This window comes from Croceicoccus marinus (assembly GCF_001661675.2).
Classification (GTDB): domain Bacteria; phylum Pseudomonadota; class Alphaproteobacteria; order Sphingomonadales; family Sphingomonadaceae; genus Croceicoccus; species Croceicoccus marinus.
Map to the genome: position 1 here is coordinate 457,489 of NZ_CP019603.1, position 111,682 is coordinate 569,170.

109 protein-coding genes and 1 pseudogene (2 of these 110 running past the window's edge) are annotated in these 111,682 nt (G+C 65.1%); 61 read left to right on the forward strand and 49 right to left on the reverse strand.

Annotated elements, in window-relative coordinates; genetic code table 11:
* Together A9D14_RS16265 and A9D14_RS16270 are read left to right on the forward strand one after the other, a co-directional pair.
* Nucleotides 1-23: the final stretch of a TonB-dependent receptor gene (locus tag A9D14_RS16265; RefSeq protein ID WP_232468993.1), read on the forward strand. The gene continues 2,140 nt to the left of window position 1, outside the view; 23 of the gene's 2,163 nt are visible here — the last part of the coding sequence; its start codon lies off the left edge, out of view; its stop codon occupies nt 21-23.
* Between the two features lie 128 nt (nt 24-151).
* Nucleotides 152-2,247: pseudogene (locus A9D14_RS16270) on the forward strand (PQQ-dependent dehydrogenase, methanol/ethanol family).
* Nucleotides 2,248-2,271: 24 nt separating this feature from the next.
* On the opposite strand, the gene A9D14_RS16275 reads toward A9D14_RS16270, so the two are convergent.
* A complete protein-coding gene (locus tag A9D14_RS16275) occupies nt 2,272-2,805 on the reverse strand; it encodes a VOC family protein (RefSeq protein WP_066850274.1) in 534 nt (177 codons plus the stop codon).
* Nucleotides 2,806-2,986: 181 nt separating this feature from the next.
* Between A9D14_RS16275 and A9D14_RS16280 the strand changes: the two genes are divergently transcribed.
* Nucleotides 2,987-4,336, forward strand: coding sequence for an aromatic ring-hydroxylating oxygenase subunit alpha (locus A9D14_RS16280; RefSeq protein ID WP_066850277.1), 1,350 nt, complete (start codon nt 2,987-2,989; stop codon nt 4,334-4,336).
* Nucleotides 4,337-4,402: 66 nt separating this feature from the next.
* Here the strand turns inward: A9D14_RS16280 and A9D14_RS16285 are convergent, their stop codons facing one another.
* From A9D14_RS16285 to A9D14_RS16315, 7 genes are all read right to left on the reverse strand, one after another.
* The gene (locus A9D14_RS16285) at nt 4,403-5,158 is read right to left on the reverse strand and encodes an SDR family oxidoreductase (RefSeq protein WP_066850280.1); all 756 of its coding nucleotides are present in this window, start codon (nt 5,156-5,158) and stop codon (nt 4,403-4,405) included.
* Nucleotides 5,159-5,177: 19 nt separating this feature from the next.
* Nucleotides 5,178-5,948, reverse strand: coding sequence for an enoyl-CoA hydratase/isomerase family protein (locus A9D14_RS16290; protein ID WP_066850283.1), 771 nt, complete (start codon nt 5,946-5,948; stop codon nt 5,178-5,180).
* Between the two features lie 4 nt (nt 5,949-5,952).
* Nucleotides 5,953-6,858: an SDR family oxidoreductase gene (locus A9D14_RS16295; protein ID WP_066850285.1), complete on the reverse strand. Its 906-nt coding sequence runs from the start codon at nt 6,856-6,858 to the stop codon at nt 5,953-5,955.
* Between the two features lie 122 nt (nt 6,859-6,980).
* Nucleotides 6,981-8,135 carry an acetyl-CoA acetyltransferase gene (locus A9D14_RS16300; RefSeq protein ID WP_232468997.1) on the reverse strand — a complete coding sequence of 385 codons (1,155 nt, stop codon included), beginning with the start codon at nt 8,133-8,135 and terminating at the stop codon, nt 6,981-6,983.
* Nucleotides 8,132-8,497 (reverse strand): Zn-ribbon domain-containing OB-fold protein, encoded by a 366-nt coding sequence (locus A9D14_RS16305; RefSeq protein ID WP_066850287.1) that lies wholly within the window; start codon nt 8,495-8,497, stop codon nt 8,132-8,134. Before A9D14_RS16305 ends, A9D14_RS16300 begins: the two co-directional genes overlap by 4 nt.
* Nucleotides 8,497-9,729, reverse strand: coding sequence for a CaiB/BaiF CoA transferase family protein (locus tag A9D14_RS16310; protein WP_066850290.1), 1,233 nt, complete (start codon nt 9,727-9,729; stop codon nt 8,497-8,499). Before A9D14_RS16310 ends, A9D14_RS16305 begins: the two co-directional genes overlap by 1 nt.
* Before the next feature lie 181 nt (nt 9,730-9,910).
* Nucleotides 9,911-10,540 (reverse strand): TetR/AcrR family transcriptional regulator, encoded by a 630-nt coding sequence (locus A9D14_RS16315; RefSeq protein ID WP_232468999.1) that lies wholly within the window; start codon nt 10,538-10,540, stop codon nt 9,911-9,913.
* A 218-nt stretch (nt 10,541-10,758) separates the two neighbouring features.
* On the opposite strand from A9D14_RS16315, the gene A9D14_RS16320 reads away from it, so the two are divergent.
* From A9D14_RS16320 to A9D14_RS16365, 10 genes are all read left to right on the forward strand, one after another.
* Entirely contained in the window at nt 10,759-11,520 is a 762-nt protein-coding gene (locus A9D14_RS16320) for an SDR family NAD(P)-dependent oxidoreductase (RefSeq protein WP_066850296.1), read from the forward strand.
* Nucleotides 11,521-11,536: 16 nt separating this feature from the next.
* On the forward strand, nt 11,537-12,868 hold the full coding sequence (locus A9D14_RS16325; RefSeq protein ID WP_066850298.1) for an aromatic ring-hydroxylating oxygenase subunit alpha: 1,332 nt from the start codon (nt 11,537-11,539) through the stop codon (nt 12,866-12,868).
* Nucleotides 12,869-12,884: 16 nt separating this feature from the next.
* Nucleotides 12,885-14,045 (forward strand): acyl-CoA dehydrogenase family protein, encoded by a 1,161-nt coding sequence (locus A9D14_RS16330; RefSeq protein ID WP_066850301.1) that lies wholly within the window; start codon nt 12,885-12,887, stop codon nt 14,043-14,045.
* Nucleotides 14,046-14,921: 876 nt separating this feature from the next.
* Nucleotides 14,922-15,743, forward strand: a complete 822-nt coding sequence (locus A9D14_RS16335; protein WP_066561326.1) for an IS5 family transposase — start codon at nt 14,922-14,924, stop codon at nt 15,741-15,743.
* Between the two features lie 102 nt (nt 15,744-15,845).
* The gene (locus tag A9D14_RS16340; protein WP_157668287.1) at nt 15,846-16,967 is read left to right on the forward strand and encodes a helix-turn-helix transcriptional regulator; all 1,122 of its coding nucleotides are present in this window, start codon (nt 15,846-15,848) and stop codon (nt 16,965-16,967) included.
* A gap of 166 nt (nt 16,968-17,133) precedes the next feature.
* Complete coding sequence (locus A9D14_RS16345) at nt 17,134-18,141, forward strand: hypothetical protein (RefSeq protein WP_066850306.1); 1,008 nt, start codon at nt 17,134-17,136, stop codon at nt 18,139-18,141.
* A gap of 85 nt (nt 18,142-18,226) precedes the next feature.
* On the forward strand, nt 18,227-18,622 hold the full coding sequence (locus A9D14_RS16350; protein WP_157668288.1) for a hypothetical protein: 396 nt from the start codon (nt 18,227-18,229) through the stop codon (nt 18,620-18,622).
* Complete coding sequence (locus tag A9D14_RS16355; RefSeq protein ID WP_066850312.1) at nt 18,619-19,323, forward strand: C39 family peptidase; 705 nt, start codon at nt 18,619-18,621, stop codon at nt 19,321-19,323. Before A9D14_RS16350 ends, A9D14_RS16355 begins: the two co-directional genes overlap by 4 nt.
* Nucleotides 19,320-20,036 carry a hypothetical protein gene (locus A9D14_RS16360; protein ID WP_066850315.1) on the forward strand — a complete coding sequence of 239 codons (717 nt, stop codon included), beginning with the start codon at nt 19,320-19,322 and terminating at the stop codon, nt 20,034-20,036. Before A9D14_RS16355 ends, A9D14_RS16360 begins: the two co-directional genes overlap by 4 nt.
* 117 nt (nt 20,037-20,153) lie before the next feature.
* Nucleotides 20,154-21,398, forward strand: coding sequence for a transporter (locus A9D14_RS16365; RefSeq protein WP_157668289.1), 1,245 nt, complete (start codon nt 20,154-20,156; stop codon nt 21,396-21,398).
* Between the two features lie 133 nt (nt 21,399-21,531).
* Here the strand turns inward: A9D14_RS16365 and A9D14_RS16370 are convergent, their stop codons facing one another.
* Both A9D14_RS16370 and A9D14_RS16375 read right to left on the reverse strand, forming a co-directional pair.
* Nucleotides 21,532-22,737, reverse strand: a complete 1,206-nt coding sequence (locus A9D14_RS16370) for a cytochrome P450 (protein WP_066850324.1) — start codon at nt 22,735-22,737, stop codon at nt 21,532-21,534.
* Between the two features lie 171 nt (nt 22,738-22,908).
* A complete protein-coding gene (locus A9D14_RS16375; RefSeq protein WP_232469001.1) occupies nt 22,909-23,337 on the reverse strand; it encodes an SDR family oxidoreductase in 429 nt (142 codons plus the stop codon).
* Between A9D14_RS16375 and A9D14_RS20205 the strand changes: the two genes are divergently transcribed.
* Nucleotides 23,302-23,481: a hypothetical protein gene (locus A9D14_RS20205; protein WP_232469003.1), complete on the forward strand. Its 180-nt coding sequence runs from the start codon at nt 23,302-23,304 to the stop codon at nt 23,479-23,481. The two genes, A9D14_RS16375 and A9D14_RS20205, sit on opposite strands and share 36 nt — an antisense overlap.
* 279 nt (nt 23,482-23,760) lie before the next feature.
* Here the strand turns inward: A9D14_RS20205 and A9D14_RS16380 are convergent, their stop codons facing one another.
* The 4 genes from A9D14_RS16380 to A9D14_RS16395 form a co-directional block, all read right to left on the reverse strand.
* Nucleotides 23,761-24,240 carry a MaoC/PaaZ C-terminal domain-containing protein gene (locus tag A9D14_RS16380; protein WP_083988129.1) on the reverse strand — a complete coding sequence of 160 codons (480 nt, stop codon included), beginning with the start codon at nt 24,238-24,240 and terminating at the stop codon, nt 23,761-23,763.
* Nucleotides 24,237-25,169, reverse strand: a complete 933-nt coding sequence (locus A9D14_RS16385; RefSeq protein ID WP_066850326.1) for an acyl-CoA thioesterase — start codon at nt 25,167-25,169, stop codon at nt 24,237-24,239. The genes A9D14_RS16380 and A9D14_RS16385 overlap by 4 nt, the downstream gene beginning before the upstream one ends.
* A complete protein-coding gene (locus A9D14_RS16390) occupies nt 25,169-26,389 on the reverse strand; it encodes an aromatic ring-hydroxylating oxygenase subunit alpha (RefSeq protein WP_066850329.1) in 1,221 nt (406 codons plus the stop codon). The genes A9D14_RS16385 and A9D14_RS16390 overlap by 1 nt, the downstream gene beginning before the upstream one ends.
* Nucleotides 26,390-26,479: 90 nt before the next feature.
* Nucleotides 26,480-27,289 (reverse strand): SDR family oxidoreductase, encoded by an 810-nt coding sequence (locus tag A9D14_RS16395; RefSeq protein WP_066850330.1) that lies wholly within the window; start codon nt 27,287-27,289, stop codon nt 26,480-26,482.
* Between the two features lie 168 nt (nt 27,290-27,457).
* On the opposite strand from A9D14_RS16395, the gene A9D14_RS16400 reads away from it, so the two are divergent.
* The gene (locus A9D14_RS16400; RefSeq protein WP_066850331.1) at nt 27,458-29,113 is read left to right on the forward strand and encodes a class I adenylate-forming enzyme family protein; all 1,656 of its coding nucleotides are present in this window, start codon (nt 27,458-27,460) and stop codon (nt 29,111-29,113) included.
* Nucleotides 29,113-29,646 (forward strand): VOC family protein, encoded by a 534-nt coding sequence (locus tag A9D14_RS16405; protein ID WP_083988130.1) that lies wholly within the window; start codon nt 29,113-29,115, stop codon nt 29,644-29,646. The genes A9D14_RS16400 and A9D14_RS16405 overlap by 1 nt, the downstream gene beginning before the upstream one ends.
* Nucleotides 29,647-29,728: 82 nt before the next feature.
* On the opposite strand, the gene A9D14_RS16410 is transcribed toward A9D14_RS16405, so the two are convergent.
* From A9D14_RS16410 to A9D14_RS16445, 8 genes are read right to left on the reverse strand one after another with little or no spacing between them, the layout of a single operon-like run.
* The gene (locus A9D14_RS16410; protein ID WP_066850333.1) at nt 29,729-29,968 is read right to left on the reverse strand and encodes a lipoyl domain-containing protein; all 240 of its coding nucleotides are present in this window, start codon (nt 29,966-29,968) and stop codon (nt 29,729-29,731) included.
* A 14-nt stretch (nt 29,969-29,982) separates the two neighbouring features.
* Nucleotides 29,983-30,975, reverse strand: coding sequence for an alpha-ketoacid dehydrogenase subunit beta (locus tag A9D14_RS16415; RefSeq protein ID WP_066850336.1), 993 nt, complete (start codon nt 30,973-30,975; stop codon nt 29,983-29,985).
* Nucleotides 30,976-31,006: 31 nt separating this feature from the next.
* Nucleotides 31,007-32,005 carry a thiamine pyrophosphate-dependent dehydrogenase E1 component subunit alpha gene (locus tag A9D14_RS16420; RefSeq protein WP_066850338.1) on the reverse strand — a complete coding sequence of 333 codons (999 nt, stop codon included), beginning with the start codon at nt 32,003-32,005 and terminating at the stop codon, nt 31,007-31,009.
* A 16-nt stretch (nt 32,006-32,021) separates the two neighbouring features.
* A complete protein-coding gene (locus tag A9D14_RS16425; protein ID WP_066850340.1) occupies nt 32,022-33,317 on the reverse strand; it encodes a M24 family metallopeptidase in 1,296 nt (431 codons plus the stop codon).
* Nucleotides 33,314-33,829: a cupin domain-containing protein gene (locus tag A9D14_RS16430; RefSeq protein ID WP_066850342.1), complete on the reverse strand. Its 516-nt coding sequence runs from the start codon at nt 33,827-33,829 to the stop codon at nt 33,314-33,316. Before A9D14_RS16430 ends, A9D14_RS16425 begins: the two co-directional genes overlap by 4 nt.
* Nucleotides 33,830-33,859: 30 nt before the next feature.
* Complete coding sequence (locus A9D14_RS16435) at nt 33,860-34,630, reverse strand: SDR family NAD(P)-dependent oxidoreductase (RefSeq protein ID WP_066850344.1); 771 nt, start codon at nt 34,628-34,630, stop codon at nt 33,860-33,862.
* Complete coding sequence (locus A9D14_RS16440) at nt 34,627-35,409, reverse strand: SDR family NAD(P)-dependent oxidoreductase (protein ID WP_066850346.1); 783 nt, start codon at nt 35,407-35,409, stop codon at nt 34,627-34,629. Before A9D14_RS16440 ends, A9D14_RS16435 begins: the two co-directional genes overlap by 4 nt.
* Entirely contained in the window at nt 35,406-35,723 is a 318-nt protein-coding gene (locus tag A9D14_RS16445; protein WP_066850348.1) for a putative quinol monooxygenase, read from the reverse strand. The genes A9D14_RS16440 and A9D14_RS16445 overlap by 4 nt, the downstream gene beginning before the upstream one ends.
* A gap of 35 nt (nt 35,724-35,758) precedes the next feature.
* On the opposite strand from A9D14_RS16445, the gene A9D14_RS16450 reads away from it, so the two are divergent.
* Entirely contained in the window at nt 35,759-37,264 is a 1,506-nt protein-coding gene (locus tag A9D14_RS16450) for a 2OG-Fe(II) oxygenase family protein (protein ID WP_066850350.1), read from the forward strand.
* Nucleotides 37,265-37,312: 48 nt separating this feature from the next.
* On the opposite strand, the gene A9D14_RS16455 is transcribed toward A9D14_RS16450, so the two are convergent.
* A complete protein-coding gene (locus tag A9D14_RS16455; protein WP_269769229.1) occupies nt 37,313-39,694 on the reverse strand; it encodes a TonB-dependent receptor in 2,382 nt (793 codons plus the stop codon).
* Nucleotides 39,695-39,916: 222 nt separating this feature from the next.
* On the opposite strand from A9D14_RS16455, the gene A9D14_RS16460 reads away from it, so the two are divergent.
* Entirely contained in the window at nt 39,917-40,762 is an 846-nt protein-coding gene (locus A9D14_RS16460; RefSeq protein WP_083988131.1) for a TetR/AcrR family transcriptional regulator, read from the forward strand.
* On the opposite strand, the gene A9D14_RS16465 is transcribed toward A9D14_RS16460, so the two are convergent.
* Entirely contained in the window at nt 40,759-42,969 is a 2,211-nt protein-coding gene (locus A9D14_RS16465; RefSeq protein WP_066850706.1) for an outer membrane protein assembly factor BamB family protein, read from the reverse strand. The genes A9D14_RS16460 and A9D14_RS16465 overlap by 4 nt on opposite strands.
* Nucleotides 42,970-43,184: 215 nt before the next feature.
* Between A9D14_RS16465 and A9D14_RS16470 the strand changes: the two genes are divergently transcribed.
* The 5 genes from A9D14_RS16470 to A9D14_RS16490 all read left to right on the forward strand — a co-directional run bounded on the left by A9D14_RS16470 (nt 43,185) and on the right by A9D14_RS16490 (nt 49,742).
* A complete protein-coding gene (locus A9D14_RS16470; RefSeq protein WP_066850707.1) occupies nt 43,185-44,381 on the forward strand; it encodes an AAA family ATPase in 1,197 nt (398 codons plus the stop codon).
* Nucleotides 44,382-44,464: 83 nt separating this feature from the next.
* Nucleotides 44,465-45,550: a ParB/RepB/Spo0J family partition protein gene (locus tag A9D14_RS16475; RefSeq protein ID WP_066850356.1), complete on the forward strand. Its 1,086-nt coding sequence runs from the start codon at nt 44,465-44,467 to the stop codon at nt 45,548-45,550.
* Between the two features lie 193 nt (nt 45,551-45,743).
* Nucleotides 45,744-47,030, forward strand: coding sequence for a replication initiator protein A (locus A9D14_RS16480; protein WP_066850358.1), 1,287 nt, complete (start codon nt 45,744-45,746; stop codon nt 47,028-47,030).
* A 516-nt stretch (nt 47,031-47,546) separates the two neighbouring features.
* Nucleotides 47,547-48,905, forward strand: a complete 1,359-nt coding sequence (locus tag A9D14_RS16485; protein WP_066850365.1) for a glycoside hydrolase family 27 protein — start codon at nt 47,547-47,549, stop codon at nt 48,903-48,905.
* A gap of 123 nt (nt 48,906-49,028) precedes the next feature.
* Nucleotides 49,029-49,742 (forward strand): NAD(P)-dependent oxidoreductase, encoded by a 714-nt coding sequence (locus tag A9D14_RS16490; RefSeq protein WP_066850367.1) that lies wholly within the window; start codon nt 49,029-49,031, stop codon nt 49,740-49,742.
* A gap of 42 nt (nt 49,743-49,784) precedes the next feature.
* Here the strand turns inward: A9D14_RS16490 and A9D14_RS16495 are convergent, their stop codons facing one another.
* Nucleotides 49,785-51,131, reverse strand: coding sequence for an aromatic ring-hydroxylating oxygenase subunit alpha (locus A9D14_RS16495; RefSeq protein WP_066850369.1), 1,347 nt, complete (start codon nt 51,129-51,131; stop codon nt 49,785-49,787).
* A 150-nt stretch (nt 51,132-51,281) separates the two neighbouring features.
* The gene (locus A9D14_RS16500; protein WP_066850371.1) at nt 51,282-52,364 is read right to left on the reverse strand and encodes an acyl-CoA dehydrogenase family protein; all 1,083 of its coding nucleotides are present in this window, start codon (nt 52,362-52,364) and stop codon (nt 51,282-51,284) included.
* Nucleotides 52,365-52,524: 160 nt separating this feature from the next.
* On the opposite strand from A9D14_RS16500, the gene A9D14_RS16505 reads away from it, so the two are divergent.
* The 8 genes from A9D14_RS16505 to A9D14_RS16540 all read left to right on the forward strand — a co-directional run bounded on the left by A9D14_RS16505 (nt 52,525) and on the right by A9D14_RS16540 (nt 60,286).
* The gene (locus A9D14_RS16505; protein ID WP_066850373.1) at nt 52,525-53,295 is read left to right on the forward strand and encodes a helix-turn-helix transcriptional regulator; all 771 of its coding nucleotides are present in this window, start codon (nt 52,525-52,527) and stop codon (nt 53,293-53,295) included.
* A 154-nt stretch (nt 53,296-53,449) separates the two neighbouring features.
* The gene (locus A9D14_RS16510; RefSeq protein ID WP_066850375.1) at nt 53,450-53,857 is read left to right on the forward strand and encodes a Zn-ribbon domain-containing OB-fold protein; all 408 of its coding nucleotides are present in this window, start codon (nt 53,450-53,452) and stop codon (nt 53,855-53,857) included.
* Nucleotides 53,854-55,002 carry a thiolase family protein gene (locus tag A9D14_RS16515; protein ID WP_087910593.1) on the forward strand — a complete coding sequence of 383 codons (1,149 nt, stop codon included), beginning with the start codon at nt 53,854-53,856 and terminating at the stop codon, nt 55,000-55,002. Before A9D14_RS16510 ends, A9D14_RS16515 begins: the two co-directional genes overlap by 4 nt.
* Nucleotide 55,003: 1 nt before the next feature.
* Entirely contained in the window at nt 55,004-56,212 is a 1,209-nt protein-coding gene (locus A9D14_RS16520) for an acyl-CoA dehydrogenase family protein (protein WP_066850380.1), read from the forward strand.
* A 30-nt stretch (nt 56,213-56,242) separates the two neighbouring features.
* Nucleotides 56,243-57,229 carry a thiamine pyrophosphate-dependent dehydrogenase E1 component subunit alpha gene (locus A9D14_RS16525; RefSeq protein ID WP_066850382.1) on the forward strand — a complete coding sequence of 329 codons (987 nt, stop codon included), beginning with the start codon at nt 56,243-56,245 and terminating at the stop codon, nt 57,227-57,229.
* Nucleotides 57,230-57,247: 18 nt separating this feature from the next.
* Entirely contained in the window at nt 57,248-58,261 is a 1,014-nt protein-coding gene (locus tag A9D14_RS16530; protein ID WP_066850384.1) for an alpha-ketoacid dehydrogenase subunit beta, read from the forward strand.
* 13 nt (nt 58,262-58,274) lie between these two features.
* A complete protein-coding gene (locus A9D14_RS16535; RefSeq protein WP_066850386.1) occupies nt 58,275-59,711 on the forward strand; it encodes a 2-oxo acid dehydrogenase subunit E2 in 1,437 nt (478 codons plus the stop codon).
* Between the two features lie 38 nt (nt 59,712-59,749).
* Complete coding sequence (locus A9D14_RS16540; RefSeq protein WP_066850388.1) at nt 59,750-60,286, forward strand: VOC family protein; 537 nt, start codon at nt 59,750-59,752, stop codon at nt 60,284-60,286.
* On the opposite strand, the gene A9D14_RS16545 is transcribed toward A9D14_RS16540, so the two are convergent.
* The 3 genes from A9D14_RS16545 to A9D14_RS16555 are packed head-to-tail and all read right to left on the reverse strand — an operon-like array spanning nt 60,283 to nt 62,950.
* Nucleotides 60,283-61,347 carry a phosphotransferase gene (locus A9D14_RS16545; RefSeq protein WP_066850390.1) on the reverse strand — a complete coding sequence of 355 codons (1,065 nt, stop codon included), beginning with the start codon at nt 61,345-61,347 and terminating at the stop codon, nt 60,283-60,285. The two genes, A9D14_RS16540 and A9D14_RS16545, sit on opposite strands and share 4 nt — an antisense overlap.
* Nucleotides 61,344-62,495: an acyl-CoA dehydrogenase family protein gene (locus tag A9D14_RS16550; protein WP_066850708.1), complete on the reverse strand. Its 1,152-nt coding sequence runs from the start codon at nt 62,493-62,495 to the stop codon at nt 61,344-61,346. Before A9D14_RS16550 ends, A9D14_RS16545 begins: the two co-directional genes overlap by 4 nt.
* A 56-nt stretch (nt 62,496-62,551) precedes the next feature.
* Nucleotides 62,552-62,950 (reverse strand): nuclear transport factor 2 family protein, encoded by a 399-nt coding sequence (locus A9D14_RS16555; protein ID WP_066850392.1) that lies wholly within the window; start codon nt 62,948-62,950, stop codon nt 62,552-62,554.
* 146 nt (nt 62,951-63,096) lie between these two features.
* Between A9D14_RS16555 and A9D14_RS16560 the strand changes: the two genes are divergently transcribed.
* Nucleotides 63,097-63,447 (forward strand): Rieske (2Fe-2S) protein, encoded by a 351-nt coding sequence (locus tag A9D14_RS16560; RefSeq protein WP_066850394.1) that lies wholly within the window; start codon nt 63,097-63,099, stop codon nt 63,445-63,447.
* Between the two features lie 74 nt (nt 63,448-63,521).
* Nucleotides 63,522-63,950 (forward strand): nuclear transport factor 2 family protein, encoded by a 429-nt coding sequence (locus A9D14_RS16565; protein WP_066850395.1) that lies wholly within the window; start codon nt 63,522-63,524, stop codon nt 63,948-63,950.
* 99 nt (nt 63,951-64,049) lie between these two features.
* On the opposite strand, the gene A9D14_RS16570 is transcribed toward A9D14_RS16565, so the two are convergent.
* The gene (locus A9D14_RS16570) at nt 64,050-66,554 is read right to left on the reverse strand and encodes a TonB-dependent receptor (protein ID WP_066850396.1); all 2,505 of its coding nucleotides are present in this window, start codon (nt 66,552-66,554) and stop codon (nt 64,050-64,052) included.
* A 194-nt stretch (nt 66,555-66,748) separates the two neighbouring features.
* Between A9D14_RS16570 and A9D14_RS16575 the strand changes: the two genes are divergently transcribed.
* On the forward strand, nt 66,749-67,768 hold the full coding sequence (locus tag A9D14_RS16575) for an NADP-dependent oxidoreductase (protein ID WP_066850397.1): 1,020 nt from the start codon (nt 66,749-66,751) through the stop codon (nt 67,766-67,768).
* Between the two features lie 11 nt (nt 67,769-67,779).
* Nucleotides 67,780-68,586, forward strand: a complete 807-nt coding sequence (locus A9D14_RS16580; RefSeq protein ID WP_066850400.1) for a ThuA domain-containing protein — start codon at nt 67,780-67,782, stop codon at nt 68,584-68,586.
* A 21-nt stretch (nt 68,587-68,607) separates the two neighbouring features.
* Here the strand turns inward: A9D14_RS16580 and A9D14_RS16585 are convergent, their stop codons facing one another.
* Together A9D14_RS16585 and A9D14_RS16590 are read right to left on the reverse strand one after the other, a co-directional pair.
* Nucleotides 68,608-69,372: an SDR family NAD(P)-dependent oxidoreductase gene (locus A9D14_RS16585; protein WP_066850402.1), complete on the reverse strand. Its 765-nt coding sequence runs from the start codon at nt 69,370-69,372 to the stop codon at nt 68,608-68,610.
* A 27-nt stretch (nt 69,373-69,399) separates the two neighbouring features.
* Nucleotides 69,400-71,700, reverse strand: coding sequence for a TonB-dependent receptor (locus A9D14_RS16590; RefSeq protein WP_066850404.1), 2,301 nt, complete (start codon nt 71,698-71,700; stop codon nt 69,400-69,402).
* Nucleotides 71,701-71,853: 153 nt separating this feature from the next.
* Here A9D14_RS16590 and A9D14_RS16595 point away from each other — a divergent pair, with 153 nt between their 5' ends.
* A complete protein-coding gene (locus A9D14_RS16595; protein WP_066850405.1) occupies nt 71,854-72,867 on the forward strand; it encodes an NADP-dependent oxidoreductase in 1,014 nt (337 codons plus the stop codon).
* Nucleotides 72,868-72,912: 45 nt separating this feature from the next.
* Here the strand turns inward: A9D14_RS16595 and A9D14_RS16600 are convergent, their stop codons facing one another.
* Nucleotides 72,913-73,674 (reverse strand): SDR family NAD(P)-dependent oxidoreductase, encoded by a 762-nt coding sequence (locus A9D14_RS16600; RefSeq protein ID WP_066850406.1) that lies wholly within the window; start codon nt 73,672-73,674, stop codon nt 72,913-72,915.
* A gap of 167 nt (nt 73,675-73,841) precedes the next feature.
* Between A9D14_RS16600 and A9D14_RS16605 the strand changes: the two genes are divergently transcribed.
* Complete coding sequence (locus A9D14_RS16605) at nt 73,842-74,645, forward strand: SDR family NAD(P)-dependent oxidoreductase (protein WP_066850407.1); 804 nt, start codon at nt 73,842-73,844, stop codon at nt 74,643-74,645.
* Here A9D14_RS16605 and A9D14_RS16610 read toward each other — a convergent pair.
* Together A9D14_RS16610 and A9D14_RS16615 are read right to left on the reverse strand one after the other, a co-directional pair.
* The gene (locus A9D14_RS16610; RefSeq protein WP_066850409.1) at nt 74,642-76,273 is read right to left on the reverse strand and encodes an AMP-binding protein; all 1,632 of its coding nucleotides are present in this window, start codon (nt 76,271-76,273) and stop codon (nt 74,642-74,644) included. The genes A9D14_RS16605 and A9D14_RS16610 overlap by 4 nt on opposite strands.
* Before the next feature lie 94 nt (nt 76,274-76,367).
* Entirely contained in the window at nt 76,368-77,381 is a 1,014-nt protein-coding gene (locus tag A9D14_RS16615; protein ID WP_066850411.1) for an SDR family oxidoreductase, read from the reverse strand.
* Nucleotides 77,382-77,594: 213 nt separating this feature from the next.
* Between A9D14_RS16615 and asd the strand changes: the two genes are divergently transcribed.
* The 3 genes from asd (at nt 77,595) to A9D14_RS16630 (ending at nt 80,171) form a co-directional block, all read left to right on the forward strand.
* Entirely contained in the window at nt 77,595-78,452 is an 858-nt protein-coding gene (gene asd, locus A9D14_RS16620; RefSeq protein ID WP_066850414.1) for an archaetidylserine decarboxylase, read from the forward strand.
* A gap of 140 nt (nt 78,453-78,592) precedes the next feature.
* Nucleotides 78,593-79,780 (forward strand): aromatic ring-hydroxylating oxygenase subunit alpha, encoded by a 1,188-nt coding sequence (locus tag A9D14_RS16625; RefSeq protein WP_066850415.1) that lies wholly within the window; start codon nt 78,593-78,595, stop codon nt 79,778-79,780.
* A 13-nt stretch (nt 79,781-79,793) separates the two neighbouring features.
* Nucleotides 79,794-80,171, forward strand: a complete 378-nt coding sequence (locus A9D14_RS16630) for an EthD domain-containing protein (protein WP_066850417.1) — start codon at nt 79,794-79,796, stop codon at nt 80,169-80,171.
* A gap of 6 nt (nt 80,172-80,177) precedes the next feature.
* Here A9D14_RS16630 and A9D14_RS16635 read toward each other — a convergent pair whose 3' ends face one another.
* The 3 genes from A9D14_RS16635 to A9D14_RS16645 form a co-directional block, all read right to left on the reverse strand.
* Nucleotides 80,178-80,627: a nuclear transport factor 2 family protein gene (locus A9D14_RS16635; RefSeq protein WP_066850418.1), complete on the reverse strand. Its 450-nt coding sequence runs from the start codon at nt 80,625-80,627 to the stop codon at nt 80,178-80,180.
* Nucleotides 80,628-80,650: 23 nt separating this feature from the next.
* Nucleotides 80,651-81,340 (reverse strand): SDR family NAD(P)-dependent oxidoreductase, encoded by a 690-nt coding sequence (locus tag A9D14_RS16640; RefSeq protein ID WP_066850419.1) that lies wholly within the window; start codon nt 81,338-81,340, stop codon nt 80,651-80,653.
* A 79-nt stretch (nt 81,341-81,419) separates the two neighbouring features.
* Nucleotides 81,420-82,049 carry a TetR/AcrR family transcriptional regulator gene (locus A9D14_RS16645; RefSeq protein WP_066850420.1) on the reverse strand — a complete coding sequence of 210 codons (630 nt, stop codon included), beginning with the start codon at nt 82,047-82,049 and terminating at the stop codon, nt 81,420-81,422.
* A gap of 115 nt (nt 82,050-82,164) precedes the next feature.
* On the opposite strand from A9D14_RS16645, the gene A9D14_RS16650 reads away from it, so the two are divergent.
* The 7 genes from A9D14_RS16650 (at nt 82,165) to A9D14_RS16680 (ending at nt 90,507) form a co-directional block, all read left to right on the forward strand.
* Nucleotides 82,165-83,418, forward strand: a complete 1,254-nt coding sequence (locus A9D14_RS16650; RefSeq protein WP_066850422.1) for an FAD-dependent oxidoreductase — start codon at nt 82,165-82,167, stop codon at nt 83,416-83,418.
* The gene (locus A9D14_RS16655) at nt 83,415-84,344 is read left to right on the forward strand and encodes a sugar phosphate isomerase/epimerase family protein (protein WP_066850424.1); all 930 of its coding nucleotides are present in this window, start codon (nt 83,415-83,417) and stop codon (nt 84,342-84,344) included. Before A9D14_RS16650 ends, A9D14_RS16655 begins: the two co-directional genes overlap by 4 nt.
* Nucleotides 84,337-84,738: a C-glycoside deglycosidase beta subunit domain-containing protein gene (locus tag A9D14_RS16660; RefSeq protein ID WP_066850709.1), complete on the forward strand. Its 402-nt coding sequence runs from the start codon at nt 84,337-84,339 to the stop codon at nt 84,736-84,738. The genes A9D14_RS16655 and A9D14_RS16660 overlap by 8 nt, the downstream gene beginning before the upstream one ends.
* Before the next feature lie 17 nt (nt 84,739-84,755).
* Nucleotides 84,756-85,952 (forward strand): MFS transporter, encoded by a 1,197-nt coding sequence (locus A9D14_RS16665; protein WP_083988134.1) that lies wholly within the window; start codon nt 84,756-84,758, stop codon nt 85,950-85,952.
* A gap of 28 nt (nt 85,953-85,980) precedes the next feature.
* Nucleotides 85,981-88,323 (forward strand): TonB-dependent receptor, encoded by a 2,343-nt coding sequence (locus A9D14_RS16670; RefSeq protein WP_083988135.1) that lies wholly within the window; start codon nt 85,981-85,983, stop codon nt 88,321-88,323.
* Nucleotides 88,324-88,730: 407 nt separating this feature from the next.
* Nucleotides 88,731-89,165, forward strand: coding sequence for a DUF983 domain-containing protein (locus A9D14_RS16675; protein ID WP_066850710.1), 435 nt, complete (start codon nt 88,731-88,733; stop codon nt 89,163-89,165).
* Nucleotides 89,146-90,507 carry an aminotransferase-like domain-containing protein gene (locus tag A9D14_RS16680; RefSeq protein WP_185886064.1) on the forward strand — a complete coding sequence of 454 codons (1,362 nt, stop codon included), beginning with the start codon at nt 89,146-89,148 and terminating at the stop codon, nt 90,505-90,507. The genes A9D14_RS16675 and A9D14_RS16680 overlap by 20 nt, the downstream gene beginning before the upstream one ends.
* 13 nt (nt 90,508-90,520) lie before the next feature.
* On the opposite strand, the gene A9D14_RS16685 is transcribed toward A9D14_RS16680, so the two are convergent.
* Complete coding sequence (locus A9D14_RS16685; protein ID WP_157668290.1) at nt 90,521-91,222, reverse strand: TetR/AcrR family transcriptional regulator; 702 nt, start codon at nt 91,220-91,222, stop codon at nt 90,521-90,523.
* Between the two features lie 185 nt (nt 91,223-91,407).
* On the opposite strand from A9D14_RS16685, the gene A9D14_RS16690 reads away from it, so the two are divergent.
* Genes A9D14_RS16690 through A9D14_RS16705 form a run of 4 tightly spaced genes read left to right on the forward strand, consistent with a single transcriptional unit; the run spans nt 91,408 to nt 94,278 of the window.
* Complete coding sequence (locus tag A9D14_RS16690) at nt 91,408-92,013, forward strand: nuclear transport factor 2 family protein (protein ID WP_232469005.1); 606 nt, start codon at nt 91,408-91,410, stop codon at nt 92,011-92,013.
* Nucleotides 92,010-93,356, forward strand: a complete 1,347-nt coding sequence (locus A9D14_RS16695) for an aromatic ring-hydroxylating oxygenase subunit alpha (protein WP_066850432.1) — start codon at nt 92,010-92,012, stop codon at nt 93,354-93,356. Before A9D14_RS16690 ends, A9D14_RS16695 begins: the two co-directional genes overlap by 4 nt.
* Nucleotides 93,353-93,790 carry a nuclear transport factor 2 family protein gene (locus tag A9D14_RS16700; protein ID WP_066850434.1) on the forward strand — a complete coding sequence of 146 codons (438 nt, stop codon included), beginning with the start codon at nt 93,353-93,355 and terminating at the stop codon, nt 93,788-93,790. The genes A9D14_RS16695 and A9D14_RS16700 overlap by 4 nt, the downstream gene beginning before the upstream one ends.
* Nucleotides 93,791-93,825: 35 nt before the next feature.
* Nucleotides 93,826-94,278 (forward strand): nuclear transport factor 2 family protein, encoded by a 453-nt coding sequence (locus tag A9D14_RS16705; protein WP_066850436.1) that lies wholly within the window; start codon nt 93,826-93,828, stop codon nt 94,276-94,278.
* A gap of 12 nt (nt 94,279-94,290) precedes the next feature.
* On the opposite strand, the gene A9D14_RS16710 is transcribed toward A9D14_RS16705, so the two are convergent.
* Genes A9D14_RS16710 through A9D14_RS16720 form a run of 3 tightly spaced genes read right to left on the reverse strand, consistent with a single transcriptional unit; the run spans nt 94,291 to nt 96,665 of the window.
* Nucleotides 94,291-95,067, reverse strand: coding sequence for an SDR family NAD(P)-dependent oxidoreductase (locus A9D14_RS16710; RefSeq protein WP_415877357.1), 777 nt, complete (start codon nt 95,065-95,067; stop codon nt 94,291-94,293).
* Nucleotides 95,068-95,082: 15 nt separating this feature from the next.
* A complete protein-coding gene (locus A9D14_RS16715) occupies nt 95,083-95,886 on the reverse strand; it encodes an SDR family NAD(P)-dependent oxidoreductase (RefSeq protein WP_066850438.1) in 804 nt (267 codons plus the stop codon).
* On the reverse strand, nt 95,883-96,665 hold the full coding sequence (locus tag A9D14_RS16720; protein WP_066850439.1) for an SDR family NAD(P)-dependent oxidoreductase: 783 nt from the start codon (nt 96,663-96,665) through the stop codon (nt 95,883-95,885). Before A9D14_RS16720 ends, A9D14_RS16715 begins: the two co-directional genes overlap by 4 nt.
* Nucleotides 96,666-96,826: 161 nt before the next feature.
* Between A9D14_RS16720 and A9D14_RS16725 the strand changes: the two genes are divergently transcribed.
* From A9D14_RS16725 to A9D14_RS16735, 3 genes are all read left to right on the forward strand, one after another.
* A complete protein-coding gene (locus A9D14_RS16725) occupies nt 96,827-98,260 on the forward strand; it encodes an aromatic ring-hydroxylating oxygenase subunit alpha (RefSeq protein WP_066850441.1) in 1,434 nt (477 codons plus the stop codon).
* Entirely contained in the window at nt 98,260-99,054 is a 795-nt protein-coding gene (locus A9D14_RS16730; protein WP_066850443.1) for a ThuA domain-containing protein, read from the forward strand. The genes A9D14_RS16725 and A9D14_RS16730 overlap by 1 nt, the downstream gene beginning before the upstream one ends.
* A gap of 380 nt (nt 99,055-99,434) precedes the next feature.
* A complete protein-coding gene (locus A9D14_RS16735; protein WP_415877358.1) occupies nt 99,435-100,055 on the forward strand; it encodes a carbonic anhydrase in 621 nt (206 codons plus the stop codon).
* Between the two features lie 233 nt (nt 100,056-100,288).
* On the opposite strand, the gene A9D14_RS16740 is transcribed toward A9D14_RS16735, so the two are convergent.
* Nucleotides 100,289-100,741 (reverse strand): YbaY family lipoprotein, encoded by a 453-nt coding sequence (locus tag A9D14_RS16740; RefSeq protein ID WP_083988136.1) that lies wholly within the window; start codon nt 100,739-100,741, stop codon nt 100,289-100,291.
* A gap of 249 nt (nt 100,742-100,990) precedes the next feature.
* On the opposite strand from A9D14_RS16740, the gene A9D14_RS16745 reads away from it, so the two are divergent.
* The 4 genes from A9D14_RS16745 to A9D14_RS16760 all read left to right on the forward strand — a co-directional run bounded on the left by A9D14_RS16745 (nt 100,991) and on the right by A9D14_RS16760 (nt 103,681).
* Nucleotides 100,991-102,433 carry an NAD-dependent succinate-semialdehyde dehydrogenase gene (locus tag A9D14_RS16745; RefSeq protein ID WP_066850446.1) on the forward strand — a complete coding sequence of 481 codons (1,443 nt, stop codon included), beginning with the start codon at nt 100,991-100,993 and terminating at the stop codon, nt 102,431-102,433.
* Between the two features lie 98 nt (nt 102,434-102,531).
* Complete coding sequence (locus A9D14_RS16750; protein ID WP_066850447.1) at nt 102,532-102,798, forward strand: type II toxin-antitoxin system Phd/YefM family antitoxin; 267 nt, start codon at nt 102,532-102,534, stop codon at nt 102,796-102,798.
* Between the two features lie 17 nt (nt 102,799-102,815).
* Entirely contained in the window at nt 102,816-103,160 is a 345-nt protein-coding gene (locus A9D14_RS16755) for a type II toxin-antitoxin system RelE/ParE family toxin (RefSeq protein ID WP_066850449.1), read from the forward strand.
* Nucleotides 103,161-103,258: 98 nt separating this feature from the next.
* Nucleotides 103,259-103,681: a VOC family protein gene (locus tag A9D14_RS16760; protein ID WP_066850451.1), complete on the forward strand. Its 423-nt coding sequence runs from the start codon at nt 103,259-103,261 to the stop codon at nt 103,679-103,681.
* A 19-nt stretch (nt 103,682-103,700) separates the two neighbouring features.
* Here the strand turns inward: A9D14_RS16760 and A9D14_RS16765 are convergent, their stop codons facing one another.
* The 3 genes from A9D14_RS16765 to A9D14_RS16775 all read right to left on the reverse strand — a co-directional run bounded on the left by A9D14_RS16765 (nt 103,701) and on the right by A9D14_RS16775 (nt 108,345).
* Nucleotides 103,701-105,689, reverse strand: a complete 1,989-nt coding sequence (locus tag A9D14_RS16765; RefSeq protein ID WP_066850453.1) for a BCCT family transporter — start codon at nt 105,687-105,689, stop codon at nt 103,701-103,703.
* A gap of 101 nt (nt 105,690-105,790) precedes the next feature.
* Nucleotides 105,791-106,195, reverse strand: coding sequence for a BLUF domain-containing protein (locus A9D14_RS16770; protein ID WP_066850455.1), 405 nt, complete (start codon nt 106,193-106,195; stop codon nt 105,791-105,793).
* 14 nt (nt 106,196-106,209) lie between these two features.
* A complete protein-coding gene (locus A9D14_RS16775; RefSeq protein WP_066850457.1) occupies nt 106,210-108,345 on the reverse strand; it encodes a putative bifunctional diguanylate cyclase/phosphodiesterase in 2,136 nt (711 codons plus the stop codon).
* A 226-nt stretch (nt 108,346-108,571) separates the two neighbouring features.
* On the opposite strand from A9D14_RS16775, the gene A9D14_RS16780 reads away from it, so the two are divergent.
* On the forward strand, nt 108,572-108,754 hold the full coding sequence (locus tag A9D14_RS16780; protein WP_066850459.1) for a hypothetical protein: 183 nt from the start codon (nt 108,572-108,574) through the stop codon (nt 108,752-108,754).
* 14 nt (nt 108,755-108,768) lie between these two features.
* Complete coding sequence (locus A9D14_RS16785) at nt 108,769-109,272, forward strand: DUF892 family protein (protein WP_066850461.1); 504 nt, start codon at nt 108,769-108,771, stop codon at nt 109,270-109,272.
* On the opposite strand, the gene A9D14_RS19680 is transcribed toward A9D14_RS16785, so the two are convergent.
* Complete coding sequence (locus A9D14_RS19680; RefSeq protein ID WP_157668291.1) at nt 109,269-109,427, reverse strand: hypothetical protein; 159 nt, start codon at nt 109,425-109,427, stop codon at nt 109,269-109,271. The two genes, A9D14_RS16785 and A9D14_RS19680, sit on opposite strands and share 4 nt — an antisense overlap.
* Nucleotides 109,428-109,819: 392 nt before the next feature.
* Here A9D14_RS19680 and A9D14_RS16790 point away from each other — a divergent pair, with 392 nt between their 5' ends.
* The gene (locus A9D14_RS16790; RefSeq protein WP_066850463.1) at nt 109,820-110,395 is read left to right on the forward strand and encodes a hemerythrin domain-containing protein; all 576 of its coding nucleotides are present in this window, start codon (nt 109,820-109,822) and stop codon (nt 110,393-110,395) included.
* Between the two features lie 506 nt (nt 110,396-110,901).
* Here the strand turns inward: A9D14_RS16790 and A9D14_RS16795 are convergent.
* Nucleotides 110,902-111,117: a hypothetical protein gene (locus A9D14_RS16795; RefSeq protein WP_066850466.1), complete on the reverse strand. Its 216-nt coding sequence runs from the start codon at nt 111,115-111,117 to the stop codon at nt 110,902-110,904.
* A 229-nt stretch (nt 111,118-111,346) separates the two neighbouring features.
* Nucleotides 111,347-111,682 carry the final stretch of an N-acyl-D-amino-acid deacylase family protein gene (locus A9D14_RS16800; RefSeq protein ID WP_066850468.1) on the reverse strand. It continues 1,383 nt past the right edge of the window, so 336 of the gene's 1,719 nt are visible here — the last part of the coding sequence; its start codon lies off the right edge, out of view — the gene reads right to left on this strand; it ends in the stop codon at nt 111,347-111,349.

A 111,682-nucleotide genomic window follows, 5' to 3' on the forward strand; every position in this document is an offset into this window, starting at 1 on the left:
TCGGACAGGACGTGTTCCGCTGATGGCGCATGGGCGGTCCGCCGACGCGGGCCGTCCTTCCCCAAGAATGGAAAGACTGCACAAGATGCCGCCGACGCGCCTGCCGACCGGACTGATCCTGCCCGCCCGCCTGATGCTGCCCACACGCCTGATGCTGCTGGCCGCCCTTGCCCTGCCCCTGGCCGCCTGCGGATCGGATCAGGCGCCCGAAGCCGGCACGGATCGCGCGTCCAATGCGCTGCTGCTCGATGCGAGCGCAGGGGACGACTGGCCCGCCTTCGGCCGCACCTATGGCGAGCAGCATTTCAGCCCGCTCGACCAGATCGATACCGAAAACGTGGGCTCGCTGGGGCTTGCATGGTCGCTCGACCTGCCACCGGGCAATCCGGCGACGGGGCCGATCGCGGTGGACGGGGTCATCTATTCGCATCGGGCTACAGCGTCGCCAATGCGGTCGATGCGAAAACGGGAAAGCTGCTGTGGACCTATGACCCCAAGGCGCCCGAGGCGGCGGGCGACAAGCTGCGGCAGGGCTGGGGCAGCCGGGGCATCGCGTGGTGGAACGGCAAGGTCTATATCGGCACGCAGGACGGCCGCCTGATCGCCATCGACGCGAAGACCGGCCAGCCCGTCTGGTCGAAACGCACCTTTGCCGAAGACGAACCCCGCTTCATCTCGGGCCCGCCGCGCGTGTTCGACGGCAAGGTCATCATCGGCCACGGCGGTGCCGACAGCGGTCCGATCCGCGGCTATGTCACCACCTATGACGCCGAAACGGGCGAGCAATTGTGGCGCTTCCACACCGTCCCCGGCAACCCCGCCGACGGGTTCGAGAGCGAGGCCATGGAAATGGCGGCCGAGACCTGGTCGGGCGAATGGTGGAAATACGGCGGCGGCGGCAATGTCTGGAACGCCATGACCTATGACGCCGAACAGGACCTGGTCCTGCTGGGCACCGGCAATGGCGCGCCGTGGAACCACAAGATCCGCAGCGACGGCAAGGGAGACAACCTCTTCCTCTGCTCGATCGTGGCGCTGGATGCCAAGACCGGCGAATATCGCTGGCACTACCAGATCAATCCGGGCGAAAGCTGGGACTTCAACGCCAGCATGGACATGGAACTGGCCGAGCTGACGATCGACGGCAAGCCGCGCAAGGTGGTGATGACCGCGCCCAAGAACGGCTTTTACTACGTCATCGACCGCACCAACGGTAAGCTGATCAGCGCCGAGCCCTTCGTCACCGTCACATGGGCCAAGGACATCGACAAGCAGACCGGCCGCCCGATCGAGATCGACAATGTCCGCTACCAGGACGGCCCCGTCACCTTCCAGCCCACCCCCGTCGGCGCGCATAGCTGGCTGCCGATGGCCTACAGCCCGCAGAGCGGCCTTGCCTATATTCCGACGCTGGATCTGGAAGTCACCTTCGACGACACCGGCACGACGAAGGACAATTTCGAATGGGCGGGCCGCATGGGGCTGACCAGCGGCGTCGGCTATGCAGTGTCCATCCCCGAAGGCGCGAGCAACACCGGTTACCTCACGGCCTATGACCCGGTCGCGCAAAAGGTCGCGTGGCGCGTACCCATGGACGTGCCGTTCAGCGGCGGCGCGATGGCGACCGCGGGCGGGCTGGTGTTCCAGGGCCGGGTGAACGACGATTTCACCGCTTATGATGCGAAAAGCGGCACCGTGCTGTGGACCTTCGACGCCAGGGCCCCCGTCATCGCCCCGCCCATCACCTATACCGTCGATGGCGAACAATATGTGACGGTGATCGCAGGGATGGGCACCAGCCCCGGCCTGTTCGGGCCGATGACCGCGCAGTTCGGCATCGACTACCGCACGCAGGCCCGCCGGGTGCTGACTTTCAGGCTGGGCGCGAACGGAACGCTGCCCGCCAAGGTGCCCTATACGGCAGTGGCGTTCGACGATCCCGACTATGCGCCCGATGCGGCGCTGGCGGCGCATGGCTCGCAGCTGTTCGCCTCGCGCTGCGGAGTATGCCACGGCGGCGGCGCGATCGCGGGCGGCACCGCGCCCGACCTGCGCACCTCCGCCATCGTCGCATCGCCCGACGCGTTTCGCAGCGTCGTCAGCGATGGGGCGCTGGTCCCGATGGGCATGCCGGTGTTCGGCGAATTGTCCCGGCGCGATCTTGCCGCGCTGCGCCAGTATGTCAGGGACCAGGCGGCCCTGCTGCGCAGCGGCGAAAAGGCTTCGACCAGCGTGGGCGCGAACTGACCGGTTCGCGCCCTGCTGCAAGCCCTACATCTCGGCGGTGCGCGTCTTGCCGTCCCAGTCGCGGGCGGCGCGTTTCATCTTGTCCAGCGCTTCCAGCATGGCGGGGCGGGCGTCGATCATCTCGATGATGGTGCCGGGCAGCGCATCGGCCGGCTGCAGATAGGCAAAGCGCGAGAACGGCAGCTCGCCCTCCAGCACCACCTTCATCCCCGCCTGTTTCGCGGCGGCCAGCTGTTCGTCCAGCCGGTCGGTAAAGGTGCCCAGGTGATGCACGCCGCTATGCCCGCCCTCAATGAAATCGCGATAGGTCGACGGCGCGGGACCGGGCTCGATCAGCTCGATCATCATGTCCCCGCTATAGGCGACCGCCACTGCCTTGTAGACCGGCGCATCCACCGCCAGATCCTGTCCGTCGGCGCGCACCCATTCGAACGGCAGCGGCACCGGGAAGTGGAAAAACGGCCCGACTCCCATCACCTGCGTCCAATAGTCGATGTGCTTTTCGATCCCTTCGACGACATAGGCGATCTGGAACACATTTCCGAAATTGCGGCTCATCGCGTCCTCTCCTGCTCCAGTGGACTTCGGCGCATGCATTCGTCGCAAGTCGGTCGAATCCACTTGCAAACATTCATGCATGTCTTTTTTATAGGAGTCGATCCGCAGTTTCGCGACGCGTCAACCGAACGAACAGGCGGACAGGACACAAGAGCCGGCGACGCCCGGCCAGGAGGATGCCATGAAGCTGGATACCGAATTGTGGGACATCCACGTCGGAACGCCCCACCCGTTCAACAACCGCGCGCCGCGCATCGACAACGGGGCCGACCGTCCCGGTCCCGAACGCTATCACACCGCGGATTTCGCGCGCGAGGAATGGGACAAGGTCTTCGCGAAAAGCTGGCTGATCGCCTGCCCGGTCGCCGATGTGCCCGAACCCGGCGATCTCGTCCGCTTCGACATCGGCGATGAAAGCTTCATCGTCGTGCGCGGCGACGACGGGGTGATCCGCGCGCATTACAATGTCTGCCCGCACCGCGGCAGCCGCCTGGTGCTGGCCGATTTCAGCACCCTGTCGAACTTCACCTGTCCGTTCCACAGCTGGAAATTCGACCTGGAAGGCCACAACATCGCGGTCACCGACGAGAATACGTTCAAGCCCGAAGTGCTGTGCCACGACCGCGATCTCACTTCGGTCCGGTGCGAGACGGCGGCGGGGCTGGTGTTCATCTCGATGGACCCCGACGTCATGCCGCTGGACGACTATCTCGGTCCGCTGAAACAGCAGCTGGAACTCTACAGGATCGACAGCATGTATGTCGTCCAGCACCGGCAATCGGAATGGGGCGCGAACTGGAAGGGCGGGGTGGACGCCTTTGCGGAAACCTATCACCTCCACGCGGTCCATCCGCAGACCCAGTGCCTGATGGACGACCGCACCCAGATCGACCTCTATCCCAACGGGATGAGCCGGCAGTTCGTCCCCTTCGCACAGCCGAGCCGGCGCTATCAGGACCAGGAAACGGTCAATGACGGGATCAAGATGATGCTGTCGGACGCCGGGATCGACCCCGACGATTTCGACGGCAGCGCACAGGAAACCCGCCGCGCGGTGCAACTGGCCAAGCGCAAGCGTTCGGACGAGCTGGACCTGGGCTATGACCGGTTCAGCGATACGCAGCTATCGGATTCCACCGTCTATTCGGTGTTCCCCAATGCCCAGATCGGCTGCCACCCCGAAGCGGTGTTCCTGCACCGCTTCCTGCCCAATGCGGACGACCCGAACCGCTTCACCTATGACACGCTGATCCTGTACAAGCATGTCGAAGCGCCCGGCTACAGCGCGCCCGCCTGGATGGGGCTGGGCACCACCGATCTGTCGGGCAAGACCAGGCCCGAGATCGTGCGAACCGGTATCGGCGAACCCCCGGGCCTCGGCGAAGTGCTGGACCAGGACAGCGAATTGCTGCCCATCGTGCAGGCGGGTGCGCGCTCACGCGGTTTCCGCGGTCCGCTGTGGAGCGAGCAGGAAGCGCGGCTGCGCCACTTCCACAAGGAAATCGACCGCTACATGGCGGGCGAGAAATAGCGCAGAAAAGGAGGGGAGCCACTCCAGACGGCGTGGCTCCCCCAGGATTCTGCCGGCAGGCAAAATTCAGAACGGGCGGATCGTCACCGCATTGTCGACCACCATCTCGGCCCCGTTGACGAAGCGCGATTCATCCGACGCAAGATACAGCACCATCATCGCGATATCGCGCGGATGGCCGGGCGTTCCGGGCGGCAATACGCCCTCGACCGGGATGTCCCTGGCCTCGCGCCCCTCGGCGGTCTGGACCATCGGCGTCTCGATCGCACCGGGATGGACCGAGTTGCAGCGGATCGCATAGCCCTTTTCCTGGCACATCACCGCGACCGACTTGGTCAGCGCCCGCACCGCGCCCTTGGCGGCGGAATAGGCGAAGAAGATCGGATAGCCCAGCAGCGCGCCCGTCGACGACATGTTGACGATGGACCCGCCATCGCCCTTGTTCATCAGCGGGATCGCATGCTTGCAGCCCAGGAACACGCCGTCGCTCATCACCGAATTGACCCAGCGGTACTGCTCCAGGCTGGTATCCTCGACATCGGCGTTCAGCACCACACCCGCATTATTGACCAATATGTCCAGCCGCCGATAGCGCTCCTCGATCGCGGCCATCGCGGCGGTCCAGTCCTCTTCCGAAGCGACATCGTGGCGCAGCGCCATCGCGTCATTGCCGATCTCGTCCGCCAAGGCCTGCGCGGCCTTTTCGTTGACGTCGGACACGACCACTCTCGCGCCCTCGGCTGCCAGCACGCGGCAATCCTCCGCCCCCAGTCCCGAAGCGCCGCCCGTGACCAGCGCGACCTTGCCTTCGACGCGTCCCATTCCTCTCTCCTTCATCCCGTTATCGATTATCGTATTTCGCGCCGCGTCCCTGCGCGAAGGCACTCACACCCTCGGGCGCATCGGCCGATCCCAGCGTCGCATCGCCGAAGCGCCTGCCGAAACGCAGCGCCATCTCCTCGGGCATGGCGCGGCTTGCGTCATACAGTGCCAAAGCGTGCCCGATCGCGTCCCAGCTGTGCTCCAGCATGGCCTCGACCATGGCCAAGGCGCGTCCCAGCAGGGCGTCGGCGTCGAAAATATTGGTGACCAGCCCCAGCTGGTGCATCCTTTCCGCGGGCAGCGGTTCGCCCGTCAGGACCATCGCAAGGCCGGTCGCGCGCGGCAGCTGGCGCGCGATGCGCTGCACCCCGCCCGCATAGGCGAACAGGCCGCGCTTCACCTCGGAAAGGCCGAAAACCGCATGCGGGGCGGCGAACACCATGTCGCAGGCCAGCACGATCTCGAACCCGCCCGCCACCGCGGCGCCATTGACGACCGCGATCAGCGGTTTGGCGCGCTGGCGTTCGGTGACGCCGCCAAAGCCGCGCCCCGGGATCAGCCCCTTGCCGGCCCCTGCCTCGGCGGCTTCCTTCATGTCCATGCCCGAACAAAAGGCGCGCTCGCCGCTGGCGGTCAGCACGGTTGCGCCGATGGCGGGATCGGCTTCGGCCCGCGTCAACGCCTCGTCCAGCGCGGCGCTGGTCGCCGCGTCCAGCGCATTGGCGCGCCCCGGCCGATCGATCGTCAGCAGACAGATCGCGCCGCGCCGCTCCTCGATCAGTCCCGCCACCGGATCAGGCCGCCCCGCCCTCGTCAAAATAATCGGGCATGCCGCCGGGCCATACCACGCCCCATTGCGCCTGCCCGCCATCGATGATGATCAGGTCGCCATTGATGAAATCGGCGGCGGGAGAAGCCAGGTACATCACCTGCTCGGCCACGTCCCACGCATTGCCGCGCGCCTTCATCGGGTTCGCCTTGTGGAAACGTTTCAGAGCTTCCTCGGGATACATGGCGAAGCCCTCGGTCTCGATCACGCCGGGGCCTATGCAGTTCACGCGTATATCGTGCGGCGCCCATTCGGTCGCGACGGTCTTGGATAGATAGATCACCCCCGCGCGCGCCGCGCAGGTGTGCGCGGCCTGAGGCATGCCCCGTTCGACATTGGCGACGATATTAATGATGTGCCCCTTGCGCCCGTCGCTGCGCCAGCGCCGAGCGGCTTCCTGCATCATCCACCATGTACCATTGAGATTGGTGTCGATCACCGCGTTCCACCCCTTGCGGGTGAAATCGATGGCATCCTGCGGAAACTGCCCGCCCGCGTTGTTGACCAGCGTGTCGATCCCGCCCGTGACGTCCGAGAAGTCGGCGATCATCGCCTCGACCGCCTCGGGCTCGCGTATGTTGGTGGTATAACAATGGACCGTTCGCCCGGTCGCCTCGCCGATGGCGTCGCGGGTGCGGTCCAGCTTTTCGGCGGTGCGCCCGCAGATGGCAACCGTCGCCCCCAGCCGCGAGGCCAGGAATGCCATCGCCTTGCCCATGCCGCTGCCGCCGCCGGAAATCAGCATGACATGGCCGTCGAGCAGGTCGCTGCGGAATACCGTCGGCATGGCGGCCAGGTCCTGTTCGGTCAGGCCGCGCTGGGAGCGGGTGGGATCGTCGGGATCGGGCCGGAATATCCGAGGTTCGTTCACTGTGGTCCCTTCAAAGCCGGTGCAGCGCCCGTCATGCCGATCGCCGTCATTCAGGCCATGGTGTCAAAAGCCGATGCGACATGGCAAGATAAAAAACAAGCACGCATGTATTTTTCAGGACCTCAGATGGTCGCCATCGACCCCAGCACGACACTGGCCTGGCTGGACAAGGTGCCGCCATTGCCATGGGCCAGCGCGATGTTCACCTCGCCGATGTCGTTCGCGCCCTCGCCCCGGATCTGGCGCACGCCTTCGATCATGGCGAACAGGCCGTACATGCCGGGGTGGCCGAACGCCAGTCCGCCGCCATTGGTGTTGACCGCAAGCCGCCCGCCGGGCGCAATGCCGCCGCCTGCCACGAATGGCCCGCCCTCGCCCTTGGCGCAGAAGCCCAGGTCTTCCAGGAACAGGATCGTGTTGATGGTGAACGCGTCATACAGCTGCACCACGTCGACATCGGCAGGCCCGATGCCCGCGCTGCGATAGGCACGCGGCCCGGATTCGGCAGCGGCGGTGGTGGTCAGATCGCCCGACTGCGACACCGAATTGTACCAGGTCGCCGCCGCTGCCCCCAGCACCGGGACCGGGGGCTTCCTCAGATCGCGGGCCCGCTCGGTCGAGGTGACGACCATCGCCGCGCCGCCATCGGTGACGAGGCAGCAATCGAACTTGCCCAGCGGACTGCTGATGATCCGGGCCTCGACGCATTCTTCGATCGTCAGCGGCTCGCGCATGAACGCCTCGGGATTGCCGGCCGCCCACTGGCGTGCGGCGACCGCTACCTCGGCCAGCTGTTCGCGCGTGGTGCCATATTCGTGCATGTGCCGCGCCGCTGCAAGCGCATAGGCGGAAACCGGGAAGATCGCCCCCGCCATCGCGTCCCACTCGTTCCAGCCTGCCGGAGTCGACAGCCGCCCCCCGCCGCTACGCTGGTTCGAACCATAGGCGATCAGCGCCGTGTCGAACGCGCCCGCCGCGATGCCGTGGCAGGCGGTCACCAGATGGCTCATGAACGAAGACCCGCCCGTGCGGTTGTTGTCGGTGAAACGCGGATTGATGCCGAGATATTCGGCAAAGCTCAGCCCCGCGAACAGATCGCCCGGAAGGCAGCCGAACACCGCATCGATATCGCCCGCCGCCAGCCCCGCATCGTCCAGCGCATCCAGCGCGGCATGCATCGCGATCTCCATCGCGCTGTGGCCGGGACATTCGCCCACGCCATAAGTCGCGGCCCCGGCGACGGCGCATTGCGCGCGGGGGAACTGCCCCACGGTCACGGCGCAGCCTTCGCGGCGTCGAACCAGACGCGCGGGTTGTCGCCGCTATCGTCGATCCGCGCCTCGACCCGCATGCCGATGCGCAAAGCGGCGGGATCGCGCCCGCCGACATCGCCCATCATCCGCCCGCCGCCATCGAAATCGACCAGCGCGACCGCCCTGTCCGGTCCGCCGCGCGCGGGAATGATCGTCAGCGAATAGATGGTGGCAACCAGCGGAGCGTCGACCCATTCCCAGTCCCGGTCGCCGGTGCCCGGTTCGGCCAGCCGCGGCGGAAAGAACACCTGCCCGCTGGCCAGCGAGCGCTGGAACATCAGCCGGCCGCTTGCCAGCGCCTCGCGCCAGTGCCGTTCCGGACCCATCAGGCCGCACCCCCCTGTTCCGGCGCTGCCATGGGCAAGGACGCGCCCTTTCCGACCAGCCGTTCGATCTCGTTGCTGCCGAAGCCCGCCTCCTCCAGTATCGCCCTGCCGTCGGCGCCCAGCGCGGGGCCGGGATCGCCGATCTCGCCCGGCGTGGCGGAAAACTGCACCGGTATGCCCGGCATGCGCAGCGATCCGGCATCGGTCTCGCGGTCCTGCCAGAAGCCGACCGCCTCCAGATGCTCGTCGTGCAGCAGTTCTTCCAGGCTGGCGATCGCGGTCGCCGGGATCTGCGCCTCGCGCAGCAGCGCGACCCATTCGGCGGTGGTGCGCGTCTTCATCGTCGCGGCCACGCGGGCCAGCACCGTGTCGATATTGCGGGTCCGGCTTTCCATCGTGGCGAACACCGGATCGCGCGACCATTCCGGATTGCCGATCGCGTCGAAGAAATCGCGCCAGTGCCGGTCGTTGTAGATCATCACCCCGATATGACCGTCAGCTGTCTGATACGGGCGGCGAGAGGGCGATACCGCGCGCGCATATTCGGGCGGCCCCAACGGCGGGCGAAAGACCGATCCGCACAGATGCTCCAGCGCGCAGAACGACACCATGGTCTCGAACATCGGGACCTCGATCTCCTGCCCCTCACCCGTCCTTTCGCGCGCATAGAGCGCGGCGGTGATCGCATAGGCGCCCGTCAGCCCGCTGACCTTGTCGGCCACGACATTGGCCAGATAGGTCGGCTCTCCGCCCGACAGCCGCGCCTGCAGGTCGACGATGCCCGACGCGGCCTGCACGATATCGTCATAGGCGGGATGGTCGCGGTACGGCCCGCCCCGGCCATATCCGTACATGCTGGCATAGATGATGCGCGGATTGGCGGCGCGCACGTCGTCGTATGTCAGGCCCAGCCGCGCGATCGCGCGGGCCCGCATCGAATGGACGAACACGTCGGCATCGCGGCACAGGCGCAGCAGCGCCTCGCGCGACTCCGCCTCTTTCAGGTTCAGCACGATGCTGCGCTTGCCGCGGTTGAGGTTGAGGAACATGCCGCCCCTCCCCGCCTCTCGGCCGGGGGGCAGCGCGCGCGTCGTATCGCCCTGCTCGCTTTCCACCTTGATGACGTCGGCACCAAGATCGGCGAAGATCTGCGTCGCATAGGGACCCATCAACACGCTGGTCAGGTCGACGATGCGCACGCCCGCCAGCGGGCCCTTGCCCCGCCCGCTCACGGCTTGAACCCGGTCATGACGGGCACCCGGTCATGAGTGGCACCCTGTCGTGAGTGGCACCGGGCTGGCGGCTTCTTCCCAAGGCGCAATGATGTTCCTCTCCTTGCCGGCGCAAGCGGGCAGGCCGATTGGCCTTGCCTTGCGGTTTGCGCCCCGTGTGTGGTGCGTGCGTTCGAGTCCGCTAGCTTCCTTGCGGCTTCATCGTGCGGATCTGGTCTTCCAGCATGGTCAGCATCGGCTCGATCATCGCCTCGTCCAGCGACCCTGTCAGGCGCGAGGATGCCATCCCCTCGACCACGACTTGCGACAGCGTCATCGCGCGGTCGAAGCTGGCGGGATCGGCCCGCCACTCGGGGAACATTTCCACCGCTTCCTGGTGGAACCGCTCGCGGAATTCCACCTGCAGCGGGTGCAGGATCTTGGCGAGGTCGGGATCGGTCCGCGCCGCCAGCGCCAGTTCGTGAAACGCGACGAAGCCGGGTTTCTGCACCTGCCGCCAATAGGCGTGCACCAGATGCGTCGGATCGTGCCCGCTGTCCGAAGCGCGGCGAAACGCGCGCAGCCGCTTTTCATGCAGTTCTATGATGGTCGTCTTGATCAGCGCGGTGCCGTTTTCGAAATGATGCAGCATCGCGCCGCGCGACAGCCCCGCCTCTTCCGCGATGCGCGGCGTGGTCGTCTTGTTGTATCCGTATTTGACGATGCAGCGAATGACCGCATCCACCAGGCGCGCACGTGTCTGCGCGCTCTTCAGCGATTGCTGGGTCTGCACCGGCTCGGCCCGGGCGGTCGCAGCGGAAGGGTTCGTCATGGTCGACATCCTTGAAACAAAACAATCATGACTGTTTATTGTCAATAGCCAGCCGGCTTGCCTCGCTCATGCATAAAGCAATCCGCCCGCGCAACCGAATGAAAAAAACAATCATTCCTGTTTTTCCTTGCGCCCTGTCCGCGCATTATCTAACCCGAACACAACGATGCGCGGCGCAGACCGTGCCGACGCGATCAGTTTGGATGAGGAGACGACCCTTGGACCTGGGATTGCAGGGGAAGAAAGCCATTGTCATCGGCGGCGCCCGCGGCATCGGGTACGAGGTCGCGCAGATCCTCGCCCGCGAAGGATGCGACATCGCGCTGACCGCCCGTTCGGAAGACAGCGTCAAGGACGCGGTGGCCGAACTTGGCAAATACGGCACAAGCATCGTCGGCAAACCCGTGAACGTCAAGGCGGCCGACGACTACAAGGCATGGCTGGAATGGGCGGTCGCGGAACTGGGCGGCGTCGACATCCTCATCCCGATCTCCTCCGCCGGCGGCGGCATGGGTTCGGAAAAGAACTGGCACAATAATTTCGAGGTCGACGTACTCGGCCCCGTCCGCGCGGTCGAAGTGGTCATGCCGCACATGGAGGAGCAGGGATCGGGCTCGATCATCCTCGTCTCCAGCACCTCTGCGGGAGAGGCGATGGGCGGTCCGCAGGCCTATAACGCGATGAAGGCCTCGCTCGTCACCTGGGGCAAGCAGCTGGCGCTGCACCATGGCAAGAGCGGCGTGCGGGTCAATATCGTGTCCCCCGGCCCGATCGAGTTCGAGGGCGGCAACTGGGACATGATAAAAGGCACGATGGAGAAATTCTACAATTCGCAGCTGCGCCAGCACCCGGCGGGCCGTCTGGGCAAGCCCGAGGAAGTGGCCCGCTGCATCGTGTTCCTGGCCAGCCCCGCCGCGCAGTGGTGCAACGGGTCGAACCTGGTGATCGACGGTGGCTACACCAACCGGACGCAGTTCTGAGGAAGGGCACCCGGCCGTGGACGTCAAGCGACAGCAGACGATAGAGCGGGTGGACCCGGCGGACTGGCCGGACGGCACCCCTGCCGAAAAGGCCGAGGACCCGGATCTGGGCCACGACATCATTCCCGCCGCCCGCTACACCAGCGAAACCTTCATGAAGCAGGAGTGGGAGCATGTCTGGACGAAGGTCTGGCTGCTGGGCGGCCGGTCCTGCGACATTCCCGAACCCGGCGACTACATCTGCACCGAGATCGGCAAGGAATCCGTCCTGATCGTGCGGCAGGGCGACGGATCGGTGCGCGCCTTTCCCAATGTCTGCCTGCACCGCGGCAATCGCCTTCGGCCCGAGGGGCTGGGCAATGCCGAGCATTTCCAGTGCATGTATCACCACTGGACCTATGACTGGTCGGGCAGGATCACCCGCATCCCCGACATGGACACGTTTCCGCAAGGCTGCCCCAGGGGCGGCGGCCTGCCGCCTTTGCCGTGCGAGGAATGGGGCAGCTTCGTCTGGTTCTCGCTGAACCGCGATGTCGAGCCGCTGGCCGACTTCCTCGGCATCATACCCCAGCACCTCGACCCCTATCACATGGAGCGCATGGCATGGGTGCGCGACGTCACGGTGGAGTGGGACTGCAACTGGAAGGCCAGCGTCGACGCCTTCAGCGAGGTCTATCATGTGCAGGGCATCCACCCGCAGCTGCAATGGTATCTCGACGATACCAGCGCGCAGATCGACGTATATGACAGGCACAGCCGCTATCTGGTGCCCTTCGCGGCGGTCAGCGCGCGGGTCGCGATGCCCAGCACGATCCCGCCCGCCATCGACGGCATCATGCGCGCGGCAGGCATGGACCCGGCCGAATACGAAGGCCGCGTCGGCGACATCCGCCGCGACGTCCAGCGCTTCAAGCGCGAGCACGGGCCGCAGCAGGGCAAGGATTATTCCGAGCTCAACGACGACCAGCTGACCGACGACTACCACTACACGATCTTTCCGAACGTCTCGCTCAACGTCCATGCCGACGACGTTATGATGTTCCGCCAGCGTCCGCACCCGACCGATCCGAACAAGATGCTCTACGACATCTGGGTTCTGGAACTGGTGCCCGATGGGGAGGAATGGCCGGAACGCCCGAAACATCGCCGCTTCTGCCATGGCGACCGCTCGATCGGGCAGGTGCTGGATCAGGACGCGTTCAACCTGCCCACCGTGCAGAAGGGCATGCATTCCGACGCCTTCCCCGGCCTGTGGATCGGGGAGCAGGAACTGCGCATCCGGCATTTCCACAAGGTGCTGGACGACTACATCTACGGACCGGGCGGCAAGAAGCCCGGCGACATCTGACGAGAGGGAGCAGGTCTTGGACTTCAGGCTGACCGAGGAGCAGCAGGAGCTGCAGCAGGCCGCGCGCAATTTCGCGCGGGCCGAACTGCCCGCCATCGCCGCGCAGCTCGAACGCGACAACACGCCCCCTTCGCGCGAACTCATCAAGCGTTACGCCGACATGGGCTTCCTCGGCATCAATGTCGGCGCCGACCTCGGCGGTCTCGGCCTCGGCAATATAGAGGCGCTGGTCGTGCTGGAGGAATTCGCCAAGATTTCCTCCGCCGTCGCGTTTCCGATCTTCGAATCCTCGGTCGGCCCGGTCCGCGCGATCGAGCATTTCGGCTCCGACGCGCTGAAGCAGCGGATCGTGCCCAAGGTCTGCAGCGGCGAGATGATCGTCGCCGTCTCGATGTCCGAACCCGACGCGGGCAGCGCGCTCACCGACCTCAAGACCAGGGGCGCGGTAAAGGGCGACACCCTCGTCATCAACGGCACCAAGCGCTGGTGTTCGGGCGGCGGGCACGCCGATGCCTATGTGGTCTATTGCCGCCTGTCCGACGATCCGGGGGCGAAGGGCATCGGCGCGGTGCTGGTCGAAAAGGACGCGCCGGGCCTGTCCTTCGGCCCGAACGAACAGCTGATGGGCTTTCGCGGCATCCCCTCCTCCGACCTCAATTTCGACGATTGCGAGGTGCCGGCGGACAATATCATCGTGCCCGCCGGCGGCTTCAAGAAGCTGATGGAGGCCTTCGACCTCGAACGCTGCGGCAATGCGACCATGGCGCTGGGTCAGGCGTCCGGCGCGCTGGAGGATGTCTCCGCCTATGTGCAGGAACGCGTTCAGTTCGGCAAACCCATCGCCGAGTTCCAGGCCGTGCAGCTGAAACTGGCCGAGATGTACATGAAGACCGAGGCAGCCCGCCTGCTGATCTGGCGCGCGGCGTCTAATGCAGAGGACGGGCTGCCCTCGATCCTAGAATCCTCGTCCGGCAAGTGCTTTTCCAACGCCATCGCGCGCGAAGTGTGCGGCGATGCCATGCAGCTGATGGGCGCCTACGGCTATTCGAAGGATTTCCCGATGGAACGGCGCCTGCGCGACAGCTGGGGCTGGGGCATCGCGGGCGGCGCGATCGACATCCAGAAGGTGAACATCGCCAGCGCCATGCTGGGCCGCCGCTTCGACCAGAGGCGCTGAACGCGCCGGTTGGCGGCGACCGCTGTCGGGAACCGCGGGGTCGATCTGGACGGGCTGGAGGTCGCGGGAGCGGGCTGACGGCTTCGGCGGCGAAGGCTTGCGCTTTCGATTGCAGCGTCGTTTCGAGGCGCCGAGCAGCGGTTCTGATATAGTCGCAAAGGCAAAAGAGAGCATAGCTGGCGGTGCAGCCATCTGGTCATTGCCGCCATGCCCCCGCTCTCAAGTCAAGCAACCTGCGCTTCACATGCGAACTTTCAGATCTTCGTCTCCGATGAACGAATGTGGAAATGGAACGGTCCGGCGTCGCTAGCCTGGGGTTCAAACGCCAAGCAGAACCTCGGCTTCGGAGAGGCATCGGGTTTGGCCTTCCGAACTCCTGCGCGCCGCTTCGGACCCGCGGAAGTTGGCCGTCGCGTGATGCGCCAGCTCCGCCCGGTCGAATCGCGGCATCATCTGGTCGAGAGTATTGCCGCCGAGGCCGAATCGCAAAGCCCATGTTGTCCGGCAACATTCGTACAACGGAGTATTGTCATGTCCGGGATGTGCGGCCGAAATGGGCGCAATACCCAATAATAATTATCGCAACCTGATAAATCAAAGATAATATAGGCCGATACTGATAGGCAAAGATTCTCGTATGAGAATATAGGCTCCTTGGTCGACATCGTCAGGGCAAGCAATCAATGCAGAAAAGTGAACTGGGGCGCACAATCTACGGGCATGGCGAAAAGCATCAGAGTTGTGGAGGGGGAACATCCTGAACGTGCCGACTGAGAGCCTGATCCGAAATTAAGTTGAGTGGTATCAGCTGGTTAGCTTGACGCTTACCCAAGTCGTTGATTCAGCGGTTTTGCAACGAACCAAAGGAAATCAACGATGTGGACCGACACCACTCGCGCACTGTATGCCCGCGCGGAACTGGCATTGCCAAGTGATTTGACCGATGCCGAATGGGCGGTGCTGGAGCCGTTCTTCCCGCCACCTTCTCATGTTGGCCGCCCTCGCAAGTGGCCGCTGCGGCGGATTGTCGAAGCGATCCTGTATCTGCTGCGGGGCGGACTGCCATGGCGGATGCTACCGCCCTGCTTTCCGCCAGTCTCGACGGTGCGGCGCTGGTTCTACCTGTGGCGTGATAACAGGCTGTGGCTGTCGCTCAATCATGTCCTGTTGCTGATCGGGCGCGAAGCTGTAGGCCGCGAGGCGTCGCCAAGCGCCGGAGTGATCGACAGCCAGAGCGTCAAAACCACGGAAAGTGGCGGCCCACGGGGCTATGACGCAGGCAAGAAGATCAAGGGACGCAAGCGCCACATCCTCACCGACACCGATGGAAATCTCGTTCATGCGGTAATCCACACCGCCGACATCCAGGATCGTGATGGCGCACCGCTGGTGCTCGCCGAAATCATCCATCGCTTCCCGTGGCTACGGCATGTCTTCGCCGATGGCGGATATGCTGGCGACAAGCTCCGTCAGGCGTTGCGCAGGGTTGGTAAGTGGACCATCGAAATCGTCAAACGGTCCGACAAAGCAAAGGGCTTTGTGGTTCTCCCACGCCGCTGGGCTGTCGAGCGCACTTTGGCATGGCTCAACCGAAACCGGCGTCTCGCAAAGGACTTCGAGCAGACCATCGCCTCGGCAACCGCGTGGCTGTTCATCGCATCGATCCAGCTCCTCACGCGCCGCATCACAAGGCTATGAAATCACATCGGTTAGTTTTGAATCAGACTCTGACGCTTTTTCCGGCACCGTCGATCTGATTTCCTCTCTCCAGAGCATGACTTGAGTTCTGGGGTGGCAAACATGAAATATGATGACCTAGCTTCGGTTACCGGGCCGGCAACGCCAGCTTGGTCCATGGAATTTCTTTCGTTGGCGGAAGGTCCGCCCGGCATCCTGCCGGACGATCATGAAATTCCGGATGCGATAGCAGGCGATTTGCGTCGGGAATGCGCGGCGGAAAGCATGCTGGTGCAGTGGCACGAAGTCGGTGCCGATCCCGTGCTGCTGGGGTGCGATCACCCCGGATCGGGCGCGGCGCTGGCCAGATCTCGCAGTCATGCCGTAACAGGTCTTGCGCAGCTCACAGCCAGGCCCTTCCAGCACAAGCGGTTGCGCATCTGGTGGAGCAATCGAACTTTTACGGCGGCAATGCCGCTGAGGAACGGCATCCTGACGCTGACCGGAACCCTTTCCAGAATGAACGACTGCACGGTGCAATTATGCACGAAGACGCTTGAAACCCTGCGGCCCTTCGTTCTGGCCTATTTCAGCCAGTGGCTTGCCGATCGGCAATTCCTCTCGCTCGCGCGCAGCCTGAACCTGGCGATTGAGCGGAGCGGCATTGCCACCGTCCTTCTCGACCGCAGCGCCGACATAATCTACGCGAACAGCCAGGCGGAGGCCGTTTTCTCGCAGCGCAGTGGCCTGCGCCGGTGCGGCGAACGGATGGTGTGCGCATCCATGGCCGATACGCTTCGTCTGCAGACCGCGATCGATCATGTCTGCGACAGTGCCGGCCGCCGGTCGGAGGGAAATCCCATGCTCGCGCTGCCCCGGCCGCATCGCCGCGCCCTGACGATCGTGTTGAGCGCCTTGCCGCCTTCCAATTGCGCGAAATCGGGAGAGCCCGCCGTGATCGCCTGGATCTTCGACCCGGAACAGGATCTTTCCGCCATCATGGAAGCGGTGTGCGATCTCTACGGCCTCTCGCATCGCGAGACCCAGCTTGCCTGCGCGCTCGTAGCGGGAGATTGCATCAAGATGGCCGCCAAACGTCTGGGCGTTCAGGATCAGACGGCGCGGTCCTATCTCAAGCAGATCTTCGCGAAGACCGAAACGAACCGGCAGACAGACTTGTTACAGCTGCTGTTAAAGAGCGCGATAGGCGTCGGAGCAAACAGCCGGATTCGCGCTTATTCCTAGGTCTTGAACGGTGGTTCACCTTCATTTGGGGGTATGGATCGCGCTAGCTTTGGGGGCAGAAAAAAGTGCCGCGCTGGCAAATAGTGGGCCTGGACCGCGAGGCGGTTCTCCACTCGTCAGACAAACGGGGGCGGGTGGCCATTCCACGGAAGAGAAAGGCCAGACGATGCAAAAGTCACTCTTGTACGGTTGCTCGATCGCAGCCCTGCTGATTGCCGGACCGGCGCTTGCGCAGGACAACACGAACAATGACCGCAACTTCTCCGACAACTCCACCAACAGTGCTGCAAGCGGTGGACAGACAGGAGCGAACGAAGGGTCCACCGCGACCACCAGCAACAACAACATGGGAAACGATTCTTCCGATAATTCAATCGCGGACTCGGGAAATGACAATTCCGACAACTCGATCGACGTAGCAGACTCCGGAAACGATAGCTCGATGACGGACAATTCGATCGACGTCGCAGATTCGGGCAATGACAATTCCGATAATTCGCTCGACGTCGCCGATTCCGGCAACGACAATTCGATGACCGACAACTCCATCGACGTCGCCGATTCCGGAAATGACAATTCGACGGCCGACAACTCAATCGACGTTGCCGACTCCGGAAATGACAACTCGATGACGGACAACTCGACGGACGTCGCCGATTCCGGCAACGACAATTCGGATAATTCGATAGACGTGGCCGACTCCGGGAATGACAATTCCGATAATTCGACCGACGTCGCGGATTCGGGCAATGACAATTCCGACAACTCGATCCGCGTCGCGGACTCCGGCAATGACAGTTCGGACAATTCGGACAATTCCGATAATTCGATCGACATCGCCGATTCCGGTAACGACTATTCCGACAACTCCATTCGCGTTGCGGATTCCGGCAACGACAATTCAACCACCGCGTCCGACTCGGCATCGGTGTTCGGCGACGGTGCCATCGTCGCTTCGGCAACGCTGTCGGGCTACGTGACCGGCGTAAGCGTCAGCTATGGCGCCGGAAACGAGGATGGTGACAGCTCAACGGCCAACAACAGCCTGGCGAACAGCGGCAGTTCATTCCAGAACTTTGCCGGAATGCAGGCGCTCAACCAGAATACCGGCGTCGGCTCTATGCAGCAGGCAAACGTATCGGTGGCCGTCTCCACCCGCGACGTGAGCTTCTGAATACGAAATGATCTCACGATAACCATGGCAATGACCGGCCCGCTTCCGAAAGGACGGGCCGGATCATGCGGGGGAGACGGACATCATGACCAGATCAGCGGCGATGGCGATGGCGCTTCTCGTCATTCCTGTCCACTCGGCCAGCGCGCAGGACATGGCGACAGGTCCCACGGCAGACGCAGCCGTCCAGGCTCCTGGCGAAATGTCCGGGCCGGGGATATTCGAAAGCGCTGCCGTTTCCGAAGACGCGTTGCAGGCCACCGCCGGCCGGGAGGGTATTTCGCAATATTCGCAGGCCGAACTGGAGGCCGCCGTCGCCCATAACAGCGTGGGCGACAATGCCGTCACCGGGACGGCGCAGATCGACGGCAACGCATTCCAGAACATGTCCGGCCTGTCGATCCTCAACATCAACACCGGCCACAATGTCGCCATCAACGCGGCGATGAACGTCAACATCTCGATCACGCCGGGACCGTGAAGCCTGCATCGGCAATCGCGATCGCGCTCCTGCTAGGCGGATGCGGGGCGCAGGTCACGGACGGGCCCAGGCATTTCACGGCCGGCACGTCGGGCAGCAGCGATTTCGCCTTGCCGCTCGCGTCCATGCAGGAAACCCGCTTTGCCGGGGTCATTCGCCAGAAATACGATTTCAGCTGCGGTTCGGCGGCGCTCGCTACTTTATTGCGGTATCACTATGATTATGACGTCGGAGAGGAACTGGCATTCCGCGGCATGTGGGCGCGCGGGGACCGCGACCAGATACGCAAGGTCGGTTTCTCGCTGCTCGACATGAAGCGCTGGCTGGCCAGCCGCGGGCTGGCCGCCGACGGATACCAGGTGGACCTTGACCAGATCGCCGAGACCGGCGTGCCGGGCATCGCGCTCATCTCGGTCAGGAATTACCGCCATTTCGTCGTCGTCAAGGGCGTGCGCGGTGACGAGGTGCTGCTGGGCGATCCATCGCTCGGCCTCGACGTCATGTCGCGCGAAGAGTTTCAAGGAGCGTGGAACGGCATATATTTCGTCCTGACGGACGATCAGGACCGTGCCCGACGCAGCTTTGGAACGGGACCCCAATGGGCCAGCTATGCACGCGCGCCAGTGGGCACGTTCATGGCTGATCCGATCAGCCAGCAGGCCCTCTCGCTTACCGCTCCGTTCTACCGGGACATCTCATGATCGGCGAGGCGCTCCTGGTCCTCCAAGCGGCCGCCGTGCAGCCTTCGGCGCCGGAAGCGTCGCCAGGTCCCTTCGGTGTGGCCGCACTGTCCGAGGAGGTGTTGGCCCGGCAGCGCGGCGGCATCCGTCTTCCCGGCGGCATCGACGTGTCGCTCAGTGTCGATACCGTCACCGCCATTGACGGGCGCGTGGTACTTCAGACCATCACGCGAATTGCCGAAACTGCGCCGACGGTGACCGCCTATGCGCCTGTCGGGGGCGGGGGGATCGCTTCGCCGGCAATGGCGCAGACGACCCAAGGCACCGCACCGGGCGTCAGCTATGACCCGCGCAACGGGATGACCGTGACCGCCACCATTCCGGCCGTTTCCCTCATCATGTCCAAGGACAGCAGGAACGGTGCCCCAGCCGCCATACCGGGGTTGCAGGCGGTCGATCTGGCCAATTCCGCTGCCACGCCGAACGGGGTTGTCCGACAGGTCGGCGAAGGCGGCGGCTCCGGCGGCGTCGAACTGCAGGGGCTGGATTTTAGCGTCATGCACCTGACCGGCAGCGCGATGGGCGCGACGATCCTCAATAGCGGCAGCGACCGAGCGATCGAGACCAGCACGACCCTGTACATGGACCTGAGCAATGCCGGGCCGGACCTGATCGGATCGTCGATGCTGAGGGTGGAGGATATCGGCCTTCTGGCCGTCGGATCGCGGTTCTGATTATGTTGGGGGAAGCAGGTGAGGGGAACAATTCGGGGCATGTTCGGGCAGATCGGATCTGGGCAAATCGGGTTGGGGAAGGCCAGGCTCGGCCTCGCGGCGATGTTGGGTGGCACGATGCTAACCCATCCCGCACACGCCCAGCAAAGCGATGCTGCCGCGATCCGGGCCGAGCTGGACCGGGCGATGGCTATGATCGCGCAGCAGCAGGAACAACTCGACAGGCAGCGCGGCGAGATTGCCGAGATGCGTCGCCGCCTCGACACCGCATACGCCTCGGCTGCTGTCGCAACCGATGCGCCCGCCGTTTCCGCCGATCGCGATGGTGGTTCGGGGGTGTCCCCTGCCGCCGACGCGCCGGTACCTCTCGTCCGCGTGGGACAGGCCCCGGAGGACGAGGACCAGCCCATCGAGATCGCGGTCCTCGACAATACGAGCAGTGTCGTGACGCCGCGGGGGCGCCTGATCGCGGAAGCGCAGCTCGACTATACGCGCGCCGATCGCAGCCGCGCCGTGTTTCGCGGCGTCAGACTGGCCGAGGTCGTGCTGATCGGCGTGTTTGATATCAACGAGAGCCGACAGGATGTCCTGACCGGCAGCATCGGCATGCGATACGGTGTTGCCGACCGGCTGGAGATCGGCGCGCGCCTGCCATTGGTCTATCGCAGCGACAGTTCCATCATCGCGCCGGTGCCGGGCAGCACCAACAACGACGGGGCCAGAACGATCGAGAATTCAGTCAATGGCTTCGGCCTTGGCGATCTTGAAGTCACGGCGCGATACCAGCTGATCGACGGGCGCAACGGCGCGCCTTATGTCATCGCGAACCTGCAAGGCGTGTTTCCCACCGGATCCAGCCCGTTCGCCGTGTCGCGTGACGAGCTTGGCCGCGCGGAAGAGGTGGCGACCGGCGCAGGCTTCTATAGTATTTCACCCAGCCTCACGGCCATCTTGCCCAGCGATCCCGTCGTGCTGTTCGGAACGCTGGGTTATAACGTCAATGTCGCCAGATCGATCGATACGGTCATCCCGCCCGTTCGCGTCAGCCGTATCGATCCGGGCGATGCCATCACGGCTTCGGCCGGGATCGGGATCTCATTCAATCAGCGCACGACCGTGAACCTGGGATACGCCCATAACTGGGCGTTCGGCACGCGGACCACGACGGCCCTGCTCGACCCGACCCCGGCATGGCCGGACACGCGCGACATCGTTTCGCGCGACCTGCAGCTGGGCCGCCTGCTGTTCGGTGTGACCTACCGGATCAGCGACAGGACAAGCCTGAACTGGGCTGTGGAAGTCGGAGCCACGGAAGACTCGCCTGACCTGCGAACCATCCTGCGGGTGCCCTTCGCATTCTGAGTCGGATGGATTACGGGTCCCGGGCCTGAGCGAGCTTCGCTTTGTCCGCCAGCACCGACCCATGAACAATGCGCGAGATCATACGACTTCCGAAGCCCGGTTTCGGCTTTGCCGGGATGCCCGGTTGGGGTTTTCAGTCCCAGGCGAGCTGAAGGTCTGTCAGCGCGCCAACGTTCCCCGCCCGATAGGTTGGGCTTGTTCCTTCACGAACCCGGAAGGCCGGGATTGCGGAGAGCCATTCATCGAGGAACACGATTGCTTCCAGCCTTGCCAGACCGGCACCCACGCAGCGGTGCGGCCCGGCTCCCATCGTAGTATGGCGAACAGGGGAAAGGTTGCGTTCGAAGTCGACCGTGAGCGGGTCCTCGAAACAGGCCGGATCAAGGTTGTGCATCGAGCTGTTGACGTAGACCAGGTCGCCCGTCTTCAGCGTCACGCCGTCCAGATCGATGTCGCGTACCACGTTGCGTGTCACCGAAACCATGGGATAGCGGCGCATCAGTTCGTCGGCGGCCTGCGGCATCAACTCGGGACGTTCGCGAAGCAGGCCCTGGTCGGCAGGGTGGCGCGCCAGATGCAGGGAAATGTTGCCGAACATCGACACGACCGTATCGAGCCCGCCGAACAGAAGGTTGCGGCACATGCGCCGCGCTTCCTCGAAGGTCCAGGGCCGCCCCTCGATCGGAACTGCCAGAATGCGACTGAACAGGTCCGATCCCGGCGAGGCCAGACGCTCTTCCACATAGGGACGCAAATAATCGTCGGCCGCGTCCCGCAGCTGTTCGACGGTCATCGTGCCGTCGGGCCGGGTCAGTTGCTGGCCAAGCGGGCGAAGACGCGCGCGGTCCTCGGTCGGAACGCCAATCAGGCTCAGGAAGACGTGGATCGGGACGATCTCGGCGAATTCCTGCATGAACTCGCAGCCGCCGCGCGGACGCAGCTGTGCGACGAGGTCGCGCGTCACCGCCCGGATCACGGGCTCCATGGCCATCACGTGATTATTGCCGAAGCCCTTCATCACGGTCGTCCGGAACGGCTTGTGCTCAGGCGCGTCCTGCTGAAGCGGGATGAAGCGCATCACCTCACCAAGACCCGGAGTGACGGCAAGAGCTTCGTTCGAAAAGGTCTCTGCGTCCTTCCATATCGTACGGGTCAGTTCGCCGTCGGTCGCGATCCAGTGGCCGCCATTGGCACTGGTCCACACGAGGCGATGCTTGCCGCGCAGTGTCGCCCAGGCCGCGAAATAGTCGCTTTCGCCACCGGGCGGCGCGTATACATCGAATTCGACGACGCGGTCAGCAGGTACATTCGCCGGACACGATACTGTTTCAGAAGTCATGGAGGCATACTCCCCGCTCGTTTGTTATGTATCTTGGGATCGGGGCTACCGCCGGGTACGGCAACTCCCAAAAAATATAGCGGCGCAGCGGCAGGCCGCCAGATAGACGGAAGATCAGCGACTAGGCCGATGGCTCATTGCCAGATCGAACGTCTGTGTTCGTCCGCAATTCTAAAGCGATGAACCCCCATCCAGAACAAATTCCGCGCCCGTGGCAAAGGCGCTCTCGTCACTGGCGAGGTAGAGGCACAGGGCAGCGACTTCTTCCGGTCTGCCGATCCGGCCCACGGGATGTCCGGCGACCCATTCGGCATAGAGCGCGTCCGGATCGTCGGACTGTGCCAGGACCTTGTCGAGGATGGGCGTATGGATGACTCCGGGATGGACCGAATTGCACCGCATCCCGTATTTCTGGCGCGCATAATGGAGAGCGACCGACTTGGTCATATGGGTCACGCCGGCCTTTGCAGCGTTGTAGGCGACGAGGTAATGCTCGGCCCGGATGCTGGCCATGGAAGCGATGTTGATGACAGAGCCGCCCGTGCGCTTCATCAAGCCGATAACGTGCTTGCAGCCGAGGAATACGCCGAGCAGGTCCACGTCCAGTTCGTGCCGGAACGCATCCAGCTTCAGGTCCTCGACATATTCGAACGCGGCGATCCACTGTTCCTCCCGCGTTACGTCGAGGGAGACGAACTCGGCCGCCTCGCCAAGCTCGGAGGCGAGAGACGATCCTTTCCATGAAACTGGAAAATCGACTTCGCCAGATCTATGCCAGCTGTGCCACCTTCATCCATGGACGCCTCCTGCTGTGGTATTTTTACACCTCCACTCTGGCACAGCGATGCCGTCAGGGGCGTCCGCCCCAACGCTTTCGGAAAAGATTCGACGAAGGAAGGCAAACGACCAGAATGGGATGCAAAGGTGAACGACCAATTCTTGTCATGTCCCGCCGATCCGCTGTTACCGCGTGACGCAGCAGAGCCACCGACGCGCGCCCCCTCGGCACGCAGTCGCCAGCGTCTAATCCCGTCGCCGCCCTTCGCGGGTATAGACCAGGTTGATGCTGGTGAAGGTCACCGCTTCGGTTCCATCCTCCAGCACCACGGCATAGCGGGTCAGGGCCGTGCCGCGATCGTCGCGCGATTTCGAAGGGATCAATTTCACGATGCGCGAGGTGACGTGGATCACGTCGCCCGACCGGATCGCGCGGTGCAGCCGCATCTCGTCCCAGCCGATGCCGCAGACGTAATCGATGTCGCTGTTGATCTCGTGATCAAGCTGCCGCCACATCGCCAGCACATGAATGCCGCTGGCCACCACTTCGCCGAACACCGAATCCTTCGCGGCTTCGGGATCGGAGTGGAACCATTGCGGATCGTATTGCCGCGCGAACTCGACGATTTCGTCGCGGGTTACGCTGCGGCTGCGCGACTTGCGGAAATCGCCGACCTCCAGATCCTCGAAGCAGATCGTCGGGCGGTTGGGGTCGGTGCCGCTCACAGCCGGTCCACCCTCGCCTCGTCCAGCAGGCGGATCAGGCCCGATTGCGCGGTGCTGGCGACGATCTCGCCCTGACGGGTGAACAGATTGCCGGTGCCCAGCGCGATGGATTGCGCCGCCGACGGGCTGGTCAGCGAATAGAGCATCCAGTCGTCCAGCCGCGCCGGGCGGTGGAACCACACGGAATGGTCGAGCGAGGCTGTCTGCAGCCGGTCGGCGGCAAAGCCGATGCCCAGCGGCGCAAGGCCGACATGCAGCAGATGCAGGTCGGTCATATAGGCCAGCAGCGCGAAATGATCGCCGGCGGGCCCATCCCAAGGCTCCTTCAGCCGCACCCAGAACTGCTGCACGCCCGGCTCGGGCGGGCGGGCGTCGATGCGAAAGGTCTGGACCGGGCGCCATTCGAACATGTGGTCGCGCAGCCAGAAAGGCTCGTGCCGCTCGGCCAGTTCGGTCGAGCCATGCAGCACGTCTTCCATCGAGAGGAGATCGCTCGGCGGCGGCACATCCGGCATGGCGGCGCCATGCGTGGGCGCACCCGGTTCCTCGGCATGGAACATCGCGTTCATCGCCAGGATGATCGCTTCGCCCTGCCGCGCCACGATCCGCCGCGCGGAAAAGCTGCGCCCGTCGGAATCGCGCTCGATATGATAGCTGATCGGCTTGGCAATATCGCCCGGCGTCTGGAACATGGCATGGCAATGCGCGGGCCACTTGCCGCTTTCCACGGTGCGCTGCGCCGCGGTCAGCGCCTGCGCGATCACCTGCCCGCCATACAGCCGGATCAGCGCGCTGGGCAGCGGAGGCGCGACAAAGCGGTCATCGCCTTGCCGCTCCAGCGCAAACAGCCCTTCCCGCTCCAGCCTGCGCGGCGGCCCGGTATAGGACCGCGCGTTCCGGGATTCCTCGGCCAGCGCTTCGTCCGCCATCAGCCGCCCGTGACCTGGTCCTTCAGCACCTGCTGCACCCGCGCCCGTTCGGTCACGACATTCAGCCCGATGCGGCGGTCCAGCTCCTCGTGCCAGTGATAGATGCGCCGCTCCTGATAGTTCAGCGGCATCCCGCGAAAGCCCTTGCTCTCCAGCGATTCCTGGATCTGCGGGGCATATTGCAGATCCTCGTAAAGGATGCGCGTCCAGTTATCGATCCGCGTCTTCCAGAGCGGGTGCGGATCGGCGGGATCGTGATCGGGGGCCAGCCAGTTCGACACCACCTCGCACTTGCGACGGCCGCGCGGAATGAACTGCAGCAGCGGAATGCCGCTGTCCGACGGCGGCATCACCAGATTGGGGAAGATGTGATAGCTGACGTTGTTTTCGGCCGGAACGGGGGTGATCGTCTCGATCTTGGGCATGCCGATGGTGCCCGGATCGGTCCAGTCGGGCCGCCGGTTGGGCGTCATCATCCGGCTATGCCCATTGGGCCACAAGGTCACCAGCATGCCGCGATGATCCAGGAACCGGTCCACCGTGTTCTGGTGGATCGACGAGATGTGATACACCTCCAGGAACGCGTCGAGCAGCACCTTCACATTGCAATCGACGTCATAGCGCTTGCTGTCCACCAGCCGCAGATTGCCCAGATCGTACTGCTCCAGCTCTTTCGCCATCGGGCCGATATGGTCCTTCAGCGGCTGCGCCTCGGGATCCTCGTTCAGGAAGATCAGCGTGCCCAGCAGGTCGCAGCGCACCTCCACAAGCGAACGGCACGACATGTCGAGCTCGACGAAATCGCGCTTGTCGCGCACCGCGACCAGCCGCCCGTCCAGCGTATAGCTCCACCCGTGATAGCCGCATACGAAACCGCGCGACTGGCCCTTCTCCTCGGTCACCAGCGGCGCGCCGCGGTGCTGGCAGGTGTTGTAGAACGCCTTGACCTTTCCATCCATGTTGCGCGTGACGACGATGGGCGAACCGGTATCGCGCGTCACGAACCAGCTGCCGTTTTCGGGGAGCTGGTCGGTATGGCCGACATAGCGCCACGACCGCTTCCACATCCGCTCTTCCTCAAGCGCAAGGAACTCCGCATCGGTATAGCGGCAGCCGGGAATGTCGGGCAGCGCGGGAAAATCCTCGGGCGGCGTCTTGCGCGACCGTTCGAAATCCATCGCGTCCTGCACCTGCGCGATCGTGTCGCGGTTGAGTTCCATGGCCTTCAGCTCCCTTCTGTGCCGCGATCATCGCAACAGCGCAGCGAAAAAACAAGCACGAATGTTTTTTATCTGGCGGGAGCCACGCGTTCAGGCGCGCTGGTCCTCGCGCGCGGCGCGGGCCTTGCGGGCAGCCTCGACAATCTCGGCGGTGGTGGGATTGCGCCGCAGTCGCAGTCCGCCGCTGACATGCAGCGTCTCGCCGGTCATGAAACATTCGTCGGACGCCAGCCAGACGATGCCCGCCGCGACATCATCGCTCGTCCCCACGCGGCCCAGCGGATAGGCTTGCGCAAAGCAGTCGACGATGGCTGCGTTGCGCGCCGCGCGCTCGGTCATCGGCGTGGCGGTAAAGCCGGGCGCGATCGAATTGGCGCGGATGCCGCGGTGGCCGAACTCGTTCGCCACGCAGCGCAGCACGTGGTCCGCCCCCGCCTTGGTGCCCATATAGGCAGCGTGGTCCTCCAGCATGATCGTGGCGGTCGCGCTGGTGACCTGGATCAGCGATCCGCCATCGTTCATCGCCCGCAGCATCGCCTGGTAGAACTGGAACGCACCGGTGAACTGCAGCGCGACCATCCTGTCCAGATCCTGGCGCGTAGTCTCCAGGAACGGCTGGATCAGCCCCCAGCCGGTGGCATTGACCGCGATGTCGACCCCGCCCAGTCCGCGCGCCTGCGTGCCCAGCGCCGCCAGGTCGCTTTCGCTGGTGATGTCGCAGACCGCGGCATGGCCGCCGATCTCGCGCGCCAGTGCCTCCAGCGGCTCGGCGTGGCGGCCCGCGACCAGGCAGGTCGCCCCCTCGGCCGCCAGCCGACGCGCGATCGCCTGTCCCATGTTGCCTTCGCCCGCCGCGCCGATCACCACGGCCAGTCGCCCTGCGAATTGATCTTCCGCCATCTGTCTCTCCACGCTTTTGTTCTTCGGGCGCGATGATGGCACGAATCAAAACAAACATGAACGTTTGTTTTTATTTTGCTTTCCTGTCCCTGCGCTCTATCATCCTTGGCGACGGAACAGAGATCAGCGGGTCCAACCGCTCGGCGTCGACGGAGAAAGGATGCGATCATGGGGCAAGCGCCGCCATATTTGTCCATGGGCAAGATGCTGCGCGCATCCGCCCTCGCGAATGGAGAGCGTGATGCCATCGTCTTTCCCGATGATCGCCGCAGCTACGAACAATTGCACCGCGCAGCGCGCCGCTGGGCCAAAGGCTTCGTCGCCGCGGGGGTAAAGCCCGGCGAGCATGTCGGCATCCTGCTGCCCACCCGCATCGATTTCTTCGAGATCTTCTTCGGCATACTGATGGCGGGTGCGGTCGCCGTGCCGGTCAATGCGCGCTACCAGTCGGGCGAATTGCGCTATCTGGTCGCCAATGCCGATCTCGTCATGCTGGTGACGACGGGGCGCGTAGCGGAGAACGTCGATTTCGCCGACCGCCTGCAAAAGGCGTTTCCCGACCTGGGCGAAAACCAGGATCCCTCGCGGCTGTCGCTGCAGGACGCGCTCGACCTGCGGCAGCTAATCTGCCTCGACCCGCCGTGCCAGCCCGGGCTGACCGCGCCCGAGGCGATCCTGCAGGCAGGCGAAGACATTGCCGAAGAGGAGATCGACCGCCGCATCGACGCGGTAGGGGACGAGGACGTGGCGATGATCCTCTACACCTCTGGCACCACCGCACATCCCAAGGGCGCGCTGATCACCCACCGCGGGCAGGTCGCGAACAGCCGCAACCTGGGCACGCGTTACGAGGTCACCAGCGAGGACAAGGTCTGGTCGCCGCTGCCGATCTATCACATCGCGGGAATCCTGCCGATGGTGATGATCCTCGACCGCGGCGGCGCATACATGACCGTGCCGCATTTCGATGCGGGCGTCGCGCTCGACATGCTGGAGCGCGAGGGCGGGACCATCGCCTATCCCAGCTTCGTCACCATCATGCAGGATTTGATCACGCATGACAGGTTCGCCTCGACCGACCTGTCGAGCCTGCGGGTGATGAACAGCAATTTCGCGGTGCAGCCCGAATGGATCAAGCTGGCCGTGGCCAAGGCGATGCCGAACACCATCCAGGTCGGCACCTATGGCCTGACCGAAGGCGCGGGCACGGTGTCGACCAGCCGCCTCGACGACAGCTATGAGATACGCACGGGCCGCTGCGGCAAGCCGCTGCAGGAATGGGAAATCCGCATCGTCGATCCCGAAACCGGCAAGGACTGCCCCCCCGGCCAACAGGGCGAAATCGTGCTGCGCGGGCCCAACATGCTGAAAGGCTATTACAAGTCGCCCGACAAGACCGCCGAGGCGATCCGGGGCGGCTGGTTCCACACCGGCGACCTCGGCAGCGTGGATGAGGGCGGCAACGTGATGTTTCACGGCCGGACCAAGGACATGCTGAAGGTCGGCGGCGAAAACGTCGCCGCGGCCGAGATCGAGGCGCATCTGCAGACCCATCCGGCGGTCAAGCTGGCGCAGGTCGTCGGCGTGCCCGATCCGCGCTATAGCGAAGTGCCCGCCGCCTTCATCGAACTGGCCGCCGGGCAGGACTGCAGCGAAACCGATTTGATCGAGCATTGCCGCGGCTTCCTTGCCAGCTTCAAGGTGCCGCGCAGCGTGCATTTCGTGCGCGAATGGCCGATGTCGACATCCAAGATCCAGAAGTTCAAGCTGCGCGAGAGATTGCTGGCCCAGGGCGCCGAGGCGGACGGAGCGCCGGCCGCCTGATGGCCCTGCCCCCCTCCCCCATCCGGCAGATCGCCTTCTTCGTGCCCGACGCCTGGGCCGCGGCGCACGCGCATCACGCGGCGCACGGGTCGGGCCCGTTCCTGCTGGCCGAGAACATTCCGCTGGCGCAGGCGACCTATCGCGGCCAGCCCGCCCATCTCGACCACAGCTCCGCCTATGGCCAGTGGGGTGATGTGATGGTGGAGTTCGTCCAGCAGAACAATCCCGGCCCATCGGTCTTTCACGACCTCTATCCCGAGGGGTCGGGACGCTTCGGCCCGCACCATACCGCGATCTTCGTCGACGATGCCGACGCCGCCGCCGACCAATGGGCCGCCGCGGGCTATCCCAGCGCGTTTCGCGGCGTGATGGAGGACGGTTTCGTCTATCACTTCGCCGACACCACCGCGCTGTGCGGGATGATGACCGAACTCTACGCCGCGACCGACCAGCTGCGGTCCTTCTACGACCATGTCGCCGCCATCGCAGGCGATTTCGCGGGCCATCCCGTCGTCCGCACGATCAAGCTGTAGAGAACCGCCGCGCGCTGGCACCGGCCAACGGCGAAAACGGACCGCCGCCGCGGCGATCCGTTTCCCCCTCATGGCCGGTTGCCTAGGCGGTGATGACCGCGATCTTCGCGCGGACCTCCACCGTTTCCTCGGGCTGCGCCAGGATTTCCTTCAATATGCCGCTGGCGGGTGCGGGCACCTCGACCGTGGTCTTGGCCGCCTCGATCTCCACCAGCGGTTCGCCTTCCTCGACCCTGTCGCCCGGCTGCTTCAGCCAGCGCACGATCTCGGCGTCCTGCATGCCCATGCCGAACTGCGGAAGCATCACGTCGATATCTGCCATGTTTCGTCTTCCCCTCAGGCCGCGACCGGTTGCTCGGCATTCATCAGCCTGCGCGCGGCGGCCGCCACGCGATCGGCGCTGGGATAGAGCGGCTTTTCGATCGGCGGGCTGAACGGCAGATGCGTGTCGGGCGTCGTCACGCGCAGCACCGGTCCCTTCAGCGCATCGAACGCATGCTCGGCGATATGGGCGGAAATCTCGCTGGCCGCGCTGCAGGTCTGGTGCGCGGGATCGACGCAGATCGCGCGGCCCGTCTTGCGTACCGACTGCAGGATCAGCTCGCGGTCCAGCGGCACCAGCGTGCGCGGATCGACCACTTCCAGCGATATGCCTTCCTTTTCCAGCATCGCCGCCGCCTTCAGCGCGATCGGCACCGCGCCCGCCACCGCGACCACGGTGATGTCGCTGCCCTCGCGCTTGATGTCGCCCTTGCCCAAGGGAATCAGGAAATCCGGATCGTCGGGCAGCTCCGACTTCGACGTCCAGCATGTGCTGTCCTCGAAACACAGCACGGGATCGTCGCTGCGGATCGCGGCCTTCAGCAGGCCCTTCATGTCATAGGCGGTTGCGGGCGCGATGATCTTCAGCCCCGGCATGTTCATGAACATCGAATAGGGCCGGTCCGAATGCTGCGCGGCATTGGAATTGCCATAGAACATGCACGACCGGATCACGAGCGGCAGCTTCGCCTGCCCGCCATAGATATAGCGCGACTTGGCGATGATCGAGCAGATCTGGTCCATCGCGGGATACAGGAATGACGAGATCGTCGCATCCACGATCGGCCGCATGCCGACCATGGCTGCGCCCGCGCCCGCGCCGATGAAGCCGTTTTCGGAAATCGGTGTGTCCAGGATGCGTTCCTTGCCGAATGTGTCGACGAAGCCGGTGGTGGTGCCGAAGACATTGCAGCGAATGTCCTCGCCCATCATGAACACGCTGTCGTCGCGTTCCAGCTCCTCTTGCTGCGCCTGTCTTATGGCTTCCAGGAATGTGGCTTTTGCCATGGATTTTCGCTCCGCTGATTGGGGGGCCGCGTCAGGCGGTCAGATGGTCGGGAATGGGCAGACGGTCGGTGAAGACGTCGTCGAACGCCTCTTCCGCTTCGGGATAGGCGGCACCGCGCGCATACTGGATCGCGTCGGCGACCTCGTCGGCGGTCTCGCTTTCGATCGTGTCGAGCACGGCGGGATCGACGCCTTCCTCCTCCAGCCGCTGGCGATAGAGCACCAGCGGGTCGCGCGATCTCCAGTGCTCCTCCTCGCCCTGCCGCGGAGTCAGGTTGCGGCCCATGTTCACCGCGTGGTCGCCGTATCGATAGGTCTTGGTCTCGACGAACACCGGGCCCTTGCCCGAACGCGCGTGGTCGACCGCCTCGGTCACGGCCTGCTCGACCGCGTCCACGTCCTGCCCGTCGACGATGATCGCCTTCATCGCATAGGCCTTGGCGCGGTCGGCCAGGTCCTTGACGGGCACCGCGTCGCCGACGGGGGTCGACATGCCGTAAAGATTGTTCTCGCACACGAACACCGCGGGCAGGCACCATGCGGCGGCCAGGTTCATGCCTTCATGCGCCGCGCCCTCGCTGGTCGCGCCGTCGCCGAAGAAGCAAAGCGCCACCTGCCCCGTCTTCTTCAGCTTCGCGCCCAGCGCCGCGCCGGCGGCGACCGGCACGCCAGATCCGACGATGCTCGTCTCGCCCAGGCTGCCGATGGAGAAATCGGACAGGTGCATCGAACCGCCCTTCCCCTTGCAGACGCCCGACGCCTTGCCCAGCAGTTCGGCCATCAGCGGGCGCATGGCCGCGCCCTTGGCGATGGGGTGGCCATGGCTGCGGTGGTTGCCGACCATGTAGTCGTCGCCGCGCAGCGCCATGCAGGAACCCACGCCCGACGCCTCCATCCCCGCATAGGTGTGCAGCGCGCCGGGTATCTCGCCCTGCGCGTGGATGGATTCGGCCAGATCCTCGAATTGCCGGATGCGCTGCATGCGGCGGTATTTTTCCAGCTTGCGGATGTTGGATGGCGTGTCGTTCATGAAATATCCCTTCCTTTCAGCCCAGCGCCGGTTCGGCCTCTCTGGCTGTCTCGATCAGTTGCAGCGGGGTGGCGTACATTGGCTCGGGCGCGCCGGAGGTGACCGCATAGACATTCTCCATGTGGCAGGGCCCCAGCTTGGCGCCGAAGAACAGGCTGTCCAGGCTGACCAGCATGTCCTCCTCCATCACGAAGCCCTGCTTCACCCCCGCAAGCCCGGTGGCGGGAAACGGCAGCGGAATCTCCAGCGGCATCAGCCCGATGCCATGCGCGACGACCAGTAGCTTCTCGGGCGTGGCGACGCCCTTGGACTTCAGATGCTCGTATCCGATCATCGGCAGCGTGCTGGTCGATACGCCGGGGCGCAGCCGGTCCACCATCATCAGGAATGCGTCGCGCAAGATGTCGTGCAGGCGGCGATAATCCTCACTCGCGCGGCCGACGACGGCGGTGCGGTTGATGTCGATCCAGAACCCGTCGAGCACGCCCTGCGTTTCCAGGATCACGATATCGCCCTCGCGCAAGGCGCGATTGCCGGTGGTGCGGAACAGGTCGGGAATGAACTCGTCATCCTCGTAGCTGCCGCCGAACAGCATCGCGCCTTCGTCGACCGGGACCACGCCGTTTCGCACCATGAAATCGCAGATGCCCGCCTGCACGTCGTTCCAGTCCACGCCCGGGCCCAGCAGCGATCCGGCATGCGCGATCACCCGGTCGGCCATCACGCCCACCTTGCGATAGGTTGCCAGCTCCTGCGCGGTCTTCACCACGCGCACCCGCATCAGCAGGTCGAGGCAGTCGGAAAACTCGTGCGGCAGGCCGCCCGCGATCCCGGCGGAAATGCGATGGCTGTCAAAGCCGATCCGCTTGCCCGCCATGCCGTGATCGGCAAGAGCCGCGCCGATGGCGGCAACGATGTCGCCCCGGCACTCGCCGCGGATCGACCCGGCCAGCGCCATCGCGTCCTCGGCCAGCTGCCCGCCCTTGCGGTCGGGATCGACATAGCGGCTGACCTCGCAGAAATTCAGCATGTCGAAGGTGCGGATCTCGTCGAAGCTGCAGACGGGCGCATCCCGGTTCAGCACCGCCACGATGCCCAGGTTCGCCTCCGGGATCACCAGTATCGCCGGTTTTGCCTCGTCGGCAAAGACGATCGCGCCCGCGAAAGGCTCCTGCTGGGTCCAGCGTTCCAGGATCGAGTGATAGCCCGTGGCATAGCGCACATCGTGCGGATGGGTCAGGACAACCGCGCCCAGGCCTTCCTCAGCCATCTTCATGCGCAGCCGCGCCGCGCGGGGGTTGGGATCGCTCATGCCGGCGCCCTTTCCCTGCCTTCTTTCCCCGCGGCAGCCTTGTCCCTGGCCGCCCCTTCGTTCGAGATGTCGTTGGTCATCTTCCCTTCGGACAGGTCGCGCAGGAATTCATGGTTGAAGACGAAGCGGATCTCGCCCTCCTCGCCGGTGAAGGCGACAGCGCCGTGGCCCATGAACAGATATTCGGTGCGTTCCTTGCAATGCGCCTCTGCATGGCGCGACCCGATGGGTTCATAGCCGTATGTGCCCTTGGGCGCGGAGCCGACATCATAGATCAGCTCGCCCTTGGTGACGAAATACTCGCCCGGACCCAGGTGCCAGTGCGGGGCAAAGGTCGCGCCCGGCTCCATCTCGACGAACAGCACCCAGTCGCCCGTCTCGGCGCTATAGCGCAGCAGGCGGATGCTGGTGCCGGTGCCCAGCATCAGCGGCTCGGTATCGTCGATATTGACGATCAGGTCGCCGGGCTTTCCTGCATCGTGTCTTTGGCCGGCATCGTGCTTGTGGCTCATGGCTTTCACTCCTGTCTCGAAATACGGCGGTCACATCGTGGCGGTCAGGCCCTCGTCGGCGGCGATCACCGCGCCGTGCAGCGCGCTGGACCGTGGGCCGAGGAGGAAGAGGATGAGGTCGGCGATCTGTTCGGGTTCCATGAAGAACTGGCGGCGCGGGCTGGGGTGGCCGTCCATCAGCGCGGCGATAGCGCTCTCGCCCTCGGGCGTGCGCAGGCCCGCCGTCAGCGGGGTGGCGACCGCGCCGGGACACACGCAATTGATGCGTATGCCCTTCGCGCCCAGTTCCGCGGCCAATGTGCGCGCCAGCATGGCGACACCCGCCTTGGACGCGCTGTATGCGCTGTCGCCCGCGCGGCCCGCGGTGCCGCTGACCGATCCGACGAAGACGATGCCGCCCGCCCCAGCCTCGATCATTGCGGGCAGCACCGCATTGGCGACATAGAAATTGCCTTTCAGGTTCACGTCGACATGGCGGTCGAACAGCGACACCGGGCTGTCGGGCACGGGATTGGGCTGCCACACCGCCGCATTGTTGACCAGCAGCGTGGCGGGCCCCAGCTCTCTTGCGAGCCGGGCGACCGCGGCTTCGACGGCCGCATTGTCCGCAATGTCGAGGCAGGCGAAACCGTCGATCTCGCCCGCCTCCCGCGCGCTTCGCAGGCTGTCCTCGCTTTCGTTGGAAAGGACTGCCACACGCGCACCGCCTTCGCGCAGCAAGCGCGTGACGGCGGCGCCGATGCCCGACGTGCCCCCGGTGACGATGGCGGTCCGGCCTGCGAAGGGCGCATCATCGTTCATTGCGCGGTGAACCCGCCGTCGACGACCAGCGCCGACCCGTGCATGTATCCCGCATCGTCGCTGGCGAGGAAACGCACCGCCTTGGCGATGTCCTCCGGTTCCGCCAGCCGCCCGATGGGATGCGCCGGGGCCAGTCCCTCGCGCGCGGCCTCGACGCTTTCGGCAAAGCCCTCGTCGACGAAGCGCTGCATGATGTGGTCGACCATGCCGGTGTTGACGCCGCTGGGATGCACCGAATTGACCCGGATCTTGTAGCCAAGGGCCGAAAACTCCAGCGCCGCGGCCTTGGTCATCATCGTCAGCGCCGCCTTCGACGCGCAATAGCCAGTGTGCAGCGGCGACCCGATCAGCCCCGCGACCGACGCGATGTTCACGATGGCAGCGCCGTGCGGCAGCTTCTCGCCGCTGCGACGCATCAATTGCGCGGCGATCTTGGTGCCCAGGAAAGGTCCCTCGACATTGACCGCCATCTGCTTCTTCCAGTCGGCGAGCGAGGTGTTCTCCAGCTTCTCGACCACCACGATGCCCGCGACATGGACCAGGATGTCGAGCTGGCCGTGCTCCGCCTCGACCGCGCCGATCACGCGCGACCACGCGGCCTCGTCCGTCACGTCGAGCTGGTGATAGTCGGCCACCCCCTCGCCGGTCCCGGGGCTTTCGGGAATATCCGCGCCGATCACATGCGCGCCCGCGCCCGCCAGCGTGCGGGCGATTTCCGATCCGATCCCGCCGGTCGATCCGGTGACAAGGGCGATCCGCCCGTCGAGCGCGCCCGTCATTGCATCGCTCCCATCCGGGCGAAGCTGCCCAGCGGGTCGCATTCGCGGATCATCGGATCCTCGGCCAGACAGGCCCACCCCTCGTCCGACATGGCAAGGTGATAGTCCATGTTGGCATGACGCTCCTTCGCCGCTTCGTCGGCGAACACCTCGACGAAATGGAACCGGTTCGCGGCTCCGTTGTCGCGCAGCACCTCGAACACCAGCGTATCGGGTTCGTTGGCGTGAACGTCCTTGCGCAGCTGCGTGACCAGCTCGGCAAAGCGTTCGGCCTTGCCCGGCTTGACGAGTACGGTCATGAGTATGGCAATCATGCAGTTACTATCCCTTCGTTGATGGCTGAAGGCCGATGAGAAGCGAGATCCTGGCAGAGGCGGTGGCCGCGCTGCGCGGCGGACAGGCAGGCCGCGCGCTGGCGCTGGTCGCCCCGCTGCTGCAGCGTGACCCGGCCGATGCCGATGCGCTGACGGTACGCGGCATGGCGCTGCAGGCGACCGGCGCGCAGGACGATGCCATCGCCGCGATGCGCGCCGCCCATGCCGCCGATCCGGGCAATCCGGCCCGCGCGGTCAATCTGGGGCTGATGCTGAAGGCTGGGGGGCGGCACGGCCGCGCAGTCGCCATGCTGCAGCAGGCGGTGGCGGCAAGGCCGCAGCATGGGCCAAGCCTTGCCAATCTGGGTTCCTGCCTGATCGCCGCGGACCGCGCCTGCGAAGCGGTACCCGTGCTGGAACAGGCGGTGGCGCTGACCCCGCAGGACGCGGGCGCGCATAATAATCTGGGCGTCGCGCTCGCCCGCTGCGGCGATGACGAGGCTGCGCTGCACCCCTATGCCGCCGCCCTTGCGCTGCGCCCCGCCTTTCACGAGTCGCGGCTGAACCGCGCCGATGCGCTGCGCCGCCTGAAGCGCACAAAGGACGCACTGACCGATGCGCGCGCGGTGCTGGCCGCCGACCCGGCGAACCAGCGCGCCGCCAATATCGCGGGCATGGTGAGCGAGGCGCTGGGCGACGACGATGCCGCCATCGCCATCTGGCGCGCTGCGCTGGATCGCGGCACCAGCCACCCGGTGGGCGTCAACCTGATGCGCCTGCTGCTGAAGCGCGGGCGAGCGGAGGAGGTCCCGCCCGTCGCGCGCCGCCTGCTGGACGCGCAGCCCGGCAGCACGACTCCGCTCGCCTATCTCGTCGCCGCGCTCGACCGCATGGGCGACGGCGAGGCGCGCGACAGGCTGGGCGGCGACGACCGTTTCGTGAAGATCATCGATATCGCCCCGCCTCCGGGCTTCGCCGCGCTGTCCGACTTCAACGCCGCGCTGGAAAGCGAATTGCGTGCCGATCCCTCGCTGACGTTCGAGCCCGAGGGGCTGGTAACGCGCAAGGGCCGGCAGAGCGCAGACCTCGCCGAGGCGCGCACCCCCGCTCTTGCCGCGCTGGCGGGTCTTGCCAGGGATGCGCTGGCCGATCATGCCGCCAGCCTCGACGACGAAGGGGGCCGGGATTTTCTGGCGGCGCGGCCCGCCGAATGGTCGCTGACATTGTGGGGAACGCTGCTCGGCCCCGGCGGCGCGGTCGATCCGCATATCCACGCGCCCAACTGGCTGTCGGGCGTCTATTACCCGTCCGACATGCCCGGCACCCAGGACGAAGGCGCCTTCGCCATCGGCCTGCTGCCCGAAGAGCTGGGCGGCGGCGGCACGGCGCGGATCATACGTCCCCGGGCGGGACGCATGATCCTGTTCCCCTCGTTCCTGTGGCACGGCACGCTGCCCTTTCCCTTCAGCGAAGAGCGCATCAGCCTCGCCTTCGACATGGTGCCGGAGGGGGTGGGCCGCCCGCACCGCCTGCCGCGCTAGGCGGAAGGACGCTGCGGGCAGGCCCGGGGAGAAGCGGCAGGCCATGGCCTAGTAATCCAGCCACAGTTCCACGCCGAACGAGCGCGGCGGGGCGTAATTGGTGAAGTTGAACAGCCCCGCGACCGAATTGGCCGCCACGCGATAGGTCTCGTCCAGCAGGTTGCGGCCATAGAGCGAGACGCGCAGCCCCGACGGATCGGTCCAGTTGATCGACGCCCCCACCAGCGTGCGCGCCTGCCCCTGCGTGAAGGGCGCGTTCAGCGTGACGGATTCGAATTCCGACTGATAGTTGATGTCGGCGCCGATATCGATCTCGCCGAAATCGAACGGCGGCAGCTGGTAGCGTGCGTTCCCGCCGACGGTCCATTCGGGCACGTTGCGCAGGCCCAGGAAGGACGCGTCCTCGTTCGTTCCGTCGCCGTCGATGTCGGTGAAGAATTCCAGGTACTTGGCCTTCTGCCAGCCCAGCGACGCGCCCAGCGTCAGCCCCTCGACCGGGACCGCGCTGCCTTCGACCTCGATGCCATAGACCTCGGCCTTGCCGGCGTTGGTGGTGCGCGTCTCCTGCCCCGGCAGGCCGGTGATCGGATCGACGAAGGGCACCACCGCATCGCGCTGAAGATCGTTGTAGCGGACATAGAACCCCGCAAGGTTCAGCCGAGCGCGGCGGTCCGGCGTCTCGGTCTTGAAGCCCAGCTCGAAGCTGTCTGCGGTCTCCTCCTCGAACGGCAGGGCGGATGTGGCCGACATCGCCTGCTCGTTGTATCCGCCCGATTTATAGCCCTGGCTATAGGTGAAGTAATTGTTGATGCCGGGCGTGATTTCCCACCGGTAACCGGCGCGGATCGTCGGCTTCTCGAAACTGGCGGAGTCCGAATATTCGGGCCAAAATCCCGTCTCGATGATCGAACGGCGCACCTGCGGACGGACGGAGAAGCTCTTGTCCTCCATGGTATAGCGCGCGCCGAAGAACACTGACAGCGGATCGCTGATATCGTATTCCGCCTCGCCGAACACCGCATAGCTGTCGACCTTGTAGTCGGCGGTGGACTGGTTCGGATCGCTCAGCGCGGTCGGATCGCCCAGGAAGCGCAGGAAGCCCAGGAAGCTGGTCGCCCGCGCATCCAGCGTCTGGCCCCAGTACATCGCCCCGACGGTAAAGCCGAACCGGTCCGAGAAGTCGGAGGTGAAACGCGTCTCGAAGCTGTATTGCTCGCGCACGTCGTTGCGGGTCGACACGAACAGATAGGCATTCTCGCCGGTGTAGTCCGACGGCAGGATCGACTTGACCCGGCGAAAGCCGCCCACCGCGGTGATCGTGCCAAGGCCCAGCATGTTGTGTTCGCCGCGCAGATAGGCGCCGTCGATGTCGATCCGGTGGCCCAGCAGCGTGCCGGGGCATGTCTCCGCGTCGATGTCGCCCTCGCACAATGTGGTGCCAGTGTTGAACGGGTCGGTTCCGTCGGTCTGGATGCCGGGAAAGCCCACCACGTCGAAGAGGAAGCCGGGCGGCGTTTCGTTGACGGAAGGCGGAGAATCCCCACGGTCGCGCAGGAATTCGTATGTCAGCATGAACTCGGTATCGGGGCTGGCTTCCCACAGCAGCTTGGCGCGCGCGTTGAAATAGCGGGTGCCGCCGAAATTATCGTTCGTCGCGGGCCGGCCCTGCGGCTCGTCCACGTCGTTGTTCTTGGTCAGCTTGTAATAGCCGTCGCTCTCCTGGAACGAACCGGCGAAGCGGAAATACAGCCCGTCGGTGATCGGCAGATTGAGCGAGGCCTTCACGTCCTTGGTGTCGAAGCTGGCGTAACCCAACCGGATCTGCCCGCCCAAGGTGGTTTCCGGCCGCTTGGTGATGACATTGACCACCCCGCCGACAGTGTTCTTGCCGAACAATGTTCCCTGCGGACCGCGCAGCACCTCGATCCGCTCGACATCGAACAGGTCGAACAATTGCGTCTGGACGTGGCCCAGCACGAAATCGTCGACGACGACGCCCACGGCAGGCTCGAACGTCAGGATGATGTCGCCGGTGGACTGGCCGCGTATGCCGATCGATGCCGCGTTGAAGCCCGGCACGTTGGTGATGACCATGTTGGGCACGTCGCCCGCCAGCGCGCGTATGTCGGCAGCGAACTTGTTGTCGATCGCCTGCGAGGTGAAGGCGGTGACGGCGACGGGCGTTTCCTGCAGCGATTCCGACACGCGCCGGGCGGTGACGACGATATCCTCAAGCCCCGTGGCCTGCCCCTGGGAGCGGCCCTGCACGGAATCCGGCTGCGCGGGACCCAGCGTCTCCTCGCGCCCCAGCGGGTTGCCCTGGTCGACAGCGGTATCGGGGTCGATAGCGGTATCTGCCGGCGCATCGCTGGTCTGCGCCAGCGCCGCATTGCTGGCGGAACAAAGAAGCCCTGCGACTGCCAGGCGCAAGGCACAACTCGATTGTCGGCGGAATCCACCCATCGGCTTTCCCTCTCCATGTCGCCGTCCGCGGTTCTTTTCGGCGCGAATCGGCTTTGCATCGCCCCTTTACGGAGCAGTGCAAACAAAAGAACATGGATAATCATTTTCGCCAAGTGAAAAACAAACATAGATGTTTTTTTCTTCGTCGTCTTTCGCGCAAGGGCGCAGGAAGCTAAGGATCGCACGACGATGAACGAACCGCACAACAATGCCCCCGATGCATCAGGGTCCGACGCAGCGCCCGATGCAGACGGCGCCGACGCCCCTGGAAGCGAGGTGCATTTGACCCGCAAGGGCGGGTCGCGGCGGGTTCCCAAGCGCTATACCAGCCCCGCCATGGCCGAGCGGCGCCAGCGCATCATCGATTGCGCGCACCGGCTGCTGGGCGAAGCGGGCGAACAGGGCCTGACCATCGCCCGCCTCTGCCGCGAGGCGGGGGTCGCGCCGCGCACGATCTATCGCCTGTTCACCGACAAGGACGGGGTGATCTTCGCCACCGTGGCCGACCGCATGCGCGAGGTGCGCGGCCATATCGCGCGGCAGAACCGCACCTATACGCTGGACACCGTATTTGAAGAGCTGGACTGGATGGTCTGCGAGATGGAGCGCGACACCGAATATGCCCGCGTCGCCATCGGCTTCAACTTCTCGCTCAATCCGCGCCGGGCGGAAATTCGCGAATTGCGCTCGGTCGCCTACAACCGGTTCCGCAACTGGCTCGACCTGGAAATCGCGGCCGGGCACACGCGCGGCGATCTCGACCTTGAACGCGTCGCGCAGCGGCACGTCGTGGGCGAATTCCTGGTCTATCGCCGCTGGGCGATCGGCATGACCGACAGCGACGAATGCCGCATGGAACTGCGCTGCAGCTTTCTGCAAAGCGCGGCGATCGTGCTGACGGGCGAGCCGCAGGAACGCGCGCTGCGGCTGCTGGGAGAGATCCACGGCAGGCTGGGCATGTCGGACATCGGAGCACGCGCATCCACCAATCGCGCGCAGCGCGATGCGGGCGAGGATTTCGAAGGCCGCGCCTAGCGCGCCTCCTCGCCCTCCCCCCGCGCAAGCGCATAGGCGACGACGTAATCGCCCGGCGTCGATCCCAGGAACCCGTGCCCGCCCGCGGCCACCACCACGAACTGCCGCCCGCTTGCCGGCGAGACATAGGCCATCGGGGTCGCCTGCCCCCCGGCGGGAAGCCGTCCGCGCCACAATTCGCGCCCCGTGCCCGTGTCGAACGCCCGCAGGTAATCATCCAGGGTCGCGGCAATGAACGTAACCCCGCCGGCGGTGGTGATCGGCCCGCCGATGCTGAAGATGCCCGGCACCGCGATGCCCAGAGGCGCGATATCCTCCGACGTGCCGAGCGGGACCTGCCACGCCACTTCGCGCCTGCCGATGTCGATCGCGGTCAGGTGCCCCCACGGCGGCGTTGTGCAGGGTATGCCCAGCACCGACACCATCGGCTCCATCGTCAGCGCGTAATCGGTGCCCAGCTGCGGCAGCATGCCCGACGTGTGGGCATTGCCCGCTTCCTGCCCCGCCATTTCGTCCCGCTTGTGCAGCGTCACCATCTGCGGAATCGCCGAGCTGTTCACCAGCATCAGCCCGCGGCGCTGGTCCACGCTGGCGCTGCCCCAGTTCAGCATGCCGAAGATGCCCGGATATTGCAGCGCCCCGCGGGTCGAGGGCGGCGTGAAATCGCCCTGATAGTCCAGCGAGCGATAGCGGATGCGGCACAGCATCTGGTCGAACGGCGTCGCGCCCCACATGTCGCTTTCGCGCAGCCGCGCGGGTATCAACGAGGGAAAGCCCGTCTGATAGGGCTGGGTCGCGGCATAGCGCTCGCCCGGCACCTTGCCCTGCGGGGCGGGCCGTTCCTCCACCCCCGTCAACGGCTGGCCCGTGCGGCGGTCAAGGATGAAGATCTCGCCCCGCTTGGTCGGCACCGCGACGGCGGGCACCGTTCCCGAACCTGCGGGAAAGTCGAACAGCACCGGCTGGGCGGGCACGTCATAGTCCCACAGATCGTGCCGCACCGTCTGGAAATGCCATCGCACGCGCCCCGTCCGCGCGTCCAGCGCCACGACCGAACTGGCATAGCGTTCAAGCTGCGGGCTGCGATGCGTGCCGACATGGTCTGGCGTGGCATTGCCCGTGGGCACATAAACCAGCCCCAATGCGGGATCGGCGCTCAATACGCTCCACGCATTGGGCGATCCGTGGGTATAGGTTTCCCCCTCCCCCAGGGGGGGCGCGTCGTCGGCCATGCCCGAATCCCACGCCCACAGCAGGCGGCCCGTGCCGGTATCATACGCGCGCACCACGCCCGACGCCTCTGCCGATGTGAAATTGTCGCGCACATAGCCGCCCAGCACCGCCGTATCGCCGATCACCACCGGCGGCGACGTCGTATAGGTCGCCCCGCGATCGAACTCGCCCAGCCCTTCCAGTAGCGAGACAGTGCCCCCGTCGCCGAAGTCGGCGCAGGGCGCCCCGGTTTCGGGGTCCAGCGCCACCACCGCGCCGACCGGCGTGCAGAACACCAGCGTATCGTCCACCATCAGCGGCGTCGCCATGAAGGACATCACCTGCGCGATCTCGGGCCGGGCGGCATTGCTGTCGCCGGTGCGATAGCGCCACGCCTCGGTCAGGCGGGCGGCATTGGCGGGGGTGATCTGCGCGGCGGGCGAATGGCGCGTTCCCGCCGAATCGTGCCCATAGGCGCTCCATTCCGCCGCAGCGTCCAGATGGGCCGACGGTGATCCCGGCGGTGACGCGTGCGCCGCAGCAATTTCGCTGGCGCCGCGCATTCCCGAATCGCTGGCCGCATAGCTTCCCGCCAGCACCAGCGCCGCTGCAAGCCCCGCCGCCAGGACGGCTTGCCCGGCGCGGCGGGCCCCGTCCCCCGCGACGGCCCGGCGCACGAACGGAACCGCCAGCACCAGCGCCAGCACCGCCGGGCCCGCCAGCCGGGGCAGCAGCGGCCAGAACGCGAACCCCGCCTCCACCAGCGCCCAGGCCAGGGTCGCCAGCAGGAACGCGGCATAGAGCCATAGCGCCGCCGCCCGGCCGCGGAACGCCAGGATTCCGCTTACAAGCAGCACCGCCCCCGCGCACAGGTAATAGGGCGATCCGCCCAGCATCAGCAGCCGCGCGCCGCCTGCGCCCAGCACCAGCCCCAGCACGATAAGCAGCACCGCCAGCCCATGGCGCAGCACCCTGCCTGCGACATTCGTGCCCATTCCAGGCCCCTCCATCCTTGCGCGCGGTCGTGACGCCGCGATCCGCCTCAAATGGAGCATGTATGTTCAATTTTGCAAGCGAATCGCGTCCGGGCGCTGCAACCCGAGGATTTTTGCGGGGCGATCATGTGGATAACCCGCCACCCCCTTTGCGCATTGAAGCATTTCAGCGCAGCATAATCGCGAAAAGCTTCAAATCCATCGCGGGACCAAAAATGAATTCAGAAATCGACAGGATCAGCGAACTCGCCGAAGCGGGCGAGCGCATGATCGAGCGGCTTCGCAAGAAGGCATTTCTTCCCGAGGCGCGCAAGGGGCTGCTCGCCCGCTATGGCATTGCCGAGGCTGCTGCGCTGCTGGGCTGCAGCACGAACCGGATCCGCATGGCAGAGGAGGACGGACGCCTGCCCCCTCCCCCGCCGACCGAGAACGGCCGCCGTCCCGGCTATACGATCGAGCAATTGCTGGTCATGCGCGACGTGCTGGGCGCGAGCCCGGCGCGCGCGCCGCTGGACGTGCCCGCCATGATCGCGGTGCAGAACTTCAAGGGCGGCGTCGGCAAGTCGACCGTCACCACCCATCTGGCGCATTATTTCGGGGTCCAGGGCTACCGCGTGCTGGTCGTCGATTGCGACAGCCAGGCGACGACCACCACGCTGTTCGGTTTCAACCCCCATTTCAACGTCACGCGCGAGCAGACGCTCTATCCCTATCTGTCGATCGAGCCGACGCAGTCCACGCTGGATTACGCGGTGCAGGGCACGCCCTGGCCCAATGTCGACCTGATCCCGTCCAACCTCGAACTGTTCGACGTGGAGTACGAACTGGCCGCCGCCGGGTCGGATGGCGGATCGGTGCTGGCAAGCCGTTTTCGCAAGCTTAAACAAGGACTTATGGAGCTTGCGCAGAACTACGACATCGTGCTGCTCGACCCGCCGCCGGCGCTGGGGACGATCAGCCTGGCGGTGATGCAGGCGGCCAATGCGCTGCTGGTGCCGCTGGCGGCGACCACGCCCGACTTCTGCTCGACCGTGCAGTTCCTCTCGATGATGGAGCAGGTGACGGGGCAATTGCAGGATGCGGGCATCGCGGTCGAATATGATTTCGTGCGGCTGATCTGCTCCAAGTTCGACGCCAACGATCCCAGCCACGCAATGGTGCGCCAGATCATGGAGCAGAGCTTCGGCCCTGCCCTTTTGCCCGTGCCGATCCTGGAAAGCGCCGAGATCAGCCATGCAGCGCTGCGCATGATGACGATCTACGAGCTGGAGCGCCCGATCGGCACCGCCCGCACGCACAAGCGCTGCCGCGCCAATCTGGATGAGGCGCTGGGACAGGTCGAGGCGCTGGTCCGCCGGGGCTGGGGCGTCGCCGAACCGGCGAGCGAGGAGGCAATCGTCAATGCGGCCTGATCGCACCCCACCGCCCAAGATTTTATTTTCCTACTCGCCCGCCCTCGCGATAGCCGGGCCCGCCGTTCCCGAAAGGACGAAAGATGGCGCGTAAGCAATCCGAATATCTGGCCGATCTGCTGGGCGATGACGAGGACGAGGCGGCAGCCCCCGAATCGCCGGCGCCTGCCGCCGAGACCATCGCCCCCTCCCCTGCCCCCGAGCCCCCTCTGGCGGCTTCGCGCCGGCGCGGCGGTTCAATGACGCTGCTGGGCCGCGAAAGCGCGCTGGCCCGCGTGGCCAATGGCGAGGTGCGGCAGGTCACGCAGATGCTGCTCGATCCCGCGCGGGTACGGCCATGGGCGGGCAATGCGCGCAGCTATGAACACCTTACCGAGGATAATTGCCGCGAGCTGATCGATTCGCTGATCGCGGAGGGCGGCCAGAAGGTCCCCGCCGTGGTCCGCCGTATCGACGGCGATCCGACCCATGAATACGAGGTGATCGCGGGCACGCGCCGCCACTGGTCGATCAGCTGGCTGCGCGCGAATTCATGGCCGGACATGAAGTTCCTAGCGCAGATCGTCGAGCTCGACGACGAGGCGGCCTTTCGCCTTGCCGATATCGAGAACCGCGCCCGCAAGGATGTGTCGGACCTGGAGCGCGCGCGCAATTACGCCGCCGCGCTGGCCGAACATTACGGCAACCACCTGACGCGGATGGCCGAACGGCTCAAGCTGTCCAAGGGCTGGCTGTCCAAGATGCTGAAGGTCGCCAAGATCCCCGACGGCGTGATTGCCGCGTTCGCCTCTCCGGCGGAGGTGCAGCTGAAGCCCGCCTATCCGCTGGCGCAGGCGCTGGACGACAAGGACCGTGCCGCCGCGATCCGGCGCGAGGCTGCAAGGCTTGCCCGCGACCAGGAAGCCCGGCGCGAGACCGGCCGCCCTCCCCTCCCCTCTGCCGAGGTGATCGGAAAGCTGCTGTCCGCCGGGACCGAAAAGGACGCACCCGAGAAATTCGTGCTGGAAGGCGCGCATGGCCGCCCCGCGATTACGGTGCAAAGCGCCAACCGCCAGGGCGTTACCCTGCGACTGCACGCCGGGCACGGATTGTCCGAGGACGATCTGATCAACCGGGTGCGAGACGCGCTGTCGGAACTCGACGGCGAAGGACGCGGGCTGCAGCGGTGAGATGCGCGGCCCAGCCCTCTTGCCCGTCAGGATTGGCTGGGGCCGCCTCCCGTTTCCCCGGGGAAACGATGATGTCCAGGCTCCCCGTTCGGGTACGCCAGACGCCGCATGTTTCCCCGGGGAAACGCGCGCAGTCGGCGTTCGGCGCTGCCAGGCAAGCTGCCCTCCCCTCCCCCGCCCCGCGAGTGCATCCATGACGAAATCGAAACGCGAGGCGGTGACCGAACAGTTCGACATGTTCCTCCCCTATCTCGCCGATCTGCCGATCCGCGATCAGCGCGAGATGATGGAACGCCCGTTCTTCAGCCTCGCCAAGTCCAAGCGCGTCAAGCCGATCGACTATACCAGCCCCGACGGCAAGATGTGGGTGCATGTCAGTGCCAATCCCGATTACGGCATGGCCACGATCTGGGACGCGGACATATTGATCTATTGCGCCAGCCAGCTTGCCGACATGGCACGGCGCGGCGTCAATGACGTGCCGCGCAAGCTGCACCTGATGCCCTATGATTTGCTGCGCGCAATCGGTCGCCCCACGACGGGCCGCGCCTATGAACTGTTGGGACAGGCCCTAGACAGGCTGGTGTCGACCACGATCAAGACCAATATCCGGGCGGAGAACCGTCGCGAGGCAACCTTCTCGTGGCTAGACGGCTGGACGCAGCTGGTGGACGAGAAGACCGAGCGCAGCCGCGGTATGACGCTGGAGCTGTCGAACTGGTTCTGGGAAGGCGTGATGATGAAGGGCGGCGTGCTGTCCATCGACCGCGCCTATTTCGATATCACCGGCGGGCGCGAGCGCTGGCTGTACAGGGTTGCGCGCAAGCATGCGGGCGGGGCGGGGGAGGCGGGCTTCGCCATCGCGCTGCCGACCTTGTTCGAGAAATCGGGCGCCGAAGGGCAATATCGCCGTTTCAAGTTCGAGATGCTCAAGCTGGTCGAGAAGAACGCGCTGCCGGGTTACGGCCTGACACTGGAGCAGGGCAGGGGAGGGGACCCGCTGGTCCGCATGCGCCGGATAGACGGCAAGGATGGGGCAGAGATCCGCCAGGCCGCGCCCGAAGCGCTGGATCTGCTCCAACCAGCAGGCACCAGCCCCGCCAACGATGTTTCCCCGGGGAAACGAGCCACCGGCGAATTGCGCGAAGCCAGACCCGATCCCGTGGCTGCCGCGTCCAAGCCGAAGCACCGCGCCAACGTTTCGGCCACCCAACCGGGCGATCATCCCGTTGATGCCGCCGCGCTGATCCGGTCGACCATCGCCGGACTGTCGGATGCCGCGACGCGCGGCTACATGACCGACGACACGATCGAGCATCTGCGAACCGCCTGTCCGGGCTGGGACCTCCATGCGCTCCACGCCGATTTCGAACGCTGGGTCGATGCCGATGCCGCGCGCCTGCCGGCCAACTGGCAAAAGGCCTTCATCGGCTGGGTCAAGCGCCATCACGAAAAGCACCGCCACCAGCTTCGCGGCTGATTGCCCGGCTCTGCGGGCCTGCGTTCCTGTGCATCCTGCCCCTTTCGTCACGCGACCGAAATCGGCTTCGCTGGCCTTGGCGTTCCCGAAGTGTCGCGTCCACGCGATCTATCCACAGGCACAACCGGGAACCTGCGCCGCTTTGAACGAGTTGCACAGGAGATCGAACGAAAGTGATTCAAAGCGGGCGGCAAAATATACGCTTCTGTCGCATCGTCGACACATCGGGAACCGTGTTCGGCATATCGGGAACGCCCCGTCGACACTTCGAGAACACGCGCTCGACCTTTCGGGAACGGATGATCGGCACATCGGGAACGCCGTATACGCGCGACTCGTCGGATTTCGCCAGCTGACCGACCTGCAGCGGCGCTTAACTTTTCTAAACCAATCTAAAGCCCTCTAACCTCGATGAAATCCATTTGGATTGGTGAAGGGGAGAAGAGCGCTCACCCGCTTGCATCGCGCCTGATCCTCGGACAACAACGATAGCCGAAGGGTACGAGGACACGCCGCATGGACATTTCACGCCGCAACATGCTGATCGCAGCCGCTGCAACCCCCGCGGCGCTGCAGGGTACGGGCGCGCTGGCCAGCACCGCCGACGCTGCGCCCTCCGCAGCCATGCTGGCGCAGCGGCCGCCGATGGGCTGGAACAGCTGGAACAGCTTTGCCGGCACCATCAACGAGGCGCAGGCGCTGGAAACCGCCGCGATCATGCGCGACCGGCTGCTGCCCTTCGGCTACGACATTTTCACCGTCGACATCCAGTGGTACGAGCCCGAGGCCAGCGGCTATGTCTATAACGACGCCCCGGTCCCCGCGCTCGATGCCCATGGACGGCTGGTGCCCGCGCCCAATCGCTTTCCCTCCGCCGGGGGAGGGGAGGGCTTCGCGCCGCTGGGGCGGCAGATCCATGCGATGGGGTTGAAATTCGGCATCCACGTCATGCGCGGCATCGCCAGGGAAGCGGTGCGGCGCAACCTGCCCATCCATGGCACGGATTTGCGCGCAAGGGATATTGCTGACATATCAAGCACTTGCGCCTGGAATCCGGATATGTACGGCGTCGACATGAGCAAACCCGGCGCGCAGGATTACTACGACGGGCTGTTCAGGCTCTACGCGTCATGGGGCGTCGATTTCATCAAGATGGACGACATGAGCCGCCCCTATGACCCGCACGCGCCCGAAATCGAGGCGGCGGCGACCGCCATCGCGCGCTGCGGGCGGCCGATGGTCCTCAGCGTCTCGCCGGGCGAGACGCCGCTGCTGCGCGGCGATCACGTGCGCCGCCATGCGCAGATGTGGCGGATCTCGGACGATTTCTGGGACGAATGGCCGCTGCTCGAGGCGCAGTTCACACGGCTGGAGAACTGGACCCCGTGGCGCGCGCCGGGCGCATGGCCCGATGCCGATATGCTGCCGCTGGGCCGACTAGCGCTGGGCGAGCGCGACAGCCGCTTCACGCCGGCCGAGCAGCGCACCCTGATGACCTTGTGGTCGATCGCGCGTTCGCCGCTGATCATGGGCGGGGATCTGCGCCACCTCGACGCGGCGACGCTGGCGCTTTTGACCAATCGCGAGGTGCTGCAGGTGAACCAGCGCAGCATCGGCAACCGCCCGCATTTCGTGGCCGATGGCCAGCGCGTCTGGACCGCCCGCGCCGAGGACGGGGACGACCTCTATCTCGCGCTGTTCAACCTGACCGACAGCGCGCGCGAAACCGGGGTCATGCTGCGCCAGATCGGTGCGGAAGGACCGGTCATGCTGCGCGATCTGTGGGAAGGGCGGGACCTGGGCCGGGCCGACGATCGCATCGCCGCGATGCTGCCCGCGCATGGCGCGGCGCTCTATCGGCTGCGTGCGGCATAGGGCCGGGGGGAGGAGCCTCGGGGAAGGGACCTGAGGGGAGGGGGCTTGTCCCCGACCGGGAACCGCCCGCCCGCTGCCGCGCTTCGATCATCGTAAGCCAGCAATCGCCGAAAGGGGGCGCCCGTGCAGCCACACACCATCGCGATCTTCGGAGCGGGCGGCCATACCGGCCGCCATGCCGTCAGCCATGCCCTGACCATGGGGCTGGACGTCGTCGCCATCGACCTCCACCCGCCGAAAGACGACGAGCGCCTGGACGGCGTCACCTATCGCGCCGCAAACGTGATGGAGGATGACCTCGCCCCCGCGCTTGAGGGATGCGATGCTGTGATCTCGGCGCTGGGCGTGGCGTTCACGCCCAGCAATGCGCTGAACCCGCCGCCGCTCTATAGCAAGGGCACGCAGCGCATCGCCCAGGCCGCCCGAGAAGCGGGCATCAGGCGCATCGCCGTGATCTCCGCCGCCTTCGTCGAGGAACAGCCCGAACTGCCGATGTGGTTCCGGGGTTCAGTCGTTGCGGCGCTCCACAATATTCTTGCCGAGATGCGCAAAATGGAGGCCATGCTTGAGGCGCAACCCGACCTGGACTGGATCGCGGTGCGCCCCGGCTGGCTGCTGGACAAGCCCGCCACCGGAAAACTGCTGGTGGGCGATCGCATCCTTCCCAAGGGCGCCTTCCGCTGCCGCGAGGCCGATCTGGGGCATTTCCTGGTGCATGCGGTGACGAGCGGAGAGCATGTCCACCAGAAACCCGCCATCGGCGCTCCGGAAGCGCACGAGGACGAAAGCCTGGCCGCTCTGGGGTCCGAGCTGGCCGAGATGGCCGGACTGCACTGAGAGGGGCTCTGACGGCCTCTGCGGGGGTGAAGCCGCGCCCGGTCAGGGGCGGCGGCCCTCCAGCCAGTCGTTCAGCACCTCGTGGAAGAAGCGCACGCGGGTTTCCTGGTCGGACAGATAGGCGTCCTTGTAGCCGCGCGAATGCATGCCCGCCTGCATGTTCTCGGCCAGTTCCATGTCCTGGAACACGATCTGGTCGCGCAGTTCGGGAATGCCGTTGCCGCCGTCGAACCGGCGGTGCTCGCATTCCAGCACCTCGCGCAGCGGCTTGGGGCCGGCCATGATCGATTCCACCTCGGTCTGGCCTTCCACCGGGAAGGCCATGCACCACAGGTCGAAATAGCACTTCTCCGGATCCTCGGCATGCGGTTCGGAGCGGAAGAAGATGAGATTGTCGGGCAGGAAGCTGATGGTGACATTGGGAAAGATCACCGTGTGCGGGCTGTCGGTGATCTCCTCGTCGTTCATGTCCTTGTAGTGGACATAGCCCTTTTCGGCCCACAGCCGTTGCTTGGCGGCCTTCAGGTCCTTCCAGCCCTGAAACGCGAAATCCTCGTAGCTGTCGTATTTGCCGGGATCGATGTCCCACTTGCGCAATTCCGCCTCGAACATCGCATTGCCGCCGCCTTCGGGCCGGTCGGAGAGCGAGGGTCGCATCGGCTGGACCGTGCGGCCATGGCCCTTGGGCCACATCTCGTGCCGGGCGGAGTCGACGTCCTGGTCGATCCATGGCGGCACCTGCGGATGCGCGGTGCGGGTGTGATAGCTTTCCGAGAAATTGTCGGTGACGAATTTCCAGTTGGCGTTCAATTCGATGCGGTACCACGCGACGCGCACCGCCGTATCCATCGGATAGCCGCGATAGAGCGCGACCATCGGTTCCAGATACTCCTCGAGCGAAGGGCCGTCGTCGTCCATCGTGTACCAAACGAAGCCGCCCCATGTGTCGCAGCGCAGTTCATTGAGCTTGAGCTTGCCGCACGGATTGCCGCGTGCGAAATCGACATCGGCGTCCTGCGCCTTTTCCAGCACGCCGTCGATGCCCCATTGCCAGCCGTGATAGGGACAGTGGAACGACGCGACCGAGCTGGTCCCCGCGACCATGCGCATGCCCCGGTGCCCGCAGCTGTTGTAGAAGGCGCGGACCGAGCCGTCCTTCTGCCGCACGGCGATCACCGATTCCTTCAGGAAATTGTGGACGACGAAATCGCCCGCTTCGGGAATGTCGGCGGTGCGCCCGGCGATATGCCAGATCTTCGTCCACAGATGGTCCCATTCCTTCTGCGCGAATTCGCGCGAGAAATAGCGGTCGCCGGTGATGGCGTCGCCGCGAAGGTTCGACGGATCGCGCCCGTCCATCGGGGGCGGAACGGCTGTCTGCTGGTTCATGGATTGCTCTCCCGGTTGGGCCGCGCTGCCGGGCAGGGCCGGGCGCGGTCTTTCTGCCGAGCGGAGAGACTAGCAAATGCCGGGCGCGCGCAGGCCTGTCCCTTTGGCGAGGAATTCCCTTCGGCCCGGTAGTCGGGTGCGGAAAACCGCCTAGAGCGCGGCGGCGTAGCGGTCCAGCGTCGCCAGCGGCGGTTCGGGCCAGCGCGACAGCACCAGCAAGCGCTTGTGTCCCTGGCCGATCGACAGCTCGTCGGTGATGCCCATGCCGCCGTGCATCTGGATCATCTCGTGCCCCAGCGTCAGCGAATGCTGCGCGATGAAGGCGCGCGCGCCATACGTGTCGTCGGCGAAGCGGTCGGTCCCCTCGGCGACGATCGCGGTCTCGACCAGTGCGCGGCATTGTTCCAGCGTGGCGTAGAGCGCGGCCATGCGGTGCTGGATCGCCTGGAACTTGCCGATCTGCGTGCCGAATTGTTCGCGCGTGCGCAGATAGCCAAGGGTTTCGTCGAACATCGCGTCCATTATGCCCAGCCCCTCGGACGCGCGGGCCAGCGCCGCTAGCGTCTCGATCCGCGCGGCGACTTCGGGCGCGATGTCCAGCCTGTGCGCGGCGGGAACCGCGACATCGGCGAATTCCAGCGAGGCGGTGTGCGTGCCGTCGGCAAGCCGCCATTCGCGTATCTCAAGACCCGCGGCATCGGCGGGGACCAGATAGAGCGATCCGTCTTCGGCGCCGACGATGAAGCCGTCAGCCTCGCCCCCCGCGATGGCGAAGGGCCTCTGGCCGTTCAGCACCGCGCCGTCCTCCGCGTCCTTTGCCCGCACCGTCTGGTCGTCCTGGTACAGCCCCGCGTCCTGCCGCGCGAGCGCGACGCGCCTTTCGCCCGACAGCACGCCGGTCACCCATTGCTCGCGCAGGTCGCCCGACAGGCCGTGCGCCAGGTACAGGCCGGGCAGGATCGCGCTTTCCAGCACGGGTTCGACCACCATGCCGCGGCCCAGCGCCTGGAACACCACCGACAGCGCCGTCGCGTCGAGGCCCAGCCCGCCGTCATCCTCGGCAAAGGGCACCGCCAGCAGGCCCAGTTCGGCCAGCACCCCCCAGTTGCCGCCGCTGAAGCCGCCCGGTTCCTTCAGGTACTTGCGGCGCTTCTCGACATCGTAGTGATCGGCCACGAACCGTTCGACCACGGCCTTCAGCATTTCTTCGTCTTCGGTCAGTTCGAAGTTCATTGGGTGCGTTCCTCCGACCCGGTTGGTAGCAGCAATGCGGCGCGGCGAAGGCTCTGCAAAATGTTAGGGTGGGCCGAAATGCGGGGCGAACCGGCCAATCGCGCATTGTCCTTTGGGCAGGCGCGGCCTATCCTTCGCCATCCGGGGGAGAGGAAAAAACATGACGAAATTCGTGATCGACCGGCTGGAGGACGTAACCGTCGCCGCTCCGGAAGATATTCGCCGGGCGGCGACCGCGCTTGCGGAAATCGCGGCGCAGCACGAAATGCGTGCCGCGCCCGCGCATGACATCGCGGACAAGCGCACCCCCGTCGATGCCGACGGCAACATACTGGCCAGCGAGATATTCGGCTGGTCGGACAGCGAGAATGCGTGGTGGCGCAGCCCGCGCATCGCGCTGGAATCGCCGATCACCTCGGCCTGCCGGTTCGAGAACGATCCCTTCTGGATCAATCCCGACGGGTTCCATCTGCCGATCCCCAACCCCTATCTCGAATCGATCGACCTTGCCAATTTCGAGACGCGCGCCCGCACGCGCGCGGCCATCGTGGTGCCGGTGCACATGGTGTTCGGCAAGATCGGCGCGGTCAGCTTCAATCCCGTCGACACCTCGCGCACCGACCTGTCGGAAGAGTTCGACAAGCATGGCGCGATGCTGGGCATCTATGCGCGCGCATTCATCCGCAGCTATACCCGCGCGATGGCCGACATGGAGGCGCTGCCCCCCGGATCGCGCCTGTCCAAGCGCGAGGTGGAATGCCTGCGCTGGGCCGCCATCGGCAAGACCGACATGGAGATCAGCATGATCATCTCGCGCAGCAGGGCGACGGTGCGGTTCCATATCCACAATGCCTCCACCAAGCTGAACGCGGTGAACCGCAGCCAGACCGTCTTCAAGGCGGCGCAGCTGGGCTATCTTTCGGTCAGCTGACCGGCCTGCGTATTTCCTCGCATTGCCGGCCCGCCCATCCGCTGCGCCGATGCTGCCTAGCAGTTTGGGCAGCATGCATCGCCGGTCGCTTTGCGCTTAGATGCATGAACGACAAGACGAATCATGCCCGCCGAACGGGCGGGAGGGGATTGGAATGGATGCGATAGCAAAGGGGCTGTTCACGCCCGACAACCCCCCGCGCCTGGTCGGGGGCCGCGACCGCGAGACGGGGCGCATCGTGTTTCCCTGTCCCGCAAGCGACCGCTTCGAACCCGTGCCCCTGTCGTCCACCGGTACATTGTGGAGCTATACGATCCAGCGTTTCCGGCCCAAGAGCCCCCCCTATGCCGGGCCCGAGGCGTTCGAGCCCTTCGCGCTGGGCTATGTCGAGCTGCCCGGCCAGACCATCGTCGAGGCGCGGCTGACCGGCGTGGATTTCGGCGCGATCGAGATCGGCATGGATCTTGAGTTCGAACCCGCCCCGTTCGAGAAGGCGGACGGCGAGACCGTTCTGATCCCCGCGTTCCGGCCCGCTGCGGCCGCCAGCAGGAAGGCAGCGTGATGGGCGACGTGTGCATCATCGGCATCGGCATCCACCCTTTCGGCCGCACCCCGGGGATGAGCGGGGTCGACCAGGGCGTGTTCGCGGTGCGGCAGGCATTGCAGGACGCGGGGCTGGAGTGGGGCGACGTGCAATTCGCCTATGGCGCGTCCGACGCGGCGGGCAATCCCGACACCATGGTCGACCAGCTGGGCCTGACCGGCGTGCAGTTCATCAATGTCCGCAATGGCTGCGCGGCGGGCGGGTCGGCGCTGTTCTCTGCCCAGATGGCTATCAAGTCGGGCGAGGCGGACATCGGCCTTGCGGTCGGTTTCGACAAGCATCCGCGCGGCGCGTTCGATGCCAAGCCCGCCGAATACAACCTGCCCGAATGGTACGGCGATGCGGGTTACATGGTCACCACCCAGTTCTTCGCCTGCAAGATCATGCGCTACATGGCGCTGAACGGCATTTCGCGAAAGACATTGGGGCTGGTCGCCGAAAAGGCGTTCCGCAACGGATCGCGCGCACCGCATGCCTGGCGGCGCGAGCCGGTGCCGCTCGACGTGATCCTGGACGGGCCGATGGTGTCCGATCCCTATTCCAAATACATGTTCTGTTCCCCGGCGGAGGGCGGGGTCGCGCTGCTGCTGGCGAGCGAGAAGAAGGCGCGCGAGCTGGGCATCACCCCGATCCGGCTGAAGGCCGCGACGATGCGCACCCGCCCGCCCGGCAGTTTCGAGGTTTTCGCCCCCAGCACCGACGTGGACGGCGGCGGCACCGCGACCAGCATCGCAAGCCGCGACGCTTTCGAGATCGCGGGGCTTGGCCCCGCCGACATCGACGTCGCGCAATTGCAGGATACCGAGGCCGGGGCCGAGCTGATGCACATGGCCGAAAACGGCTTTTGCCAGCCGGGCGAGCAGGAACGCTGGCTGGCCGAGGGGCTGACCGAACTGGACGGGAAACTGCCCGTCAACACCGACGGCGGCTGCCTGGCCTGCGGCGAGCCGATCGGCGCGTCGGGCCTGCGCCAGGTTTACGAGAATGTCGTGCAATTGCGCGGCCAGGGTGGGGACCGACAGGTGCAGGGCAATCCGCGCACCGCCTATAGCCATGTGTACGGCGCGCCGGGCGTGTCCGCCGTCACCATATTGGAACGATGAGATGGATATCGAACTGAGCCCCCAGGAAACCGAGTTCCGGGACGAGGTGCGCGCATTCCTGGCCGAAAACCTGACCGACCGGATCCGCGACGGCGCCTCGTCCTCTCCCACCGTGTTCGTCGAGCCGGAGATCGGGCAGGACTGGAACGCGGTGCTGAACGAACGCGGCTGGCTGTCGTATCAGTGGCCTAAGGACGTCGGCGGCACCGGCTGGACGCCCACGCAGCGCTATATCTTCGAAAAGGAATGCGCGCTGGCGGGTGCGCCCAACCTGACCGTGCTGGGGCTGAAGCTGGTCGCGCCGGTGATCTTCAATTTCGGCACCGAGGAGCAGAAGGCGAAATACCTGCCGCGCATCCTGTCGGGCGAGGATTACTGGTGCCAGGGCTTTTCCGAACCCAATGCGGGATCGGACCTCGCCTCGCTGCAGACGCGCGCGGTGAGGGAGGGGGACAAGTACATCCTCAACGGATCGAAGATCTGGACCACCCACGCGCATTGGGCGAACCGCATGTTCGTGCTGGCCCGCACCGATCCCGACGTGAAGAAGCAGGCGGGGATCAGCTTCCTGCTGGTCGACCTCGACCAGCCGGGCATCTCGGTGCGCCCGATCCTGAACCTGGCGGGCGACCACGAGGTCAACCAGGTCTTCATGGAAAACGTCGAGGTTCCCGCCAGCGACCTGGTGGGCGAGGAAGGGCAGGGCTGGGCCATCGCCAAGTTCCTGCTCGAGAACGAGCGCGGCGGTTCGTGCCATGCGCCCAAGCTGTCCTATGACCTCGACCAGCTGCAGGAACTGGCGCGCGACATGTCGGACGGCAATGGCGGCAGGCTGGCGGACGACCGCGACTGGCGCCGCCGGGTCGCCGGGCTGAAGCTTGAGGCGCAGTCGCTGGAGATGATCGAGCTGAAGATCCTGTCGCGCATCGCGCGCGGCGAGAATCCGGGCCCGCTTACCTCGCTGACAAAGCTGATCGCGTCGAACCTGCGGCAGGACATCGACCTGCTGGCCGTCGACCTGTTCGGCCCCGCCGGGCTGCAACTGCCGACCGCGCGGCCGCTGTACGGCGACAATGCGCCGCCGGCCTTCATCTGCCCCAAGGCGCAGGTCGCCTCGGCGCGCTATCTCAACAGCAGGGCGTGGACGATCTTCGGAGGCACCGACGAAGTGCAGAAGACGATCATCGCCAAGACCGTACTGGGTCTTTGAGGGACCCATGACAAAACCGGAGAGTGACGCATGCAATTAAGCCGTGAGGACCTGCTGGGTGCCTATCGCCGGATGAAGACGATCCGCGATTTCGAGGAGCTTTTGCACGAGGAGATCGCCACGGGCGAGATCGCCGGTTTCACCCATCTTTATTGCGGGCAGGAAGCCGTCGCGGTCGGCGTGTGCGAGCATCTGAGCGACGACGACAAGATCGTGTCCACCCACCGCGGCCACGGGCATTGCCTGGCCAAGGGCTGCGACGTGACCGGCATGATGAAGGAGATCTGGGGCAGCCGCGAAGGCCTGTGCAAGGGCAAGGGCGGATCGATGCATATCGCCGACACCGACAAGGGCATGCTGGGCGCCAATGGCATCGTCGGCGCGGGCGCGCCCATCGCGGTCGGCGCGGCCATGGCGGCCAAGCTGGACGGCAAGGACAAGGACGGCAAGCTGAAGGTCGCCATCGCCTTTTCGGGCGACGGAGCCTGCAACCAGGGCACCACGTTCGAGGCGATGAACATGGCGGTGGTGACGAACGCGCCGGCCATCTTCGTGTTCGAGAACAACCATTATTCCGAGCACACCGGCTACAAATACGCGGTCGGCACCAGCAGGGACATCGCCAGCCGGGCCGAGGCGTTCGGCATGAAAGTGTGGCGCGCCGACGGCACCGATTTCAGCGCGGTCCACGACACCATGCGCGAGGTGCTGGAACATGTCCGCGCCGGAAACGGCCCTGCCGCGGTCGAGTTCGACACCGAGCGGTTCTACGGCCATTTCGAGGGCGATCCCCAGCGCTATCGCGGCAAGGGCGAGATGGACCGCATCCGTTCGGAGCGCGACTGCATCAAGAACTTCCGCAGGACCGTGACCGAGGCAAAGCTGCTGGAAGGCAGCGACCTCGACAGGGTGGACGAGGAAGTGGCCAAGACCATCGCGGATGCCGTCGCCGCCGCCCGCGCGGCCGACCGGCCCACGGCAGAGGACGTCCTGACCGACGTCTATATCGATTATTGATCCGGCGGAGACGATCCAGTGGCAAAAATGATGTATCGCGACGCCGTTCGCAACACGATCTTCCAGGAAATGAAACGCGACGACAGCGTGGTCGTATTGGGCGAGGATGTCGTCGGCGGCATGGGCACCGATGGCGGGCCCGAGGCCATCGGCGGGATCTGGTCGACCAGCACCGGCCTGTTCGCCGAATTCGGCGCGGACCGGGTGATCGACACGCCCATATCGGAAAGCGCCATCGTCGGCGCGGCGGGCGGACTTGCGCTTTCGGGCAAGCGACCGATCGCCGAGCTGATGTTCGCCGACTTCATCGGGGTCAGCCTCGACCAGATCTGGAACCAGATCGCCAAGTTCCGCTACATGTTCGGCGGCAAGTCGCGCTGTCCCGCGATCATCCGCATGGTCTATGGCGCGGGCTATAACGCCGCCGCGCAGCACAGCCAGAGCCCGCACGCGATCCTGACCGGCATGCCGGGGCTGAAGGTGGTGATGCCGACCACCCCCGCCGATGTCGCGGGCCTGCTGCGGCAGGCGATCCGCACCGACGATCCCGTCATCTTCATGGAGCACAAGGCGCTTTACGGCGTGCAGGGCGAGGTGCCGGACGATCCGGATTTCACCATCCCCTTTGGCCATGCCCGCCTGACCCGCGCGGGCGAGGACGTGACCATCGTCGCCACCGGCATGATGGTCGGCATGGCCGAACAGGCCGCCGACACGCTGGCCGAGGATGGCATCGGGGCCGACGTGATCGACCTGCGATCGACCAGCCCGCTGGACGAGGAGGCGATCCTGGATTCGGTCGAAGTCACCGGCCGCCTGGTCGTGGTGGACGAGGCGCCGCCGCGCTGCAGCCTGGCCACCGACATCGCCGCGCTGGTCGCCGAAAAGGCGTTCGCCAGCCTGAAGGCGCCGGTCCAGATGGTGACCGCCCCGCACACGCCGATCCCCTTCGCGCGCGAGCTGGAAAGCGCCTATCTTCCCAATCCCGACAAGGTCGAGGCTGCCGTGCGCAAGGCCTTGTCCTACAACTGAGGAGGCGCGAGACATGGGAAAGATCCGTGCCTTTACGATGCCGAAATGGGGCATCGAAATGACCGAGGGAACCGTCGCCGAATGGAAATTCGCCGAGGGTGACAGCTTTAGCCGGGGCGAGCTGATCTGCCTGATCGAGACCGCCAAGATCACCAACGAGGTCGAGGCCGAATATGATGCGACCGTGCGCCGCATCGTGGTCGCGGACGGGGGCGAGGCGGAGCCGGTCGGCGCGCTGCTGGCGGTGTTCGACGACGGTTCGGCCAGCGACGAGGAAATCGACGCGTTCGTCGCGAACTTCAAGCCCGCCCAGGGCGGCGTGGCCGAGGGGCGCGAGAAGAAGCAGCAGGCCAAGCCCAAGGAAGCGGCAATCGAGGGCGAAAGCGACAAGCCCAAAGCCATCACCATCGACACCAACCGCCCGATCAGCCCCGAGGCCAGGCGGCTGGCCGAGGCCGAGGGCGTCGACATCGCCGATATCGAGGGATCGGGCAGGGGAGGGCGCATCACCTTCCAGGACGTGCAGCAGGCGCTGCGCGGCCCCGCCAGCCCCAGCCTGAAGGGCACCACCGTTCTGCCCGGGGAAGACGGCGCGTTCGCATCCCCGCTGGCGCGGCGCATCGCGGCGATCCACGGCATCGACCTGAACGGCGTTTCGGGCACGGGTGCGCGCGGGCGCATTTCGAAGAAGGACGTGCTGGCGAAGGTTCCGCAGGACACGGGTTCCGCGGCGCCGGCGCCGGGCGCGCCCTTCGTGCCGGTGGCGAACGAGCCCGACATCCAGCCCTTCGACAAGATCCGCAAGGTGGTGGCCAAACGCCTGACCGCGGCCAAGCAGGACATTCCGCATTTCTACCTGCGGATCAGCGTCAATGCCGACGCCTTGCTGGCGGTGCGCAAGACCGCGAACATGGTGCTGGGGACGAAGGCGTCAGTCAACGATTTCATCGTCATGGCCAGTGCCAAGGCGCTGGCGAGGCACCGCGACGTCAACGTGCAGCTTCACGGCGAGGAGATCCACAGCTTCCCCCACGCCGATATCTCCGTCGCGGTGGCGAGCCCCAAGGGCCTCGTCACCCCCATCGTGCGGCAGGCCGACCGGATGCGGATCGACCAGATCGCCAGCGCGACGAGGGGCCTGATCGACAAGGCCAAGGAAGGGCGTCTGGGGTACGAGGACATGGACGGCGGGACTTTTACCGTCTCAAACCTCGGCATGTTCGGGATCGACAATTTCGACGCCATCATCAACCCGCCGCAGGGCGCGATCCTGGCCGTGGGCGCTGCCGAGCGCAGGCTGGTCGAGGACGAGCGCGGCGAGGCGGTCTTTGCCACGATGATCCCGATGACCCTGTCGGTCGACCACCGCGCCATCGACGGGGCGGCGGGCGCGCAGTTCCTGCAGACGCTGAAAACCCTGATGGAAGATCCCGAGCAGCTTTTCGCCTGACCGCATCACCCTGACCCGCATAACAAGGAGAGGATTTCATGCCGAAAGCAGGCACGATCGCGGCGCTGGGCCCGGTCATCCAGCAGGCCTATCTGCCGCGTGATTTCGATGCGGCGCTTGAATACTGGACCGAAACCATGGGCGTGGGCCCGTTCTTCCTTTTGGAGAACATCCGGCTGGGCGAGATGAAATACATGGGCGAGCCCAGCAACGCCGAATTCAGCGTCGCCATCGCCTATTGGAACGACATCCAGATCGAGCTGGTGCGCCCCGACAATGACGCGCCCGCGCATTACACCGGCAAGTATGCGATCCACGAGGGCATGCACCACACCTGCCAGTTCGTCGAGGACATCGAGGAAGTGCGCAAGGTGCTGCAGGACGCTGGCGCGACCATCGTGGTCGAGGGGAACGTGGGCGAGGACGGGCGCGTGATCTATGCCGATCCCGGCTATGGCCCCGGCGGCATCTGCGAATTCGTCCAGCTGGGGGCGGGCGGCCCGGAGCTGTTCGCGATGATGAAGCAGGCCGCCGCCGAATGGGACGGCAGCGACCCGGTTCGGAAACTGGGCTAGCTACAGCGCTCCATCGCCTCTGCCGCCAGTGCGGCGAGGCGGGGGAAGTCCTTGGCCCTCTCGCGCGCCTGCGCATTGGCGGCGGTGCCGCGGATCACCCGGCCCTTGATGCCGTGGAAGATCGCTGCCAGCCGGAAGAAGTTGAACGCGATGTAGAAATCCCAGTTGGGGATGCCGTCGCGCCCCATGCGGCGGCAATAGGCGGCGACATAGTCGTCCTCTGACGGAATGTTCAGCGCCGCAAGGTCCGCGCCTTGAAGCCCCGCCACGATGTCGGGCGGCATGCGGTACATCATCGCGTGATAGGCGAAATCGGCCAGCGGATGGCCCAGGGTCGACAGCTCCCAGTCCAGCACGGCCAGCACGCGCGGCTCTGTCGGGTGGAAGATCATGTTGTCGCAGCGGAAATCGCCGTGGACGACCGAAGTCTCGTCGCCATCGGGGATGTTTTCGGGCAGCCATGCGACCAGCCGGTCCATGTTCGGATCGCGGCCCGCTTCCTCGTCGGCAAGATACTGTTTCGACCAGCGGCCGATCTGGCGCGCGAAATAATTGCCGGGCTTGCCGTAATCGCCAAGGCCCACCGCTTCGTAATCGACGCCGTGCAGCGCGGCCATGGTCGCGTTCATCGCATCGAAATAGGCAGGGCGGTCGGCATCGGACACATCGGGTAGGCGCGCGTCCCAGAAGATGCGCCCCTCGACCATGTCCATGACGAAGAACCAGGTCCCGATTACATCCTCGTCGGTGCAGACGCCGAAGACGCGCGGTACCGGGAAACCTGCCTTGCCCAGGCCGGTCATGACCTTCGCCTCGCGCTCCACCGCATGCGCGCCCTTCAGCAGCTCGCCCGGCGGCTTGCGGCGCAGGACGTAGCTGCGGCCGGGCGTCGTCAGGCGATAGGTCGGGTTCGACTGGCCGCCCTTGAACTGCGCGATGGCGATGGGGCCAGCGAAATCCTCGACATGGGCCTCCATCCAGCGGGTCAGCGCGGCAAGGTCGATCTCATAGCCATCGCGCACCGGGGTAGTGCCGGTATTGGCCTCGGCGATGTCGCTCATTGCTCGGCTTTCCATGCCTTTTTCAGCTTCTTGGCCAGCGACCATTTGTGCACCTCGGTCGGGCCGTCATAGATGCGGAAGGCGCGGATCTCGCGGAATACCTGCTCGACGATGGTGCGGTCGGTGACGCCGGTGCCGCCCATCACCTGCACGCAATTGTCGGCGATCCGCATCAACAGATCCGCCACCGCCACCTTGGTCATCGAGCTTTCGGTTGTGCCCAGATCCCCGGTGTCGAGCACCGAGGCGCACCAGTATACCATCAGCTCGGCCTGTTTGAGGTCGATCCAGTTCTGCGCCAGCATGAAGCCCACACCCTCGTGGTCGATCAGCTGCTTGCGGAACGCCTCGCGCCTGCAGGCATAGTCGACCGCGATTTCCTGCGCCCTGATGCACGCCCCCAGCCAGCGCATGCAATGCGACAGGCGGGCGGGCGACAGGCGCACCTGCGCATATTTGAAGCCTTCGCCCGCCTCGCCCAGCATCTGGTCGGCGGGGACGCGCAAATTGTCGATGGTGATGGTCGCGTGGCCGCCGGGCATCGAATTGTCGATGGTGTTGGGCACCTCGTCGATGCGGATCGCGGGGTCGGGCAGGTCGACCAGGAACATGCAGGCGCCTTCGGCGCCTTCCTCTTCCGACCGGGCCATGATGATGCCGACCCTGGCCCCTTGCGCGCCGGTGATGAAGGTCTTGCGCCCGTTGACGACCCAATGGTTGCCGTCACGGCGGCAGATCGTCTTCATCATCGAGGGATCGGACCCCGCGCCGCCCCAGTCGGCCGGTTCGGTCATGAAGAACGCGCTGCGCGCATCGCCCGACACCAGCTGGCCGAGGAAGCGTTCCTTCAGGAAATCGGAACCGACATGGCCGAGCAGGTACATGTTGCCCTCGTCCGGGGCCATGGTGTTGCAGGCCAGCGGACCCAGCGGCGACAGCCCGCTGCGGATCAGAACATATGCCGTGTCCACCTGCGACAGGTGCGATCCGTCCTCCATGATATGCGGCGTCATCACGCCTGCCTCGCGCGCAAGGCCGCGCATCTCGTGCAGCAGTTCCTCGGTCGGGCCGCCGTGATGGTCGCGGCGCTTGTCGCTTTCGTAGGGCGCGATCTTCTCGCGCACGAAACGTTCGACCTTGTCGCCAATTTCCCGCGCGCGTTCGGTGACGCCGAAGAATTCGTGCTGCGCCGTGCCTGTCACCGTCACGATCCGCTGAACGCCGCGGCTGCCGCCCGCACCGGGGCGGGGTCGTAGTAGAACGGCTTGATCTCGGCCACCTTGCCGCCCTCGAAGCGGAACATCTCGACCAGCTCGGCCGGTTCCAGCCCCTTGCCGTAGTGCATCTTCAATATGCAGCACGCATGATCGCCGCCGAAGGTGCGTTCGACCATTTCCAGCGATTCCACCTGCAGCATGGCGAACACGTCGAGATACAGGTTCTTGAGCGCGTCCTTGCCGGTATGGGTCCCTTCCATCGGCAGGCCGGGTGCTTCGCTGATGACCAGGTCGTCGGTGACCATGCTGGCGACCTTGTCCCAGTCGCCCGATCCGGACGCGGCATAGAGTTCGTCGATGAAGGTGCTCATCTGCTGGGGGGTCATGTCCGTTCTCCCGCTCTTATTGGTGTATGATCCAGCTTCTCGCCAATTCGCGCGGCTTGCGATAGCTATCGGTTTTAATAGCGTGAAACCCCCGCGCCCGCCCGCTAGGCAGGAAAACGAAAAAGACAGAGAGGATTGGCCCCATCGTGAGCGAAAGCTGGCACCCATTGATCGCCGAGGACGAATTTCCCGAAGACGGCAAGCTGGCCGCGAAGATCGCGGGCTGGTTCGTGCTGGTCGCGAAAACCGACGAGGGGCTGCACGCGGTGAACGACCGCTGCACGCACCAGGCGGCGCTGCTGTCGGGCGGGCGGATCCGGCGCGGGGCGGTGATGTGCCCGCTGCACGGCGCAAGGTTCGAGATGGCGACGGGCCGCTGCATCGGCGGGACCTACCGCGACCTGCGCACCTTCGATCTGCGCACGCAGGACGGGCAGATCGAGATAAAGGTCCCCGACGAGGAACCGGGCATGGAGGAGCTTCCCGTCGAAAGCTGACGGAACAGCCAGTTTCGCGTGGCATCTGCCGCGCTACCCTTGGGACACCTGAAAAGAACCCAAGGGAGACGACGATGCCGTTCACCGGACCACATGCCGACATCCAGGCGATCCGCGACTTGCTGGACGCCTATGCCGATGCCGTGACCCAGCGCGATGCCGATGCCTGGGGCGCGACCTGGGCAAGCGATGCGCGCTGGGAAATGCCCGATTATCCCGAATTCCCCCCGCAGCAGGGGCGCGACAACATCGTGGGCCTGTGGGTCACCGCGATGGAGCAATATCCCGGCATCATGTTCCACGCCTGGCCCGGTTCGATCGAGGTCGAGGGGAACCGCGCAAGGATGCGCAGCTATACCGCCGAGGTGTACGATCAGGGCGACGATACGGTGCGCGACCGCGGCCAGTACGACGACGAATGCGTCAAGATGGACGGACGCTGGCAGTTTTCGCGCCGGTCGTTCCGCAACATCCACAAGCAGGTGCGGCCCAAGGGCTGCTGACGGGCTGACGATCCCGGACGAAAAAAGAGGGGGAGGCTGCATGGGCGGCCTCCCCCTTCGACAGGGCGGGGAGCGCGGGATACACGCCCCCCGAGGAGTTCAGAAGCGCTTGGTCACCTCTACCTGCACGGTGCGGGGCAGGTTGCCGAAGCCCAGCTGGTCGGCGGGGAAGCCGCCGGGCGTGCCGGTGCCGCCGCCGGTGGAAGGCCCGTCGACCACGCCGGTGACATAGAATTCGTTGGTCAGGTTCTTGCCGATCACCGCGATCTGCCAGTTGTCGTCCGCCGCGCCGAAGCGCACGCCCGCATCCAGCGTGACATAGCTGCCCTGCCACGCCAGCGGATTGCCGAAGCCCGAGGGATTGTAGCTGTCCGAATATTTGGAATCGATGTTGAAGCCGATCTTGTAGTCGGTGCCGATGTCCCGGTCATAGGACACGCCCAGATTGCCGGTCCAGTCGGGCGCGACCGACAGTTCGGTACCGGTCAGGTCCTGGCGCGCGGCGATCGCGCTGATCGGGGTGCATCCCGCCGTGGGGGTCTGGCCCGCATAGCAGGGCCCCGCGGGGAAGTCGGTGTATTCGGCGTCGGTATAGTTGATCGACCCGTACACGTTCAGCCCCTGCACCGCATAGGGCGCGAACTCGAATTCCACCTCGACGCCGCGGGTGCGGGCATCGGCGGTCAGCGTCTGGAACGCGAAGATCGGCGAGTTGAAGAAGTCGACCTGCAGATCGTTGTAGTCATAGGTGAAGGCGATCAGGTTCAGCCGCAGCTGGTTGTCCAGGATCGTGGACTTGATGCCCGCCTCGAACCCCTCGGCCGTTTCGGGATCGAAGGTCAGGTCGCCTACCGGATCGGGCGAGAACTGCGAATTGATGCCGCCGTTGGAAAAGCCGCCCGACTTGTAGGCGGTCTTGTACGCGCCATAAAGCAGCAGGTCCGGCGTGGGCTGCCACGTCAGCGACGCTTCGGGCGAGATGTCCTGGAAATGCTGCGAGGCATTGATCACGCCCAGCCCGTCCGCCGCGTCGGCGGGGCGGAATATGCCGGTCAGCGCGGGATTGTTGTAGGGCTGGACGAAGAAGCTGTCCTTGGTCTCGTCGGTATAGCGCGCGCCGCCCGCCAGCTCGATCGTGTCGGTCAGCGCCAGCGTGACCTGCCCGAACACCGCGAAGGTCTCGCCGTCGGTATAGCTCGTCTTGGACGTGCCGACATATTCGAAGCCCGGAGGGGCCGCGCTGTTCCGGATATTGCCGAGGATGATGTACTGGTCGAAATCGCGCCTGGTGTTCTGGTACAGCCCGCCGATCATCACGTTGATCGGCCCGTCCAGCTGCGTCAGCAGGCGCAGTTCCTGCGACCAGGCGTCCCAGCTTGAATCCTCGGTCGCCCAGTTCGAACCCGGTCCCGACTGGAAGTCGCAGGCGCAGGCCCATTTGTTGTTGGTCCACTGGTAGTTGGATACCGAGGTGATCTGCAGCTGGTCCGCCTGGTACACGATATTCAGCGTGCCCGACGCGGATTCGTATCGGTTGAACAGGCTGCCGTCGTCCTTGGCGACCGGGAAATCCTCGGCGATCTCGGCCGGCAGATTGTTCTGGTAATTGACGAAATCGCGCTCGCATGGCTGGCCGGTCAGCTGCGACAGCCCGCTGTCGAGCCCGCAGCGATAGGCGGCATAGTTCCACGAGTTGTTGTTCGCGGTGTTGATGTCGTAATTGCCCTTCAGCGTCATGGTCAGCCGGTCGGTCGGCTCGAACTTCAGCGTGGCGCGGCCCAGGAATTCCTCCTCGCCGGGCTGTTCGCGCGGGGCGGGCTGGGCGGTGAACGTTTCGGGATTGCCCGCTCCGCCCGCGGCCAGGTCGGCGAAATCGACCGTGGTATAGTCGAACGGCTCGGCCCTGTTGGTGTAATAGCCGCCCTGCATGTTGGTATAGCGGCCCGCCAGCCGGATCCCCAGCCGGTCGGTCAGCGGGTACGAGGCAATCGCCTCGATCTTGTACTGCTCGGCCTGGAACTCGTATCCGCCGCGCACGATGAACTCGGGCTCGCTGCCCGGGTCCTTGGTGGTGATCGAGATCACGCCCGCGGTCGCGTTCTTGCCGAAGAACAGCGCCTGCGGGCCCTTCAGCACCTCGACCCGGCCAAGGTCGAAGAAGCCTTCGTTGATGACGCGGCCCTGTCCGTAATAGGCGCCGTCGACGACGACCGCGACCGATTGCTCGATCCCGATCGAGGTGGAGGACGAGCCGATGCCGCGCAGGGTAAGCTGCGCGCCCGATCCGTTCGAGGCGCGGCCCACGTTGAACTGCGGCGCGATGGCGGCGATCTTCTCGACGCTGGTGATGTCGCGGTTCTGGATGACCTGTTCGGAAATGGCGGTGACGGCCACGGGCACGTCCTGCACGCTTTCCTCGCGCTTGCGGGCGGTGACGACGATCTCGGTCAGGCCGCCGCGCTCGGGCGGATTGGCAGAGGGGAGGGGCTGCTCGACCTCTCCGTCATTGGCGTCCAGGGTCTGGGTCTGCGCGGCGGCGGGCTGGGCCAGCATCACGCCGGCAAGGCTGGTCGCGGCAAGCAGGCCGTATTTGCGTATGGTCATGGTTCTTCCTCTCCCCTGTCAGGCGGGGCCCGTGCCATTGTACGGGCCTGCCCCTTGTTTTCTCGGGCTGCGCCAATGCGTATCACCACCCCGCGAGAGGCGCCCCTGACAAGAAGGACAGGCCTAACGAGAAGGATAGGTGGTCAGCGCCGCGCGCGCTGTGCAGTCTTTGCGCCAAGGGAAAGGATCATCACATGACTAAGAACCGTTACTGGCAGCTCGACGCACGGCCCGAGGGGGAGGATTTCTCCTCTGCGCTGAGCATGGCGGCGGAGCAGCTCGCCCCGCTGGAGGATGGCGAGATCCGCCTGAAGACGCGCTTCCTGTCGATGGACGCGGGCACGCGCATGTGGATGAACTCTCGCGAGGACGGCTATCAGCCGCCGATCCCGTTGGGGTCCAAGATGGCGGGGCAGGCGCTGGGCCGGGTGACCGAAAGCCGCGACGACCGCTTTCCCGTCGGCGCGCTGGTGCGGGTGTTCGGGCAGTGGGCGGATTATTCCACCGTGCGCCCCGACGACGCCTGGGCGGTGCTGCTGGACGACGACATCGACGACGAGCGGCAGCATTTCGGCGCGCTCGGCCTCAACGGCTGGACCGCGCTATATGGCGTAAAGGACATATTGGGCATCAAGGAGGGCGAGACGCTGGTCGTGTCCGCCGCGGCCGGCGCAACCGGAAGCCTGGCGTGCCAGATCGGGCGCAACCTGGGCGCCAATGTCGTGGGCATCGCGGGCGGGCCGGACAAGTGCCGCCACGTGGTGGAGAACCTGGGCGCGCGGCAGTGCATCGACTACAGGAACAGCGATGTCGCGGCGGAGCTGGCGAAGCTGGACGGCGGGATCGACGCCTATTTCGAGAATGTGGGCGGCAAGATCCTGGACGCTGTGCTGCAGAACATGGCGCTGCACGGGCGCATCGCGGTGTGCGGCATGATCGCCAATTACGCATCGGACGAGCCGACGCCGGGCCCCAGCAATTACGACCAGGTGCTGATGCGCCGCCTGCGGATCGAGGGTTTCCTGCTGCCCGACGTGCCCGAACGCGGGCCGGAATATTACGACACGATGAAGCGCTGGTACCAGGAAGGCAAGATCACTTTGCCCTTCGACGTGACCGAGGGGCTCGAGAACGTGCTGACCGCCTATGCCCGCATGATGACCGGCAAGAATACCGGCAAGGTGCTTGTCGATCTCGGCACCGAAAACGGCTGAAGGACGGGGGCGTGCCGACGATCGACTATCGCAGCGAATTGCAGTGCCTGGTCGCGGTGCGCGGCCATCCGTTCGACCGCAACGCCTTTGCCGCGATGTTCGAGGGGATGGAGGGTATCGCCGTCACCATGGTCGACCAGCCCGCAGCCGCGCTGCTGATGAACCCCGCGGCCATGCGCGGTTTCGACGTGCTGGTGCTGTATGACATGCCGGGCCTGGATTTCGATGCGCCCGATGATCCGCCCGCCTATGTCGACCCGCCCGAGGAACTGGCGAAGGGCCTACCCGCGCTGCTGGAGGAAGGGAAGGGCATCGTCGCGCTGCATCACGCGCTGGCGGGCTGGCCGACATGGGATTTCTACGGCGAGATGCTGGGCGGGCGCTTCCTCTATCATCCCGGCACCGTGCGAGGCGAAGCGGTGCTGGACAGCGGCTATGCCCACGACGTGACGCAGCTTCTGACCCCGGCGGCGGACCATCCGGTGACGCGGGGCCTGCCCGAAAGCTTCACCCTGACCGACGAGCCCTATCTGGCCGAGATCTTCGACGGTGAGGTCACTCCGCTGCTGCATTCGGACGCGAAATATACGCGCGATCATTTCTTTTCCGCGCAACACGCGGTGCGCGGCGAGATGTATTCGCGCGAGGGGTGGGACCATGCCCCAGGCAGCAATCTCGTGGGCTGGGCGAAGGAAGTCAGCCGCAGCCGCCTTGTCTATCTGCAGCCGGGCGACGGGGCGGGGGCTTACGGCAATCCCCATTACCGGCAGCTGGTCGAGAACGCGATCCGCTGGACCGCGCGCCGCCTGCCCGAATAGAACAGGCGGCGCGCGGCGCGTTTACTGCGTGATCATCCCGCCATCGACGGTGAACTCGACCCCGGTGCAATAGGCGCTTTCGTCGCTGGCCAGGAACAGGTTCATGTTGGCGATGTCCTCGGGCTCGCCGAAGCGGCCCATCGGGATGCTGGCGACCAGCTGGTGATAGATCTCGGGATTATCCTCGAGCGCGGTCTTCTGCATGTTGGTCATGATCATGCCGGGATGCACCGTGTTCACGCGAATATTGTCGGCCGCGCATTCCAGCGCCACCGTCTTGGAAAAGATCCGCACCCCGCCCTTGGCCGCGGCATAGGCGGCGGTGTTCGCCACCCCGACCTGCCCGACGATCGACGAGATGTTGATGATCGACCCGCCGCGCCCGATGCGGCGCATCAGCTTCACCGCGCGCTGCGTGCCGTGGAACACGCTGTTGAGGTTGATGTCGCACTGCCGGTTCCATTCCTCGACCGTGTAGTCGACGATGGGGCGCAGGATCGCGATGCCGGCATTGTTGACGATCACGTCCAGCCCGCCGTGGTTCTCCTCGATATGGCCGAACACGTCGTCCCAGTCGTTGGTGCTGGACACGTCATGCGCCAGCGCCTCGGCCGAACCGCCCTTTTCGGCGATCAGGTCGACGATTTTCTGCGCGCCGTCTTTGGACAGGTCGGTGATGACGACATGGGCGCCTTCCTCGGCAAAGCGGATCGCGGTCGCGCTGCCCAGGCCGGGCATCGAGGCTCCGCCGGTCACCAGCGCGATCTTTCCTTCAAGTCTTGGCATTGGGGGGTCTTTCCTTGCTGTCTGCGATCAGTAGCGCACGCCCACGGTGAGGCCATAGGTCCGCGGTTCGCGCGCGGAGGCGAAGGAGAACAGCCCTGCCACGGTGAAGGCCGCGGTCGTCCCCCTGTCGTCAAGCAGGTTGCGGCCGAACGCGCTGACATAGGCCTCGGCATCGCCGATCTCGAAATTGGCGGTGAGCGAGGCGTCGAGCAGGTTCTGCTGATCGGTGCGCACGCGCGGATCGTTGCCGTTCACGATGACCGGCCCGTTCACCAAATCGCCCGTCAGCGGGCCGAGCGAGATCTGCTGGTCGTACTTGCCGATGAAGCGGTATCCGACCGTGCCGACCAGCTCGCCGAAGCTGACAGGCTGCGCGTATTCGGCGCCGACGGAGGCGGTGACGTCGGGGCTGTAGATCGGGTCGTTGTTCGAATAGTCGAACGGCAGGATCACGCCGTTCAGTATATTGCCCGCGATGAAATCGTCGAACTGCGCGTCGAGCAGGCCCAGCGTGGCATTGATGCGCAGATTGCGCACCGGCCGGAAGCTGGCGTCGGCCTCGATCCCCTTGATCGTGGCGGAGCCGACATTGTTGGTGATGGTCTGGTTGCCGGTGGGGCCGCCCGGGATGGTCGTGTTCTGCTGCAGCCCGTCATATTTCGAAATGAAGCCCGCCAGGTTGAACTGCAGCGTGCCGTTCAGCAAATCGAGCTTCGATCCGATCTCGTAGCTGTCGACGACTTCGGGATCATAGGGCGTCGATGCCGTCTCGGCGGTCGCGGCACGCGGGCTGAAGCCGCCCGAACGATAGCCGCGCGACCAGCTGGCATAGAACATCGCATCGGGATTGGGCCGCCAGTCGACGCCCACCTTGGGCGTGAACTTGCTGAAGCTGTCGTCGCCCTCGCCGATCAGGCCAAGCTGGGCAAAGCTGTTGCGCAGCGTCTTTTCATCGCGCGTCCAGCGTCCGCCGAACGACAGGCGCAGGTTTTCCGCAAATGCCCAGTTGAAGTCGCCGAACGCGGCATAGCTCTTGGTCGTTCCGCGCACGCTTTGCGGATTATTGTCGAAGTCGATCGGATCGACGGCGGGCGCGAAGCCGAAGACCTTGGTGTACTGGACCAGGTCAAACTCGGAATCGAAATAATAGCCGCCCACGACATAGTCGAATCCGTCGAACAGGTCGCCCGCGGCGCGCAGTTCCTGGCTGAACTGCTGATAATCCTGGATGCGGCGCGGGTAATACAGGTCGGTATAGGTCGAATCGAAATCCTGGGTCTGGTTCTCGCTCGACTTGCGAAGGCTGGTGACCGAGGTGAACAGGATCGGCCCGGTGTCCCAGTTCGCCTCCGCCGTGATGGACGGCGCTTCATAGCTGCCGCCGGCGGGCTGGCCGAACACGGTGTAGAGGTCGTCGGTGGTGTTGCGGTTGCACAGCTCGGGCGGGGCGAAGCCGCAGAACAGCTCGGTATCGTTGGTGATCACCGAATTGACCACTTCGAAGTCCTGCACCTGCTTCTCGACGGTCAGCAGCAGGTCGAAATCGTCGTGCGGCTGGACCGCGATGGCGACGCCGAAATTATGGTTGGTCGCGCCGCCGCGGCGCTCGCCGGTCTGTCCGTCGCGGTAGAAGCCGTCGCTTTCGTTATAGAAATAGAACGGCTTCACGCCGATGACGTCGCCGATCCCGAAATTCAGCACGGCCCGCGCGCTATAGGTGCCGAACTTGGCATAGGACGCCTCGGCCTTGATGCCGGTTTCGAACGTGGGGCGGGTACGGCGGATGTTGATGACGCCGCCGATGGTGTTGCGCCCGAACAACGTGCCCTGCGGCCCGCGCAGCACCTCGATCTGTTCGATGTCGAAGAAATCCAGCAGCTGGCCGGTATTGGTGCCGATGAACACGCCGTCGATGACGACCCCGACGGTGGGCTCCTGCGACTTTTCGATATCGGCATAGGTCAGCCCGCGGATCGACAGGTTCGCCGCAGCCGCGCCCGAGTTCTGCTGGGTGATGAGCAGGTTGGGCGCCTCGCCCTGAAGGTCGCCGATGTTCAGCGAGTTCTTGTTCTCCAGCATCGCGGCATTGATCGCGGTGATGGCGACGGGTGTGTCCTGCAGCGCTTCCTCGCGGCGGCGGGCGGTAACGATGATAGCGTTGGGATCGGTGCTGCCCTCGACCGGGCCGGCGGCGGGGGTGGGTCCTTCGGGATCGGGGACCAGGTCGGTGTCCTGGTTCGTGGCCTGCGCGCAAGCGGCTTGTGTGACGAACATCGCCGATCCTGCCAGGGCGGCGGCGGCGACGGCACGTGCAAATCCGGATGCCATGTTGAAATTCTCCCTCTCCCGCCGGCGGTGTGTCCCGCCGGTCCCTGTTCATCTTGTCGTATATTTTGCCGGCAAAGCGTCACTGTGCTTTGTGTCAGGTGCCAGGAAGCGGCCATCTGCCGACCATGACGGCCAAAGCTGACAGGAGAGATCATGACCCAGAACCGCCGCTTCATCCTGCGCCGCCGGCCCCAGGGCGACCCCGTGCCGCAAGACTTCGAACTGGTGGAGGAGGACATCCCCGCCCCGCCGCCGGGCGGCTTCACGATGCGCAACGTCTATTGCTCGCTCGACCCGGCGCAGCGCGGCTGGATGTCGGACGAGGAAAGCTACATGCCGCCGATCCCGCTGGGCGATGCGGTGCGCGCGACCTGCGTGGGCACGGTGCATGCCAGCGACAATCCCGACTTTCCGGCCGGAAGCTGGGTGATGAACCTGAACGCGATCGAGGATTACACCGCGGTCGAGCCCGGCCATTTCACCGCGCCGGTCGACGTGTCGTTGGCGGACAGCCCTTCGCGATTCCTGTCCGCGATGGGCGCGGTGGGGCTGACGGCCTATTTCGGGCTGACCGAGGTGGCCAGGCCGCAAAAGGGCGAGACATTATGCGTCAGCGCAGCCGCCGGGGCGGTGGGATCGGTGGTGGGCCAGATCGGCCGCATCATGGGCTGCCGCACCATCGGCATCGCGGGCGGCCCGGAAAAATGCCGCCGCCTGGTCGAGGATTACGGCTATGACGTGGCCATCGACTATCGCGGCAAGGACCACGACGCCCTGCGCGCCGAACTGGCCAGCGCCGCGCCCGACGGCATCGACATCGTGTTCGAGAACGTGGGCGGCCAGATCCTGGAGGCCGAGATCTTCGAGCTGGCGAAGAAGGCGCGCATCGTGCTGTGCGGGCTGATCAGCGAATATAACGCGGTAGAGCCGCACGGGCTGAAGAACCTGTGGCAGGTCATCGTCAAGGAAGCGACGCTGCACGGATTCCTGGTGATGGACTATGCCCCGCGCTTTGCCGAAGGCGGCGCGCAGATCGCCGAATGGATGCAGCAGGGCCGCATGCGCATCGACGAGGATGTGCAGCACGGCATCGAGAACAGCTATGACGCGTTCATGCGGCTGTTTTCGGGCCGGAACACCGGCAAGCTGATCCTGAAGATCGGCTGATGCCAACGGGTCCGGGCGGTGCCGTGGGCCCCGCCCGTTCGCGCTTCAGAACTGCACGCGCTTGGTATAGCCGCCGTCGACCACGATATTCGCGCCCGTCATCGCCTTGCAGCTCGGCGATGCGATGAAGGCGATGGTGCGGGCCAGCTCGTCCCCGTCGGTCAGTCGGCCCATCGGGATCTTGGACAGCGTATCCTCGTAGAACTCCTTCATGTTGTCGCGGATATAGGCCCATGGCCCATCCTCGCACATCACGGGGCCGGGGGTGATGCAATTGGCGCGGATGCCCTTGCCAGCAAGGTTCTGCGACAGCGCGGCGGCATAATTCATCACCGCCGCCTTCAGCGAATTATACGGCTGCACGCCCATGAATTCCTCGACCGCGCCGGTCGAGCTCATGCAGATGATCGACGCCGCATCCGATTTTTCGAGGAACGGCATGGCCGCCTCGATCCCGCGGCGCATCGGCAATATGTCGGTCTTCAGGATCGTTTCCCAGCCATCATCGGTGTCCTCGCCCGGATTGGCGGAGGTGAAGCTGATGAAGATGTCGCAGCCGCCGAGCTTGTCGGCTGCCTCCTTCACGAAGGCGGGGACCGCGCCCGCGTCGGTCACGTCCAGCGCCTTGGCATGCACGGTCACGCCGCTGGACTGCAGTTCGCCGACGACGGTGTCGACCTTGTCCTGCGTGCGGCCGCAGATCGCGACATGGCACCCTTCTGCCGCGAGTGTCTTGGCGACCTTGCGGCCGATACCGCCGTTCGCGCCGATGAGAATGGCTTTCCTGCCTTTCAGGCCCAGGTCCATGCGACAATCCTTTCCCTTGGTGTGATCCGCTCCGCGCATCGTGCGCGCGGATTTCGATGCAGCCTTACACTAGGGCCGCCCGCGCGCCGCATCGACTGCCCTTTTGCCCAGTGCTGCGCGCTGCCGCGCGGTGATACCCAAGGCGCAAACACACGGGAGAAGCAAGGATGACCAGGCTGAACGGAAAGCGCGCGCTGATCGTGGGCGCCAGCAGCGAAGGCAACATGGGACAGGTGATGGCACGCCGCTTCCTGGCGGAAGGCGCGGCGGTCACGGTCGCGGGGCGCAAGCAGGCGGTGCTGGACGATTTCGCGAAGGAAAACGGCGCGACCGCGATTCCCTGCGACCTGACGCGCGAGGACAGCGTGAATGCGCTGGTCGAGCAGGCGCATGACGCGATGGGCGGCATCGACATCGCGGTGAACGCGACCGGCTGGGGCCTGTTGACTCCGTTCCTCGACAATACGCGGCAGCAGCTGGAGCAGATGACCGCGCTGCAGCTGATCGGGCCGTTCCAGCTGTATCAGGCGCTTGTGCGCAAGATGGCGCGTTCGCATGGGGGCAAGGGGGGATCGATCATCCAGATCTCAAGCGCGACGGCGAAGATCATGCTGTGGGACCATTCCGCCTATATGGGCACCAAGGCGGCGACCGATCACATCATCCGCTGCGTCGCGAACGAGTTCGGGCATGAGGGCATCCGCGCCAATTCGATCTCGCCCGGGCTTACCGAAACGCCGATGACGGCAGAGGCGGGCGAAGTGCCCGGCCTGCTGGAAAGCTTCCTTCCCGGCTATCCGCTGGGCCGATACGGCACCAGCGATGACATCGCCGCCGCCGCCGTGTTCCTGGCCAGCGACGAATGCTTCATGACGGGCGAGAACCTGCAGGTGAACGGCGGGCTGTGCCTGCGCGGCAATCCCACGCCCGACCAGATGCAGGCCTCGATCGCCGCCGCTGCCAGCGATTAAGCGCTGGTTTTCTCCTGCTCGATCAGGGCGGCGACTTCGGCGCGCAGGCGGTCCTTGCGGACCTTGCCCGATGCGGTGCGGGGGAAATCATCGACGAAGACAAAACGTTCGGGGGTCTTCTGCTTCGCCAGCCCGCTGTCCTGCACATGGCGGCACAGCGCGGCGATGTCCGGTGCGCCGCCCTCGCTGATGACATAGGCGCACACGCCTTCGCCCAACCGTTCGTGCGGCATCGCGACCACGCTGGCGTCGCGGACTTGCGGATGGGTGCGCAGCACGTCCTCGATCTCCACCGCGCTGATATTCTCGCCGCCGCGGATGATCAGGTCCTTCTTGCGGCCGGTGATGGTGATCGCGCCTTCTTCCGACAGCACGCCCAGGTCGCCGGTCTTGAAATAGCCGTCCGCGTCGAAGGCGGCGGCGCTTTGTGCTGCGTCGGCATAGCCCAGCATCATCGACGGGCCGCGCGCCAGGATCTCGCCCTCGGTGCCCGGCGCGACCGGATCGCCCGCGTCGTCCACCAGCTTCACCTCGTAATCCACCACCTCGCCATCGGTGCGGGCGGCCAGCGCGGGATCGTCGGGCCAGCCGAAGCTGACCAGCGGAACCTCGCTCGCGCCGAAGACGCGGAAGGCCTGCAGATTGTCGAACGCCGAATTGGCCGACGGGATCAGGTCCGGCGGCACCGCCGCGCCGCCGCAGGCGAACATGCGCATCGACGGCAGCCGCGTGCCCGCCCGCCGCGCGGCATCGGCCAGTTCGACCAGGAAGGGCGTGGCCGCGACCGTGCCCGCCACCTCGTACCGCTCGATCAGGCGGACGGCCTCATCGGCGTTCCAGCTTTCCATCAGCACGACGCGCGTGCCCACGATCAGCGGCGATTCCAGCCCGTTGGCATAGCCCGACACATGCGTCACGGGCGATGGCATGATCAGCGTGTCGCCCGCCCCGATGCGCCAGTGTTCATAGCTTTTGCGCACGATATTCTCGAGCGTGTTGTGGCTGTGCAGCACGCCCTTGGGCCGCCCGGTGGTGCCCGAGGTATAAAGCACCAGCTTCACCTTGGCTGCGTCGACTTCGGGCCGGTACGGGGGAAGGCTGCGGCCTTCCTCGACCATGGCGGCGAAATCGTTTGGCCCGTCGCCGCGCACGGTGAAGACATGGGCCAGGTCGGGCAGGTCGCCGCGGATCCTGTCCGCCATTTCGGCAAAATCATAGCGGCGGAACCGGGTGCAGGTGAACAGGGCCCGCGCGCGGCAGTCGCCCAGCATCATCGTCACTTCCGCATCGCGGTAGATCGGCACGATGGGGCTAAGCACCAGCCCGGCGATGGCGCAGGCAAGGTCGATGATCGCCGCCTCGTGCCAGTTCGGTGTCTGGAACGCCACGACATCGCCCGCCGCGAAGCCGCGCGCGTGCAGCGCACCCGCCAGTGCCTGCGCCTCGTCCAGCCATTCGCGCCGGGTCAGGTCGCGGCCCTCGTCGATCAGCGCGACGAAGCCGGGATCCTCGTCCACCCTCTCCCGCGCCAGATCGGCGATGGTCTTGCCCCGCCACTGGCCTGCAAATCGTGCAAGCTGCGGCGGCAATCGCTCCAGCCAGCGCCAGGGCGCCTCCACTCGGTCCATCGATCCTGCTCCTTTCCCGCATCCGTTCTGAAGCGAATAAGGGGCAGGGGCCATTGGCGTAAATAATAGGGTGCGGCCCTGACGTCTTTATGGGTCAGGCGCCGCGCCCCCGCGACAGCAGCGCGCCCACGCCGACCGCCGCCGCCCCCGCGGCCAGCGCGAGCAGCGGGTGCTTCTGCGCCTCCAGCATCAGGCTGGTGCGGCGCGTGTAATAGTCGCGGCTGCCTTCGACCAGCCCGTCCTTGCGCGGCTGGTACAGATTGTCGCGCGCCGCCGGATCGCCGGGATTGCCGGGATCGACCTGCATCATCTTGCCCAGGCCCTTCATCGCCGCATCGGTCGCGCGCTTGGCGAAACGTCCCCCAAGGCTGATCATATAGCCGTTGCCGCCGACATAAAGCTGCCGCCGCGGATGTTCGGCGGCGAACAGGATCGCGTCGGCCACCAGGCGCGGATCGTACAGCAGCGGGGGCAGGCGGGCAGGCTCGTCCATGTAGTTGCGCGCATGTTCGGGATAGGGCGTGTTGATCGCCGACGGTTTGATCAGCGTGACCGAGATCGGCGCCTTGTCCTGCCGTAGTTCCACGCGCAGCGCATCGGTGGCGGCCTTTACCGCGTGCTTGGTGGCCGAATAGGATCCCTGCAGCACCATCGCGCGGTCGGACAGCACCGATCCCAGGTTGATGATCGCGCCGCCGCCCCTGCCGCGCAAGTGCCGCGCCGCCACGATCGAGCCGTGGAGCAGGCCGAAATAGTTCACGTCGAAGGCGCGGCGGTGATCCTCCATCGGAATCTCGTCCATGCGGCCATAGATCGCGGCGGCGGCATTGTTCACCCATGTGTCGAAGCCGCCGAAGCTGTCGATCGCGGTCTGCGCGATCCGCTCGACATCCGCTTCCACCGAGACATCGGCGGTGCAAATGGCAACTTTGCCTCCATCGGCGCGAAGTTCGGCGGCGATCTCGTTCAGCGCCGCTTCGTTGCGGGCCGCGAGCACCACCGACGCGCCGCGCGCCGCCGCCTCTTTCGCGGCGGCGAGGCCGTTGCCGCTGGTGGCGCCGGTGATGACGATGGTCTGCTGGGCGATGGGCTTGAGGCGGATGGGCATGAAGGCGGGTTCCTTGATGGGAAGGGGGAGCCGTAAAGGCGCAGGCGGGGCACATCGAACCGATGCCGCAGCGGCGGATAGGTTCCCCGCAGCGGGCAGAAAGCTGGCGATCGATGGCTTCGCGCGCGGGTCGCAGGGGCGTTTTCCCGCCGATTCCGGCTTGGCGCTGGCGGCCCTGGCACTATATCGGGCGTGCCTGCGTTATGGAACAGCATGTCCGATCGTCTTAAAGTCCTGCTTCAATATCTGCTGCCCAAGCAGCGCCTGACCACCATCGCCGGCGGGGTGGCCGGCGCAAGGGGAGGGCGCATGACCACGCGGCTGATCGGCTGGTTCGTGCACCGATACGGCGTGGACATGGGCGAGGCGGGCAATCCCGACATCGCCAGCTATGCGACGTTCAACGATTTCTTCACTCGCGCGCTGAAGCCCGGGCTGCGGCCCATCGCCGATGCCGATTTCGTGTCGCCGGTGGACGGCGCGATCAGCCAGTTCGGATCGATCGACGATCACCATATCCTGCAGGCCAAGGGCCACCGCTTTACCACGACCCAGCTGGTCGGCGGCGATGCGGAGCTTGCGGCGCGCTTCCGCCATGGCAGTTTCGCCAATCTGTACCTGTCGCCGCGCGACTATCACCGGCTGCACATGCCCTGCGACGGCACGCTGATGCGCATGATCTATGTTCCGGGCAGCCTGTTTTCGGTCAATCCGGTGACCGCGCGGGGCGTTCCGGGCCTGTTCGCGCGCAACGAGCGCGTGGTCTGCGAATTCCAGTCGCCGCAGCATGGGCCGTTCGTAATGGTGCTGGTCGGCGCGACCATCGTCGGCAGCATGGCGACCGTGTGGCACGGCGTGGTCAACCCGAAGCGCACCGGGCGGATTTCCGAATGGTCCTATGCCGACAAGGACATCTTCCTGCGCAAGGGCGAGGAGATGGGCCGCTTCCTGCTGGGATCGACCATCGTGATGCTGTTCGGGCAGGGCACCATCGCCTTCAACAAGGACTGGGCTCCCGAACGCGCGGTGCGCCTGGGCGAGACGATGGGGATCCGTCCCACCAGCGGCTGAGGGGGCGCGATCGGGCGTTCGCGAAGGGGCGCAACCTCTCATTCCCGTCAGGTTGTCTTGCCGCCCGATAAGGGGCAGCCTGCGTGCAACCGGGAATCCCGTTCAGGCGGATTCCATGCATAACACACCGGGAGAGAGCGATGGACCGCGCAGCGCGCATCGGACATCTGGGCGAACTGGCCGAAACCATGATCGGCTATGTCGAGAACAAGACCACGTTCCAGGGCAAGGACACCATGACCGTGCCCGCCGCATCCTATTGCGACGAGAAGGTGTACCGGCAGGAGATCGACCGGGTTTTCAAAAGATTGCCGCTGATGCTGGCCTTTACCGCCGAATTGCCGAACGCGGGCGATTACAAGGCGATGGACGCGGTCGGCATGCCGGTGCTGATCACCCGTGACAAGGACGGGACGGTGCGTGCGTTCCTCAACGTCTGTTCGCACCGCGGCGCGCCGGTGGCCGAGGACGGGCACGGCAATTGCTCGCGCTTTGTCTGCAAGTATCACGCATGGACCTATGGCCGCGACGGCCGGCTGATCGGCATCAACGACCAGAAGAGCTTTGGCGAGGTCGACAAGGCGGCGCGCGGGCTGAAGCAATTGCCGTGCGAGGAGCGGCACGGGCTGATCTTCGTGTCGCTCGACCCCGAAGGTTCGATCGACCTCGACGGCTATTTCCGCGGCTATCTGGACGACTTCAAGGATCTGGGCTTTGCCGACTGGCACTTCATCGGCAGCCGCGAGATCCATGGCGCGAACTGGAAGATCGCCTTCGACGGCTATCTGGAAGGCTATCACTTCCAGTCGCTGCACCCCGAGACGATCTTCCCGCGCACCCCGTCGAACACGATGCATTACGAGGGCTATGGCCCTTCGATGCGGATCGGCTTTCCCCAGCACGAGATCGGAAACCTGCTGAAGGAGGTCCCGCGCGAGGAATGGGGCACGCGCGAGAATTACGGCTATGACTTTGTCCGCATCCTGTTTCCCAATGTCTCGATCTTCGTCGCGCCCGAGATCACGCAGGTCGCGCAATTGTTTCCAGGGCCGACGCCCGACAAAAACCGCACCGTGCTGAATTATCTGTGCCGCGAAGCGCCCAGGGACGACGAAGAGGCGGAGAAGCTGGAGCAGATGGTCAATTTCTTCCGCGACGTGACGTACGAGGAAGACTACGTCATCGGCCTGCAGATCCAGAAGGGCCTGGAATCGGGCGCGCATGACGAGCTGATCTTCGGGAAGAACGAGCGCGGGAACCAGTATTTTCACGAATGGCTGAACTGGTACATGACGGGCGATCCATCCGCCCCCGAACCGGTGATGTGAAGCTGGCCGCGCGATGACGATCACCTTGCTGTCGATCTTCCGCCGCCGCGCGGGGATGAGCCACGACGAGTTCGTCGATCACTATGAGAAAATCCACGCTCGCATCGGCGAGAAGGTGATGTCGGGCTATGCCACACGCTATGTCCGGCGTTTCACCACGCCCTTCGGCCGCGCGGACGATGGCGCGGAAGCCGACGTGGTGATGGAAATGGATTTCCCCGACAAGGTCACGATGGAGGCGTTCTTCGCCTCGCTTCAGGATCCCGAGATCGCGGCGATGATCGCCGAGGACGAGAAGCGCCTGTTCGACAGCGCCAGCATGCGGACCTATCTGGTCGACGAGCGGGAGAGCGAGTTGCCGCCCGTCCTCCCGCCCGCGCATCCTTCCTGAGCGGGTTTATTCGCCTCCCTGACGCCGCTCGTGAAAGATGCGATATTCGCGGCGGGTAAACACCCATTGACCGTCGATGCGCGCCAATTCGTCCTCGTAATGGCCGTTGCCGTGCACGGTTTCGCCGGTTTCGGGGTGCTGGTAGATCTCGATCGTCATCGTCGTGGCGCGGGCGGTATCGCCGTCCACCTCGATCCGGCCGGGATGGGCGAGATAGACCATCGGGCGCTTCATGTCGTCGAGGCCGTAGACCTTCATCGATCCGACCCAGGCGTCGACGATGGCCTTTTTCCCATCGAACCCTCCCAGGTCGGGATATTCGGGCAGCGCCCAATAGGCATCCTCTGCCCAGGTCGACGCCCATAGCTCGGCGTCGACGGTCATGACCGCGAAGGCGTAGCTTTCCATCACTTCGCGGATGGCGATGCGGTCTTCCAGCGGGCCGGTGAAGGGCATGTCTCTCTCCTGCTGCGTGTAGATCACCAAGGATGATGTTCGCCGTTCCACTTGAAGAAGTCGCCGCTGTCGCCGATCGTCAGCTTTTGCGTCAGCGCGTGGATGCCGCTGGCGCTTTGCTCGGGCGTGATCTCGGCATCGGGGCCGCCCATGTCGGTCTGGACCCAGCCGGGGTGCAGGGTGACGACGATGATGCCCTTGTCCTTCAAATCGATGGCGACCGAACGCATCAGCCGATTGAGCGCAGCCTTGGCAGCGCCGTAGGCATAATAGCCGCCCATCGGCCATGTGCTGGCAGCCAACTGGCTTGAGAAGTTCACGACCTTGCTGCCTTCGTGCATCCGCGGCAGGAAGGCTTTCAGCACCGCGAGCGGCCCCTTGACCATCACGTCGAACGCGCTGTCCCAGCCGTCCCAGTCGATCTCGGTCTCAAGCTCGTTATCGGTGGGGCCGGTGTTGCCCGCGACATTATAGAGCACGTCGACGCTGTCGTTGCCGGTGGCGGCCGCGGCATCGGGGATCGATGCCATGTCGCCCGCGTCCATCCGGTGGATCGTGACCTTGCCGCCCGAACCGCCGGCAAGCTGCGAAAGTTCGTCCGATTTCGCGGGGTCGCGCACCAGCGCGAAGACGCGGTCGCCAGCCTCGGCATGTTTTTGCGCCAGCGACAGGCCGATGCCGCGACCGGCACCGGTGATATAGACATTGGCCATTGTTCTCTCCCACGATTGGCGTGTTATCGCGGCAGAGTGGTCGCGCCGCTGGCCAGCGCGCAACTATCCTTTCTTATAATTAAGCGGCAGGGCGGCCGCTTTCGATCCGCAGGGCCGCGGATACGGCCAGCGAGATGACCCGGCGGACCACCTGGTCCTGCGCCATGTCCGGCGGTTCGATCTTTTCGATCATGTGCTTGCGCCGAAGCGAGGCGAAGCCATAGATCGAAGACCAGTATGCCAGCCCGCGCAGCCCGATCTCGTTTTCGTCGAGTTCCGTCAGCGCCTCGCGCAGCGGCTTTATCAGCGCGGCATGGCCGATGTCCTGGTACTTGACCAGCACCGGATCCACGGCCGGGCTGGTCAGTTCGCTTTCGTACATCAGTTCGAGCAGGCGCGGGCTCGATACGGCAAAGTTCACGAATTGCAGGCCCATCTCGAGCAAGGTTTCCTCCGGGGTTCTCCCCGGCTCGACGAACGCATGCGCCGCGCCGAAAAGCTCCTCGTAACCCTCGCTTGCCAAAGCCAGGAGCAAGGCGCGCCGGTCGCGGAAATGGTGATAGGGAGCGCCCGGAGACACGCCGACCGATTGCGCCAGCGTTCGCACCGACAGCGAGTGATGGCCTTTTTCGGCGATGTATCGCCGGCCGGCGCGAAGCAGATCTCCGCGCAGATCGTCGCGATGATATTTTTCCGACTTCGCCGCCACGCCCGTCCTTGCCCAAGTTTCACCGGTTCCGTCGGTCGGCCCTAGCCCACGAATATCCGCTTGCCAACAATCTAATCAGTGATTAGACAGCCATCTAATCACAGCTTAGATAGTGATGGCGGGAGAAGAATCGGTGGCCGGGAGCAAGGGTAGGATCGCCATTGTCGGAGCAGGGCCGGGCGGCATGGCTGCGGCGCTGGCGGCAATCCGCGTCGGGTTCGAGGTGACGCTGTTCGAGCGTTTCGCCGAGGTCAGGGCCGCCGGAAACATCCTGAACCTGTGGCCGCCCCCGCAGAAGGTGTTGAAGCTGATAGGCGTCGACACCCACGACCTGGGCGCGCCGTGCAAGGTCTTCTTCAAGAACGCGAAGGGAGGCGTGCGCGCGGAGATCAGGCTTACCGACGAGGTGGAGCGCGAGTATGGCGGCGGCTTCATCGGCCTTTTGCGCTGGGGGCTGTACCAGCGCATGCTCGAAGCGTTGCCGCCGGGGGTTCTTCGTCTCGATCACGAGCTGACTTGCGTCGAAGACAGGGGCCGGCATGTCCGCCTGAACTTCGCGAACGGCGATCAGGCCGAGGCAGACGTGTTGATCGGCGCCGACGGCATCAACTCGTTTGTCCGCAAGCATCTGTGGGGCGACAAGCCGATCCGGCACCAGAAGCTTCATCTGGTCGGCGGGTATCTGTTCCTCGACAGTCCGCCAGACGGAATTGGCGTGCTGTCGCACAACCGCACCACCCAGGTGAGCTATACCCCCATCCGCCACGAGGGGAAGTGGGGGTACGAATGGTGGGTGCTTGAAGCGTGCGATCCCGATGCGCCTCCGCCCGCCGATCTCCACGCCTTCTGTGTCGAGCGCGCTGCCGGATTTTCCAGAAAGGTCCGCGACCTTATCGCGGCGACGCCGAGGGAGCATCTCCAGCGTTGGCCGATCCGCGACCGGGAGCCGATGGGGCAGTGGTCCAAAGGCCGCGTCACCCTGGTCGGCGACGCCGCGCATCCGACGTCGCCCTATGCCGCCTATGGCGCGGGCATGTCGATCGAGGATGGCTATTTCCTGGCCCGCGAACTGGCGGGCGCGGACATCGAGGACACGCAAGCCGTGCGCGATGCGCTGCAGCGCTATGAAGACAGGCGCAAGCCGCATACGTCCCGCGTGTCGCAGGAAGCCTATCACACGGGGCGGATGTTCCATCATCTGCCCGCGCCGCTGCGCCCGGTCAGGGACCTGGTCTTCGACCACACCGGCTTCCTGCAGAGGATGGTCGGCGATGCCATGCCGCAGCACATCATTTCACAACTTGCCGAGATCGAGGACGCCCCGCCCTACGTTCCCGCACATCGCCGCGGGGAGGCGGCGGGCCGATGACAGCACAGTTCAAATATGGCGTTTCGCTCTACAGCTATACCGACGATTTCGGCACGGTCATGGACCTCGAGGATGCGTTCTATCACGCGTCGGAGACAGGCTCGACCGGCATCGAGATACTGGGCGAGGCCCATCTGCCCGCCTATCCCGACATCGAACCGGCGTGGCTGGATCGCTGGTATGCGCTTCTCGACAAATACGGGCTCGAGCCTACGAATTATGCCAGCTGGATCGATACCGACATCCAGAACGGCCGCGACCTGACAGCGGGGGAGGGCGCGAAGCAGCTCGCTCTCGACCTCGAAAACGCCAGCCGTCTCGGTTTCAGGTTCGTTCGCCCCAAGTTCGGCGTGATCGACGACGAGCTGACACCGCACCCCATCTGGGAGGGTGCTGTCGAACGGGTGCTTGATCTTGCCGCGAAGCTGGATATCACGATCATTCCGGAAATCCATTCGCCCACGCCGATCCGCCATCCGGTCGTGGACGCCTATATCGATTTCATCCAGCGCACGGGAACGCGGCATTTCGGGCTGCTGATCGATACCGGCATCTTCCAGGATCGTCCTCTGCCCTTCTGGCAGCACGAGACACCCGAAATGCGCGAGGGGGCCATGAGTTTCCTCAATGGCATCAGGGTCCCGGTCGAGCAACTGGCCGAAGTGATCGAATATACTCCGTTCATCCAGGCCAAGTTCCATCACATCGACGAGAACCTGCACGACCACAACATCCCCTGGGAGAAGGTGGTGCCGGCGCTCAAGTCGCTCGGTTACTCGGGCTATCTGTCCAGCGAGTACGAGGGAAAGCGCGATCCGTGGGTCGCGATCGAGCAGGTCCGGCGGCAGCACGCGCTGATCCGCAAGCTGGAGCGCGAATGGGAACAGGCGGCAGGCCAGGCCGGCAGGGAGCATGATCATGCTTGAACACACCCCGATCCAGAGCAGCGGCTTCTCGAACATCGGTCCTGAAGACCAGCGTACCGGTTTTTGCTTGCGGGTTCGGCAGCCCAACTACCGCGGCCTGCGGCTTTCGTTGGTGGAGGGGATAAGGGTTGTGGTCGACGGCCACGAATTTCCCGCCGCGAGCAATCGCTATCGCATGGCAGGGCGCACCTATTCGCTGCAGGAACTGGACGCGGAGACGCAAGTGCGCTGGCCCGTGGGGACGGCGATGGAGGTGCTGGTCGACAAGCCGGGCGGGCTGGCTGCCGGCGTTCACCTGGTCGAGGTGGAGGTGCTTCTTCGCCACCCCTATTTCCCGCCGCAATTCCGGCCGACCCCGGTGCACGACCGCCGCCACATCACCATCATTCGCTAAGGCCGGGGGTCGGAGCCATGTCGCTAAAATCGAGGGCTGCGCCGCCAGCCCGCCCGGCCATGGAAGCCGGCGTGCCGCAGGGGCTGATCATCGTCCTGGCCGGTTTCCTGCCGGTGCTGGCGATCGTCAGCCTTGCGCCGGCGGTTCCCAGCATCATCGCCGCATTTGCCGATGTGCCGGGAGCCACGACCTGGGTTCCATTGGCCGTCACCGCGCCGGGCCTGATGATCGCGCTGTTTTCGCCGCTCATGGGATGGATCGCCGACCGTTATGGGCGCCGGCGGCTGCTGATCGCCTCCACCTTCGCCTATGGCGTTCTGGGCGTTCTGCCGTTCGTGTCGGGCACGATCGAGGTCCTGTTCGCCTCGCGGTTGGCCCTGGGGTTCTGCGAAGCGGCGATCCTTACTGTCACGAACACGCTGATCGGCGATTATTTCGCGCACGACCAGCGGCGAAAATGGCTGACATTGCAGGGCGTGCTCGGGCCGATACTGGGAACGTCGACGGTGTTCTTCTCGGGCCTGCTTGCCGCGCAGTCCTGGCAATATCCCTTCGCGATCTATGCCGTGGCGATCCCGATTGCCGCCGCGATGATTTTCCTGATCCACGAGCCGGACGTGAAGGCCGAGATCGGGGCCCGGACGGCCGTTTCCCCGTTTCCATGGAAGACGATCATGGTCTGCGCGGGCTTCACCCTGTTCGCGGCCTCGCTCTATTACGTCTACATCGTCCAGATCGGCCGCGCCTTCGGCGAGGTCGGGGTGGCCTCGGCCGGCCGCGTCGGCCTGCTGATATCCGTAGCGAGCGTCGGCGTCGTGCTTGGGGCGGCGATGTTCCAGGTGATCTCGCGCAAATTCAGCGCCGACCGGCAGCTCTTCATCTTCCTTGGCCTGCTCGGCATCGGGCTGTTCGGGATAGGATTCAGCGCATCTGCCGAGATGATGACCGGCTTTGCCTTCGTCCAGCAACTGGGTGCCGGGATCCTGATCCCCGCACTGGTCCTGTGGACCGTCTCGCACCTTCCGCCCGAGCATCGCGGCCGGGGCATGGGGATCTGGAGCGCCTGCTTCTTCCTTGGCCAGTTCGTCAGCCCGTTGCTGTTCACGCTCGCAAGCGAATTGTCCGGCTCCGTTCGAAACAGCTTTGCCTGTCTTGGCGCGGTGTCCGTCGCCGGCGCGGTGTCGGCACGCATGATGTCCAGGATGATCAAATAAAACCAGGATAGATAACGGGAGAGGTTTCATGACTAACAACAGGATTGCAGTACGTCTTCTCGCCTCGTGCGCAGCCATCTTCGCGACGATGCCGGCCCATGCCCAGGAAGCGGGCGATGCGTCGGCCCGGAACGATGAGGGCGCAAATGCCATCATCGTGACCGCCCAGCGCCGCGAGCAGAACGTGATGGACGTGCCGGTAAGCGTTACCGTGCTCAGCGAGGAAATCCTGACCGACCGCGGCATCAACGACCTGCGCGGAGTGACCAAGCTTGCCCCCAGCCTGCAGGCGGGACAGGACAACCAGTTCTCCATCCGCGGCATCGGCACTGCCACCTATGCCGATACGGTGGAGCCCAGCGTGACGCAGGTGATCGACGACGTCGTACTGGGCGCACGCTATTTCGCCAGCATCGGATTCTACGACATCGAGCGCGTGGAAGTGCTGAATGGCCCGCAAGGCCTGCTGTTCGGCAAGAACGCCTCTGCCGGCGTCGTCAATATCACGACGACGCCTCCGCGGCTGGGCCGGTTCGAAGCGTCGATGGAAACGGAGGTCGTGACCCGGCACCGCGATGGCGACGACGGGCTGGGCTTTCGTACCCAGGGGACGATCAATGTTCCCGTCGGCGAGACGAGCGCCCTGCGAATGAACGCGATCTATGGCGACCGGGATTCCATCGTCAACATCGAGAATGTCAATCCCGGCCGCGCCGAAGCGGATGTCGAGGAATATGCATTCCGCGCCAAGTTCCTGACCGAACCCAGCGACGTCTTCTCAGTCTATGTCATCGGCGACTATGGCAATTTCAGCGGCATTTCCGGCACCTTCGACTATACCTACCGGTCGCTTGGCGAAGGCAGCCAATATCCCGAACTGCTGGCGGAGGCGGGGGTCGAACCCGGGCCGCGCAACCTGACATCGGTCGTGGATGCGCCGTATTTTCGCGATCTGGAGACCGGCGGCCTCCAGGCGAAACTGTCGTATCTGTTCGATAACGACTTCGAGATCAGCAATATCTTCGCGTGGAAGACCTATAGCCTCGACCAGACTTTCGATTCCGACTTCACCCCCACCGATTTCCTCAACCGGAATGCCGCGACGAGCAGTTACGACCAGTTCTCGAACGAGCTTCGCCTGACATTGCCCGACAGCAACCGGGTGAGCGGCCAGGCCGGACTGTATTACTTCTATTCGCGGAACGACTTTACCGGCTATCGCCGGGGCGCCAGCGGCATACCGCCGTTCGTGACCGGCGGCTTTCCCTTCTGCGTCGATGTCGAGGTGTCCCCGGGACCGCCGCCGGCCTGCAACGTCAGCAATGTCGCCTTTATCGGTCAGGATTACGCGGGCGAGAACACGATCGAAAGCATGGCCGTGTTCGGCCAGCTGAACTACCAGTTGCTCGATACCCTGTCGGTGACAGCGGGCGGCCGCATCACCCATGATAACGTGTCCCTCGACCTGCTTGAGAATACCCGGCCGTATTTCGTGACGCTGGGTGTGCCGAACAACCGCTCGACCGGCGAGGCCAGGAATACCAATTTCAGCTGGAGACTGGGCGTCGACTGGGAGCCGGTTCCCGAAACGCTGGTGTATGGATTCGCCGGGCAGGGCTACAAGGGCCCCGGCTTCTCGAACGCTTCACCGGCGCCCAATGCGGATCTGTCCGTCGAACCCGAAATCTCGACAAGCGGCGAGATCGGCATCAAGCAGGCCTTGTTCGACCGCCGCGTGAACCTGAGCGTGGCGGCGTTCTATACCAGGTTCGACAATCTTCAGGTCCAGGCCTTCGACGCCGCACTGCAGACCATCATTCTGCAAAATGCCGCCGAGGCGACGACGATGGGCGTCGACGTCAATATCCAGGCCCAGCCGGTGCGCGGCCTGACCCTGCTAGCCAGCGCTTCCTATGTCGATGCGACTTACGACACCTATACCGGGCGGGAATGCTATCCCGGTCAGGTTGCGGCAAGTTGCGATGCCACGGGTACGTTCGACGTTTCCGGACGCCAGGTGCCGCAATCCGCGAAGTTCACCTCGGTCGTGTCGGCCGATTACGAATTCCCGCTCAACAGCGCGCTGAACGGCATCATCGGCGGCAGCTACTACCATCGCTCTTCGCTGCTCAGCGAGTATGCCCCCGGTGCGGTCATTCCGGCGTGGGACACTTTCGACGGGAACATCGGTATCGAGGGGGCCAACTGGCGCGCTTCGCTGTTCTGCAAGAACTGCTTCAACCAGATCCGCCCCGTATCGATCGAGGTCGAGGCAGGCGACGGGATCAATGCAGGAGCGCTGACCCTGGTGCAGCGGTGGAGCTATGATTCGGTGCGCACGATGGGCGTTCGGGTCGGGCTGGATTTCTGACCGCATTGCTTGTTCGGCCCGGGCTGTTTCACGCTTTGCTGCCGAAACGGACTTCGCGTCATGCATATCGTCGGCGGTGGGCCGGGTTCGTTGGTCGGCCCGGTTCACCGCCTCGTGTCCGGAATGGATGATCAGGCCTGACGCGTTTCGCACGCCGTCAGCAGGGCGACCGGTTTCCGCTGCTCCAACCCTTGCTCCGCTTCCCCGAGGGCGAGCGGCAAACCGGCTGACCTGCGAAGCGGCGAAGCGATCCGGCCATCGCTGCGATCTTCGAACATTGTCTGACCAGGGGTTACGCTTTTGTATGGGTCCGCTGGCGAGTTAGCGGAAAGGCGAATCCTCTTTGCCTTTCGCTCGCCGGGGGTATATGTATGGACATAACCCTCGTTATGTATGGACAATGAGTCGTGGAAGAAACCGAAAAAGGCAAGTGGGCATGGATCCTCAAATCCGGCTGGAAGGGGCTGTGCCCGCGCTGCGGGGAAGGGCACATGTTCCGTTCGTGGCTGAAAATCAGCGACAGGTGCGAGAAATGCGGCCTGGACTATCGTTTCGCTTCCCCGGATGACGGCCCGGCCTTTTTCTCTCTTTGTTTCGTGGCCTTCCCGTTGCTCTTCGTGGTCGTGTGGCTTCAGGTCTCGCTTGGCCTGCCAATCCCGGTGCTGTTCCTGATCGGCGTGCCGCTGATGGGTCTTGGCTGCCTTTTGCCGCTGCGCCCGATCAAGGGGTGGCTTGTGGCATCGCAGTACGTCAACAACGCGATAGAGGCCGGGACCGAGAAGCTGTGGGCCGACATGCATGCACGCGAAGACGAAGCCAGAAATGACCGACTGGATTCCTGACCTTAACGGAAGGAACGGCCCGAAATATCGCGCACTCGCGGAAGCATTGACCGCTGCCATCGGGACGGGCGTGCTCAAGCCCGGGGCGCGATTGCCGCCGCAGCGCGAACTGGCGCAGGCGCTTGGCCTCGATCTGACGACCATAACCCGCGCCTATAATGTCGCCCGGCAGCGCGGCCTGATCGATGGCCGCGGCAAGGCCGGAAGCTTCGTGCGCGAGACTGCCACGCACGCGGTCCAGGCCGCCGCGCAGGTCGATACCGGCTTGAACACGCCGCCGGTCCCGTCGGGCGGTATCGTGCAGGATGCCATGAGAAAGGCGTTCGAGCAGGCCCTTGGACAGGGCGGGGGCGCGCTGCTTCAATACCAGGCCGCTGGCGGCGATCCGGTGATCTGCCAGGCGGGGGCCGACCTTGCGGCGCGGTTGGGACTGAAGAGGAGCACCGATCAATTTGCCCTGTCGGCCGGCGGGCAGAATGGATTGATGGCCATTTCCCGGGCGATTCTGGTCGCAGGCGCAAAGGTTGCCTGCGGCGAGTTCGTCTATCCCGGCTTTCGCGCCATAGCCGCGCGCCTGGGGGTAGAGCTGGTGCCCCTGCAGGCGATGACCGCCGCTGCGCTGGACCTTGCTTGCAGGCAGAACGATATTGCCGCGCTTTATGTCGTGCCGACCAACGACAACCCGACCGCAGCGACCATCCCGTTTCCCGAACGGCAGAGGATTGCCGAAGTCGCGCAGCGCCACGGGCTGCAGATTATCGAGGACGATGCCTATGGGCTGCTGCCAAGGGATCCGCTGCCGGCGATCGCCAGCCTGGTACCCGACCGGACATGGCATATCCTCAGCACGTCCAAGATCATTTCCCCCGCGCTCAGGATTGCCTTTGTCAGTGCGCCGACCGTGACCGACACGCTGCGGCTGACGGCGGAGGTGCAGGACATCGCCGTCATGCCTCCGCCCCTGAATGCCGCGATGGTGGCCTATTGGCTGCGCGACGGGACCTTCGACAGCCTGATGTCCGCCGTGCGGGCCGAGGCCGAATGGCGATCGGACCTTGCGGGCAGGATCCTGAGGGACCATTCGATCAGCCGTCATCCCCAGGGGTATCATGTCTGGCTGAAACTGCCCGAAGGCGCGTCGGCTTCCATGCTGTCGCAAAAGCTGGCCGCCGCGGGCGTGGGGGCGATCCCGTCCGACCGTTTCGCGGCTGGTAAGGTCGCCGCCCAGGCGCTTCGGGTGTCACTTGGCGGCGCGGCCCCGCGAGCCATGGTCGAGGCGGCCTTGCGGCAGCTTGCCGGGCATTTGTCCCTGCTCGATGTAGAGCGGGCCGATTTCGTCTAGCGACTCGCAAGGCCTAACCTTGCGCCAGTTGCGCAAGATCCTCGACCAGCATGGCCGCGCGTTCCAGCACCGCCGCGCTGCGTTCGTCGCCCCAGATCGCGCCATTGATCAGCACGCCGGCATGCACCGCCTGCGTGACATCGTTGGCAATCCGCATCAGTTCGGGCGCCTCGCGCCACTGGGGGAAGGCGTGGTGCATCTCGCCCAGCCAGATCTCGTCATAAAGGCGCGCGGCGGGGGTGAAGATCGCAGCCAGCGCATCGTCGCTGCGGGCCGCAACCGCAAGGCGCAGGAACGCGCCATATTCGCGGCTCTGCACCGAACGCCAGTGCAGTTCCATCGCCATGCGATAGGGGTCCTCGCCCGGCGGGGCCTGTTTCAGCCGGGCGAGGAATTCGTCGAGGAACTGGCGCATGCGGTGATAGAACACATGTTCGATCAGCCCCTCGACCAGATCGGCGCGCGAGGCGAAATGATGGTGCATCGCCCCGCGCGACACGCTGGCCCGCCGCGCGACGTCGTTGGTCGAAAGCCCGGCATAGCCGGTGTCGACCAGGCTATCGACCGCGGCTTCCAGAATGGCCTCGCGCGTCAGAGAGGCCTTGCGCTGCTGCCAGCGCTGGCGGTCGTCCGGCCCGCCGCCGGGCCGCATCCGGCTGAGCGCCTGCGCCCTGCGCGTGGCGGGCCGTGTCGATGTCATCGTGTGCTCCGCCATTCGCTTCCCTTCGCCCGAACCTATCCTTTCCTTCAGTAGTGCCGCCGCAGTCGATCCGTCAATAAAACAGGCAGCATTGCCGGTTTCATTTTCCGGCGGCCCGGCTATACTGGGTACAAGCATGGAAAAGCACTGGTACGCGCGCAGAATCGCGGCCGGAGGGAAGCAAGGATGGCGATGGCAGGATGGCTGACATGGGCGTGATGGACGAAACCGGGCTCGACCTTAAGGCCGAGATCCGCGACTTGGCCGCGCGGCGCGACATCACCGACGCGGTGCACCGCTACATGCGCGGGCTGGACCGGCTCGACCGCGACTGCCTGCTCAGCGCGTTTCATCCCGATGCCTATGTCGATTGCGGCCTTCTGGCGGGCTCGCCCACGGAATTTGCCGATTTCGCGCTTGGTTTCCTGGCCGACATGGACGCGACGCATCATCAGTTGGGGCAGGTGCGGATCGAATTCGCGGGCGGCGACGCGGCATCGGGCAAGGCCAGCGGCGAAAGCTATTTCCGCGCCTTCCATGATGTGCGCAGCGAAGCGGGCGAGGTCCGCGACCTGTTCATCGCCGGACGCTACATCGACGAATTCACCCGCGGGAACGGCGAATGGCGCATCGCGCGCCGCCGGCTGGTCACCGACTGGGTCAGCGACAATCCCGGCAGCCGCGCCTTTTTCAACGACAATCCGAACGCTCCGCGAGGAGCGCGCCGCGGCGAGGATTTCAGCCAGACGCGTGACTGGCCCGAAACGGCGGAACCGCGAACCGAACAACAGGAGCCTGTGACATGAACGTACAATCCGGCGCCGCCCGCTATTCGGCGGATTACGACCAGCCCGTTCGCGGCGATACCATCACCGCCGACCGCTACACCTCGCGCGAGTGGATGGAGGCGGAATACGAAAACCTCTGGCCCAGCGTGTGGCACTTGGGCGGCGTGACCGCCGACCTCGAGGAAGAGGGCGACTTCATCCGCCATAATTTCGGGCGCGAATCCGTCATCATGGTCAAGCAGGCCGATGGCGGCGTGCGCGCTTTCTACAATACCTGCCCGCATCGCGGGAACCGGCTGGCGCTGGGCGACGTCGGATCGACCCCGCGCATCACCTGCGGCTATCACGGCTGGCAATTCGATCCAGACGGCACGCTGGTCCACGTCCAGGACGAGGACGATTTTCCCGGCGGCAGCCCCTGCGGCAAGGTCCACCTGTCCGAACTGCGCTGCGAAACCTGGGGTCCGTTCGTGTTCTGGGCGATGGACAAGGATATCGCCCCGCTAGCCGAATGGCTGGCGCCGTTCCCCGAAAGGCTGGCGGGCTACAAGCTCGACAACTGGGTGCGCGTGCTGAACGTGTCGGCAGACTGCGAGTTCAACTGGAAGATCATCCGCGACAATTTCAACGAGAGCTATCACCTGCCCACGATCCATCCCGAGCTGGCGACCTTCATCAACGACGGCCTGCCGACCACATTGTTCGAGATGTACGAGAGCGGCCACAACTCGATGTGGATGATCGGGCACCAGGCGACCAGCCGCAAGGATTACGTCAGCGGCGACGTGCCGCCCGGCCTGTACGAAGCGGCCGAGGCATGGGGCATCGATCCCAAGGAATACCGCGGCCGCACCGCCGACATCCGCGAGGCGGTGATCGAGGCGAAGCGCAAGCACGGCGCCGAGCGCGGCTATGACTATGACTCGATGACCGACCAGCAGCTGGTCGATTACTTCCACTGCACGCTGTTCCCCAACCTCACCATCACGATGAGCCCGGAACAGTGCCAGATCCTGCGCACCGAGCCGCATCCTACCGATCCGGCCAAATGCGTGTTCCAGCACTGGTGCCTGTATCCGCCGGTGGAGGGGATGAAGGAAGTCGAGACCCCGGTGGGCAAGGCGCCGCTGAAGCACGATGCCATCGCGCAGCATTCGGTCTATGGCGACGGGGTGTCGCTGGGCTTCGTGGCGGATCAGGACCTGTCGATCGGCACGACGCAGCAGCAGGGCCTGAATTCGCGGGGATTCCAGGGCTGCCTGCTGACCTATCAGGAAAAGCGCATCCAGCGCTTCCACGAATTGCTGAACGACGTGGTGCTGGGCCACCCGACCGAGCACAAGGCCCCGGCAGGCGAATGACCGTCGCCGAGGCTCGCGCGCAGATGCCGGAGGAGGTGTTCCGCGCGTTGAAACGGCTGATGGTCGAATATGCCGACGCGGTCGACACGCGCGGCGACCCTGAGCGTGTCGTCGCCTGCTTCACCCCCGATGCGGCCATCGACTTCTCGTCAGTCGGCTTTCCGGTGATGCAGGGCGAGGACGAGATCCGCGCCTTCTATGCCGGACTGGTTCAGAACATGGCCAACGAATTCCACATCGCCGCCAATCCGCGCGCCGAACACTGGGACGGCACGGTGGGGACGATCACATCCTATGTCATGGGCATGGGACTGGCGAACAGTGGTGACGCCATTTCGGTCCAGGTCAAATACCGGATGGAATGCGTGCAGCACCAGGGCGCGTGGCGCTGCCGCCGCTTCACGCTGGACGCGATGATGCCGATGGCTGCCTAGATGGCTGCCTGAACGGCGCAAGGAGAGGAAACTGCATGTCCGAAATGCCCGAGGATGTCCGCACCGCGCTGGAGCGGCACCTGATAGACTATTGCTATGCCGTCGACGGGCTGGAGGATGTGGGGCCACTGCTCGACCTGTTCACCGACGATGCGGTTGCGGATTTCTCCGCCATCGGCCTGCCCGCGATGACGGGGCGGGAGGAGATCGGCGCGTTCTACCGCGCGGTGTTTGCCGACATGACGCATCATTTCCACTTCATCAGCAATTTCCGGCCCGATGGCTGGGATGCCGATGAAGGCGCAGGCGCGATGACGGCCTATGTCATCGGCATGGGCGCGGCGAAGGATGGCAGCAGCATCACTGTGCAGGTCAAGTACCGGATGGAATGCGTACGGCAGGGCGGCGCGTGGAAGTGCCGCCATTACGCGATCACCCCGATGATGCCGATGCCCGGCTCGCTGGCGCAGGTGCACGGGGCACGCTGAACCGCGCGCCGATCAGATCTGCGAGAAGCCGCCGTCCATCACCAGCTCGTCGCAGGTCATGAAGCTGCTTGCGCCCGAGCACAGGAACACGACGCCGCCCGCCATCTCGCCGGGCCTGCCCAGCCGTCCGATCGGGTGCGCCGCGATGGTGCCCTGCTCGGCCGCCTCGACCGAGGGGGCCGCGCCCATTTCGACATAGCGCTGCATGATCGAGCCCAGCATCGGCGTCTCTATGCCGCCGGGATGCACCGAATTGACGCGGATGTTGTAACCCAGCGCCGCGAATTCGGCGCCAAGGCACTTGCTCATCATCTTCACCGCCGCCTTGCTGGTGCAATAGGCCGCGTTGAAGGCCGCACCGCGCAGGCCCCCCACGCTTGAGAAATTGACGACCGACGCGCCGCTGTCCCGCGCCTTGCCGCCCTGCTTCAGCAGCGGCAGCATCGCCTGCGTGCCGATGATGATGCTGTCGACATTGACCGCGTTCAGCCGGTGGAATTCGGCGAGCGGCGTATCCTCGAACTTGGTGACGATCGAGATCGCCGCATTGTTCACCAGCGCGTCGAGCCGTCCGTATTCCGACGCGATGAAATCGGCGATGCGCTGCCAGTCGTCGGCGCTGGTCACGTCATGCGCGAAATAATGGTCCGCGCCGGTGTTGCCGTCGTCGTCGCCAAGATCGGTCGCGATGACGCTCGCGCCCGCCTGCTTCATCGCGGCCACGATCTCGCGCCCGATGCCGCCCTTCGCGCCGGTGACCAGCGCGGTGCAATCGTTCAGTCCAAACATCGTCATTTCCCCCGTTCAGCGCGCGATATAGCCGCCGTCGACGACCATTTCGGACCCGGTCATGTAACTGGCCTCCTCGCTGGCGAGGAAGGCGATGGCGTCGCCGATTTCCTGCATCGTGCCCAGCCTGCCGACGGGGGTGGATTCGCTGACCTGCTTCTTGAGATCATCGGCCTTTTCCGCGACCCCGCGCGAAACCATGCGGTCGAAGCCTTCGTCCAGCAGCGGCGTCTGCACGAAGCCGGGGTGGACCGAATTGACGCGGATCGGCGCGCCATAGGTAGCGAACTCGACCGCGCATGCCTTGCTGAACTGGCGGATCGCGCCCTTGGACGCGCAATAGGCGCTGCTTTCGGGAAAGGCGACGAAACCCATGACCGAGCTGACATTGACGATGGTCGATCCGCCCTTGCGGTCCTTGCCGCTTCGCTCCAGCAGCGCATAGGCGTGCTTGGTGCCCAGGAACGCGCCGTCGCTGTTGACCGACATGACCTTGCGCCACAGCTCCAGCGTCATGTCCTGCACCCGGCCCGTGCCGTCGATGCCCGCATTGTTGACCAGTATGTCGAGCCGCCCGTCCTCACGCTCGATCCGGGCGATGGCGGCCTGCCACTGTCCTTCGTCGGCAACGTCAAGCGAGAGATAGGCGCCGCCCGGCACCGACTCCAATGCCTGCGAAACTGCGGTGTCGCCTTCCGGCTTCAGGTCCGCGATCCAGACCTTTGCGCCCTTTGCGGCCATGCTGCGTGCCGCAGCAAGGCCGATGCCCCGCACCGCGCCCGTGACCAGCGCGACGCGCCCCGCCAGTAAGCCGCTCATACGCCGGACATCCCGGCGGTCGACGCGCCGTCGATGGTATATTCCCCGCCCGAGATGAAGCCGGCCTCGTCGCTGCCCAGGAACGCGACCAGCGCGGCGATTTCCTCGACCCTGGCCATGCGGTTCAGCGGCGACATGCCTTCGTACATCGCGCGCGCGGCGGCGGGATCGGGCTGCGAATTCATGATCTTCTTGATCAGATCCGTCTCCACCACGCCAGGCAGGATCGAATTGACGCGGATCTGGTAGCCCGCCTGCCCGCAATAGTTCGCCGCCGACTTGCCCAGCGCCACCACCGCCGCCTTGGTCACCGAATAGGCCATGTAATTGCCCATCGCCCGGTGCGCGTTCATCGAGCTGTTGATGATGATCGAGCCGGTCGGCCCGCCGGGATTGTCCTTCATGATGCGCACCGCGTGCTGCACCGTCAGCATCACGCCGGTCAGGTTGATGTCGAGGATATTGTCCCACTCCTCGATCTCGATCGTCTCGACGCTGCCGTCGCCCTTTTCGATGCCCGCATTGGCAAAGGCGATGTCCAGCCTTCCGAAATCGCTGCGGATGCGGTCCGCAAGGCCTGCCCAGGCCGCCGCGTCCTGCACGCGGTGGCTGACGAAGGTCGCGCCCGTGTCGGCGCAGATCGGGTCCGCCGCTTCCTGCCGCGATCCGGTGAAGATCACCTTCGCGCCTTCCGCCGACAGACGGCGGACCGCGCCTTCGCCGATGCCGCCGGTTCCGCCCGTCACCAGGGCGACCTTGCCGCCGAACCTTTGTGCCATGTGCATCCTCTTTCGTTCTTATAGGCCACGGAAAATCGCGCCAAGCGGGTCGGCTGGCAACCTATGACTTCGGCAAGGTGACTGGGGAGGGCAAAAGGTGCAGTCTGTGTTCAAATCCCGGCGTATAGCGCCGCAATAACTGACAAAGAGGATGACAGGCGATGGCCGACATCGAACCCAAGGAACGCTTTGGCGAGGACCGCAGCGAAGGCATCAGCTGGAACGAGCTGATGGAGCGCGATTCGCGCCCCGCCCCCGAGATTCTGGTCGACGATTCCTATGAATATCGCGGGTCGGACCCGATCCCGGTGGAACGCTATATCAGCGAGGATTTCGCCGCGCTGGAGCGCGAGCGCATGTGGCCATATGTCTGGCAGTTCGCCGCGCGCGAGGAAGAGCTGATCGAGCCGGGCGATTACGTGGTGTTCGAGAATGCGGGCCGCAGCTTCCTTATCGTGCGGCAGGACGACGGGTCGATCCGCGCGATGCACAATGTCTGCCTTCACCGCGGGCGCAAGCTGCGGACCGAGGACGGCAATGCCGAGAAGTTCACCTGCCCGTTCCATGCCTTCACCTGGAAGAAGGACGGCAGTTTCGACCACGCGCCGTGCCAGTGGGATTTCCCCCATCTGAAGCAGAAGGACATGAGCCTGCCCGAGGCCGAGGTCGGCGTGTGGCAGGGCTATGTCTTCATCCGCGAAATGCCCGGCGGGCCGAGCCTTCAGGAATTCCTGGCCCCGCTGCCCGAGCATTTCAAGCGCTGGCGCCACGACGAATGCATCACCGTGATGCATGTCGCCAAGGAAGTCCCCGCCAACTGGAAGGTGGTGATGGAGGCTTTCATGGAAGCCTGGCACACCATCGTCACCCATCCGCAACTGCTGCCGTTCACGGGCGATTCCAATGGTGCCTATCGCACCTGGGGCGACAATGTGAACGCCAATCTGGTGCCCTTCGGCGTGATGAGCCCGCATATCCAGGAAGGACAGGGCGAGCAGTGGATCGTCGACCAGTTCATCAAGTACAACGGCCGCAGTTCGGACAATTACGACCCCGAAGGCGACCCGATGGCGATCGCGGTGCCCGAAGGCAAGACCGCGCGCGAGGCGCTGGGCGACCGGATGCGGCAGACGTATACCGAACAGACCGGCTATGATCATTCGGACGCGACCGATGCCGAGGTGCTGGACGCGCTGGTCTATAATGTCTTTCCCAATTTTGGCCCGTGGGGCGGGTTCATGCCGAACATCGTCTATAGCTGGTCGCCCGGAAAGACCGTGGACACCAGCGTGATGGAGGTCCGCATCCTGTCGCGCGTCAAGAAGGGCGAGCCCAAGCCGCCCGCCGCGCCGCGCAAGTTCCTGACGCTGGACCAGAAATGGACCGAAGCGCCCGAGCTGGGCGGACTGGGCGAAGTGTTCGAGCAGGACATGGACAATTTGCCCTATGTGCAGGAAGGGTTGCATGCATCGAAGACCGGTGAGGTGCAATTGGGCAATTACCAGGAAATCCGCATCCGCCAGTTCCAGGACACGCTGATGAAATATATCAATGGCGAACTGGGCGGCTTTGGGAAGGACGGGGCGCAGGCCTGATGCAGCGTATCGACCACGGGCCCGATCCTCTGGCCAATGCGACTGCCGAGAACCATCCCCAGCGTATCGACTGCGTCCTGATCGCGGGCGGCGTGTGGCACGACATCGATTTCGCGCGGCTGGAACTGCTGAAGCTGCTGGCCGAGGATCCGCGCATCCGCACCCGCGTGTTCGAGGATTACGAGAATGTCGAGGCGATCGCCGCCGCCGACATGCTGATCAGCTATACCTGCAACGTGGTGCCCAGCGACACCGCGCAGGAAGCGTTGCGCGACTGGGTCGAGGGCGGAGGGCGCTGGTATGCGCTGCACGGCACGAATTCGATCCTGAAGCTGATGGACGACGGACTGTTCCACGCCCCGCGCGAGGCTCCGCTGTTCATGGATGTGCTGGGCAGCCAGTTCATCTCGCACCCGCCGATCGCGCCTTATACTGTCACCGTGGCCGATCCCGATCACGAGCTGACCGCCGGGGTGGAGCCGTTCGAGACGACGGACGAGCTCTATCACCTGGAAACCCACGGCGATCTGCACGTACTGCTCGAAACCGACTGCACCGAGGAAGGCACCGGCTTTGCCGAGGCCGCCGATGCCCCCGGCATGCATCCGGTGATGTATATCCGCCAGCGGGGCGAGGGCGCGGTGCTGTACAACACGCTGGGTCATTGCCGCGGGCATTACGACCTGCAGCCGATGGCCGACTGGTGGCCCACGGTCGACCGCTGCGCGTGGGAGCTGCCAGTCTATTACGACCTGCTGCGCCGGGGCATCGAATGGGTCCAGCCAAAACGCTGATTTTTTCGGCGGCCCACCGGGATCCTTTTTCGTCGCAAATAGTTTTCTGGTCGCGGGCCGGGCCCCTCTGGCGCGTGTCGGGAATGGCGCGCGTGATGTCGGACCGCATCGGACATGCCGATGCGCTTCGCGGGGGCGTTGGTGACGTTTCTGCCTGAACTGCATCGCCTGTCCGGTCGACACATAATCGACAGGAGACGATGATGATGAAGGTCCAGCCAATCAAGTCAGAACATGCCGGTTCGCGCTGCACCCATGCAGATCGGGTTGGTCCAATCCGCGCGGTATCCCGCAGGGCAGCGCTAGGCGGCGTCGGAGCCGTCAGTGCCGCGGCCCTCTTTGCCGCTACCCATGGCGACGCCGCCGCCCAGCCGATAGCGGTGCCGCCAGCGCCGCCCGGCAAGGATCTGACGCCGGATCAGGCGCTGGATCTGCTGCGGCAGGGCAATGCCACCTTCCTGCGGGGCGAGGAAGTGACCCCTCCCAGCGCCAAGCGCCGCCTTGCGCTCGCCGCTGCGCAAGAGCCGTTCGCGGCCTATGTCACCTGCTCCGACAGCCGCGTGCCGCCCGAATTGCTGTTCGGGCGTGGGCTGGGCGAATTGTTCATCATTCGCAATGCGGGCAATACGGTCGACACGGTGGCGCTCGGCTCCATCGAATATGCCGTGGCGGTGTTGCAGGTTCCGCTGGTGGTGGTGATGGGTCACGAAAGCTGCGGCGCGGTCAAGGCGGCAAGCGACGTGGTGACGAACAACGCCATTTTCCCCGGCTCCATCGGGCCGATGGTGGAGCCGATCATTCCCGCCGTGCTGCAGGCGCGGGGCCAGCCAGGCGACAGCCTGGAAAACGCGGTCCGGCAGAACGTGCGCCGCGTGGTGCGCCAGCTGCGCGAGCATACCGATCCGATCATGCTCGATCCGCAAAAGGAGGGCCGGCTGAAAGTGGTCGGCGCCTATTACAGCCTGGGCACGGGCAGGGTCGATTTCTTCGACCTGCCCTAGAAATGGCGGGATCGCGGAGCCATCTTCGGGCGCCGCGATTTCGGCAGGCCTGTGCCGTTTTGACGGTTGCAGTCGGGAAGCGCGTGGCTGCCCCGATGGAACTACGCCACGCCGCCGCGTAGCCACCGCATCGCATGTTGGCCCGATGCGCTAGGCACGCAGGACGGGGTTATCTGCCGCCCTCGCGAACGCGGGAATCGCCGCAGGCATGGGCGGTTTCGTCCATCACGGGACTACCCCGGCGAACCGCGCGCGGATACCAGCGTGATCATCCCGAAATCGCGGTCGCCAGATCCCTTCTCGACCGGGATGGCAGTGTCGGTCGTCCACGCCGGCGCGCCGTCGGGGTCGTGGATCGTCGCGCGCAGCGAATAGCGGGCTCGTTCGGATAGCTGCCCATCGTCCACCACCAGTTCGAACGGGATCGGCACCTGCCGGTCGCCCAATGCGATCGTATCGCTGGCTATCACGATCGATCGCGCGTCGGCGCGTGACACGTCCTCCAGCCTGACGGTCGCGGTGCTGCCGGGGAGCAGGGCGATCCGTTCGCGATAGGTCAGCTGGCCGGTCAGCGTGATGGTCTCGCTTGCTCGCGTCACGGCATCGCTGTCCTCGCCATAGGTCATGCAGGCCCCCAATGACGCACATGCCAGCAAGGCGGGGAGGAAATATGTCGCGCGTTTCATGGGCCTGTTCCTGCTCGATCTTGTCTGAATGATCCCGTAACCGGCCCCTGTCCTGCCGGTTCCTTCGCGGAACGCGGTACAAGCCGGAATTCCGCGCTGCACGGGCCGCCCGACAAAGCGCGCAGGGCAGCGCAGGCAGGTCGCGGGAAGGATGCCGGGGGCAGGCCTTGTCGGCGGCGGGATTGATAACGCGGCGTTACTGACCAAATCGGATGGGCACCCCGGCCAATCATTTCATCTGGAGCCATCATGCCCTTTACCGACTTCCTGAAGCAGCAATGTTACATCGACGGCGCATGGTGCGATGCCGATGACGGCGCGACTGCCGATGTGACCGATCCGGGCACGGGCAAGGCGCTGGGCACCGTGCCGAAGATGGGCAAGGACGAAACGCGCCGCGCGATCGAGGCGGCGCATAGGGCCCTGCCCGGCTGGCGCGCGAAGACCGCGGGCGAGCGGTCGAAGCTGCTGCGCCGCCTGTTCGAGCTGATGATGCAGCACCAGGACGACCTGGGCGAATTGCTCTCGCGTGAGCAGGGCAAGCCGCTGGCCGAGGGGCGGGGCGAGATCGCCTATGGCGCGGGCTTCATCGAATGGTTCGCCGAGGAAGCGAAGCGCGCCTATGGCGATGTCATACCTCCGCATGCCGCCGACCGCCGGATCGTGGTGGTGAAGCAGCCCGTGGGCGTCGTCGGCGCGATCACCCCTTGGAACTTCCCCAACGCCATGATCACGCGCAAGCTGGGTCCCGCGCTGGCGGCAGGCTGCACCATCGTGATCAAGCCCGCATCGGCCACGCCTTTTTCCGCGCTGGCCATTGCCGCACTGTGCGAAGAGGCGGGCATTCCCGCGGGCGTCGTCAACGTGGTGACGGGCAGCGCCAGCGCGATCGGCGGCGAGCTGACCGCCAATCCCGTCGTTCGCAAGATCACCTTTACCGGATCGACCGAGGTCGGGCGGCAATTGCTGGCCGCGTCCGCCGACACCGTGAAGAAGACCAGCATGGAATTGGGCGGAAACGCCCCTTTCCTGGTGTTCGACGATGCGGACATCGATGCCGCCGTCGATGGAGCGATGATCTCGAAATTCCGCAACGGGGGCCAGACCTGCGTGTGCACCAACCGCTTCTATGTGCAGGCGGGCGTCTATGACGAGTTTGCCAGCAAGCTGGCCGAGCGGGTGAAGGCGCTGAAGCTGGGCTATGGACTGGAGGACGGCACCGACATCGGCCCGCTGATCGACGATGCCGCGGTCGAGAAGGTCGAGGAGCATCTGAAGGACGCGATGGATGGCGGCGCGAAGGTACTGGCGGGCGGCAGCCGCAGCGATCTGGGCGGCACCTATTTCGAACCGACCGTGCTGGGCGAGGTGAGCCATGACATGCTGCTGGCGCGCGAGGAAACCTTCGGGCCGGTCGCGGGTCTGATCCGCTTCGAGGAGGAAGACGAGGCGCTGCGCATGGCGAACGATACCGAATTCGGCCTCGCCAGCTATTTCTATGCGCGCGACATGGCGCGTATCTGGCGCGTGGCCGAGGCGCTGGAGGCGGGCATGGTCGGCATCAATACCGGGCTGATCTCTACCGAGGTCGCGCCGTTCGGCGGGATCAAGCAATCAGGGCTGGGGCGCGAGGGGTCGCACTATGGCCTCGATGATTATGTCGAGATCAAATATATGTGCATGGGGATCTGACCGGCGGGGGATATGACTGGCCGGGCGGGGGACGCGGCGCGTGCTTGAACGCGGTGGCGGTTTGGACTATATTCGAACCGAATAAGGACCATGAACCCATGAATATCCATGACCGCGTCAAGCCGATCAGCTTTCTGAAGGCGCATAGCGCCGATGTCATTCGCGAACTGGGCGAAGGGGCGGCGCCGCTGATCGTCACCCAGAACGGCGAGGCTAAGGCGGTGCTGCAGGATATCGGCAGCTATGAACAGACGCAGGAAGCGATGGCGCTGCTCAAGCTGATCGCGCTGGGCCGCGCCGACATGGCGGCGGACCGGACCGCGCCGGTCGCCGGGCTTGCGGACAGGATCCGCGAGCGGGGCTGATCGCCGCGCCGGGCAGCATGGCGAAACCGACCATCGACGTGCGCCTGTCCATCGGGGCGGAGCGCGACCTGTCCGGCATCTATCGCCGCCGCCTTGCGCAGCGCGGCGCGAGGGGCGAGGATGGGGCGGACGCGCTGCTGGACGATCTGGCTGCGGCGATCGAAAGCCTTGCCAGCCATCCAGCCCGAGGGCCCGTCGTGCCTGAGCTCGATGCGCTGGGCATTCACGAGTTCCGCCAGCTATCGCGCCCGCCGTTCCGTATCATCTATCTGCCCGAGGACGAGCGAGTGACCGTGCTGGTCGTCGCCGACGGCCGCCGCGATTTCCGCACCCTGCTGGGCGAGCGGCTGCTGGGAAGCTAGACCGGCCAGCTGGACCGGGCCGCGCATCTTGCCGTGGCCATCATCGCCGGCCTATGGGTGCGGAAAGACCGTGCCCGTCTACTTCGAGGAAGCCCCACATGACCATCCGGCCCTTCCACCTTGCATTTCCGGTCCACGACCTGGACGCCGCGCGCGCGTTCTGGGGCGGGGTGATGGGCTGCCCCGAAGGACGCAGCAGCGACGAGTGGATCGATTTCGATTTCTTCGGCCACCAGATCGTCGCGCACAAGGTTGATGGTAGCAAGCCGGCGGACGCGGGCGGCAATCCGGTCGACGGCCATGACGTGCCCGTGCCCCATTTCGGCGTGGTGCTGCGGATGGAGGATTGGCAGGCGCTGGCCGACCGGCTGACTGCCGCGGACACGAAATTCGACATCGAGCCCTATGTCCGTTTCAGGGGGCAACCGGGCGAACAGGCGACGATGTTCTTCCGCGACCCCAGCGGCAATGCGATCGAGATGAAGGCGTTCGAGAACCTGGACCAGCTGTTCGCGCGCTGATCCGCCCTGGACCGCGCCGCTATGCCATGCGCCGCGAATGGCGGAAGCGGGCATAGCGGTTGAGCAGGTCGGTGATCAGCTGGTCCTGCGAAAAGCCGGTCACGTCATGCGGCGTCTCGCCCTGCGAGGTGTGGGCCATCGCGCGGAAATGGCGCTGTTCGGCCTTGTGCGACTTCGACGTCTCGGCCCAGACGAAGCTGGGCATCAGGAACGGGCGGTTGCGGATCGTATAGGTGAACGCCCCGCGCTCGCCATGCGGGACGGTGAGCGCGATGCAGTCCTCCCCCTCCGAAATTTCGGGCGCGAAGCCGCCCTCGCGCATTTGCTGCGCCACCAGGTCCAGCGCGGGGCGCGCGGTCTCCGCCATGAAGGCGGTGATGTCCCCCTTGCCAAAATGCCCCATGATCGAGGTTAGCCGCTGCTGCCAGCTCAGCTCTGGCGTGGCGGGCGCACTGTCGACCAGCATCAGGTCGGTCGATGTTCCGATGCTCTCAAGCCGCAAGGCGCGGTAGAGGCCGTAGCAGATGAAGATCATGATCACCGCAAAGGGCAGCGCGCTGGCGATGGCGGCGGTCTGCAACGCCTCAAGCCCGCCCGCCACCAGCAGCACCGCCGCGATGGTCCCGGCGCATATCGCCCAGAAGATGCGCTGCCACACGGGCGGGTTCTCTGCCGCGCCCGAGGTTATCATGTCGATCACCAGTGCGCCCGAATCGGCCGAGGTGATGAAGAAGGTGATGACCAGGAAGGTCGCGATCAGCGAAGTGATCGCGCCCAGGGGGAGCGCATTCAACGTCTCGAACAGGGCGACGGGCAGGTTGTTCGCTACCGTGTCGGCGATCGGCGCAGCGCCGGTCAGGTCCAGCGCGATGGCGGTATTGCCGAACACCGTCATCCACAGGAAGGTGAACAATACCGGCACCAGCAGCACGCCGCCGACGAACTCGCGGATCGTCCTCCCGCGCGAGATGCGGGCGATGAACATGCCGACGAAGGGCGACCACGCGATCCACCAGCCCCAGTAGAACAGTGTCCAGTCCGCCAGCCAGGGGTTGGGTTCGTATGCGTACATGCGGAAGGTGCGCGGCACGACCGATCCCAGATAGGTGCCCACGTTCTGCACGAAGGCCTGCAGCAGGAACACGGTGGATCCCGAAAACAGCACGAAGCCCAGCAGCAGGATGGCAAGGATGATGTTGAGCTCGGAAAGGCGCTTGACCCCCTTGTCGAGGCCGAGGAACACCGACATCGTCGCCAGAGCGGTGATGACCGCGATCATCACCAGCTGCGTGCCCGTGCCGACCGGTACGCCGAACAGATAGGCGAAGCCCGCATTGACCTGCAGCACGCCAAAGCCGAGCGAGGTCGCCACGCCGAACATCGTGCCCAGCACCGCGAAGATGTCGACCGCATGGCCGATCGGCCCGTATATCCGCCGCCCGATCAGCGGGAACAGCGCCGACCGGATCGTCAGCGGCAGGCCGCGCCGGAACGAGAAATAGGCGAGCGACAGCCCGACGACGATATAGATCGCCCAGGCATGCAGCCCCCAGTGGAAGAAGGTCAGCGTCATCGCCTGCCGCGCCGCCTCCACCGTTTGCCCCTCTCCGATCGGGGGGGAGGCATAGTGCTGGATCGGCTCTGCCACGCCGAAGAAGACGAGGCCGATGCCCATGCCCGCGCTGAACAGCATCGCGAACCAGCTGAGATAGCTGTATTCGGGCTCGCTCTCGTCCGGGCCCAGCTTCACGTCGCCGTGGCGGCTGAGCATCAAATAGATCACGAACACCAGGAAGCCCGCGACGGCGGTGATGTACAGCCAGCCGAAATCGCGGACCACGAAATCCTGCACCTGCGAGAACACGCCTTCCGCGACGCGCGGCGCCAGCGCGCCGAACAGCGCGAAGGCCAGGATCAGCGCCGCCGAGATGAAGAACACCGGCGGATTGACCGCGATCCGCGCGCTTTCCTGGGCAGGCGCGGCTTCTTCCAGGACGGGGTCTTGCATGATGGAGCCTTGGATCGGGAAGGGATTCGGCCTCCTCTAGGGGAGGGGGGCCGGGTTCTTCAACCATCCAGGCGCGAAAGCGTGCCGCGGGGCGTGCGGCCCTAGCGGCCCATCAGATTGCGGATATGCTCCGCCGCGGTGCGGGCATTGACGCTGACGAGATAGCGGACCTGCTCGAGCTCCTTGTAGAGCGGGTCGTCTTCGGACGAGGCGAGGAAGCCCATGTGCCATTCGGCGAATTGCCGGGTCGGCACCGGGACCAGGTCGATCAGCTTGATCTCGCGGTGGCGGAAATCACAGCAGATGCTTTCGAACACGCGCTCGACCTCTGCCTGCGGGCCTTCCAGCACCTGGATGAAGCTGTCCTCGACATAGACGAGGCTGCCGGTGATGCCCGCCTTGGCGTTGCGGAGGGCGGACTGGCGCGCGATCTGCGCGATCTGGTCGGTGCGGCGCGGAGAGGTTTCGGCGCTCCGGCTGGTGTAGAGCAGCTTGCACAAAGGCATGGCGAAGGAACCTTTCAGGCGGCGGCCGCGCCGGCAGACTTGCCGGGGCCTGATGCGGCCAGACCCGCGGTGAGGTCGACAGCGAGGTCGGCGGCATGGGAAGCGGCGTAAGTAGCAGCATCGGCAGAGGCGGTGCGCGCTTCCAGCCATTGCTTCAGCTCGGTGGCGGGGATCGGGTGGCTGATCAGGAAGCCCTGCACATGGTCGCAGCCATGGTCGGTGATGAAGGACAGCTGCTCCGCCGTTTCGATCCCCTCTGCCGTGATCTGCATGTCAAGGCTTTCGCCCAGCTGGGCGATGGCGCGCACGATCGACGCGCTGCTGGGATCGTGGGGCAATTGCCGCACGAAGGAACGGTCGATCTTGATGCGGCTGATCGGAAAGCGGTGCAGATAGCTGAGCGAGGAATAGCCCGTGCCGAAATCGTCGAGCGAGATGCGGATGCCCAGGTCGCGCAGCCGGTTCAGCGTCTTCAGGGCCGCCTCGTCATTGCCGAGCAGCGCGGTCTCGGTGATCTCGAGCTCGAGCCGGCTGGCAGGCAGGCCCGATTCGGTCAGCGCCTGGATCACCGTCTGCGGCAGGCGCGGGTCCAGAAGCTGGACCGGAGAGATATTGACCGCGACGTCGATGTCGTCGGGCCAGGTCGCGGCATCGCGGCACGCCTGCATCAGCACGCCCGCCCCGATGCGCGAGACCAGGCCAAGCTCCTCGGCGATGGGGACGAATTCGGCCGGCGAGATTGGGCCGCGTTCCGGGCAGGTCCAGCGCAGCAGCGCCTCTGCCGATATCATGCGGCCGCTGCGCGGGTCGATGACGGGCTGGTAGGCGACCTCGAAATCCTCGCGCATGCAGGCGCGGCGCAGATCGGCTTCCAGGAAGCGGCGGCGTTTCAGATCCTCCATCAGCTCGGGCTCGAACTGGCAGAACCGCTCGCGCCCCCCGCGCTTGGCGGTATAGAGCGCGACATCGGCATGCTGGGTCAGCGTTTCGGCATCGGTCCCGTCATGCGGTGCCATGCTGAAGCCGACGCTGCCGCCCAGTTCCACCACATTGCCGTTGACGACGAAGGGGCGGGACAGGATCTCGACCAGGCGGGCGGCAATGCGCGCGATCTCGATCCGGCTGGTGCCGCCGCGCGCGATGACGGCAAATTCGTCGCCGCCGATGCGTGCGACCAGGTCGGTGCGCCGCGCCGCAAGCAGCAGCCGGGCCGCGACCTTCTGCAGGATGATATCGCCCATCGGGTGGCCCAGCGTGTCGTTGACCGGCTTGAACCGGTCGAGGTCGATCAGCAGCAGGCCGAACCCGTAGTCGTTGTCGCCCAGCCGGGCGCATTCCTGTTCCAGCGCCTCGGCAAAGCTGTGGCGATTGGCCAGCTCGGTCAGCTTGTCGTGCATCGCGATATGCGCCAGCTCCGCCTGCGAGGCGAAGCGGGCGCGGTTCTCGACCAGATAGCTTGATATGGCGGCACCCACGATGATCGCGGCGACCATCGCGATGGCCGAGGCCATGGCGGCGAACGCCTCGGCATTCTGTTGGCCCGGCAGTCCCGAAAGAGGCGTGACCGAGAATGCGGCCATGCCGGTGAAATGCAGCGTCACGATGGCGGCGGCAAACAGGCCCCAGGCCGCATCCGGGCGCGGTGCCGAAGACGCGCGCAGCCGGTTCACCATGGCGGCCGACAGCACCACCGACAGGACGACCGATCCGATCACATGGGGCATGTCCCAATGCACGATCCCGTCGACCCGATAGGCGAACATGCCGACATAATGCATCGCCGCGATGGCCAGCCCGATCGTGCCGCCGCCCAGCAAGGTCGCGATCCAGCGCCGGGGCAGGGTGGCCAGCATCAGGCCCGATCCGATGCCCACGACCGCGATCACAGCCGACACCACCGTCAGCGGCCCGTCGAACGACACCGGCGCCAGCGAGCGATAGCCCAGCATGGCGATGAAATGGGTAGCCCAGGTCACCGATCCGGCAGCCACCGCCGCCAGGAAGCACCAGTGATAGCGCGCCGCGCCGGTTTCCTCGATCGTGCGCTTGAACAGCATTACCGCGACGAAAGCGCCGATCAGGCAGATCACGGCGGCCAGCACCACCAGCCGCCAGTCGTGTTCCTGGGCCAGGCAGGCCAGTATGCGCATAGATACTCCGCAATCCGTCGACGCCGCTTCGCCGACAAGTCTCCGCAGTAGCCCGTAATTGCTTTAGATTTCTTTGCGCCGTGTTCCCCGCGTCTACGTATTCCTGCGTGCCCGGTGAAAAAGAGATCGGATCGCATGCCCGGCTGGTCCGTTGATCGGGAAAGGGCGACGTTGGCGGCGATCATCCCGCCGCTGCGCCACGCGCTGATTGAAAGGGAAAACGCGGATGAATGACACAGACCCGCAGCACAGCCGGACCGGGGGGCACCAGCGCCCCACCATCAGCGCGCAGGACGCGCGCGGGGGCGAGATCATTCTGCGAACGCGCCGCAGGCGCACGATCTTCATTGCGGGGCTTGTCGGCTTCGTGTTGCTGGCGGTCGTGCTCGCGCTGGCGGGCCTGGTTTGACGGGGAGCGGGGTAATGTCCACGCAGCCCGCCCTGCCCGGTGACGAGACATCCAGCTTGCGCGAATTGCTGCGGCTTTGCCTGTGGGACCTCTATGCGGGGTGCCAGGCGGTCGAGCAGCGGCTCCCCGCTGTGGCACGCCACGCGGCGGATGCAAGCTGGCGCGCCGAGGTGCAGGATCTGCCCGCAGCTGCGCGCCTGCGTGCCCAGCGGATGCATGCCGCTGCGGCAGGCGGGTGCGACGATGGGCCGGACAATCTGTGGATGGACGGCATCATGGACGATGCAGAGCGCGACACGCGCACGATAGCGGCGGGCCCTCTGCTTGATATCGCAATGATCGGAGCGGTGCACAAGGCGATCGCAGCCGAGCGCGCGTCGATCCTGACCGCCAAGGCCATTTCCGCCCAGCTGGGCGAAAGCGCGGCGCTGCAGGCGCTGACCCTGAACGAGGGGGAGTTGCGCGGCCAGGAAGTCACGCTGGACCAGCGCCTGCAGGCCTTGACTTCGACTATCTAGCGCGCTGGCTTGCCGCTGACGGGACCGTCATGCTTCTTTTCCGCCGGCTTCTTGCGGGTCTCGCCTTCGCGTGGGCCGGTCTTGTCCGGTTCGATCGGCAGGTCGTCCTTTCGCAGCGTCACCTTGCGCGAGTCTTCGGGTTCATATTCGCCCATGATCCATGTCCTTTCATTAAGCCATTCACCGAACCGACGCGCGGCGCGGCAAAGCGTTCCCCCGCCGAACTGTCGCATCAGCTGTCGAAGTCATTGGGCGCAGCTGCGGCTCGTTCGGTCGCAAACCGCCGCTGCCGGCGGCGGGCGGGCCCCGCCGGAACCTCCCGCTAACGCCTTGACAGCAAACGCAAAGGCGAAAGGCCGGTTCGGCTGTCGGCCCGCCGCTTGATCGTGGTTAACGGAACAGGCGAAAGCGGGCGGGGTTCTGGAGTCGTACCGGAAGATAAGAGGTCCGCTCGCTCCAAGTTGTCGAAGAAGACGCTTGATCTGCTTCAACGGCAGGACCGAGGGAGGGATCTAGCCGACATTTCACAAGCACAGGAGACGACCCCATGTCCTTTCTCGACAAACTGGCGGCGGCCATCGCGCCGGCTGCTTCCAAGGAAGACCGTGCCGAGGCACGCCGCAAGGCGGAAGCCCTGGCCGGGCGCGAGGAGTGGATCGGGCTGATCGTGCAGCAACACAAGCAGATCGAGACGCTGATTTCGGAAGCCGCCACGGCCCCCGGCGCGGATGCCCGGCGCAAGGCGGTCCGCGAATTCGAGCGCGTGCTCACCGGCCACGCCACGGCCGAGGAAGCGGTGCTCTATCCCGACATGGCAGAGTTCAGCGGCAAGACCCATGCCGGAATGGGTTATGAAGAACACGCGATGACCAAGATCCAGGTGGCGAAGCTTGAGAAGCTGGACCCGATGTCGGACGAGTGGCGCGAGAAGATCGACCATATCCGCAGCGCGCTGGAACAGCACATGTACCAGGAGGAAGGTAGCTGGATGCCCGACCTGGCTGAGAAGCTGCCGCAGATCGACAGGACCCGGCTGACCGAACGCTTCGTCGAGGAGTACGAGCGTTATTGTGGAGACGGTTCGGCGCGTCAGGGCGCGATGGCGGGCGCTGTCCAACGCTGACGCGGAAAACGCGCAGATGGCACGGCCCGTCAGCGGCCGTGCCGACCAGCGGGTGTTTGCGCGCCTGCGGCATCGGGCTGGAAACGCGTGTGAATTAGTCCTGCCCTCCCACAATCCGGCTATCCTTGACCGGTTCGTATAGGTTGTCCTTTGCCTCCTGCGAGGTCGGCTGGTCCGGGTTGGTCTGCGTCTGGCCGCCCAATGTTATCGCTGCGTCCGCGCAGCGCCTGGCAAATCGCCCGCACGGACCGCGGATAGCCATAGCCGAATGCGTCCCGTCCGGCGTACGGCGGGCGGTGCTCTCAGTTCGCGCCGGCGGGTCCTAACTCGGCGCGTGGGACGTATTGGTGAAGGACGCGCGTCGGGAACATCAATGGCGGTAGCTGCGTTTTGGAACTACGCTTCGGTTCGAAGCGAGAGGGTTCATCCAATGTTTTCGCCGGATGAACCCTTGGGGAAGGCGACCCGCCTGACAGGGCCGCCTTCTTTGCGTCAGGCGCCGAGCCTCAGGCTGTGGCGGCCATGATCTGCCAGATCGTCGTATCCGCGGTCGGGACCCGGCGTATCCGGCACAACATCTTGTCATTCTTCCAGAGTTCGGCAGACCTGCCGGAAGACTCCTTGTGCGCATAAATCAGCGCGGCGGCAGCGTCGTTTGCATCGAATTCGACGGCCAGCTCGTCATTCTTGCCATTCTTGGGGAAAACCAACTTGTAGTGCATGCGCAAACCTCTCTCATCCCCAACCCTACGGGTGGGGTCCCACCGAAAAGAATCGTTTTCGCTGAATAGATCCTTGTCCGAGACTTGCGCGTTTTCAACAAAATTTTAGCTATTATTTGTTAATTTAATGGTAGCGATAACATCGATTTACGCTCGATCTTCGCGATTATTGTCCGACATATGCTGGGGCCTGAAGGGCGGGGCGAAACGTGCTGCGATGCGCTGCCGATCAGCGGCAGGCGCCGCCGTCGGGCCAGCCGGTCCAGCCCGGTCCGTGGACGAAACGCCCCGGCGCCGCGCCCGTATGCTCGCCTTTCGCAAGCACCTGTACACCGTTTACGAACACGTCGCGCACGCCAGTGGAATACTGGTGCGGCTCGGCATAGGTCGCCTTGTCGCCGATAGTCGCGGGATCGAAGATCACGACATCGGCGAACTTGCCCTCCGCCAGCAATCCACGGTCGCGGATGGACAGGTTTTCGGCGGGCAGCGCAGTCAGCTTGCGCACCGCTTCGGCCAGCGAAAGCGCCTGTTCCTCGCGCACATATTTGCCCAGCAGGCGGGC

What these genes read in the sequence shown, in the direction of transcription:
- A9D14_RS16420 (WP_066850338.1), bottom strand. Translation starts at nt 32,005, where the DNA reads ATGAACGACACGCCATCCAACATCCGCAAGCTGGAAAAATACCGCCGC.
- A9D14_RS16650 (WP_066850422.1), top strand. Translation starts at nt 82,165, where the DNA reads ATGGCGGGAGAAGAATCGGTGGCCGGGAGCAAGGGTAGGATCGCCATT.
- A9D14_RS16505 (WP_066850373.1), top strand. Translation starts at nt 52,525, where the DNA reads ATGACGAAATTCGTGATCGACCGGCTGGAGGACGTAACCGTCGCCGCT.
- A9D14_RS16365 (WP_157668289.1), top strand. Translation starts at nt 20,154, where the DNA reads ATGCTAACCCATCCCGCACACGCCCAGCAAAGCGATGCTGCCGCGATC.
- A9D14_RS16610 (WP_066850409.1), bottom strand. Translation starts at nt 76,273, where the DNA reads ATGGACCGAGTGGAGGCGCCCTGGCGCTGGCTGGAGCGATTGCCGCCG.
- A9D14_RS16665 (WP_083988134.1), top strand. Translation starts at nt 84,756, where the DNA reads ATGTCGCTAAAATCGAGGGCTGCGCCGCCAGCCCGCCCGGCCATGGAA.
- A9D14_RS16480 (WP_066850358.1), top strand. Translation starts at nt 45,744, where the DNA reads ATGACGAAATCGAAACGCGAGGCGGTGACCGAACAGTTCGACATGTTC.
- A9D14_RS16445 (WP_066850348.1), bottom strand. Translation starts at nt 35,723, where the DNA reads ATGATTGCCATACTCATGACCGTACTCGTCAAGCCGGGCAAGGCCGAA.
- A9D14_RS16280 (WP_066850277.1), top strand. Translation starts at nt 2,987, where the DNA reads ATGAAGCTGGATACCGAATTGTGGGACATCCACGTCGGAACGCCCCAC.
- A9D14_RS16510 (WP_066850375.1), top strand. Translation starts at nt 53,450, where the DNA reads ATGGATGCGATAGCAAAGGGGCTGTTCACGCCCGACAACCCCCCGCGC.
- A9D14_RS16770 (WP_066850455.1), bottom strand. Translation starts at nt 106,195, where the DNA reads ATGCCTTTGTGCAAGCTGCTCTACACCAGCCGGAGCGCCGAAACCTCT.
- A9D14_RS16635 (WP_066850418.1), bottom strand. Translation starts at nt 80,627, where the DNA reads ATGCCCTTCACCGGCCCGCTGGAAGACCGCATCGCCATCCGCGAAGTG.
- A9D14_RS16340 (WP_157668287.1), top strand. Translation starts at nt 15,846, where the DNA reads ATGAAATATGATGACCTAGCTTCGGTTACCGGGCCGGCAACGCCAGCT.
- A9D14_RS16385 (WP_066850326.1), bottom strand. Translation starts at nt 25,169, where the DNA reads ATGGCGGACGAAGCGCTGGCCGAGGAATCCCGGAACGCGCGGTCCTAT.
- A9D14_RS16785 (WP_066850461.1), top strand. Translation starts at nt 108,769, where the DNA reads ATGTCCACGCAGCCCGCCCTGCCCGGTGACGAGACATCCAGCTTGCGC.
- A9D14_RS16725 (WP_066850441.1), top strand. Translation starts at nt 96,827, where the DNA reads ATGGCCGACATCGAACCCAAGGAACGCTTTGGCGAGGACCGCAGCGAA.
- A9D14_RS16715 (WP_066850438.1), bottom strand. Translation starts at nt 95,886, where the DNA reads ATGAGCGGCTTACTGGCGGGGCGCGTCGCGCTGGTCACGGGCGCGGTG.
- A9D14_RS16555 (WP_066850392.1), bottom strand. Translation starts at nt 62,950, where the DNA reads ATGACCCCCCAGCAGATGAGCACCTTCATCGACGAACTCTATGCCGCG.
- A9D14_RS16465 (WP_066850706.1), bottom strand. Translation starts at nt 42,969, where the DNA reads ATGGGCACGAATGTCGCAGGCAGGGTGCTGCGCCATGGGCTGGCGGTG.
- A9D14_RS16705 (WP_066850436.1), top strand. Translation starts at nt 93,826, where the DNA reads ATGTCCGAAATGCCCGAGGATGTCCGCACCGCGCTGGAGCGGCACCTG.
- A9D14_RS16435 (WP_066850344.1), bottom strand. Translation starts at nt 34,630, where the DNA reads ATGAACGATGATGCGCCCTTCGCAGGCCGGACCGCCATCGTCACCGGG.
- A9D14_RS16525 (WP_066850382.1), top strand. Translation starts at nt 56,243, where the DNA reads ATGCAATTAAGCCGTGAGGACCTGCTGGGTGCCTATCGCCGGATGAAG.
- A9D14_RS16275 (WP_066850274.1), bottom strand. Translation starts at nt 2,805, where the DNA reads ATGAGCCGCAATTTCGGAAATGTGTTCCAGATCGCCTATGTCGTCGAA.
- A9D14_RS16615 (WP_066850411.1), bottom strand. Translation starts at nt 77,381, where the DNA reads ATGCCCATCCGCCTCAAGCCCATCGCCCAGCAGACCATCGTCATCACC.
- A9D14_RS16345 (WP_066850306.1), top strand. Translation starts at nt 17,134, where the DNA reads ATGCAAAAGTCACTCTTGTACGGTTGCTCGATCGCAGCCCTGCTGATT.
- A9D14_RS16585 (WP_066850402.1), bottom strand. Translation starts at nt 69,372, where the DNA reads ATGCCAAGACTTGAAGGAAAGATCGCGCTGGTGACCGGCGGAGCCTCG.
- A9D14_RS16795 (WP_066850466.1), bottom strand. Translation starts at nt 111,117, where the DNA reads ATGCACTACAAGTTGGTTTTCCCCAAGAATGGCAAGAATGACGAGCTG.
- A9D14_RS16590 (WP_066850404.1), bottom strand. Translation starts at nt 71,700, where the DNA reads ATGGCATCCGGATTTGCACGTGCCGTCGCCGCCGCCGCCCTGGCAGGA.
- A9D14_RS16370 (WP_066850324.1), bottom strand. Translation starts at nt 22,737, where the DNA reads ATGACTTCTGAAACAGTATCGTGTCCGGCGAATGTACCTGCTGACCGC.
- A9D14_RS16680 (WP_185886064.1), top strand. Translation starts at nt 89,146, where the DNA reads ATGACCGACTGGATTCCTGACCTTAACGGAAGGAACGGCCCGAAATAT.
- A9D14_RS16395 (WP_066850330.1), bottom strand. Translation starts at nt 27,289, where the DNA reads ATGGCGGAAGATCAATTCGCAGGGCGACTGGCCGTGGTGATCGGCGCG.
- A9D14_RS16775 (WP_066850457.1), bottom strand. Translation starts at nt 108,345, where the DNA reads ATGCGCATACTGGCCTGCCTGGCCCAGGAACACGACTGGCGGCTGGTG.
- A9D14_RS16600 (WP_066850406.1), bottom strand. Translation starts at nt 73,674, where the DNA reads ATGGACCTGGGCCTGAAAGGCAGGAAAGCCATTCTCATCGGCGCGAAC.
- A9D14_RS16485 (WP_066850365.1), top strand. Translation starts at nt 47,547, where the DNA reads ATGGACATTTCACGCCGCAACATGCTGATCGCAGCCGCTGCAACCCCC.
- A9D14_RS16360 (WP_066850315.1), top strand. Translation starts at nt 19,320, where the DNA reads ATGATCGGCGAGGCGCTCCTGGTCCTCCAAGCGGCCGCCGTGCAGCCT.
- A9D14_RS16475 (WP_066850356.1), top strand. Translation starts at nt 44,465, where the DNA reads ATGGCGCGTAAGCAATCCGAATATCTGGCCGATCTGCTGGGCGATGAC.
- A9D14_RS16720 (WP_066850439.1), bottom strand. Translation starts at nt 96,665, where the DNA reads ATGGCACAAAGGTTCGGCGGCAAGGTCGCCCTGGTGACGGGCGGAACC.
- A9D14_RS16520 (WP_066850380.1), top strand. Translation starts at nt 55,004, where the DNA reads ATGGATATCGAACTGAGCCCCCAGGAAACCGAGTTCCGGGACGAGGTG.
- A9D14_RS16595 (WP_066850405.1), top strand. Translation starts at nt 71,854, where the DNA reads ATGACCCAGAACCGCCGCTTCATCCTGCGCCGCCGGCCCCAGGGCGAC.
- A9D14_RS16425 (WP_066850340.1), bottom strand. Translation starts at nt 33,317, where the DNA reads ATGAGCGATCCCAACCCCCGCGCGGCGCGGCTGCGCATGAAGATGGCT.
- A9D14_RS16695 (WP_066850432.1), top strand. Translation starts at nt 92,010, where the DNA reads ATGAACGTACAATCCGGCGCCGCCCGCTATTCGGCGGATTACGACCAG.
- A9D14_RS16545 (WP_066850390.1), bottom strand. Translation starts at nt 61,347, where the DNA reads ATGAGCGACATCGCCGAGGCCAATACCGGCACTACCCCGGTGCGCGAT.
- A9D14_RS16625 (WP_066850415.1), top strand. Translation starts at nt 78,593, where the DNA reads ATGGACCGCGCAGCGCGCATCGGACATCTGGGCGAACTGGCCGAAACC.
- A9D14_RS16765 (WP_066850453.1), bottom strand. Translation starts at nt 105,689, where the DNA reads ATGCAAGACCCCGTCCTGGAAGAAGCCGCGCCTGCCCAGGAAAGCGCG.
- A9D14_RS16780 (WP_066850459.1), top strand. Translation starts at nt 108,572, where the DNA reads ATGAATGACACAGACCCGCAGCACAGCCGGACCGGGGGGCACCAGCGC.
- A9D14_RS16570 (WP_066850396.1), bottom strand. Translation starts at nt 66,554, where the DNA reads ATGACCATACGCAAATACGGCCTGCTTGCCGCGACCAGCCTTGCCGGC.
- A9D14_RS16760 (WP_066850451.1), top strand. Translation starts at nt 103,259, where the DNA reads ATGACCATCCGGCCCTTCCACCTTGCATTTCCGGTCCACGACCTGGAC.
- A9D14_RS16685 (WP_157668290.1), bottom strand. Translation starts at nt 91,222, where the DNA reads ATGGCGGAGCACACGATGACATCGACACGGCCCGCCACGCGCAGGGCG.
- A9D14_RS16660 (WP_066850709.1), top strand. Translation starts at nt 84,337, where the DNA reads ATGCTTGAACACACCCCGATCCAGAGCAGCGGCTTCTCGAACATCGGT.
- A9D14_RS16710 (WP_415877357.1), bottom strand. Translation starts at nt 95,067, where the DNA reads ATGTTTGGACTGAACGATTGCACCGCGCTGGTCACCGGCGCGAAGGGC.
- A9D14_RS16790 (WP_066850463.1), top strand. Translation starts at nt 109,820, where the DNA reads ATGTCCTTTCTCGACAAACTGGCGGCGGCCATCGCGCCGGCTGCTTCC.
- A9D14_RS16655 (WP_066850424.1), top strand. Translation starts at nt 83,415, where the DNA reads ATGACAGCACAGTTCAAATATGGCGTTTCGCTCTACAGCTATACCGAC.
- A9D14_RS16750 (WP_066850447.1), top strand. Translation starts at nt 102,532, where the DNA reads ATGAATATCCATGACCGCGTCAAGCCGATCAGCTTTCTGAAGGCGCAT.
- A9D14_RS16495 (WP_066850369.1), bottom strand. Translation starts at nt 51,131, where the DNA reads ATGAACCAGCAGACAGCCGTTCCGCCCCCGATGGACGGGCGCGATCCG.
- A9D14_RS16700 (WP_066850434.1), top strand. Translation starts at nt 93,353, where the DNA reads ATGACCGTCGCCGAGGCTCGCGCGCAGATGCCGGAGGAGGTGTTCCGC.
- A9D14_RS16285 (WP_066850280.1), bottom strand. Translation starts at nt 5,158, where the DNA reads ATGGGACGCGTCGAAGGCAAGGTCGCGCTGGTCACGGGCGGCGCTTCG.
- A9D14_RS16670 (WP_083988135.1), top strand. Translation starts at nt 85,981, where the DNA reads ATGACTAACAACAGGATTGCAGTACGTCTTCTCGCCTCGTGCGCAGCC.
- A9D14_RS16730 (WP_066850443.1), top strand. Translation starts at nt 98,260, where the DNA reads ATGCAGCGTATCGACCACGGGCCCGATCCTCTGGCCAATGCGACTGCC.
- A9D14_RS16335 (WP_066561326.1), top strand. Translation starts at nt 14,922, where the DNA reads ATGTGGACCGACACCACTCGCGCACTGTATGCCCGCGCGGAACTGGCA.
- A9D14_RS16755 (WP_066850449.1), top strand. Translation starts at nt 102,816, where the DNA reads ATGGCGAAACCGACCATCGACGTGCGCCTGTCCATCGGGGCGGAGCGC.
- A9D14_RS16575 (WP_066850397.1), top strand. Translation starts at nt 66,749, where the DNA reads ATGACTAAGAACCGTTACTGGCAGCTCGACGCACGGCCCGAGGGGGAG.
- A9D14_RS16410 (WP_066850333.1), bottom strand. Translation starts at nt 29,968, where the DNA reads ATGGCAGATATCGACGTGATGCTTCCGCAGTTCGGCATGGGCATGCAG.
- A9D14_RS16565 (WP_066850395.1), top strand. Translation starts at nt 63,522, where the DNA reads ATGCCGTTCACCGGACCACATGCCGACATCCAGGCGATCCGCGACTTG.
- A9D14_RS16640 (WP_066850419.1), bottom strand. Translation starts at nt 81,340, where the DNA reads ATGGCCAATGTCTATATCACCGGTGCCGGTCGCGGCATCGGCCTGTCG.
- A9D14_RS16405 (WP_083988130.1), top strand. Translation starts at nt 29,113, where the DNA reads ATGGCCCTGCCCCCCTCCCCCATCCGGCAGATCGCCTTCTTCGTGCCC.
- A9D14_RS16305 (WP_066850287.1), bottom strand. Translation starts at nt 8,497, where the DNA reads ATGGGTCCGGAACGGCACTGGCGCGAGGCGCTGGCAAGCGGCCGGCTG.
- A9D14_RS16745 (WP_066850446.1), top strand. Translation starts at nt 100,991, where the DNA reads ATGCCCTTTACCGACTTCCTGAAGCAGCAATGTTACATCGACGGCGCA.
- A9D14_RS16630 (WP_066850417.1), top strand. Translation starts at nt 79,794, where the DNA reads ATGACGATCACCTTGCTGTCGATCTTCCGCCGCCGCGCGGGGATGAGC.
- A9D14_RS16460 (WP_083988131.1), top strand. Translation starts at nt 39,917, where the DNA reads ATGAACGAACCGCACAACAATGCCCCCGATGCATCAGGGTCCGACGCA.
- A9D14_RS16500 (WP_066850371.1), bottom strand. Translation starts at nt 52,364, where the DNA reads ATGAACTTCGAACTGACCGAAGACGAAGAAATGCTGAAGGCCGTGGTC.
- A9D14_RS16390 (WP_066850329.1), bottom strand. Translation starts at nt 26,389, where the DNA reads ATGGAACTCAACCGCGACACGATCGCGCAGGTGCAGGACGCGATGGAT.
- A9D14_RS16315 (WP_232468999.1), bottom strand. Translation starts at nt 10,540, where the DNA reads ATGACGAACCCTTCCGCTGCGACCGCCCGGGCCGAGCCGGTGCAGACC.
- A9D14_RS16690 (WP_232469005.1), top strand. Translation starts at nt 91,408, where the DNA reads ATGGCTGACATGGGCGTGATGGACGAAACCGGGCTCGACCTTAAGGCC.
- A9D14_RS16450 (WP_066850350.1), top strand. Translation starts at nt 35,759, where the DNA reads ATGAGAAGCGAGATCCTGGCAGAGGCGGTGGCCGCGCTGCGCGGCGGA.
- A9D14_RS16430 (WP_066850342.1), bottom strand. Translation starts at nt 33,829, where the DNA reads ATGAGCCACAAGCACGATGCCGGCCAAAGACACGATGCAGGAAAGCCC.
- A9D14_RS16470 (WP_066850707.1), top strand. Translation starts at nt 43,185, where the DNA reads ATGAATTCAGAAATCGACAGGATCAGCGAACTCGCCGAAGCGGGCGAG.
- A9D14_RS16605 (WP_066850407.1), top strand. Translation starts at nt 73,842, where the DNA reads ATGACCAGGCTGAACGGAAAGCGCGCGCTGATCGTGGGCGCCAGCAGC.
- A9D14_RS16535 (WP_066850386.1), top strand. Translation starts at nt 58,275, where the DNA reads ATGGGAAAGATCCGTGCCTTTACGATGCCGAAATGGGGCATCGAAATG.
- asd (WP_066850414.1), top strand. Translation starts at nt 77,595, where the DNA reads ATGTCCGATCGTCTTAAAGTCCTGCTTCAATATCTGCTGCCCAAGCAG.
- A9D14_RS19680 (WP_157668291.1), bottom strand. Translation starts at nt 109,427, where the DNA reads ATGGGCGAATATGAACCCGAAGACTCGCGCAAGGTGACGCTGCGAAAG.
- A9D14_RS16350 (WP_157668288.1), top strand. Translation starts at nt 18,227, where the DNA reads ATGACCAGATCAGCGGCGATGGCGATGGCGCTTCTCGTCATTCCTGTC.
- A9D14_RS16440 (WP_066850346.1), bottom strand. Translation starts at nt 35,409, where the DNA reads ATGACGGGCGCGCTCGACGGGCGGATCGCCCTTGTCACCGGATCGACC.
- A9D14_RS16400 (WP_066850331.1), top strand. Translation starts at nt 27,458, where the DNA reads ATGGGGCAAGCGCCGCCATATTTGTCCATGGGCAAGATGCTGCGCGCA.
- A9D14_RS16740 (WP_083988136.1), bottom strand. Translation starts at nt 100,741, where the DNA reads ATGAAACGCGCGACATATTTCCTCCCCGCCTTGCTGGCATGTGCGTCA.
- A9D14_RS16540 (WP_066850388.1), top strand. Translation starts at nt 59,750, where the DNA reads ATGCCGAAAGCAGGCACGATCGCGGCGCTGGGCCCGGTCATCCAGCAG.
- A9D14_RS16415 (WP_066850336.1), bottom strand. Translation starts at nt 30,975, where the DNA reads ATGGCAAAAGCCACATTCCTGGAAGCCATAAGACAGGCGCAGCAAGAG.